Raw genomic sequence first — 113549 nt, 5'->3', positions numbered from 1 at the left:
ATCCGCGCCATTGCCGATGCCGGTTTCGAGTGCAATGTGATGGTGGCGCCGGTGATTCCGTATCTCACGGACGATTCGGCGTCGTTGCGCGCGTTGTTCGAGGCGCTCGCCGAGGCGGGGGCCTCCAGTGCCACCGTGATGGCGCTCAATCTCACCGGTCGCTACCGGGGGTGGTTCCTCACCTGGCTTGCTGAGAACCATCCCGCGCTGGTGCGCCGGTATCGGCAGCTGTACGGCACCACCGGGCGGGTCTCGGCCGAGTATCGGGCGCATCTGCGGGGGAGGACCGCGCCGCTCCTGGAGGAGTTCGGGCTCGCCGTCCGTGAGGAGTACGCGCCGCCCTCGCGTCCCCGGCAGCCGCGCGCGACCGGAGCGGCGGCTCCGGATCTGCAGGAGTCGCTGTTCTAGACAGTGCGTAACGTATCGGTTACGCTTTTGGGGTGAGCGTGTACTCGGCCATCGCCGACCCGGTGCGCCGGGAGGTCCTGCTCCTGCTGCGCTCGGGGCCGCGCACCGCCGGGCAGATCGCCGCGTCGTTCGATATCAGCCGCCCCGCCGTCAGTCGCCACCTCCGCGTTCTGCGCGAGGCGCACCTCATCGAGGCCGAGCGCGGACAGGACGGCAGGGAGCGCGCGTACGCGCTGCGGCCGAGCGCATTGCGCGAGGTGGAGGAGTGGATCGCCGCGGTGCGCGGTCCGGCGCGCTTCGCGGAGCTGCTGGGATCGCCGGCCCTCGATACCGAAGTGAGCCGCGCGCGCCGCGACTCCCGGCGCACCGCGCAGCAGCGCGAGGTGTCCATTGATCCAACAAGACTCGATGAAAGGGGTACGGGATGACTGAACGCCGACCGACCGGACGCGTGGAGGCGACGCCCACCGGGCGGGATCTGATTCTGGAGCGGTACTTCACCGCCGATGTCGCCGACGTCTGGGCGTCGATCACCGAATCCGACCGCACCGCACGGTGGTTCGGTAGTTGGACGGGAGAGCCCGCCGTCGGCGCGCAGGTGCGGGTCACCATGGGCTTCGAAGAGGGCACGCCGGAGATGCCCATGACGATCACGATCTGTGAGCCGCCGAGCCGTCTCGGCCTGCAGGCGAAGGACGAGTACGGCGAGTGGAACCTCGAGGCGACGATCGACCGCGACGGCGTCCGCGCTCGGCTGACCTTCGTGCAACACCTGGACGCGGCGACCGACCCGGGCGAGACCGGTCCGGGGTGGGAGTACTACCTCGACGCGCTGGTGGCGGCGGAGGCCGGCGCGCCGCTCCCGGAGTTCGACGAGGAGTACTTCCCGGGGATGGCGGAGTACTACCGGAGTCAGTAGGCAGGAATGCCACTAATGATAACTGTTATCATTAGCGGCATGGAAACCCCAGCTCCGCTCCCCGTCACCGTCCTGTCCGGATTTCTCGGCGCCGGCAAGACCACGCTCCTCAACCACCTGCTCGGCAATCGCGACGGCCGCCGCATCGCGGTGATCGTCAACGACATGAGCGAGGTGAACATCGACGCCTCGCTCGTCGACCTCGGCGGCTTCGACCGCACCGAGGAGAAGCTCGTCGAGCTGAGTAACGGCTGCATCTGCTGCACGCTGCGTGAGGATCTGGTGGACGCGGTCGGCGCGATCGCCCGCCAACGCACCCCCGACGGCCGTCCGCGATTCGATCACCTCGTGATCGAATCCACCGGCATCTCCGAGCCGATGCCGGTGGCGGCGACCTTCGACTGGACCTTCGACGACGGAACCCGCCTGGGCGATGTCGCCGCCCTCGACACCATGGTCACCGTGGTCGATGCGAGCACCTTCCTCGGCGAGATCGCCACGGGCCGCAGCCTCGCCCAGCGCGGCCTGGCCGCCGCACCGAACGACGAGCGCTCGATCGCCGATCTGCTGGTGGACCAGGTCGAATTCGCCGACGTCATCCTGCTCAGCAAACTCGATCTGGTCTCGGCGGCCGCCGGGGGTGCGGTGCAGGCCGCGGTCGCGCGACTGAATCCACGAGCGCGGATCGTGCCGATCAGCCACGGCGCGATCGACATCGCCGAGGTGATCGGCACGGGCCTGTTCGATCACGATGCCGCCGCTGCCGTGGCCGGGTGGGACGACGAGGTCCTCGGTGGGCACACCCCCGAGACCGAGGAGTACGGGATCACCTCGTTCCCGTACCGCTCCGACCGTCCGTTCCATCCACAGCGGCTGCTGGAATCGCTCGGCGAGGTGCGGGCCGTGCTGCGCAGCAAGGGATTCTGCTGGATTGCCAGCCGCCCCGATCTGGTGGCCGTGTGGTCGCAGGCGGGACCGAATCTGACGATCGAGCCCGCGGCGTTCTGGTCACAGGTCGACGGCGCCCCGCAGCAGGAGCTGGTGTTCATCGGCGTCCGCCTCGACCAGGAGCGCATGCGCGCGCTGCTGGACCGCGCGCTGCTCACCGATGACGAGGTCGCCGAAGGTCCCGCCGCCTGGCGCGCCTATCCCGATCGCCTACCGGCGTGGAACGTGCCCGACCACGCTCACTGAGCGCGGAGCGCGCTGTCGGCCGCCGCCGTCGCCGCAGCGCCGACCTCGGGGATCAGCGCCAGCCGGGTGCGCCGCTCCACCAGGTCGGCCGAGGACAGCGCGCCCTCCACGAGTGCACCGAAGACGAGTTCGGCCCCGGTGATCTCGGTCCCCTCGGCCACCGGCTCGGCCAACCGCGGATCGGCCTCGCCGAGCGCGACCACGGCGGGCGCCTCGGTGCCGTACGCGCGGACCAGACGCTCCGGCGCATCGACGGCGCGCAGCCGCTCGCGGCCCGCCGCGCCGACGAGGGGCAGGGTCCGGGTGACGCTCTCCCCGGTGAGCAGCCCGGAGGTCGCGACCGCGGCGTCGACGGCGTCCTCGGCCATGCGGCGATACGTGGTGAGCTTGCCGCCCACCACCGTCACCAGGCCGTCGCCCCGGGTGAGTACCGCGTGCTTGCGGGAGACATCGGCGGTCTGGCCGGCACCGGAGTCCAGCAGCGGCCGCAGGCCGGCGAAGGTACCGGCGATATCGCCCCGCTGCAGCGGGGTGTCGAGCGCCAGGCTCACCGTCTCGAGGAGGAAGTCGATCTCGCCGGCCGAGGCTGCGGGCACGTCGGGCAGCGGACCGTCGGCCTCCTCGTCGGTGAGTCCCACGTAGACCCGGCCGTCCGGCTGGGGGAGTGCGAAGACGTACCGTCCGAAGGAGTTCGGGACCGGCACCGTGAGCCCGGCGTTCAGCCCGCCGAAGGTCTCCTGCCGGAACACCAGATGAGTACCGCGGCTGGGCCGCAACGAGACGGCGGGGTCCACGGTGCCCGCCCAGACGCCGGTCGCATTGATCACGGCCCGGGCGCGGATCGCGCGACTGGTGCCCGTCAGTTCGTCGGTCACCGTCGCCGCGGTGCCGGTCACCTGTGAGGCGGAGCACTGGGTGAGGATCCTCGCCCCGTGCGCCGCCGCTGTCCGGGCGATGCCCACGGTGAGTCGCGCGTCGTCGGTGAGCTGCCCGTCCCAGTTCAGGAGGCCGCCTCGCAGGCCCGTGCGCTTGACGGTCGGTGCCATCCGGATCACCTCGGATGCACTGATCCGCCTCGAACGCGCGAGCTCGGACGACGGCGTGCCGGCGAAGCGGCGCAGCGCATCTCCCGCGAGGAAGCCGACCCGGGTGAGCGTCGCGTCGAACGCCGAGACATCGCGCAGGAGGGGCACCACCTGGGCCAGAGGGCGGGTGAGGTGCGGGGCGATGACCCGGATCAGCGCATCGCGTTCGACGGCGCTCTCGTGTGCGATGCCGACCGCGCCGGACGCGAGGTAGCGCAGCCCGCCGTGCACGAGCTTCGAGGACCAGCGACTGGTGCCGAAGGCGAGGTCGTGCTTCTCGACCAGCGCCACCGACAGTCCGCGGCTCGCGGCGTCGAGGGCCACGCCCGTTCCGGTGACGCCGCCACCGATCACGAGCAGATCGACCGCGGGATCCTCGGCGAGGGCGGCGAGATCCGCGCTGCGCCGCTCGGCGCTGAGTCGTGAACGCGGGTCGATCGAGTCCAGGGCGGCGGCGAAACGGTCGGTCACGGGCGGAGGTACCTCTCGACGAGATCGAAGAGCTGGGAATCGAGCAGATCGCCACCGTCGACCCCGGCGAAGACCGGACCCGACAGTGCCGACGACCAGGCCGCCTGCAGGACGACGGAGGCGAGCTCGCGGGGATCGCCCGTACGGATGCTGCCGTCCGCCTGGCCGGCCCGGATCGCGGCTTCCAGCGTGTCGAGCTGGGTGCTGGACGTGCGGCCCTGCCGGTGCAGCAGATAGGGGATCAGGAACTCGGGATCGAGTTCGATGATCCGGCGCAACAGCGGGTGCGACCGCGCCGAGGAGGTGAGGTGGACGACGGTGCGCGCGAGGCTCTCGCGGGTGTCGTCCCCGGCGACCGGGGTGAGGCTGGCCAGGGCGGCCGAGAACTCGCGGGTGGTGACGGTGGCGGCAAGAGCCTGAACGTTGGGGTAGCGCCGATACAGTGTGGCGCGCGACACTTGAGCGGCGCGCGCCACATCGGCCATCGTGGTGCGCCGGATGCCGATCGTGGCCATGAGATCGCGCGCGGCATCGAGAATGGTCTGGTCGTCGATGGCGTTCGCGGGAGTCCGCGACGGGGCCGCGACCTCCTCGTTGAGATCCTGCGACATCATGTGTACAAATGTATCATGACTTCCTCCGAGGTGGAGCTTCCCGTCGTCGAATTCGAACCCGGCCGCTGGGGTGATCCCGGCAACCCGATGCACCTGTCCGATTCGGTGCTCGGGGCGCTCACGATGCTGGGCATCGACGGTGCCGCTCCTGCACAGACCGCGCCCGCCCCGGCTCCGAGCCGGGCGACCGATGCCGCGCTCGCGGCGCTGCGGGCAACCGGTGCCGGCGTATCCACCGCGGACGACGCCCGCCTGCATCACCTGCGCGGCTACTCGACCCCCGATCTGCTGAAGTTCCGCGCGGGCGACGCCTCCGACGCCCCCGACGTCGTGGTGACGCCGTCCTCCGCCGAGCAGGTGGCCCCGGTCCTGCAGGCGTGTGCGGCGCAGGGGCTCACGCTCAGCCCGTTCGCCGGTGGCACCGCCGTCACCGGTGGCCTGGCGCCGGAGCGGAACCGCCCCGTGGTCGCGCTCGACCTGCGCGGAATCACCGGCCTGATCGATCTGGACCCGGTCTCGCAGATCGCCACCCTGGCCGCCGGAACACGGCTGCCCGAGGCGGAGAAGCTGCTGCGCGCCAAGGGCTTCGAACTCGGACACTTCCCGCAGTCCTACGAGGGAGCGACCATCGGCGGCTGCGCGGTGACCCGCTCCGCCGGACAGTCCTCCATCGGCTACGGCCGGTTCGACGAGATGGTCGTGGGCCTCACCGTGGCCACCCCGATCGGCAGCAGCGAGATCGGCACCGCCCCCAAGTCCGCCGCCGGACCCGATCTGCGGCAGCTGTTCCTCGGCTCCGAGGGTGCCTTCGGCGTGGTCACCGCGGTCCGCGTCCGGGTGCACCCGGTGCCGGCCGTCCGCCGGTTCTACGGCTGGCACTTCGCCGATTTCGCCGCCGGCTCCGCGGCCATGCGCCACCTCGCGCAAAGTTCCGTCCGGCCGACCGTCCTGCGTCTGTCCGACGAGGCCGAGACCGGCCTCAACCTCGCCAACCCCGGCTCGGCGGGCAAGGCCTCCGGCCCCGTGGGCGGATGCCTCATGGTGGTCGGCTTCGAGGGCGACGAGGCCGACGTCGACTGCCGCGACGGCTACGTCTCCGCACGCCTGGCCGAACTGGGCGGCACCTTCCTCGGCGAGGAACCCGGCGAGGCCTGGCGCGTCGGCCGGTTCCGCGGCCCTTATCTGCGGGACCCGCTCCTGGACGCGGGAGCACTCGTGGAGACGCTCGAGACCGTGACCTTCTGGTCGAACATCGACCGGCTCAAGGCCGATGTGACCGCCGCGCTCACCGGCGCACTCGGCGAGCAGGGCACCCCCGCCGTGGTCATGTGCCACATCTCCCACGTCTACCCGACCGGGGCCTCGCTGTACTTCACGGTGATCGCCAAGGCACTCCCGGATCCGCTGGCCCAGTGGATGATCGCGAAGAAGGCCGCGAACGCGGCGATCCGCGGTGCGGGCGCGTCGATCACCCACCACCACGCCGTCGGCGTCGATCACCGCGCGACCTACCTCGACGAGATCGGCGACGTCCAACTCGCCGCGCTGCGCGCCGTGAAGGCGGCGCTCGACCCCCAGGGCGTGCTCAACCCCGGAGTGCTCCTCCCGTGAGCGGGCGTCCCGATGTCGTCGCCGTCATCAACCCGATCTCCGGCGGCGGAGCGGCCCGCGAGCAGTGGACGGCGGTGACCGCCGAACTGCGCCGGTTCGGCATGGACGTGGACGCGGTCGAATCCACCTCCGGGGACGACGCGGCACGGCTGGCCGCCGAGGCCGCGGCGACCGGCGCCCTCACCGTGGCGGTGGGCGGCGACGGCCAGATCCGTGATGTGGCCTCCGGCGTTCTCCGCGTGCCCGGGGCGCCCCTCGGCATCGCCGCCGCCGGCCGCGGCAACGACTTCATCCGGCACCTCGGCATTCCCACCGACCCGGCGGGCATCGCCGCGATCCTCGCCGACGGCCGCCGCCGGGATCTCGACGTGCTCACCGTGGGGGAGCGCATCGCCGTCGGCAACGTCTACGTCGGACTCGACTCCGTGGCCACGGAGATGATCAACCGGGTGCGCTGGATGGGCCCGCTCGCGTACCGCGTGGCTCCCGTGCTCGCCGCGCTGCGCTGGAAGCCCGCGAACTTCACCGTGACCGTTGACGGCGTGACCCACGACCTACTCGCGCACATGGTGGTGATCGCCAACTCGGGGCGGTACGGCAGCGGCCTGAACATGGTGCCCGCCGCTTCCGCCGACAACGGCCGGATCGACGTGCTCGCCGTGCGCGGCGAGGGCTCCGTGGTCCGGCTGATCGGCGCGATGGGAGAGGCGAAGACGGGCACCCACGTGCACCGCCCCGAGGTGGTCACCTTCACCGGCCAAGAGATCACCGTGGCCGCCGATCGCCCGATCCCGGTGCACTCCGACGGCGACTACCTGCAGGAACTGCCCGTCACCGTCGGCATCCGCACGGCCGTGCTCCCGGTGCTCGTCCCGCGCTGACGGCTAGACGATCGCGGCGCGCAGGGTGTCCAGGCCCATGCCGCCGAGGGCCAGGGCCTCGCGGTGGAAGTCCTTGATCGACGATCCGGGGTGGGCGGCCAGGTAGGCGTCGCGGGTCTGCTCCCACACCCGCTGGCCCACCGAGTACGACGGTGCCTGGCCGGGCCAGCCCAGGTAGCGGTGGTACTCGAACCGCAGCAGCTCGTCGGCCATCGCGACGTGCGAGCGCAGGAACGCCCAGCCCTTGTCGTAGGTCCACGCGCCGCCGCCCACCTCGGCGGGCGCCTCGAAACCGCAGTGCACGCCGATGTCGAGCACCACGCGGGCGGCGCGCAGTCGCTGCGAATCGAGCATGCCCATGAGGTCGCCGTCGTCGTCCAGGAAGCCCAGATCGCGCATCAGCCGCTCCGCGTACAGCGCCCAGCCCTCGCCGTGGCCGGAGGTGAACGAGTACAGCTTGCGCCAGGTGTTCAGGGGTGCGATCACCGCCTGGCCGATCTGCAGGTGGTGGCCCGGCACGCCCTCGTGGTAGACGGTGGTCTTCTCCTGCCAGGTATGGAATTCGGTGACGCCCTTGGGAACCGACCACCACATCGCCCCCGGGCGGGTCAGGTCGGCGGACGGGCCGGTGTAGTAGATCCCGCCGTTGGTGCTCGGCGCGATCCGGCAGTCCAGGTGGTGCAGTTCGGCCGGGATGTCGAAGTGCGTGCCCGCCAGGGCCGCGACCGACTGATCGGAGGTGCGCTGCATCCACTCACGCAGCGCCTCGGTGCCGTGCAGCGCGTACCGGGGCTCCTCGTCGAGGCGGGCGAGGGCCTGCGCCACCGTCGCGCCCGGATACAGCCGGGCGGCCACCGCCTCCTGCTCGGCCACGATCGAGGCCAGCAGTTCCCGACCCCAGGCGTAGGTCTCCTCCAGGTCCACCGCGGCACCGAGGAAGACCCGCGAATACAGCGGATACACCTCGCGGCCCACGCCGCGACCGCCCGGCCGGTCGATGGGGACCGACGTGGGGGCGATCTCGTCGGCGAGCACGGTCGCGAAGCGAGCGAACGCGGCGCGGACCCCGTCGGTCAGGCCCTCCGGTGCGGCGCCGGCGAGGCGCTCGGCATTGGCGGCCACCTGGTCGCCGGCCTCCCGGGCCTGCGCCAGGCACTGCGTCACCTGCAACTCGGCGAACGGCCAGGAGCCCTCGGCGAGCCGCGCGCGGAGCCCGGAGATCGCCGAATCCACCGCCGCCGGTACGGCGGACAGACGCGCGACGAGGGTCGCGTCCGCCTCGGGTGTGCCGGCGTCCATGAGATCGAAGACGTCGCGGATCGCCTGCAGCGGCGAGGCGATCACGTTGAGATCGCCCACCATCCGGCCCGCGTCGGCCAGCTCGATCTCCACACCGAGCCGCTCCCGCAGCGCCGCGGCGGTCACGCGGTCGGCGTCGGACTCGGGCCGGAGGGCATCGAGCTCGGCGAGTGTGTTGCGCGCCAGATCGATGCGGGCCTGCACGCCGCCGGGGGAGTAGTCGGTGAGCCGGTCGTCGAAGTCCGTGACACCGACCGCGGTGGCCTCCACCGGGTCCGCGGCGGCGAGTGACTGTGCGTGGCGGTCGGCGAGGGCATCGATCGGCGAAGTCATGACTGCGATCCTACGGCCGCCGCACGGGCCGCACGAGCGCCCGCGACGCCCTGCCGGTCAGGTGATCAGATGGCGCCGCTGAAGGTGTCGCACTGCCGGAAATCGCCCGACCGGTAGCCGATGTTGAACCACTTCACGCGCTGCGCCGAGGTGCCGTGCGAGAACGACTCCGGGTTCGGGTTGCGGCCCGCGTTGCGCTGGATGGTGTCGTCGCCGATGGCCTGCGCGGTCTGGATGGCGCCGGAGATGTCCTCCTGCGAGAGCGGCTCCAGCATGGCGTCGGGGCCCTTATCGGCCCGCGAGCCCCACACACCGGCGTAGCAATCGGCCTGCAGCTCGGTGCGCACCGAGCCGCCGTCGGCGCCGGAGCCCTTCTGCGAGTTCTTGATATCGCCCAGCAGCGTCTGCACGTGGTGGCCGAACTCGTGGGCCACGATGTACTCCTGCGAGAACGCGGCGTTCGAGCCGCCCATCTTCTGGATCACGCGGTCCATGAAGTCGAGCTGGAAGACGGCCACCTGATCGCCCGGGCAGTAGAACGGGCCGGTATCGGCGCCCGCGACACCGCACGCGGTGTTGATCGAGTTCGCACCCACCGGCATGATCTTCGTCCCGCCCTTGGGGGGCTGGTAGCCGCGCAGCAACTGCGGCCACACCTTGTTGATCGAGTTCGTGGTCGCGACGATGCGGCACGTGGTGTCGGTGTTCGCCAGCTGCACGGTGCACGCCTGGATGCGCTGGTTCATCTCCTGCTCGGACTGGCTCAGGCCCGCGCCCGCGCCGGCGCCCGGACCGGCGGGTGCCGCCGAGTTCGGATCGCCGCCGGATCCGCCGGTGAGGAAGTAGATCAGCAGGCCGATGATGACGGTGCCGATACTGCCGCCGCCGATCATCACGCTGCGGCCGACGCCGCCGCCAGCACTGACTGCACTGGTGTCGAGAGGTCCGTTATCCCGAAAGGTCATGCGCACAGCTTTCCATGAGTGGGGTGCGATCGTGAACTGCTTCGCCCCGTAGCATGGCAGGCGCTCTACGAATCGTCATCGAAAGGACACCCGAACGTGCTGCGCACCCACCTTGCTGGATCGTTGCGAGCGGAGGATGCCGGCACCGTCGTCACCCTGACCGGCTGGGTCGCCCGCCGGCGCGATCACGGCGGTGTCATCTTCATCGACCTGCGCGACAGCTCGGGTGTGGCGCAGGTGGTCTTCCGCGAGTCCGCGGTCGCCGAGCACGCCCACCGGCTGCGCTCCGAGTACTGCGTGCTGGTGACCGGCACCGTCGAGAAGCGGCCCGAGGGCAGCGAGAACCCGAACCTGCCGTCCGGCGCGATCGAGGTGAACGCCTCCGACCTGGTGGTACTCAACGAGTCGGCGCCGCTGCCCTTCCAGCTCGACGAGGAGCCGGGCGAGGAGGCGCGCCTGAAGTACCGCTACCTGGACCTGCGCCGCGAGGGCCCCGCCGCCGCGATCAAGCTGCGCAGCCAGGCCAACGCCGTGGCGCGCAACATCCTCGCGCTCAACGACTTCACCGAGATCGAGACGCCGACGCTCACCCGCTCCACCCCGGAGGGCGCCCGCGACTTCCTGGTGCCCGCGCGCCTGCGCCCCGGCACCTTCTACGCGCTGCCGCAGAGCCCGCAGCTGTTCAAGCAGCTGCTCATGGTGGCCGGCATGGAGCGGTACTACCAGATCGCCCGCTGCTACCGCGACGAGGACTTCCGCGCCGACCGCCAGCCCGAGTTCACTCAGCTCGACATCGAGATGAGCTTCGTGGACCAGGAGGACGTGATCGCCCTCGGCGAGCAGATCGTCAAGGCGCTCTGGTCGCTGATCGGGCACGAGATCCCCACCCCGATCCCGCGCCTGACCTACGCCGAGGCCATGCGGCGTTTCGGCTCGGACAAGCCGGACCTGCGGTTCGGCCTCGAACTGGTCGAGTGCACCGAATACTTCAAGGACACGCCGTTCCGCGTCTTCCAGGCGCCGTACGTCGGCGCCGTCGTCATGCCGGGCGGCGCGAGCCAGCCCCGTCGCCAGCTCGACGCCTGGCAGGAGTGGGCCAAGCAGCGTGGCGCCCGCGGCCTCGCGTACGTGCTGATCGGTGAGGACGGCGAGCTGACCGGTCCCGTCGCCAAGAACCTGTCCGACGACGAGCGCGCCGGCCTGGCCGCGCACGTGCACGCCCAGCCGGGCGATTGCGTCTTCTTCGCCGCCGGCCCCACCAAGACGATGCGCGCCCTGCTCGGCGCGGCCCGCGGCGAGATCGCCGACAAGCTCGGGCTCATCAAGGAGGGCGACTGGGCCTTCACCTGGGTCATCGACGCCCCGCTGTTCGAGCCCGCCGACGACGCGACCGCCTCGGGCGACGTGGCTGTGGGCGACGGCGCCTGGACCGCTGTGCACCACGCCTTCACCAGCCCCAAGCCGGAGTCGATCGACACCTTCGACACCGACCCAGGCAGCGCGCTGGCCTACGCCTACGACATCGTCTGCAACGGCAACGAGATCGGCGGCGGCTCGATCCGTATCCACCGCAAGGACGTCCAGGAACGCGTCTTCGCGATCATGGGCATCGACGAGGAGCAGGCCCGCGAGAAGTTCGGCTTCCTGCTCGACGCCTTCTCCTACGGCGCCCCGCCGCACGGCGGCATCGCCTTCGGCTGGGACCGCGTGGTCTCGCTACTCGCCGGCGCACCGTCGATCCGCGAGGTCATCGCCTTCCCGAAGTCGGGCGGCGGCGTCGACCCGCTCACCGACGCACCGGCGGCGATCACCGTGCAGCAGCGCCGCGAGTCGGGCATGGACGCCAAGCCCAAGGCCCCCGAGGCGAAGACCGCGGAGCCGAAGGCCGAGAACCCCACCACCGACCCCACCGAGTAGGCCGACCCTGGACACGCCGTGCGCCACATCCGGGTGATCAGCCCGCCGGACCGCACCGATGCGGTGATCGACTTCCTCCGGGACCGCCCGGGCGTCACCCACGTGACCCTCGCGCGCGCCGGTGCGATCGAACCGGCCGGGGATCTCGTGGGCGCCGATGTGACGCGCGAGGCGGCGCACCGCGTGCTGCGCGGGCTGCAGGAACTCGAACTGCCCGAGCGCGGGGCGATCACCGTCTCGACCGTCGATACCGCGTTCTCCGATGCGGCGGTCGCCGCCGAGGAGGCCGTGCCCGGCGACCCGTCCGACGCGGTGGTGTGGGAGGAGCTCACCGCGCGCACCCGCGAGGAGTCCACGCTCAACGCCACCTTCCTCGCCTTCCTCGCGCTCGCGGTTCTGCTCGCGATGGTCGGCGTGATCACCAACTCCCCGGTCACCGTGGTCGGGGCGATGGTCGTCGGGCCGGAGTTCGGCCCTCTCGCCGCGATCGCGGTGGCGGGCGCGACCGGGCACTTCCGCCTGGCGCGGCGCCCGCTGATCGCCCTCGGCATCGGTTTCCCCGTGGCGATGGTGCTGGCCTGGGTGGTCGCCGAGGCACTGCTCGCCGCCGATCTGTACTCCCGCGATGTGCTCACCGCCGCCGACCAGGTGGACTTCATCTACCAGGTGGGTCCGTTCTCGCTGATCGTGGCGCTGCTCGCCGGTGCCGCGGGAATGATCTCGTTGGTCACAGCGAAATCGGCGGCCCTGGTGGGTGTCTTCATCTCGGTGACCACCGTGCCGGCGGCGGGGTACGCCGTGGTGGCGGCGACGGTCGGGGAGTGGCAACGGGCGCTCGAATCCGCGGGGCAGCTCGGCATCAACCTGCTCGGCATCGTCGTCGCCGGGATGCTCGTGCTGTGGCTGCGCCCCGCGGCCTGGCGCGACCTGCGCGAGGTGGTCGGCCTGTGACCCTCGATGGACTGCAGGATCTCGACGGCGAGGGCCTGACCCGGTTGCAGAGCCGGGTCCGCGGACTCGTCGACGACGAGGGCATCACCTACAACGCCTTCGACGCGCTTCCGCCCGACCCCGGATTCCCGGCCGTCCCGGGACGGTGGCGGCTCGACCCGCTTCCGGTCCTGCTCGGTGCCGACGAATGGGATCGTCTCGCCCGCGGCGCGGCCCAGCGGTCGACGCTGCTCGACGCGGTGCTCCGCGACTTCTACGGCGAGCAGCGGATCGTCCGTGACGGGCTGATTCCACCCGAGTTGCTGTTCGCGCACCCCGGCTTCATCCGGCGCGCCTTCGGCGTCCCCGCGCCCGGCCCCAAGGCACTGTTCCTGCACGCCGCCGACGTCGGCCGGACCGTCGCGGACGGCTCCTACGCCGTGGTCGCGGACCGCACCCAGGCACCGTCGGGCGTGGGCTACGCGCTCGCCGACCGGCGCGTGACCTCCCGCGCGCTGCCCCGCGAGTTCCGCGCCGAGACGCCCCGCCCGGTCTCCTCCTTCGCCTCCGCGCTGCGGGTGCAACTGCTCGAATCCGCGCCCCCCGGCGTCACCGACCCGACCGTGGTGGTCTTGAGCCCGGGGTCGCTGTCCGAGACCGCCTTCGACCAGGCCTACCTCGCCTCCGTCCTCGGCTTCCCCCTCGTCGAGGCCGCCGACCTCACCGTCCGCGACGGCGGCGTCTTCATGCGCGCACTCGGCCGGATGAAACGGGTCGACGTGGTGCTCCGGCGCGTCGACTCCGAGTTCTCCGACCCGCTCGACCTGCGCACCGATTCCCGGCTGGGCGTGGTCGGCCTCGTCGAGATGATGACCCGCGGCGCGGTGACCGTGGTCAACACCCTCGGCTCCGGCGTCCTGGAGAATCCGGCGCTGCACGCCTACCTGCCGCAACTGTGCCGCACTCTGCTCGACGAGGATCTGCTGCTGGCGTCCACGCCCACCGTGCACTGCAGTACTCCCGCCGGCCGCGGGGTGCTCGACGGTCCGCTGGACGGTCAACTGCTGCTGAACTTCTCGACCGGCGAACGGGTGGTGGGCGCGGACCTCACCGCCGCGGCCGCCGACGGGATCCGTGCCCGCATCGCCGAGCAGCCCGCGCTGTGGTGCGCCAAGGAACTCGTGGCCTTCGACACCGAACCGGCGCTTGAGGGCGGCGCCGTGGTGGACCGCGGCTTCGCACTGCGGGTCTTCTCGCTCGGCCAGGAATCCGGGTACACCGTTCTCGGCGGCGGCCTCGGGCAGGTCCTCCTCGAAGGACCGTCCGGCGCGCAGCTGAACTCGTCGGCCGCACGCGATGTCTGGGTGCCCGCCGGGGAGGACACCCGGGCCTCGATGCGGATCGCCACCTCGCCCCGCGCGGGACGCGCGAACGGCACCGCGGCCAGCGGCCCCGTCGCCACGCCCCGCGTCCTGTCCGACCTGTTCTGGATCGGCCGCTACGCCGACCGGGCCGAGGCGATGGTCCGGCTGCTCAGCGTGGCCCGGGAACGGGACCAGGAGTACCGGCACCGGCCGTGGCAGCCCGGTGCCGCCTCGCTGCAGCCGCTCCTCGACGCCGTGGTCGACGTGTCCGATACCGCTCAGCTCGGACCGATCGTGGCGGAGGGCGCCGACCAGTCCGATGTGCTCGCCCGCCTGCGCCGGCTCACCCTCGACACCGAACTGCCGGGCAGCGTCTCCTACGCCGGGGTGCGGCTGCGGGCCTGCCTGCGCGCCGTGCGCGACCAGATGTCCACCGACACCTGGCTCGTGCTCAGCGGCGCGGAACGTTCGCTGGGACGGCTCGCGGCTGCCCGCCACGACGCGGGCGAGCAGCTCGACCAGACTCTCGGCGAGGTCCTGGTGTCCCTGCTCGCCTTCGCCGGCCTCGCCCGCGAATCCCTGGTGCAGGACCCGGGCTGGCTGATGATGGACGCGGGCCGCCGGATCGAACGCGCGCTGCAGCTCGCTGACCTCACCACCTCCGTGGTCGTCCCCGCCCGCGAACCCGAGGTGGAGGCCGGACTCCTCGACGCCTACCTCGTGGCTTGTGAATCGTCGGTGACCTACCGCCGGCGCCACCGCTCGGTGTTGCGGGTCGGCGCGGTCACCGATCTGATGTTCCTCGACGCCGACAACCCGAGGTCGCTCGTCTTCCAGCTCGGCGCGCTGTCCCGCGATCTGCAGGCCCTGCCCGACGAACTGCGCAGCGTGGCGGCCGAACGCACCGCCACCGAGCTGCTCGGACGGCTGCGACGCTTCGATCCGGAGGAGGCCGATATGGTCGCCGACGGTGTCCGCACCGAGATCGCCGGTCTGCTCGACGCCGTCACCACCGGACTGCGGGAGGTCTCCGACGTGCTCGAACGCACCCGCTTCGCGCTGCCGGCCGAGGCGCGGCCGATCGGGGTGGGGGTGGCGCCGTGGGCCTGAGCTTCTCCCGCCGCACTCCGCAGTCGCACAGCCGCCGGTACCGCGTGGTGCACGAGACCACCTACAGCTACGACGCCGAGGTGACCTCCAGCTTCGGACGCTGCTACCTCACCCCGCGCGAGCTCGACGATCAGCGGATCGACGAGCACGCCATCGTGATCGGTCCTGAGCCGACCGACCGATCCGAGGGCGTCGACGCCTACGGCAACACCGACACCTACTTCCACGTCACCACGCCCCACACGCAGCTCAGCGTCCGCGGGGAGTCGATCGTCGAGGTCGATCCGCTGCACGAGTCGATCACCGACGAGGGACCCGCGCTGGCACCGTGGGAGCTGGCCCGGCCCGTGGGCGACGCCGGCGCGATCGCCGCGCAGTACCGACTCGACCAGCGGCCGCCCGAGATCGACGGCGATGTCCGCGCCTTCGCCGATGCGATCTTCACGCCCGGCAAACCCCTCGTCGAAGCCGTCGAGGAACTCACCACCGCGATCTACACCGACTTCACCTATCGGTCCGGCGCCACCAACGTCGCGACCCGCGTGGCCACCGTGATGGAACGCCGCGAGGGCGTCTGCCAGGACTTCGCCCGCGTGGCGATCGCCTGCCTACGGTCCAAGGGGCTTGCGGCGCGGTACGTCTCGGGATACCTCGCCACCGAGCCGCCGCCCGGCCAGGACCGGGTGGTCGGTGCCGGCGCCACGCACGCCTGGGCCGCGGTGTGGTTGCCCGGCGACGTGTGGCTGCCCTTCGACCCCACCAACAACAAGTTCGTCGACGAGCGGCACGTGACCGTGGCCTGGGGCAGGGACTACGAGGACGTGCCTCCGCTGCGCGGCGTGATCTACACCGACTCGCGGGGGTCGTCGATCGACGTCTCGGTCGACGTCGCGCCGCTCGACTGAAGCCGCACCACCGTCGACGCGCGATTGCGCACCAGCCTCTCGTGATGGCTCACCAGGGCGAGCCCGGTCCCCGCCGCCGTCAGCGCGTCGAGCACCCGCAGCACCGCCCGCGCGGTGACCGGGTCGAGCATCGCCACGGGCTCGTCGGCGAGCACGAACCGCGGCTGTTGCACCAGGAGCCTGGCCAGGCACGCGCGCTGCAGCTGACCGTCGCTCACCTGGGAGGGGAACCGTTGCAGTAGCACCGGATCGAGCCCCGCCCGGTTCGCCGCTTCCTGCACCAGACCTGCATCGCGCGGCGTGCCCGCGATGCGCCGCGGCTCGTCGATCACGTCCGCGAGCGACCACCGCGGATTGCACACCGTGCGCGGATGCTGCGCGAGCAGGGCCACCGTGCCCGGCTCGGGGTACCCGGCTCCGCCGCCGTGATCGACGGTGCCGCCGTCCACCGGCACCAGCCCGGCCAGCACCCGGAGCAGGGTGGTCTTCCCCGCGCCGGACGGCCCGAGCACGCCGGTGACGGCGCCCGGCGTGACGGTGACGTCGACACCGTCGAGCACGGCGCGGTCGCCGCGACGCACCACGATTCCCGATCCCACGATCGCGGTCATTCGATCTCCTCGAAGAAGGCGCCGATGTACTCGGTGTCGGGATGGTCGGCGGGCACGCCGTCGGGGGAGCCCGAGTAGAGGATGCGGCCGTTTCGCATCACCGCGAGCGCATCGCAGCCGACATCGAGGACCGCGCGCAGGTCGTGCGTGATCACCAGGACCGCCGCACCCGCATCGGCGTGCCCCCGCAGCAGCGCGAGGACCCCTGTGGCGGTCGCCGGGTCCAGTGCGGAGGTCGGCTCGTCCGCCAGCAGCAGGGTCGGATCGCCCGCCACCGCCGCGGCGACCGCGGCCCGCTGCGCCATCCCGCCCGACAGCTCGTGTGGATACAAGTCCAGCGCCTCCGCCGGCAGACCCGCTGCGGCGCAGAGCTGTTCGGCGGTCCGATCCGCGCCCAGGACATGAATCACCTCGTCGAGCTGGGAGCGCACCGTGCGCACCGGCGTGAACGAGGTGGCCGCGGACTGCGGAACCGTCCCCACCGCGCGGCCCCGCAGGGCCGACCAGGCGCCGTCGCGGGGCCCGAGCCGCCGGCCGTGCACCGTCGCATCACCCGACACGTCGACGCCGGGAGGCAGGAGACCGCAGAGCGCCGACGCGACCATCGACTTGCCGCAGCCGGATTCGCCGACCAGGGCCGTGACCGCGCCGCCGGGCACCGCGAGGTCGACGGAATCCAGCACCGTGTTCGCCCCGGCGCGCACGGTCAGCCCGCGCAGCCGCGCCGTCATCGCCACACCTGCGGGGCCGGTGCGGCGGTCGCCCGGCGGATGCTCGCACCGCACGCCGCGCACACCAGTGCCGTGGCCACCAGGGCGAGCCCCGGCACCGCGAGCGTCCACCAGGCACCCGTCAGCACATCGCCGCGGGCCTGGCCGAGCAGCGACCCCAGGCTCGCGCGATCGGGGGACAGGCCGACGCCCAGGAAGGACAGCGTGCTCTCGTGCCAGACCGCGTGCGGCAGCAGGACGATCGCCGCCACCAGCGCCTGTCCGGAGACGGCGGGCAGCAGGTGCCGGCGCGCCACGAAGAGGCGCGACGCTCCCGCCAGGCGGGAGGTCTCCACCCACCCGGACGTCGTGGCCGCCAGCAGTTCGGCCCGCACCACGCGGGCCACCGACGGCCAGTGCGTCAGCGCGATCGAGGCGACGATCGCCACCGGATCACCGCGCCACAGCGCCGCGATCACCACCCCCACCACCAGGTGTGGGAGGGCGTTCACCCCGTCCACCAGGCGCATCAGCACCGCATCGAACCAGCCTCCCAGCGTGGCGGCCGCCAGCCCCACTGCGAGACCTATCACCGTGGTCAACACCGCGCAGATCGCCGCGAGCAGCAGGGAGATCCGCAGCGCCGACGCCGTGCGCACCGCCAGGTCGTACCCGGAATGGTCGGTGCCCAGCACGGAACCCGACCCCGGCGGGCGCAGGGCAGCAGCGAAATCCGCGACCTGCGGCCCGGCGAGCACGGGTACCGCGACCGCGAAGACGACGATCGCGGTCAGCGCGACCCAGGGCCAGCGCTTCATCCGGCGAGCTCGATCCGGGGATCGAGCCACAGCGCCGCGGCATCGGACAGCGCCGATCCCACCAGCACCGCAGCGGCGGCGAGCACCGACAGTGCGGCGAACAGCGGGAAGTCCAGCGCGATCGCCGAATCCACCAGCGCCGCAGCGACGCCCGGCCAGCCGAAGACCGTTTCCACCACCGCGGCACCCGCGATCACCTCGGGCAGCCGGGTCCCGAGCAGCGCCAGTGTGGGCAGGATCGAGACCGGGCCGATGTGCCCGCGCAGCAGCCGCACGCCGCTCACCCCCCGGGCGCGGGCCCCGCGCACCGCATCGGACCCGGCCGCATCCGCTACGGCCGCCCGCATCGACAGCAGCAGCCAGGGCACCTGGGAGAGCGCCAGCGCGACCAGCGGCAGCACCGCGTGGGAGGCGAGACCCGCCGCGGTGTACGGCTCTCCGGGCACCCGTGCCCCGGAGGTGGGCAGCGCTCGCAGGCCCACCGCGAACACCGCGACCAACACCAGCGAGACCACGAACGGCGGCGTGGCCGCGAGCGCCGTCGCGGCGCCCGTGACCACCCGGTCGAGCACGCCGCCGGTGCGCATCCCGGCGATCCCGCCGAGCGCGATCGCCAGCACCGCGGCCGCGATCAGCGCCGCCGCCGATAGCCCGACCGTGAACGGCAGGCCCTCCGCGAGCACCTCGCTCGTGGGCCGGCTCTGGGTGGCAGAGAAGCCCAGATCGCCCGCCGCCAGCCCGGATATCCAGTGCCACCAGGCCGACCACCAGCTCGCGTCGACCCCGTAGGCCGCGCGCGCCGCCTCGCGCTGCGCCTGCGAGGCCGACTGGTAGTTCGCCCCCAGATAGCCGGCGAGCGGATCGAACGGGGACAGCGAGGCCAGCGCGAACAACGCCACCGAGATCACCGCGAGCAGGGGGACCGCGATCGCCGCGCGGATCAGCAGCAGCCGCCCGACCGCCCGGCCGCGCCGCCGCGGCGGCCTCAGCGTTTCCACGAGGGCAGGTTCCACCACGGGCCCCAGGTGACACCGTGCGCGTGCGGTTCGAGGATCGGCGGCGCGAAGGACCACCCGGCGGACCGCACCGCGTACACGTGATGCAGATGCGCCAGGTACACCGCCGAGGGCTGCGCGACGTACGTGCGCTGCACCTCCCGGTAGGTGGCGTCCTTCTCCGGCCCGGGCCCCAGATTGCGCGCGCGATCGAGCAGGACGTCCAGGCCGGGCGCGGTGAAATCACCCGGGTTGCTGTACGGCGACGAGTTGGGGACCCGCGTGTGCAGGGCGTCGTAACCCTGCGCGTCGATGCTGAAGGGCGTCTCGCCGCCGCCCAACAGGATCGCGGCGTCGCCGGTGCGCTTCTCGATGTCGTCCCAGCTGCTGCCCTGCGGGGTGACGGCGATGCCGAGCGGCTTCATCGCCGCCGCGAAGGCCACCGCCAGGTCGCGGCGGACGGTGTCCTGCGCGTTGTAGAGCAGCGGGAAACTCGCCGTCCGGCCGTCGCGGGTGCGCACACCGTCGGGTCCGGCGCGCCATCCGGCCTCGTCGAGCACGCGTGCGGCACCGGCGGTGTCGACGGCGATCTGCGCCGCGGGCTCGTAGGCGGCGCCGTACACCGAGGAATAGGGCGTGCTCGCCGGCTCACCGGCACCGGCGAGCACGCCGGAGACGATCGCGGCCCGGTCCACACCGAGATTCATCGCCCGCCGCGCGGCGGGGTCGGCGGTGAAGAGGTTGCCCGCGGGCATCGAGACCCCGCGCCAGTCCGCCGATTTCACCGTCATGGTGCGGACACCGTCGCGGCCGTCCAGTGATGCCGCGAGTTTCGGCGGCAGGAGCGCACCGTCGACCTCGCCGGCCCGGACCCGCTGGGCCCGCGCATTGTCGTCCGGGACCAGTGTGTACACCACGCGCCGCACCGCGGGTTGCTCACCGCGGTCCGTCCGGGCGGTGAGGACGGCCTGATCGTTGGCCAGCGAATCCAGCCGGTACGGGCCGGTTCCCACGGGCGCGCGGTTGAGTGTCCACTCCGCGGCGGGGCGTTCCTCCACGCGCTCGGACGGGGCGATGCCGAGCAACAGGTAGGGGGTGGGATCGCCGTCCGTGCTCAGCCGGACGGTGACGGCGCCGTCGCCCTCGGCGGTCACGTCCTCCACCGGGGCGACGTGGGTGGCGATGTCGGCCGCCACTTTCGGATCCCGGGCGGCGCGGTAGGTCGCCGCGACGTCGGCGGCGTCGAAGGCGCTGCCGTCGGAGAAGGTGACGCCGGAGCGCAGCGGGATCCGCCAGGTGCGCGGCCCGATCCGCTCGGGCGCGGCCGCGGCCAGCGCGGGCACCAGATTCGGGACCTGCGCGTCGGTGCCGGCATCGGGCCGGTACAGCCCGTCGTAGAGCGGCGAGACGCCCAGTTCGCCGTAGCCGGTGAGGGGATTGAAGGAGTTGAGCGGTTGACTCTCGGCGAGCACCAGCCGGTCGTCCGCGGTGTCGCCGCCCGACGAGCAGGCCCCCGCGGCCAGTGCTACTGCTGTAATGAGGCCGACGGTGCGGCGGGCGGTGCGCATGCGGGGACCTTATCTGTTCAGGGAGACAGATGTGATGTGAGAGGGCGGCGACGATGGCGGACGATCACCCCGGCGAACCCGAGGCCTGGGCGGCGCGGTTCGCGCTCCTCGGCGATCCGACACGGCTGCGCCTGCTCATCGCGATGCACGATCATCCCGGCCTCGGCGTCGGCGAACTCGCCCAGCGTGCGCAGGTGGGGGAGAACGCCGCCTCGCAGGCCCTGCGGGTCCTCCGGGAGGCCGACTGGGTGCGCACCACCCGCGACGGCCGGACGGTGCGCTACACCCTGCGGTCGGACGTGATCGTCCACCGGATCCTGCACGACATCCTCGGCGTGACCCACGAGCATCGCTGACCAGGAAACACACAGGGAGCCGGGGGCTGGCGGGAAGCCCCGCGACGGCCGCTGGGGTAGGTTGGAATCGATGGTTGCCGCGGTGGGTTTCGAGACGACGCAGGCCGCCCTCACCGCGGTGGAAACGCTCCTCGGGCGCCGCGTGGGGACGCCGGTGGACCTGGGCGACCCCGAAGACCTGGGCGGTTCCGGCCGCACGCTCGTGATGCGGGCGCGCGTGCTGCACAACAACCCGCTGCTCCCGCGGTCCGTGGTGATCAAGCAGCTGCGGCTGGTCGATCACGCGGACCGCGATCACGCCGAGGCCTTCGCCCGGGAGAGCGCGGCCTACAAGTTCGCGACCGCGCTGCCGGTCGACTCGCGGCCCGGCCCGCAACTGCTCGCCTCCGATCCCGAGGCCAAGATCCTGGTGCTCCAGGACCTCGGCGAGGGCGAGACCATGACCGATGTCCTCGGGCGCACTCCCGTCGTCGGCGCATCCATGGTGCTCTCCGCGTGGGCGCAGGCCCTCGGCCGGATGCACGCGGGCACCTACGGTCGCGAGATCGACCTGCACACCCTGGCCCGGCTGGAACACACCGACTCTCGCAACGACCCCATCGCCCGTGAGGCCGAGAAGGCCGTCACCGCGGTCGCCCAGGCGGTCGGCGGCGCCGGCGAGACCACCGGCGCGGTGCTCGACGCTGCGGTCGCGCTGTTCACCGACGGCCCCTTCCGCGCCTTCAGCCCGTCCGATGTCGGCCCCGACAACACCCACGTGGTCGGCGGCGCCGTCCGCTTCCTCGACTACGAATGGGCCGGCTTCCGCGACGGCGCCTTGGACATCGCCTACGCGCTGCTGACCTACCCGGACTGCACGCCCGAGGGTCACTCCACCGACCACGACAGCGCGATCCTCGAGGCCTGGCGCTCCGAGATCGTCCGGCTGTGGCCCCGTCTGGCGGACGACATCGCCCTGCACCGGCACCTGGCCACCGCGAAACTCGCGTGGCTCGTGCTGGCCACGTACTGGGCCCTGGGCCTCGACTCCGCGAGCCGGATCGATGCGGGCCACCTCGATAGCCTCGCCGCCTGGTCGTCGGAGGATCTGGCGACGCGCTGGGACCGACTGGCCGCCGCCGATCCGCGGATCGCGGGGTTCGCCGAGGCCGCTGCCGCGGAGGTCCGCGCCCAGTGACCGAATCCCTGTTCGGTGACGACGGGGACCTCGGCACGCCCCCGGCGACCCCGTCCGGCGGAGGCGAGGTCGATTTCGTCCCCGCGCACGCCGGAACCCCCCTCGCGGTGCGGATGCGGCCCCGCGGCCTCGACGAGGTCCTCGGCCAGGAACACCTGCTCGGCGCCGGAACGCCGCTGCGGCGCCTCATCGAGGGCGCGGGCGCGGCCAGTGTGATCCTGTACGGCCCGCCCGGCACCGGTAAGACCACCATCGCCTCCCTCATCTCGGGCGCCACCGGCCGCCGGTTCGAGGCCCTGTCCGCCCTGTCGGCCGGGGTCAAGGACGTGCGCGCCGTGATCGAGCTGGCCCGGCGCCGGCTCCTGGTCGACGAGCAGACCGTGCTGTTCATCGACGAGGTGCACCGGTTCTCCAAGGCCCAGCAGGACGCGCTGCTGGCGGCCGTGGAGAACCGCGTGGTGCTCCTGGTGGCCGCCACCACCGAGAACCCCAGCTTCTCCGTGGTCTCCCCACTACTGTCCCGGTCGCTGATCCTGCAGCTGCGTCCGCTGGAGCCCGAGCACATCACCGAACTCATCGACCGGGCGCTCACCGATCCGCGGGGCTACGACGGCGCGCTCACCATCTCCGACGAGGCCCGCGACCACCTCGTCCGGCTCGCCGGCGGCGACGCGCGCCGCTCCCTGACCGCCCTCGAAGCGGCCGCCGACGTCGCGCTGGGGGAGCAGGTCGCCGAGATCAGCCTGGAGATCGTCGAGTCCAGCATCGACACCGCCGCCGTCCGCTACGACCGCGACGGCGATCAGCACTACGACGTGATCAGCGCCTTCATCAAATCGATCCGCGGCTCGGACGTGGACGCCGCGCTGCACTACCTGGCCCGGATGATCACCGCCGGTGAGGATCCGCGGTTCATCGCCCGTCGCCTCGTGGTGCACGCCTCCGAGGACATCGGCATGGCCGATCCGCAGGCGCTGCTCGTGGCCACCGCCGCGGCGCAGGCGGTCCAACTGATCGGCATGCCCGAGGCGCGACTGGCCCTGGCGCAGGCCACCATCCACCTCGCCACCGCGCCGAAGTCCGACGGCGTCGTCTCCGCGATCGGCGCCGCGATGGGCGACATCTCCGCCGGGAAGGCCGGCGCGGTGCCGCCGCACCTGCGGGACGGTCACTACGCCGGCGCCGAGGCCCTGGGCAACGCGCAGGGCTACGTGTACCCGCACAACGTGACGGGGGGAGTGGCGCCGCAGCAGTACCCGCCGGACGAGCTGGTGGGTGTCGACTACTACGAGCCCACGGACCACGGCTTCGAGCGCGAGATCGGACCACGGGTAACGCGGCTGCGGGGCATCATCAGGCGCCGGTAAGGTTGACGGGTCGCAACCATCGAAAACCCTCAGTAGAGACGCGAAGGATCACTGTGCAGACCCATGAGATTCGGAAGCGGTTCACGGACCACTTCGTCAAGGCCGGACACACCCAGGTGCCCAGTGCATCGCTGGTGCTGAACGACCCGAATCAGCTGTTCGTGATCGCCGGCATGGTGCCCTTCGTGCCCTTCTTCCTGGGCCAGCAGACCCCGCCCTACGATCGCGCCACGTCGATCCAGAAGTGCGTGCGCACCCTCGACATCGAGGAGGTGGGCATCACCACCCGCCACAACACCTTCTTCCAGATGGCCGGCAACTTCAGCTTCGGCGACTACTTCAAGCGCGACGCCATCAAATTCGCCTGGAGCCTGCTGACGAACCCCGTCGAGGACGGCGGCTTCGGGATGGATCCCGAGCGCCTGTGGTCCACGGTGTACCTCGACGACGACGAGGCCCGCGACCTGTGGCTCGAGGTGGGCCAGGTGCCCGAGCGCATCCAGCGCCGCGGCATGAAGGACAACTACTGGTCGATGGGCATCCCCGGCCCGGCCGGCCCGTGCTCGGAGATCTTCTACGACCGCGGACCGGAGTACGGCGTCGAAGGTGGCCCCGAGGCCGATGAGGACCGCTACATCGAGATCTGGAACCTCGTTTTCATGCAGAACGAGCGTGGCCAGGGCGGCGGCAAGGAGAACTTCGAGATCCTCGGCGAGCTGCCGAAGAAGAACATCGACACCGGCATGGGGATCGAGCGCGTCGCCTTCCTGTTGCAGGGCGTCGACAACGTCTACGACACCGACCTGCTGCGCCCCGTGATCGACCGCGCGCAGGAGCTCACCGGCCAGCGCTACAACGCCGGAGATCCCGAGCACGATCGGCTGTTCCGCGTGATCGCCGACCACACCCGCACCGCCGTGATGCTCATCGAGGACGGCGTGAACCCCGGCAACGACGGCCGCGGCTACGTGCTGCGCCGCCTGCTGCGCCGCGTGGTCCGCTCGGCCCGGCTGCTCGGCGCCACCGGCGAGACCATGGGCGTCTTCATCGACACCGTGATCGCCACCATGTCGCCCTCGTACCCGTCGCTGGCCGACGATGCGCAGCGCATCCGCACCGTGGCCACCGGCGAGGAGCAGGCCTTCCTCAAGACCCTGGAACAGGGCACCACGCTGTTCGGCAACGCGGTGGACGCCACCAAGTCCTCCGGCCGCACGGTGCTCTCGGGCGACGACGCCTTCACGCTGCACGACACCTACGGCTTCCCGATCGACCTCACGCTGGAGATGGCCTCCGAGGCCGGCCTCGAGGTGGACCAGGACGGCTTCCGCGCGCTCATGGCCGAACAGCGCCAGCGCGCCAAGGACGACGCCAACTCCCGCAAGGCCGCGCTCACCGACCTGTCCGCCTACCGCGAGCTGATCGACCGCGGCCCCACCGAGTTCACCGGCTTCGACGAGCTCAGCTCCGACGCCCAGGTCCTCGGCCTGGTCCGCGACGGCGCCCGGGTGCCGACCGCGAACCAGGGCGAGGACGTCGAGATCGTGCTCGATCGCAGCCCGCTGTACGCCGAGGCCGGCGGCCAGCTCGCCGACGTGGGCACCATCACCACCGCGGCCGGGGCGCAGGTCCTGGTGACCGACGTGCAGCGGCTGGCCAAGACCGTGTGGCGCCACCAGGGCACCGTGACCGCGGGCGAGGTCTCCGAGGGCGATCGGGTCACCGTCGCCGTCGACCCGTCGCACCGCCACGGCAGCACCCAGGGGCACTCGGGTACGCACCTCGTGCACGCCGCCCTGCGGCAGGTGCTCGGCCCCAACGCGGTGCAGGCCGGCTCGCTCAACCGCCCCGGCTACCTGCGTTTCGACTTCCGCTGGTCGGGTGCCCTCACCGAGCAGCAGCGCGCCGACATCGAGCAGGTCACCAACGAGGCGGTGCAGGCCGACTACGGCGTGAACACCGAGGTCACCGATCTGGAGACCGCGAAGAAGCGGGGCGCCATGGCGCTGTTCGGCGAGAACTACGGCGATCAGGTGCGCGTCGTCGAGATCGGCGGACCGTTCTCGATGGAGCTGTGCGGCGGCACGCACGTCGCCAGTTCGGGGCTGGTGGGTCCGGTCACTCTGCTCGGTGAGAGCTCCGTCGGATCGGGCGTGCGCCGCGTTGAGGCCTACGTGGGCCTGGATTCGCAGAAGTACCTGGCCAAGGAGCGGGCCCTGGTGTCGGCGCTGTCGTCGTCGCTCAAGGTGCCCGCCGAGGAGGTGCCCGGCCGCGTCGAATCGCTGGTGACGCGCCTCAAGGACGCCGAGAAGGAGCTCGAGAAGCTGCGCGCCCAGGCGGCGCTGTCCGCGCTGTCGGACCTCGCCTCCTCGCCCGAGCGGGTCGGCGCCGTCCGGCTGGTCGCCGCGCAGGCGCCCGCCGGTGTGGCCGCGGGGGAGCTGCGCGGACTGGTGATGCAGCTCAAGGGCCGACTCGGTGCCGAGCCGGCGGTGATCGCGCTGTTCGCCGTGGACGGCGAGAAGGTGCCCTTCGTGGTGGCCGCCAACGACGCCGCCCAGGACCTCGGCATCAAGGCCGGCGACGTGGTCAAGGCCGCGGCCCCGGCCGTCGGCGGACGCGGCGGCGGCAAGGCCGATATGGCGCAGGGTGCCGGCTCCGACGCCTCGGGCGTGGAGGCCGCACTCGCCGCCGTCCGGGCCGAGGTCGTGCGGGTGGCGGGCGCCTGACGGTGAGCGGATCGGCTCCCGCCTGGGAGCGCGGCCGCCGCCTGGCCCTGGACGTGGGCAAGGCGCGCATCGGCGTGGCCGTGTCCGATCCGGACGGGATCCTCGCGACCCCGGTCGAGACGGTCAAGGCGGCCAAGGACGGTTCGGATCTGCGGCGCATCGCGCGCATCGTGGAGGACTACGAGCCGATCGAGATCGTCGTCGGGCTGCCGCGCACGCTGCGCGGCGACCGGGGATCGTCGGCGCACATGGCCGAACAGTTCGCTGAGCGGCTCGCCAAGGTTCTCGATGCCACAGCAAACCCGGCGCCCCGGGTATGTTTTTCAGACGAGCGCTTCACCACGGTGACGGCGCAGCGCGCGCTTCGGGACAACGGAGTGCGCGCGAAGGAGCAGCGAGCCGTGATCGATCAGGCGGCCGCGGTCGCCATCCTGCAGGGATGGCTCGATGAGCGGCGGCCCGTGGTCGACCGCGAGGAGGACGACCAGTGAACGACGGGTGGAACACCGACCGCGCCGAGCCGATCGCGGTCGGCGGTGGACCCACCCGCTCGGAGCGACGTCGCGCCGCGCGGCAGGCGCAGGTCAAGCGCCGCCGCCGGGTGGCGCTCACCGCCATCCTGGTGGTCTTCCTGGTGGTGGTGGGCACGGTGCTGTGGACCATGCGGCATTCCCTGCTCGGGAACGGCGGCAGCCCTGAGGACTACGCGTCCGGGACCGCGGGACCGCAGGTGGTCGTGCACATCACCGGCACCAACAACTCCGACTTCGCGCAGAGCCTCGTGGATGCGGGCGTGGTGAAATCGGTGGCCGCGTTCAACCAGGCCGCCGGCAACAAGCCGATCTCGGCCGGCTACTACGAGCTCCGCAAGACCCTCCCGGCGTCCGAGGTCGTGGACATGATGACCGACCCGGCGCGCTCGCACCGCGTGGGCATGGTGAACGTGCCCGCCGGCGCCCAGCTCGACGACAAGCGCGGCAAGGACAACAAGGTGGCCCGCGGCATCCTCAGCCAGATCTCGGCGGCCACCGCGCACACCAGCGACGGCGTGAAGACGCAGATCCCCGCCGCGGAGTTCGTCAAGGTCGCGGCCACCGCCTCGCCCACCGATCTGGGCGTGCCGCAGTGGGCGCTGGGCACCGTGAACCGGATGAAGGGCGATCACCGCCGCATCGAGGGGCTCATCGCGCCCGGCGTGTGGGAGGAGATCGACCCGTCCGGCTCGCCCGTCTCGATCCTCAAGGGCCTGATCAGCCAGTCCGCGAAGCAGTACGAGGCGCAGGGCCTGCTGAGCGCCAGCCGCACGTCGGCCGCGAAACTGGACCCGTACGAGGTGCTGGTCTCCTCGTCGATCGTCGAGCGGGAGGTCAACCAGGCGGACGATTACCCGAAGGTGGCCCGCGTCATCCTCAACCGGCTGGCCAAGAACCAGAAGCTGGAGATGGACTCCACGGTCAACTACACCGAGGCCGTCACCAGCATCGACGTGCGCGGTGAGCAGCTGCTGAAGAAGACCGAGTGGAACACCTACTCCAAGACCGGGTTGCCCGCCACGCCGATCGGCGCCGTCGGCATTCCCGCCCTGGTGGCCACCGAGAACCCCGCGCCCGGACCGTGGCTGTACTTCGTGACCGTCGACAGCAAGGGCACCACGCTGTTCACGGACGACTTCGCGCAGCACGAACGCAACCGGCAGACCGCCTGCGACAACAAGTTCCTCACCGTCGGGTGCGCGAAGTGACGGTCGGTCCCCGACGGTGCGCCGTGGTCGGTAAGCCGATCGATCACTCGCTGTCCCCGGTGCTGCATCGCGCGGCCTTCGCCGCGCTCGGCCTGGACTGGACCTACGACCGTATCGAATGCGATGCCGCGGGCCTGCCCGCGCTGGTCGCCGGTCTCGGGCCGGAGTGGGTCGGCCTGTCGGTGACCATGCCCGGCAAGTTCGCGGCGCTAGAACTCGCCACCGAACGCACCGAGCACGCGATCCGGGTGGGCTCGGCCAACACGCTCGTCCGGTCCGGTGACGGCTGGCTCGCCGACTGCACCGATGTCGACGGTGCCGTCGGCCTCCTCGACGAGTGCGGGGCCACCGGCGAGAGCGCCGTAGTGGTGGGCGCCGGCGGCACCGCGCGCCCCGTCCTCGCCGCCCTCGCGGATCGGGGTTTCGGGACGGTCACGGTGCTCTCGCGGTCCGAGGAGCGCGCCGCCGATGCGCTGGCGGCCGCGGAATCCTTCGGACTGACCGCCCGGTGGTCGCCGCTGCGCGCGGAGGCGGTCCCGTCGGCCGACGTCGTGGTCTCGACCCTGCCCGGCGCGGCGCAGCCCGAGGACTTCCCGCTCATGGACGCGCTGAGTTCCGCCGCGCCCGCGGTCGCCGATGTCGCCTACGACCCGTGGCCCACGCTCCTGGTGGCCGCCGCCGAGTCGAAGGGCGCACGCGTGGCGGGCGGCCTCACCATGTTGCTGGCGCAGGCCTACCGGCAGACCGAACTCTTCACCGGGTCGCCCGCCCCGCGGGACGCCATGGCCGCCGCACTCGCCACGCACCGGGGCGCATGATGGCCGAGTACCGTCACCGGTTCACGCCGCGCTACTACGAGATCGACCGCCAGGGCGTCATGTTCAACATGTGGTACCTCGGCTACGTGGACACGGCCGTCGGCGGCCTGTTCGAGCAGCTGGGGCTGCGGTTCCAGGACTGGGCGGGTCACGGTTTCGACACCCAGGTGGTGCACGCCGAGCTGGATTACGCCGCGGGCCTGACCGACGACGCCGAATCCGAGCTGATCCTGTCCGTCGGCCGGATCGGTACCAAGAGCTTCACCCTGGAGTTCCTCTTCCGCACCGACCTCGACGCCGCCCAGCCCATCGATGCGGTATCCGGCCGGCTCGTGTACGCCGTGATCGGATCGGGCCCCGGCGGCGCCATCGTGATTCCCGACCGGCTGCGCGCGGCCCTCGAGTCCTGACACAATCCCCGCGTGGAGTGGGGGCTCTTCGGGGGATTCGTGGCGTGGTGCGCGGCACTGTGCTGGTTCGATGTGCGCGAGCGTCGCCTGCCGAACGCGTTGACGGTTCCGGCGGCACTCGCGGCGATCGCCGTCGCGCTGGTGCTCGCCCTCGGGGGCGCGACCGCGACCGCGGCCCTGACCGGATCGCTGCTGTGGACCGGCATCTATCTCGTAGCCTTCGTCGGGCGCGGGGTCGGTGCGGGTGACGTGAAGCTCGCACCGACCCTGGGCGCAGTCCTCGGGGGCGTCGCGGGCGTACCCGCGGTGATCGTCGCCCTCCTCGGCGCCCAGGTGCTCACCCTGGTGTGGGCCGCGGCCACCCGCGACCGGACGGTGCCGCACGGCCCCGCGATGTGTGTCGCGGCGCTGGCCTCCTACCTCGCATTCCGTTGAATCCACGCTGAGCGCAAGGGGTCACAACGCGGAGGGCGAGGCCTACCGTCGATTCCGTGACCGCGTCAAGAACTCGCCCTGTCATCGGGATCGCCCTGGAACCCTTCGGGTGGCATCCCGCAGCGTTCGCCGAGCTGGGCGCGGATCCACTGGAGGCCACCTCCGCGGAGCACTGGGTTGGGCTGGCCCGCTCCGCGGAGGAGGCCGCCGCCGACTTCGTGACCTTCGAGGACTCGTTCACGCTCACCGCGCGCGATCGGCTCACCGGCCGCTTCGACGCCACCCTGCTCGCGGCGCGGGTCGCACCGGCCACCGACCGGATCGGCCTGGTGCCCACCGTGACCGCCACCCACACCGAGCCCTTCCACGCCTCCAAGGCGATCGCCACCCTCGACTACGTGAGCGGAGGCCGTGCCGGGATCCTGCCCACGACCACCGGTCGCGATGCCGATGCCGCGCTTTTCGGCCGCAAACAGGCGCAGGACGCCGCCTCGCAGGCGGTGGAGGCGAGCGAGTACATCACGGTGGTCCGGGATCTCTGGGACAGCTGGGACGACGATGCGGTGATCAAGGACGTGGACACCGGCCGGTACGTGGATCGGGACCGCCTGCACTACATCGATTTCCAGGGCGAGAACTTCTCCGTGAAGGGTCCGTCGATCACGCCGCGCCCGCCGCAGGGCCAGCCCGTCGTGGTGGTCCGCGTGAGTGACGGCGCCTCGGAATCGGTCGCCGCGTCCGCGGACGTGGCAGTCGTGGTCGCGCGGTCCGAAGAGGATCTCGCGAGCACCGCGGCGCGGCTGCACGCCGCCGGCGTGGCGCGGGTCCTGGCCGATGTCACGGTCTACCTCGCGGACTCCGCGCGCACGGCCGTGCGCCGGATCGAGAAGCTCGATCGCCGCGAGGAGCATGCCGACGACACCCTGGTCCACGCCGGGACCGGTGAAGACCTCGCGCTGCTCGTCGAACGCTGGCACGCGCTCGGAGTGGACGGTGTCCGCCTCCGGCCCGGGGTGAACGCCGTCGACCTACCGCGGTTACGCGACTCCTTCGCGCCCCTGATCGGCGGTGCCCCGGCCACCGGGTCGCTGCGGGAGATCCTCGGCCTCACCCGCCCCGCCGCCCGTTTCGCCCGGGTCGGGGGCGCGCTGTGAGCTCGCCGATCGCCCTCAACGTCCTCGATCTGGCACCGATCCCGGCGGGGGCCACCGCGGGCGATGCCCTGCGCAACACCCTCGACCTGGCGCGCCGCGCCGAGGACTGGGGCTACCGGCGGTACTGGGTCGCCGAGCATCACTTCGCGAACGTCGCCAGCGCCGCCCCGGCGGTACTGATCGGTGAGATCCTCGCCGCCACCCGTCGCATCCGGGTCGGCTCCGCCGCGGTGTTGATCGGCTTCACCACCGCGCCCGCGGTGGCCGACGCCTTCGGCGTGCTCGCCGCATTGCACCCGGGCCGGGTGGACATCGGGCTGGGCCGCACCGGGCAGCGCCTGCGCACGGCCCCGCCCGGGGCCCCCGGACCGAACCCGAGGATCGTGGCCGGGTACGAGCGGCTCTACCACCCGAAGGCCGAGCCTCCGGCCTACACCGAGCAGGTCGACGACGTGCTCGCGCTGATCGCCGGGACCTACACCGCGGACGGGCTGCCGCTGCGCTCGCCGGTCGCCGAATCCGCCCAGGGCAGCCCCGTCTGGGTGTTCGGCAGCAGTGCGGGGGAGAGCGCCCAGCTCGCCGGCGCGCGCGGCCTGCCCTTCGTGGCCAACTACCACGTGAGCCCCGCGACCACCGTTGAGGCGGCGAATGCGTACCGGGCAGCTTTCCGGCCGTCGGAGTTCCTCGCCGAACCGCATCTGGTGGTCAGCGCCGATGTCGTGGTCGCCGAGACCTCGCAGGCCGCACACGATCTCGCGGCGGGCTTCCCGGCGTGGGTGCACTCCATCCGGTTCGGTGCGGGCGCGATCGAATACCCGCGCGACAGCGAGAACCTCTCGGATGAGGAGCGGGCGGCCGTCGCCGATCGCACCGATACCCAGTTCGTCGGCGACCCGGGTGTGGTCGCCGCGGGCCTGCACGACCTCGCCGAGAAGACCGGGGCCGACGAACTGGTGGTCACCTCCGTGACCCACGACCACGATGCGCGGCTGCGCAGCCACGAACTCCTCGCCAAGGAATGGGGCCTGTTGTGACAGTAGTACCGGTGCGGGAAGGCGCGTACCGCAAGCAGATCCACCTCGCCGCTCATTTCCCGGGCGTGAACCACAACACCGTGTGGTCGGACCCGGCCGCGCGGAGCCAGGTGGAGTTCGATTCCTTCGTGCACCTGGCGCAGGTGGCCGAGCGGGCCAAGTTCGACTTCTTCTTCCTCGCCGAGGGACTGCGCCTGCGCGAACATCTGGGCAGGATCCACGATCTCGATGTGGTGGGGCGTCCCGATACCTTCACCGTGCTCGCCGGGCTCGCGGCCGTGACCGACCGTCTGGGCCTCGCCGGAACCATCAACACCACGTTCAACGAGCCCTTCGAGGTGGCGCGCCAGTTCGCCACGCTCGATCACCTCAGCGGCGGTCGCGCGGCCTGGAACATGGTGACCAGCTCCGACGCCTTCACCGGCGAGAACTTCCGGCGCGGCGGCTACCTCGCGCACGCCGACCGGTACCGCCGGGCGGATGAGTTCGTCACCGTGGCACGGAAGTTCTGGGACGGCTGGGGCGATGAGGTCGCACACCGCGGCGAGCAGTTCTCGGTGCGTGGCACCGCACCGCTGCCACCCAGCCCGCAGGGGCACCCCGTGCTGCTGCAGGCGGGTGATTCGGGGGAGGGCCGGGACTTCGCCGCCGCCCAGGCGGACGCGATCTTCACCCGGCACGGCAGCCTGGAGTCGGGCCGGGCGTTCTACGCGGACGTCAAACGCCGGGCCGCCGACCGGGGGCGCGATCCCGATCACCTGAAGGTCTTCCCCGGTGCCGCGGCGGTGCTCGGCGACACCGCGGAGGAGGCGGCCGAGAACGCCCGCGAGATCCGGCGCAGTCAGGTGAGCCCGCAGACCGCACTCAACTTCCTGGAGCAGGTGTGGGGACGCGAACTGCAGTCCTACGACCCCGACGGTCCGCTGCCCGATATCGAGCCGGTCTTCGACACGCAGGCGGTGAAGGGACGGGTGTTGCACGCCGACCCGCGCGAGATCGTGGCCACCTACCGGGCCCGGGCCGAGGCGGGCGGGCTGTCGATCCGCGAGCTGGTGATCGAGCTCAACACCCGCCCGCAGTTCGTGGGCACCCCGCAGCAGGTGGCCGACGAGATCGACACCTACATCCAGGCCGATGCCGCCGACGGGTTCATCCTGGTACCGCATCTGACCCCCACCGGGCTCGATGAGTTCGCCGACCGCGTGGTTCCGTTGTTGCAGGAGCGCGGCGCGTTCCGCTCGGAGTACACCGGGACCACTCTGCGGGAGCACCTCGGCCTGCCGGTTCCGCAGCAGCGCAGCGACGCCCGGCAGGTGGGTTAGCGAATATTCACCGGAATCGGACACGGCGCCGGTCGGCAGGAACTACCGTTCGGCCATGACCCAAGGCATGCGTCCCGATCTGTCCGGTGTCGACCCGTTGGTCGTCAATCTCGCCCAGCGGGTGTGCATCGGTGATCTGCCGACGCGTGCCGCCCGGTCCTTCGGGGACCGGGTCGCCCTGGTCGACGGTGCTCAGACCGTCACCTATCGCGAGCTCGAGGCGCGGTCGAACGCGCTGGCGCGTGGGCTCGCCGATCGCGGCTATGTGCGCGGCGACGCCATCGCCCTGCAACTGCAGAACCGCTGGGAGTTCGTCGTCTCCCTGTTCGCCTGCGCCAAACTGGGTGTGGTCGCGATGCCGCTGAACCTGCTGCTCGCCCCCGGCGACGTGGGGTACCAGCTCGGCGACAGCGGGGTGCGCGCCGTGATCACCGAGGACGTCTTCGTGCCGGGGCTCACCGCCGCGCTGGGCGCGACCCCGAACTCCGTGGACGCCGTGTACGTGGTCTCCAACGGAGCCGGTGAGATCCCCACATCGGTGGGCGGCGCGCCCTCGGCGCCGTTCGCCGAACTGCCCTCCGTGGACGATTCGCCGGTGGAGGTGTTGGTCGAGGACCGCGACATCGTGCACTGCCTGTACACCTCCGGCACCACCTCCCGGCCCAAGGGTGTGGTCACCAGCCATGTGGCCGTGCACATCTCGGCCCTGTCCTCGGCGCTGGGCCTCGGGGTGCGGCCCGATGTGGTGCCGGCGGTGCAGCCGATCGCGCTGCCGCTGTTCCACGTGACCGCCCTCGACGCGCTCCTCATGCCGATGCTGATCACCGGCGGCACCGCCGTGCTGCTGCGCGGCTTCGACCCCGCGGCGCTGGCCCGCACGTTCGTCGAGAACCGCGTCACCCACCTGACGCTGCTGCCCATGATGTGGGCGGCGCTGCTCGCCCAGCCCGAGCTCACCGACGAGAACACCGCCCACCTGCTCACCGGGTTGTACGCGATGGCTCCGATGCCGCCCGAACTGTTGGCTCGGGTGCGCGCCCGGTTCCCCGCGGCGGCGGTGATCCTCGGCTCCGGCCAGACCGAGACCACGCCCGCCTCGGAGCTGCAGTGGGCCGGCCACCAGGGCGTCAAGGACGACTCCTGGGGCCCGGCCACGGTGTCCACCGGCATCGCGATCATGGGCCCCGACGGTGCCCTACTCGGCCCCGGCGAGATCGGTGAGATCGTCTACCGTGCACCGCAGCTCATGGCCGGATACTGGAACAACCCGGCCGCGAACACCGAGGCCTTCGCCCACGGCTGGTTCCACGGCGGCGATATCGGCTACCTCGACGAGGACGGCGTCGTCTACTTCACCGACCGCGCGAAGGACATCATCAAGACCGGCGGCGAGAACGTCTCGTCCGTCGAGGTCGAGCGCGTGCTGCTCGGGCACGACGATGTCACCGAGGTGGCCGTGGTCGGGACCCCGCACGAACACTGGGGCGAGGCCGTGACCGCCTTCGTGGTCACCGGCCCCGGCGCGGCCGTCGATGACGCCGCGCTGCTGGACTATGCGCGGGCGAACCTCGCCGGGTTCAAGGCGCCCAAGGAGATCGTCTTCGTCGATCAGCTCCCGAAGACCGCCACCGGCAAGATTCAGAAGCACCTGGTGCGTACTCTGCGCGAGACCCGCACCTAGCCGACGCGGGCGATCTGCGGCGCGATCGCGAGCGCGTCGGTGAGGATCTGCTCGTAGTCGCGGACGTCGAATTCGTAGGGCAGCTCCAGGCGCAGTTCGGTGACACCGTCGAACGACGGGTCTTCCGCGAGGCGCTCGGCGATCTCGGAGACCGGCCCCACCAGATCGGCGGCGAACAGGGTGCGGCGGTCGCCGTGCGCCCCCAGGGTGCGCTCGTACCGCGAGTGCGCGTAATCACGGTAGCGCTGCGCCGTCGCCCGGTCGGCGCCGTCGGTGGGCACGATCACCCTGCCGACCGCGACCCGCTTGCCGCGGCCGCCCGCCGCATGGAACTCGTCGATGAGCCGGCGCTGCACCGTCCCGAAATCGTCGGAGTCGATCCCGGCCGCGGAAACGATGTTCCCGGTCAGCAGGTGCAATCCGGACTCCCCGGTCCACCGCACGGATCCCAGGCTGGTGGCGCCGTACCAGGATCGGTCGACGAGGCCGGGCGTGTGCGGCTGCAGCCGGGGGCGTTGCCGGTTCCCCGGCGATTCGATGGCGGTGTCCGGGCCGCCGAGGTAGTCGCCGCGCAGGTGCTCGACGGTGCGCGCCACGCGCGCGTGGCCGAGCTCGTAGGTGCGCCAGTCACCGTCGAAGACCACGTCCGCCAGGAGCTCGGCGTGCGGCATCCCCGTCGAGAACCCGGCCTGGATGCGGCCCCCGGACAGCGCATCGGCCAGCGAGAGATCCTCGGCGAGCCGGAACGGGTTCTCGTACCCGATGGGGATCACGGCCGTACCCAGCTCGATGGTCGACGTGCGTTGCGATGCCGCGCCGAGGAAGACCGCCGCCGAGGAGATCCCGTGTTCCAGGTGGCGTTGGCGCACCCACGCCCCGCGGTACCCCAGCCGCTCACCGAACTCGATGAGCCGCAGCGTGTCCTCGAGTCCCGCGGCGGGATCGTGATCGAGGTAGTTCCCCGGCGTCAGGAAGGCGAGCGACTCGATCGTGAGCGCCATCAGAAACCGGCCTGGGGGTTGACCTCGGACTTCGGCAGCGCCGCCGCGGGCACCTTCCACTTGTCGAACAGCCGCTGGTACTCGCCGCGGGCGATCAGGGTGTTCACCGCCTGCGCAATGGCCGGGGCGAAGGGCGAGCCCTTGGCGGAGACGAAACCGACCACGGTGGTGGAGTACTCGCCGAGGAACGTGGTGCCGGGCACCTTGTCGACGAGGTAGCGCAGCGACAGCGTGGGACCGAAGTAGGCGTCCACCCGGCCGTTCTGCAGGCTCAGGATGATGGCGCCCTGCTCATCGAGGTACTGCACGGTGTAGGCGGGCTTGCCCTTCGCGGTGCACTGCTCCACGCCCTTCTCCAGGATCTGCTGGAAGGTGGTGCCCGATCCGGTCACGATCTTCTTGCCGCACAGGTCCTCCAGCGTCTTCACCTCGGTCAGACCGGAGTTCGCGGAACCCACGAAGGCCTGGCCGTCGTTGAGGTAGGTGGCGAAGTCCACCACCTGCAGGCGCGGTTTGGTGACGCCGAAGTTGCCCTGCCCCACCTGGTACCGGCCGTTCTGCACGCCCGGGATGATCGTGGAGAAGGTGCCGATGTCCTGTTTCCAGGTGATGCCGAGCGCCTTCGCGACCGCGTTGCGCAGGTCCACGTCGAGGCCCACCGGGTTGCCGTCGGGGACCTCGCCGCCGTGCGGCAGATTGTTCACGCCGGGCTGCCGGGTGAGGCCCAGCGTCACCTCCGTGGTCCCGGCCGGCAGGAGGGCCTTCGCCGCCGGGTCGACGGCGATCGACGAGACCACGTCCTCGGTGGGCACCGGGTAGGCGGAACTGGACGCGGCGGTGTCGGTCGACCCGCCGCCGCAGGCGCTGAGTAGCGCAGCGGCCGCGGCGGTGGCGGCGAGAAGGGCGAACGGACGGGCGGACCGGGCGCGGCTGCGCATGACGGTGCTCCTTGCGGGGATGGGGTTGCGTTGTGTGGGAGAAAGGTTCAGCGGACGGCGGCGAGGAAATCGCGCGTCCGGTCGTGGGTGGCGTGCGCGAAGATCTCGTCGGGAGTCCCGGATTCCACGATGCGGCCGTCGTCCATGAAGACCACGGTGTCGGCCACATCGCGGGCGAAGCCGATCTCGTGGGTCACCACGACCATCGTCATCCCGGTCTCGGCGAGATCGCGGATCACCGCGAGGACCTCGCCCACGAGCTCGGGATCGAGTGCGGACGTGGGCTCGTCGAACAGCACGACATCGGGCCGCATCGCGACGGTGCGGGCGATCGCGACGCGCTGTTGCTGCCCGCCGGACAGCTGGGACGGCCACGACGCCTCGCGCCCCGCCAGACCGACACGGGCCAGCAGCTCGCGACCCCGTTCGGCGGCCTCCGCCGCGGGGACGCCCGCGGCGATCTGCCCCTCGGTGAGGTTCTGCAGCACCGTGAGGTGCGGAAAGAGGTTGAACTGTTGGAAGACCATGCCGATCCGGCTGCGCTGGCGGGCGATCGCGCGCGGCGCGAGCTCGCGCAGCACCGTCGATCCCCGGCGGTGCCCGGCCTCCCGGTAGCCGATGAGATCGCCGTTCACGCGGACGTAGCCGGAGTCCGGGCGCTCCAGGTGATTGATGCAGCGCAGCAGCGTGGACTTCCCCGAACCCGAAGGGCCGAGGACGATCGCCACCTCTCCGGCCGCCACGTCGAGGTCGATGGAGCGCAGGACTTCCTGTCCGCCGAAGGACTTGGTGAGTCCGCGGATCTCGATGGCGCTCATCGATGCGCTCCGATGGCGGGGAGCTGCGGTCGCAGGCGCGCGGCGTCGCGGAGGATTTCCCGGAAGGGCCGTGCGTCACGGCGCCCCCGGTTGAACCGGCGCTCCACGAAGTACTGGCCCACGGCGAGCACCGAGGTGATCACGATGTACCAGATGGTGGCAACCAGGAGCAGCGGCATCACCTTGAAGTTCTGGTTGTAGATCAACTGCACCGAGTACAGCAGATCCGTCACCGCGATCACGCTCACCAGCGAGGTCGATTTCAGCAGGCCGATCAGGAGGTTGCCGGACGACGGGATGATCGCCGGCATCGCCTGGGGGAGCACGATGCGGCGGAAGATGCGTCGCGGGCTCAGGCCGAGCGAGCGTGCCGCCTCGGTCTGTCCCGGGTCCACCGACACCAGTCCGCCGCGCACGATCTCCGCCGCGAAGGCGGCCACGTCGAGGGTCAGCGCGATGAACGCCGCCACCAGCGGCGCGATCAGGTGCGTGGTGTTGAACGTGACGAACTCGGGTCCGAAGGGAATGCCGAGTGACAGTTGCGGATACAACGAGGCGAGCTGGAACCAGAAGAGCAGGAGCACCAGCGGCGGGACCGACCGGACGATCCAGACGAAGCCGAACGAGACGGCCTGCAGCAGCGGCCCTCCCCACAGTCGCATCGCGGCCAGCCCGATACCCAGGACGAAACCCGCCGCGAAGGTGAGTGCCGTGAGCCACAGCGTGAGACCGAGGCCCTTGAGCACCGATTCCTCCGTGAAATAGCTCGCGACCGTTGGCCATTCGAAACGCTCATTGGTGAGCAGGGTGTGTACCAGCATCGCGCCGAGCAGCGCCACGACGGCGGTGGCCACCCACCGCCCGGGGCGGTGCCGCCCCACGAGCCGGACCTGGGACGGTGCCGCATCGAGTGCTGGACTCGGCGCGGGGAGGGTCGTTGTGGCCATGATGCTCGACGGTAGGCGGGCCCTCCGGCACGGGAAAGGTTTTCAATCGCCCTGACGGGATGCCGCGATACCGGTCTCGTAGGCGTATCGGACGGCGTGTGCACGGTCCCGCAGGTGTGCCTTCGCGAACAGGTTGTTGATGTGGGTCTTCACCGTCGACTCGCTGACGAACAGCCGGGTCGCGATGTCGCGGTTGGCGAGTCCGTCGGCGATGAGCCGCAGTACCTCGGTCTCGCGGGGAGTCAGATCGATCGGGGGAGCGCCGCCCTCGGCTCGCGCCGCCGGCGTGGCCCCCGGTGCCGTGATCGACGCCAGGAGGCGGCGTTGCACCCCCGGGTCGAGCACCGACTGTCCCGCTGCGGCGGCGGCGATGGCCGCGGCGATCTCGGCGCGGCCGGCGTTCTTGGTGAGATAGCCGCGTGCCCCCGCCTGCAGGCCGCGCAGGATCGACTCCTCGTCGTCGTAGGTGGTGAGCAGGACCACCGCCGTGTCGGGCGCCGCGGCCAGCACCCGCTCGGTGGCGTCGACCCCATCCAGGTGCGGCATCCGCAGGTCCGTGAGGAGTACCGCGGGCCGCAGCCGCAGTGTCACCTCCACCGCCTCGGCACCGTCGGACGCGGTCCCCACCACCGCGATCCCCGGCGAGAGGTCCAGCATGGCCGCGAGCGCATCGCGCACCGCCGCTTGATCGTCGGCCACCACCACCGTCACATCCGTCACCGGCCGGCACTCCTTCCCGGGACCGCGAGGGTCACCGTCCACCCGCCGTCGGGCGACGGCCCGGCGTGCAGGGTTCCGCCCACCTCGGCGGCGCGTTCGCGCATCCCCACCAGCCCCATTCCCGATCCGTGCGCGGCCGCGGTCGCGCGTCCCGGACCGTTGGTCACCGTCAGGACCGCGCCGGCGGGCACCGCGGCCAGGGTGGCCGTCACCGACGCGCCCGGAGCGTGCCGCCGGGCGTTGGTGAAGGCCTCCTGGGCCACCCGCAGGATCGCGCGTGCGGTGGCATCGTCGAGGTCGACGGCGTCGGAGGTGACCGACTCTCCATCGGATTCCGCCAGCGCGGCGAGCGCTGCGGGCAGATCGACGGTGTCCTCCCGCAGGGCGTGCACGGCGTCGCGGGCCTCGGTGACGCCGCCGGCGATGGCGCCGCGGGCACGCTGCACCGCGGCACGCGCATCGTCGGGGCGACCGGCCTCCAGCAGGGCGTCCGCGAGCTCGAGCTGCATCCCGGCACCGGAAAGCGTGTGGGCGAGCACATCGTGCAGGTCGCGGGCGATCCGGGCTCGTTCGGCGAGAGCGCTGCCCCGCGCCTCGGACGCGGCGGTGCGCCTGGTCTGCTCCACCAGTTGTTCCAGGGCCTGCGTGCGCTCGCGGCGGGTGCGCCGCACGATCCCCGCCCACACGGTGACCGTGATGCTGAGGCCGATCCAGAAGTCCGAGGAGTGCTGCATCGCCAGCCCGGTGGCCACGGTGCCGCCGAGCAGGACGGCGAGGGGGATCGCGATCCGCTGTGGGAAGCGGGCGCCGAAGTAGACCGCCGAGACGTACGCCAGGAGGCCGATCCCCGGATTGGGCTGCAGCGCGAACAGGGCACCGGTCGCCACTGCGCCGACGGCCTCGACACCCACGGTCACGGACAGCGGCACCCGATCGGAGCGCACCGCGCGCAGCGCGACCACTACGGAGGTCAGGGCGAACAGGATCGCGAGCCACGGCGCGGACCGATCCCAGTGCAGGGTCGGGATTGCCGCGACGAGACCGGCGACCGACACCAGGAAGCCGAATCGCATACGGTCGCCGTCGAGCACCCGCTCATCGTTGCACGGGTGCACCGGTTCGGCCGTGGACCGGGATGATCGCGCTACGGGCAGGAGTGGGAAACTGATCGGCATGTCTACCTCATCGATGTCCAGCGCCGCCGCCGACCTGACGGAGCGCGCGATCATCGAGGCGCGGGCGCGCCTGGCCGGGGTGGTCACCGAGAGCCCGCTGCAGCCCGCGGAACGTCTGTCCGCGCTGACCGGCGCGAAGGTCTATCTCAAGCGCGAGGACCTGCAGGTGGTGCGCTCCTACAAGATCCGCGGCGCCTACAACCTGATGGCCCAGCTCAGCGATGCCGAGAAGGCCGCCGGTGTGGTGGCCGCGTCCGCCGGGAACCATGCCCAGGGCGTCGCCTTCGCCTGCCGGGCGATGGAGGTGCACGGCCGGATCTACGTGCCCACCACCACGCCCAAGCAGAAGCGCGACCGGATCCGCGCCCACGGCGGCCGCTTCGTCGAGTTGATCGCCGTGGGCGAGACCTACGACGCGGCCGCCGCCGCGGCGCAGGCCGATGTCGCCGAGACCGGGGCCACCTGGGTGCACGCCTTCGACGACGTCCGCACCACGGCGGGACAGGGAACCATCGGCGTGGAGTTGGTCGAGCAACTCGGCGGCGTCCCCGATGTGGTCGTGGTCCCGGTGGGCGGCGGGGGTTGCTTCGCCGGGGTCACCCGGTACCTGCGGTCGCAGTCGGACCGGGTCGCGATCGTCGGGGCCGAGCCGGCCGGTGCCGCCTCGCTGGCCCGCTCGCTCGACGCGGGCGAGGTGGTGGAGCTCGCCACCATCGATCCGTTCGTCGACGGTGCCGCCGTCCGTCGGATCGGCGGGATCGGCTTCGACGTGGCACGCGAGCAGAACGCCCAGGTGTGGGAGGGGCACGAGGTGCGGGAGGTGAACCCCGGCAGCGTGTCCATCATCGAGGTCGACGAGGGCGCCATCTGCACCGCGATGCTCGACCTGTACCAGAACGAGGGCGTGATCGCGGAGCCCGCGGGCGCTCTCTCCGTGGCGGCGCTGGCGCAGCTGCGGATCGAGCCCGGCGCCACGGTGGTGTGCCTGCTGTCCGGCGGGAACAACGACGTCTCGCGGTACAACGAGGTGATCGAACGGTCGCTGGTGCATCAGGGTCTCAAGCACTACTTCCTGGTCGCCTTCCCGCAGGAGCCCGGTGCCCTGCGCCGGTTCCTCGACGAGGTGCTCGGCCCCGACGACGACGTGACGCTGTTCGAGTACGTCAAGCGCAACAACCGCGATACCGGCGAGGCGCTGGTGGGCGTCGAACTCGGCCACGCCGGAGATCTCGACGCCCTGCTGGCGCGCATGGATCAGTCTCGTCTGCACTGTGAGCGCCTCGAGCCCGGCTCGCCGGCGTACCGCTACCTGACCTGATCAGACGGCCTGCAGTGGCCGCTGCGTGCCGCGGTGCGCCTCCACCCGCCGCTGCAGGAACCAGTTCTGCGCGAACAGGGTGACGCCGATGAACAGCATGGTGGTGACGCCGGCGAAGGCACGTCCGGTGTGGTCGTGGAAGAGGGCCGGAACCAGCGTGTCGATCGCGAAGTGGGCACCGATGGCCACGATCCACAGTCCGAGTGTGGGCAGCGTGGCCTGTCGCAGATAGCGGCCGTCCGGGCCGGGGAAGACCTTGGTGGTCAGCGCCCGCGGGTAGGCCAGGCCCACGGCGAGTGCGAGCCCGAGCAGCGCGGCGACGGCGTGACCGATGCCCACCTCGCCTCCCTCGGAGACGTACTGCACGGTCTGGACCAGGCCGACCGCGGCGAGCACGAGGGCGATCCGAGCGGTCTTATCCTTGATGGGGCGGGCCTGGAACTGGCGGTAGAGGATCCAGCCGAGGGCCAGGACGACGATGAGGGCGGTGGTCGCTGTGTTCATGCCGCAGACTCTGCCGCGATCCCGGCCGGAGCGGATCGACCCGCGGGTGGAGATCCGGGTGGAGACGTAGTCTTCGAACATGGCTGCTGCAGATCATCTCGAACCCGCTGTCATCGCCTTCCTGTCCGAGGGCACGCGCACCGCGCACCTGACCTACCTCGCGAAGGACGGCAGGCCGCTCAGCACGCCCGTCTGGTTCGTGGTGGACGACGGTGCGCTCGTCTTCGCCACGGGTGCGGACACCTCCAAGGGCAAGCTGATCGCACGGGATCCGCGGGTCGCGGTCTCCGTCGACCTACCCGAACCTCCCTACGCCTTCGCGCAGGTGCAGGGGATCGCCGAGATCATCGACGACGATCCCGACTACCTGTTGAAGATCTGCACCGCCTGCGGCGGCCGCTACATGGGCGCCGACCGCGCTGAGGAATTCGGGCGCCGCAACGCGGTGCCGGGCGAGGTGATCGTCAAGATCCGGCCCACCCGGGTCCTGTTCAGCGGCAACGCGACCGCGTAGACCGGCGGCGGCGCGGCCCGAGATCAGCCGATCTCGGCGACCGCCTTGGCGATGATCTCCAGGCTGCGCCGGCGCTCGTCGAGACCGGGAACCATTCCGGAGATCATCAGTTCCTGCGGGCGGGTGCGCTCGAGCAACTCGGTCAGTTCGCGGCGGACGGTCTCCTGGGAGCCCACGATCCACGCCGAGGTCGACGGTGCGATCGCCGCCTCCTGATCGGCGGTGAGCGGCGCGGCGGCGGCCTGCTCGTAGGTGAGCAGGCGACCGGGATTGCCGGTGCGCACGCGGTACATCGCGGCCTTGCCGGGCCCCGCGATGCGCTGGGCCTCCTCGTCGGTATCGGCGGCGATCACGGTCACGGTCAGCATCGCGTTCGGGGAGTCGAGGTCGCCCGGCCGGAAGTTCTCGCGGTACTCGGCGAGCGCGGGGAGCGTCGCCTGCGGCGCGAAATGCCGGGCGAAGGCGAACGGAAGGCCCAGCAGGCCAGCTAGTTTCGCGCTGAAGGTGGACGAACCCAGCAGCCACACTTGCGGATCCGCGCCGACGCCCGGGGTCGCCGTGATCGCGGCGTAGGGATGATCGATCGGGAAGTCGTCACGCAGGAAGGCCCGCAGATGCGCGAGCGCCTGCGGGAAGTCGTCGACCGATTCGCTCACCTTGCCGCCGCGCAGCGCATGCGCGGTCAGCTGGTCGGTGCCCGGTGCCCGACCGATGCCCAGATCGATGCGATCCGGGAAGAGGGCGTCGAGCGTGCCGAACTGCTCGGCCACCACGAGCGGCTGGTGGTTGGGCAGCATCACACCGCCGGAACCCACGCGGATCGACTCGGTGGCCGCGGCGATCTGCCCGATCAGTACCGCGGGCGCGGAACTCGCGATCCCCGGCATCGAATGATGTTCTGCCACCCACACGCGGTGATAGCCCAGCCGCTCGGCCTCCTGCGCGGTCGCGATGGTGTCGCGCAGGGCGTCGCCGAAGGAGGCACCGTCCACGACGGGCGCGAGTTCGAGGACGGAGAGGCGGGGGCGGAGTACGGAATCGTCGGACACCCAAGGTTCAACCGGGCATCCCGGCCGAATCTTCCCGCCCGGCGATCCCGGCAGGTCAGATCAGGTCGCGCAGCAGCTCGACCTGTTTGATGCGGCCGTCCTTCGAATCGGCGATCGGGGTCACGTTGAGCACCGTGGCGCCGGCTTCCTCGAAGGCCTTCACACGCTCGGCGACGAAGCCCTTGGGGCCGATCAGCGAGACATTGCGCGCCAGCTCATCCGGCACCGCCTGCGCGGCCGCCGCTTTGTCGCCCGTCAGGTACAGCTCCTGGATGCGGTCGGCCTCGGCGCCGTAGCCGTAGTTGGTGGCCAGCGTGTGATAGAAGTTCTTGCCCTTGGCGCCCATGCCGCCGATGTACAGCGCCAGGTGCGGCTTCACGAAGCCGAGCAGATGGTCCACATCGTCGCCGATGGCCAGCGCGGGACCGGCGTACACGTCGAGCTCGCCGAGCGCGGGATCACGTTTGGCCTTGCCGGCGGCGACGGCGTCGCCCCACACGTCCTTGGCCTTCTCGGGCAGGAAGAAGATCGGCTGCCAGCCCTCGGCGACCTCGGCTGCCAGGGCCACGTTCTTCTGGCCGAGGGCCGCCAGCAGCACCGGGATCCGCTCGCGCACGGGGTGATTGATCAGCTTGAGCGGCTTGCCGAGCCCCGTGCCGCCGTCCTCCGCGGTGAGCGGCATCTGGTAGTACTTGCCGCGATGTTCGAGCCGCTCGCGGCGCCACACCTTGCGGCAGATCTCGATGATCTCGCGGGTGCGGCCGATGGGAGCGTCGTAGGGCACGCCGTGGAAGCCCTCGATCACCTGTGGGCCCGAGGCGCCGAGGCCCAGGATGAACCGTCCGTTCGAGACGTTGTCCAGGCCGGCGGCCGTCATCGCGGTGAGCGTGGGCGTGCGGGTGTAGATCTGCAGGATGCCGGAGGCGAGCTTGATCTTGTCCGTCTTGGCGGCGAGATAGCCGAGTGCGCTCACCGCGTCGAAGGAGTAGGCCTCGGGGACGAAGACGATGTCCAGACCGGCCTTCTCCAGGTCGAGAACCTCGTCGGCGACGTCGTTGAACTCGCCTGCGTAATTGATGCCGAGACCGATGCGCATGTGGTGTCGCCTTCCGTGCTCCGTGTGGACGTCAGTGAACAATAACTCACTCGATCTGCCCGGAGCCCGGCCCGCACACCGCGACGGATGCGCGCATCGGCGCAGGAACACCCCTATTCGGGGTGGGGCCGGCGACCGCTGCCGCACAGCGCTCCCCGCGGCGGCGGACTGATCAGTGCAGGCCCTCCCACTCCGCGCTGCGCGCACGATGCAACTCCAGCGCGGCGCAGGCGGATTCGGCGGAGGTGAAGCTGCCGCCCGCGATCCGCCCCATCGTGGCGAAATCCTGCTCGACGAGCGCATCGAACCGCCACGCATCATCGAGCGGACGGCGTGCGATGTGCGTGGTGAGCGTGACGCCGGCCGCCTGGCCGAGGCACGCGTCGGCGTCCTGCGCGAGCACCTCCGCGTAGGTGCGTGCACCGAACCGGACGAACACGGTGTCGCCCATCGGGACCTCGGCGAGCACGGTGGCATCGCCGTCGAGCACCAGGCGGTCGTGGATCTCCGCTGTGAGCTGCCAGGCCTGCGCCATCCCCGCACAGCGGATCAACAGGTGAGCGGCCTCCTCGGGGTCGGTGACCAGGCCCAGGATGGAGTGCCGCCCCTCGCGGAAGGCGCGGACCTCGATGGCCGTGCCCTCGCCGGGCAGGGAATGCGCCGTGAACCGTGAGGTGCCCACGGCCAACCGGAGGCTCCCCGTGGGGCGCAGAGTGGCGGGCAGGCCGTGCTCGTGCAGTGCCTGCGCCACCCGCGCGAGGGCGGAGTCGTGGATGCGACCGCCGCTCACCCCGAGGCGGGCGGTGGGCGACTGAGTGAAGGCCGACCGGAGGGGCCGCGAGGCGTCGCTGTTCATGAGAGCAGTGTGCGGAGCACCACTGACAAGTTTTCTAGTCGCGCACCAACAGAGCGACCGGGTGTTCGATGTCGAGAACGTGGAGATCCATTCGACCTGCATGAACGGCGCCGGTGAGGCGGTCGGTCCAGCGGCCGGGCGGCAGCGCGACCCGCGTCTCGCGCCAGCCGCCGGACCGTGCGAGGACCAGTGTCCGGCGGGAGGCGAGCACCAGCACGTCGAGGTCGCCCTCGCGCGGGCCGCGGCCGAAGCCGAGCAGATGGTCCGCGCCCGGACCCGTGCCGCGCAGCGGCGCGTAGCTCCCGCCGACGAAGGACCGGGGCCGCTCCCGGCGCAGTCGCAGGGCGGTGCGCACGAGGTGCTGTTTTTGATGCTCGCCGGTCCGCAGGGCCTCCCAGTCCACCGGGCGCCGATTATCGGGATCGACGAGCGAGTCGTCCCAGCGCTCGGTGCCCTGGTAGACATCGGGCACCCCGGGCCCGAGGAGTTGGATCGCCTTCTGCGCGAGCGCATCGGCTCGACCGTGCCGCCCGATCTCGTGCACCAGGCCGGTCAGCTCCGCCGCGACCGGACCGTCGAGCACCGCATCGAGGAAGGTGTGCGCGGCCGATTCGAAGGCCTCGTCGGGCGCAGTCCACGAGGTGCCCGAGCGCGCCTCACGCATCGCCTTCTCCGTGTAGCCGTGCAGCCGGGAGCGCAGGGCACCGGTCACCGCGCCGTCCTCGGGCCACACCCCGAACAGCGTCTGCCACAGCAGCAGCCCGAGCGCCGGCTCCGGCGGAGCGGGGACCATCGCCGACCAGCGTTCCAGGCGATCCGCCCACAACGCCGGACACTGGCTCAGCACACCGATCCGGGCGCGCACATCCTCACCGCGTTTGGTGTCGTGGGTCGACAGCGTGGTCATGGCGGCGGGCCAGTGCGCGGCGCGGTGGGCGAGGGCGGGGTGCGGATCGTCCGGTCCGAACTCCCACGGAGCGCCGCCCACCTCCTGGAGCGCGATCAGGCGCGCCGCACGGTAGTAGAGCGTGTCCTCAACCGACTTGGCCGTGAGCGCGTCCGCGAGCCGGGTGAGGCCGGTGGCCGTCTCAGCGCCGAGGCTCGCCGCCCGCCGGACGGTCCGGATCGCGGCATCGTCGGCGGGGGAGTCGTTGAGGACGGCGAGAACGGCCTCGTCCAGCGCGCGGCGGGGGAGCGTCGCACCGGTCTCGCGCCGCACCGTGCGGGCCAGGCGCTCGACATCGGGCCGGAAATCGTGCGCGGCGAGATCCGCGCGGATCGCCCGGTGCTCCGGCGAATCCGTGCGGGCCGCGCCGTCGTTCCCGGTGTGCCGTTCGTGCAGCCGGCTCAGGGGTCCCTCGCCCGCGGGGTCGACCAGGGCGTGTGCGAGCTCGCGGAGGGCCTCGTACCCGGTGGTCCCCGCCACCGGGAGCGCGCGGTCCAGCGACTGGCCGGGCGGCAGCACCTTCTCGATCACGATCCACGCATCGGGGCCGGTGAGCGCGCGTAGCCGTCGGAGGTACCCGGCCGGATCGGTCAGGCCGTCCGGGTGGTCCACCCGCACACCGTCCGCGATGCCGTCGGTGAACCAGGACCCGATCTCGCGGTGCGTGGCCGCGAACACCTCGTGGTCCTCCACCCGCAGCGCCGCCAGCTCGTCGATGGCCAGGAACCGGCGGTACGTGCGCGTCGCGTGATTCCACGGGATGAGCCGATAGTGCTGCGCGGCCGCGATTTCCGCGCCGGCGCCGCCGGGGTCCGGACCCACCGGAAAGATCCTGTCGTGGTAGCGGAGCACCGGGTGCGGGCCCGTACGGTCGACGGTGACCGCGGGCGCCTCATCGTCGCGGGCCAGGACGGGCAGCGCGAGCCGCCCGCCGGCGCCGTTGTCCGCCGACCAGTCGATGTCGAAGACGTCGGCGAACCGGGACCGCGGGCCGTACCGCAGGACGTCCCACCACCACGGATTCTGCTCGGGGCGGCCGACCCCCAGGTGGTTGGGCACGATGTCGATCACCAGCCCCAGCCCCGCCCGGTGCGCCGTGTCCGCGAGCGCGTCGAGACCGGCGCGGCCGCCGAGTTCCGCGCGGACTCGGGTGGGGTCGGTGACGTCGTAGCCGTGGGTCGATCCGGCGACGGCCTCGAGCACGGGGGACAGGTAGAGGTGGGTGACCCCGAGATCCGCGAGATAGGGGACCCGGGCGGCCGCATCGGCGAAGGTGAAGCCCGGTCCGAGCTGGAGCCGGTAGGTCGCGCCGACCGGTCGCCCGGCGGGGCCGAGACCGGTCGGGGCGCGCACCCCGTCAGCCTAGCCCCGCTACTGTGGCCGACCATGACGCCCGAAGAGATCCTCGCCCTCGACGCGCAGACCCTCTGGCATCCGTACAGCCCGGTGGGCGGTTCGGGGGTGCGGGTGGTGTCCTCGGCGCGGGGCGTGCGCCTGACCCTCGGCGACGGCTCCGAGGTGATCGACGGGATGAGCTCCTGGTGGGCGGCGATCCACGGCTACCGGCACCCCGTGCTCGACGCCGCGGCGAAGTCCCAGATCGACACCATGGCCCACGTGATGTTCGGCGGCCTCACCCATGCGAGTGCCGCGCGGCTGGGCGAGCTCCTCGTCGAGATCACGCCCGCGGGCCTGGACACGGTCTTCCTCGCCGACAGCGGCTCGGTGTCGATCGAGGTGGCGGTGAAGACCGCGCTGCAGTACTGGCGCGCGAAGGGCGTCGAGGGGCGCAACCGCCTGCTGACCTGGCGCGGCGGCTACCACGGTGACACCTTCACGCCGATGAGCGTGTGTGATCCCGAGGGCGGGATGCACGCGCTGTGGACCGAGGTCCTGGCCTCGCAGGTCTTCGCGCCCGCGCCGCCCGCGGAATTCGACGAGGCCTACGTCGCCGAGCTCGATCGCCTGGTGGCCGAGCACGCCCACGAACTGGCCGCCGTGATCGTGGAACCCGTGGTCCAGGGCGCCGGCGGCATGCGATTCCATCCGCCCGCCTACGTGGCCGCGCTGCGTGAGATCACCCGCCGCCACGACGTCTTGCTGATCCTCGATGAGATCGCCACCGGATTCGGCCGCACCGGAACACTGTTCGCGTCCGATGCCGCCGGGATCACCCCGGATCTCCTCTGCGTCGGGAAGGCGCTCACCGGTGGCTACGTGACCCTGGCCGCGATGCTGTGCACCGACGAGGTGGCCCGGACCATCTCCGAGTCGGATCAGGGCGCCCTCATGCACGGCCCCACCTTCATGGGCAACCCGCTGGCCTGCGCCATCGCCGTCGCCAGCACCGAACTGTTGCTCTCGCGCGACTGGCGGGCGGAGGTCGCGGGCATCGAATCGGGCCTGCGTGCGGGCCTGGAGCCGCTGCGCGAGCTCCCGGGCGTGATGGACGTGCGCGTCCTCGGCGCGATCGGCGTGGTCCAGCTCGATCGGCAGGTCGACGTCGCGCGCGCCACCGATGCGTGCGTCGGAGCGGGGGTGTGGCTGCGGCCCTTCCGAGACCTCGTCTACACGATGCCGCCGTTCATCAGCACGGCCGACGAGGTGGCGGCGATCGCCGGGGGTGTCTCCGCCGCGGTGCACGCGGCGTTACAGTGAACCCATGAACGGTGTTCAAGTCCCCGTGGTACACGCCCTCGACTGGCTCGACGGCTACGCCCGGGACCGCACCGCGGCGGGGCTGCGCCGCACCCTCACTCCGCGCCGGTCCCACGAACCGGGGATCGACCTCGCCTCGAACGATTACCTGGGCCTGAGCCGGCACCCGCGCGTGCTGGACGCCGCCGCCGAGGCGGTGCGCACCTGGGGCGCCGGTTCCACCGGCTCCCGGCTGGTCACCGGGACCACCACCGTCCACGAGGACTTCGAGCGGCGCCTCGCCGCGTTCCTGGGCGCCGATGCCGCCCTCTGCTTCTCCTCCGGCTACCTCGCCAACCTCGGCGCTGTGACCGCGCTGGCGGGCCGCGGCGCACTGATCGTCTCCGACGGCGGCTCGCACGCCTCACTCGTGGACGCCTGTCGACTGTCCCGGTCGCGGATCGTGGTGATCCCCCGGGGCGACGTGGCCGCCGCGCGACGTGCCCTGGCCGACCGCACCGAGGAACGCGCGCTCGTCGTGACCGACTCCGTGTACAGCGCCGACGGCGCGCTCGCGCCGGTCGCCGACCTCTACGCCGCCGCCCGCGAACACCGCGCGGCGCTCCTCGTCGACGAGGCGCACGGCCTCGGCGTGCGCGGCGACGGTGGCCGGGGCCTGGTGCACGAACTCGGCCTCGCCGGTGCCCCCGACCTCGTGACCACCGCGACGCTGTCCAAGGCGCTCGGCTCCCAGGGCGGCGTGGTGCTCGGCGACGAGCGGGTCCGCGCGCACCTCATCGATTCCGCCCGCTCGTTCATCTTCGACACCGCTCTCGCACCCGCCGCGGTGGCCGCCGCGGACGCGGCCCTCACGGAACTGCAGGACGATCCCGGTCTCGCGGCCCGTGTCCTCGACCGCGCCCGAACGATCGCCCACGGCGTCGGCGCCGAGGCGCCCGCATCGGCCGTGGTCTCGCTGGTACTGGGCGAACCCGACCGCGCCGTGGCCGCCCGCGACGCCTGCGCGGCCGACGGCGTACGGGTCGGCTGCTTCCGCCCGCCGTCGGTGCCCGAAGGCACCTCCCGCCTGCGGATCACGGTGCGCGCCGATCTCTCCGACGCCGAGGTCGAGCACGCGATCGGTGTGATCCGGCGGGCGGTCCGGTGATCCTCGGCGTCACCGGCACGGGCACCGGCGTAGGGAAGACCGTGGCCAGCGCGGCGCTCGCCGCGGCTCTGCTCCCGGCCGGACCGGTCACGGTGATCAAACCCGCCCAGACCGGATTCGCCGACGGCGCCGAGCGTGACGCCGACGGTCAGCTCAGCGATGCGGCCGAGGTGACGCGCCTGGTGCCGGGAGCGGTCACCGTCGAACACCGGCGGTACCCCGATCCACTCGCCCCTCTGACTGCCGCGCGACGTGCGGGGCTACCGCCGCTGACGCTCGACGAGGCCGCCGGGCTCGCACGCGGACGCGAGGGGGCCGTGCTGGTGGAGGGCGCGGGCGGCGTGCTGGTGCGGCTGGGCATCGACGGTGCTGGAACGCCGTTCACTCTCATCGATCTGGCAGCCCTGCTCGATGCGCCGGTCGTGGTGGTGGCGGACCCGGCCCTCGGCACGCTCAACCACACCGAGCTCACGGTGCGCGCCCTGCAGTCCGGGGGAGTGCACTGCGCCGGAATCGTGCTCTCCCGCTGGCCCGACGCACCGGGACTGGCCGAACGCTGCAACCTCGACGATCTGCCGGCACTGACCGGAGTGCCGATCGTCGGCCGGATACCGGAGGGCGCCGCGGCCCTCCCGCCGGAGCGGTTCGGTGCCGCGGCGCCCGCGTGGTTCGACGCCTCCTGGCTTACTTCGCCAGCCAGGCGCTGAGCAGGTCGATCCGCTGCCAGCCGCCGTTCACGTCGAGCGGGTAGCCGGCGGGGCCGGCGGTGCGCGCCAGCAGGTCTCGGAGCTGGGCGTCGCTGCTGCCGGGGTGCGCCGCGCGCAGGAGTTCGACGGCACCCGCCGGCACCTGGGCCGGTGCGTCGCCGCCGATCCGGGGCAGGCCCCAGGTGAGATCGCGGCGGTACGCGGGCGCGGCGGCATCGGTAGCGATGTAGTTCTTCTGGCAGGCCACCACGGCGGCGATCGAGCCGCCGGTCCGGGCCGTCAGCACCGTCCGCAGCTCGGTGCGGGCCTCCGCGACCAGCTGGGCGAAGCGCGGGTTCGACAGGGCGTCCGCGACGGCCGCCTGCGCCAGGATCCGTCCGCCGATCACGTCCAGCGGGTAATGCACGCCGAGCACCACGCGGTGGCGACCGTAATCGGCTCCGCGCGCGAGGATCTGGGGCCCGAGCTCGGGCACCAGTGTGGCGAGGACCAGCGCCTCGGAGTAGCCCCAGGCCGTGTGGCCCGAGGGGTAGGAACCCGATCCGCGCACGCTCTCGTAGAGGTCCGGCCGGCCGTCGCCGTACCGCTTGATCGACGCGGGGGCCACCTCGAACGGGCGGGTGTACTGGAAGTGCTTCTTCGCGGCGGAGGTGTCCACGTACGAGCTCAGGACGGCCTTCTTCCCCACCAGCAATGCCGTGGTCTTGGGGAGCTGGCCCGCCTTCTCCGCGGCGCGGAAGGCGGGGAACAGGGTGTCACCCAGCGCGTTGAACACCGAGTCGTCGGAGAGGCCGTAGTTGTCGTTGACGGCGTACTGCTGGTCGGCGGGCGAGGCGGCGTTGTTCACCGCCACGGCGGTGTCGAGGTTCGCCTTCTTCACCGACGCGGGCAATGCGGAGAACGCGGACAGTTCGCCGATGTACGTCTTGGCGGTGCCCTTCGAGGCCAGCTGCGCGGCGGAGAACGGGGCGGTCTGCGGCACGGTCTGCGGGGCGAAGCTGCAGGTGGCGGGCGGTGCGGCGAGGGCCGGGGCGGCGATCGATCAGGAGAGCGGAGCGGTGAAGGCGGCGGTGGCCACCACGCCCGCGGCGAACAGCTTCTTCGTGCGCAGATTCATGACGGAAACCCTCACGCGAATGCCTAGAAAAGGGAAGGAAACGGTTCCGGTCGATCCGATGAACGTTTGCCGCGCCGGTGGGCTACCTGAACAGTGTTCATGAATTGAACGCTGTACAGTGCTCGTAGGAGCGCGGCGTAGCCCGCCGCGAATACTCAGCTGACGAGGGAGAACGCATGACCGGGGTCCTTGCCGACATCATCGACGTCGCGCGCGAGCAGGTGCTCGATCGCGGCGAAGGCTTGAATCAGGAGCAGGTCCTCGCCGTGCTCCAGCTGCCCGACGACCGGCTCGACGAGGTGCTCCAGCTGGCGCACGAGGTGCGCATGAAGTGGTGCGGCCCCGAGGTCGAGGTCGAGGGCATCATCAGCCTCAAGACCGGCGGTTGTCCCGAGGACTGCCACTTCTGCAGCCAGTCCGGTCTGTTCCAGTCCCCGGTCCGCTCGGCGTGGATCGATATTCCGTCCCTCGTCGAAGCCGCCAAGCAGACCGCGAAGACCGGTGCCACCGAGTTCTGCATCGTTGCCGCCGTCCGCGGCCCGGACGCCCGCCTGCTGAGCCAGGTGGCCGCCGGCATCGAGGCCATCCGCAACGAGGTCGACATCCAGATCGCTTGCAGCCTCGGCATGCTCACCCAGGAGCAGGTCGATCAGCTCAAGGGCATGGGCGTGCACCGGTACAACCACAACCTGGAGACCTCGAAGTCGCACTTCCCCAACGTGGTCACCACGCACACCTGGGAGGAGCGCTGGGACACCCTGCGCATGGTCCGCGAGGCCGGGATGGAGGTGTGCTGCGGCGGCATCCTCGGTATGGGGGAGACGCTGGAGCAGCGCGCCGAGTTCGCCGCCAACCTGGCCGAACTCGAGCCCGACGAGGTGCCGCTCAACTTCCTCAACCCGCGCCCGGGCACCCCCTTCGGCGATCTCGACGTGCTGCCCGCCGCCGAAGCGCTCAAGTCCGTGGCCGCCTTCCGGCTGGCCCTGCCGCGCACCATCCTGCGGTTCGCCGGCGGCCGCGAGATCACCCTCGGCGATCTCGGCGCCGAGAAGGGCATCCTCGGCGGCATCAACGCCGTCATCGTGGGCAACTACCTGACCACCCTGGGCCGGCCCGCCGAGACCGACCTCGATCTGCTCAACGAGCTCAAGATGCCGATCAAGGCCCTGAACGAGTCCCTGTGACTCTGATGACCGATCAGGATCCGGTGTACAACGAATACACCGGCAAGCCGCTGGCCGAGGGCGGCCCGGTCTTCGAGGCGGCCCGCCTGGGATTGGAGCCGCCGCGCTTCTGCGGGCACTGCGCCCGCCGGATGATCGTGCAGATCGTTCCCGACGGCTGGGTGGCCCGATGCTCCCGGCACGGCGAGATCGACTCGAAGAGCCGCGAGCGCTGAACGCCGGTTCGGTGCGCACTCGCTAGGCTGGCGCCGATGATTCCCCTTGCCTCGGCGCCCGCGCGCCCCTCGTACGTGGTCCCGGCGGTCGTATCGGCCGTCCTCGGCGCGGCTGCGGGCCTGATCTGGGGCCTGACGGTGCCCGGGATCCGCGGGGTGGTCACGAACTCGGGCGATGTGCTGGTGCGGCAGGGGCAGCTGGACAACTTCTTCATCGGGACGGCCGCGTTCGTCGGGATCTCCGTGGTCGGCGGTCTGCTGACGGCGGCGGCCCTGTTCCGCAGCCCGCGGCGCACACCCGAGTGGGTCGCGGTCACACTGGCCGCGGCCGCCTTCTCGGTGGCCATCGCGGCGGTCCTCGGCCAGGCCGTGGCGGACGCCCGCTTCGCCGGGCCGGGCGGTGCCGGCCTCGATTACACGTCCGCGCCGACGATCCGCCTCGACGGGGCCAACTTCTTCGAGGTGGCCAATCATCCGGGCGGCCTCGTGGGCGTGCTCGCCTCCTGGGTGGTGGTGCTGGTGTGGCCGGCGATCACCGCGTTGTGGTGCGGTCTGGCCGCGGCCTTCGCCCGCCGCCTTCCCTGACGCCGGGCGACTAGTCGCCGGTGTGGCCGCGCAGCAGGTCCGCGAAGTCGGTCACCGGGCCGAGATCGTTGGCCCCGCCGGATCGGCGCGGCCGGCCGAGATCCGACGGTCCGCCGAATCCCGCCACGGCACCGTCGGATTCGACGAGTGCCCCGGCCAGCTCGGCACCGGCCCGCGAGATCCGCGCGGCCAGTTCCGCCGATCCGAAGTCCTCGGTGGCCGCGAACACTCCGGTCGGGAGGACCCGGGCCCGCAGGTACGCGAACAGCGGACGGAGCGCGTGATCGAGCACCAGGGAGTGTCGCGGCGTGCCGGCCGTGGCCGCCACCATCACGGGGACGTCACTGAGCGCGTCGGGGTCGAGGGCGTCGAAGAACATCTTGAACAGGCCGCTGTAGGAGGCGGTGAACACCGGCGATACGGCGATCACGCCGTCGGCGGCGGCCACCGCGTCCTTGGCCGCGGTGAGCGCGGGCGTGGGGACGCCCGTCGTCATCACGGTCGCCAGATCGCGTGCGAGCTCGCGCACCTCGATCACGGTGACCTCCAGCGCCTCGCCCCGCGCCGACACCGCGGCCCGGGCGGCGTCGGCCAGCTGATCGGCCAGCAGACGGGTCGACGAGGGCTCGGAGACGCCCGCGGCGATCACCAGCAGGTTGCGGGCCATCGTCAGGCCTCCTTCGCGGTCACGAGGTCCTGCGCCGGGAGAACCAGGCGATGCGGGGCGTCGGCGCCCGCGGCCACGAGCGAGGCGTGCGTCGGCGGGTCCGATGGGACGTGTGCCGGGCGACGCAGCTCGAACTCCTTGCGCAGCACGGGAACCACCTGGGTGCCCAGAATCTCGACCTGCTCGAGGACCTGCTCCAGCGGCAGCCCCGCGTGGTCGACCAGGAACAGCTGGCGCTGGTAGTCACCCGCGTAGTCGGCGAAACCGAGGGTCTTCTCGATCACCTGCTCGGGCGTACCGACGGTGAGCGGCGTCATCTGCTCGAAATCCTCCAACGACGGCCCGTGCCCGTAGACGGGAGCGTTGTCGAAGTACGGCCGGAACCGTCGCTTGGCCTCCGCCTCGGTCTCGGCCATGAAGACCTGCCCGCCGAGGCCCACGATCGCCTGATCGGCGGAACCGTGGCCGTAGTGCTCGTACCGCTGCCGGTACAGGCCCACCATCTGCTCGGTGTGTTCCTTGTTCCAGAAGATGTTGTTGTGGAAGAAGCCGTCGCCGTAGAACGCGGCCTGTTCGGCGATCTCCGGAGAGCGGATCGAGCCGTGCCACACGAAGGGCGGGGTGCCGTCCAGGGGCGCCGGGGTAGACGTGTACCCCTGCAGCGGAGTGCGGAACTGGCCCTCCCAGTCGACGACGGGCTCGCGCCAGAGCTTGCGCAGCAGGTGGTAGTTCTCGATCGCCAGCGGGATGCCCTGGCGGATGTCCTTGCCGAACCACGGGTACACGGGACCGGTGTTGCCGCGGCCCAGCGTGAGGTCGACGCGCCCGTCCGCGAGGTGCTGCAGCATCGCGTAGTCCTCGGCGATCTTCACCGGATCATTGGTGGTGATCAACGTGGTCGCGGTGCTCAGCAGGAGCGACTCGGTGCGGGCGGCGATCCAGCCGAGCAGCGTGGTGGGCGACGACGGGACGAAGGGCGGATTGTGGTGTTCGCCGGTCGCGAAGACGTCGAGGCCCACTTCCTCGGCCTTGAGCGCGATGGCGGTCATGGCCTTGATCCGGTCGTGCTCGCTGATCGTGGTGCCGGTGGTGGGGTCGGTGGTCACATCGCCGACCGTGAAGACGCCGAACTGCATGTCGTTCCTTCCCGATCGGGCCCCTGGTGGGCCCTACGAGAACTGTAACGGACTGCGGTCCGAATGTGTTCCCGACGGAGTCGTGGATCAGACCTCGTCGTGGTTCTGGTTGGTCAGGAAGGTGCGGGCGGCGGTGCGGCCGGCCTCGAGCAGCCGCGCGCGGCCCTCCGCGTCGAGGAAGAAGTCGAGCGAGGCGACGCCGCCGGTGTCGACGTAGACGGTGCGCCGCGAGACGCACTCGTCGGCGAGCCGGTAGCGGTTGGACTCCTGATCGATCGCGGTGCGCACGCAGCCGATCGCCAGGCTCAGGGCATTTGTCAGCGGCGCATCGGCACCGTCGTCCGAGGGGCGCGCGGAGAGTTTGATGCCCCAGGTCGGCCACCGGTCCGTCCGGCCGTCGGAGCGGTCGAACATCTGCACCGGGAAGTTCGACAGCAATCCGCCGTCGACCCAGGTGACCGCGCCACGATCGGTCTCCACCCGGATGGGCCGGAAGTAGAACGGGACGGACATCGACGCGCGGACCGCATGCGCGACGGACTGATCATCGGCCGCGAGCCCGTACTGGTCGTAGTCCCACGGCAGCCGTACCAGGACCCGCCGGCTGACATCGGAGACGTTCGCAACGAAGGCGTACCGCTGGTAGTCGGCGAGGCCGGTGCCCGGATCGTCGTCGATCCGGAGATCGCCGAACGTGCGCACTCCGGCGTCCGCGAGCAGCGGCGTGATCCATTCGAGCAGGTAGTCGCCGGTGTGCATGCCCTCATGCAGGAGGAGTGCGGCGCCGTCCCCGACCGGGCCGAGCGCCCGCTGCAGTGCCGGCTCCGCGGCGAACCGCGGGTAGTCGACGTCCTCCATGGCGTCGACCAGTTCGGTGAGCGGTCGTCCCGCCTTCTGGTACGCGGCCACGAGGGCGCCGATCACCGCGCCGCAGCTGGTGCCGCCGATGCGCGGGAAGCGGTAGCCCGCTGCGGCCAGCTCGGTGACCGCACCGAGGAGGGCGATCCCCTTGATGCCGCCACCTTCGAGGACGAGATCGACGTTGCGGGGCGCGGTCATGACTTCACCGTAGCGCTGGACCGACGGTCGGGCAGGGCGGGCGTCGCAGAGTCAGACGGGTTCGCGGCGCAGCACGTCGGCGGAGTTGATGATCAGCACCTCGCGGTCCGACTCGGTGAGCGCGGTGAGGAAGCCCGACTCCACTTTGAGCACGTGGGCCTCCACGATCCCGGTCTTGGTGTGGATCCGTTCGGCGGGGCTCCAGGGGGTGCGCTCGACCGCGGCGAGCAGGAGCACCGCGATGGCCGCGATGCTGCCCACCTCGCGGACCGCGAAATCGGCCGTGCGGGCGCTGCGGCCGTCGCCGAACCAGTGCCGCAGCGCGAGGATCACCACCGCGATCACGGCGGAGCCGATCGGCACCCAGTAGTACCCGTAGGTGATCGCGAGGGCGATGCAGGAGGACGCGAGTACCGCGACCAGCAGCGCCGACCACACGCTGGTGGGGGACTTCGCCTGCATGCGCCACACCAGGCGCAGCGCCGACAGGGGCAGCAGCACCATCACCAGCGCGCTGGTGAACTCCGGATCGCTCATCAGCGTGCCGAGCACGATCGTGAGCGCGCTGTTGACATCGGTCACGGCCATGATGCGGGAGGCCACGCGCCAGTCCCATTCGGAGACCACCAGCAGTCGCAGGACGACGAAGAGCACCGCGACGCTGGCGCCGGTGCCGAGCGTGCGCACGATCCGAGCGTCGGTGGCGTCCGAGATCTGCTTGGCCGCAGCGCTGGAATCGGCGTTGTCGGGCTGGTCCTGGGTCACGGTGGAATGGTATCGGCGTACCCAACCCGGGGTGGGCCGATGCCGAAGGATCACCCCGGCGGACGGAGGGTGGCGAATTCGTCGGTGATCCGCAGATAGGAGTCGGTGAACCGGTAGAGGGCCGGCGGCCTTCCGCGTCCCGAGCGGGCCGTACCGCCGGTCGCGGTGATCACCGAGCGGCGCGACAGGATGCGCAGCAGGTTGGTGGCGTCCACCGGGTATCCCAGTACCGCGACGTAGATATCGCGCAGTTCGGAGACGGGGAACTCCCGGGGCGCGAGCGCGAATCCGATGTTGGAGTACGACAGTCGGGCGGCGACCCGGGCGCGGGCGCGATGCACCATTCCGGCGTGGTCGAAGGCCATCTCCGGTAACGCATCGAGGCTGTGCCAGGCGGTGTCGTCGGGCAGTCGGGGGTCGGTGTCGCTGCGCACCAGGCCCAGGAAGACCGAGGCGATCGTGCGCGCGGCGCCGACAGTGGGCGGCACGCGGTGCGGATCGGAGAACTCGCCGAACTGCTCCAGGTGGGCCACGTCGGTGACGTCGACCTTCTCGGCCAGTTGCCGGCGCGCGGAGGTGGGCAGGTCCTCGGCGAGGCGCAGCGCGCCACCCGGCAGCGCCCAGGCTCCGCTGTGCGGCTCCATGGCGCGCTGCCACAACAACACCTGGACCCGCCCGTCGGCCACCCGGAAGACCACGCTGAGAACCTCGTGTGCGATCGCGGGGTTCTCGGATTCGGTGCTACCATCGGCCATAGTTTTCGATTGTAAGACGAAAATGCCTCGATCGCCTGACCGGGGCCCTTCGATCCAAGAACGGAGGCAGCGCGATGACCTCAGCCGCATCCGCCGCCCGCACCTTCGACTCGCCCCTGCTCGAAGGCCTCACCGACCACGGCGTGTACGCCGGCGTCGAGGCCGGCCCGGAGTGGGTGGCCGAGGTCAAACGGCTCGCGAAGGCGCGCAACGCCACGATCCTGGCGCACAACTACGAGCTCCCCGCGATCCAGGACGTCGCCGATTTCGTCGGCGACTCGCTCGCCCTCTCGCGCATCGCCGCCGACGTGCCCACCGACACCATCGTGTTCTGCGGCGTGCACTTCATGGCGGAGACCGCGAAGATCCTCAGCCCGGAGAAGACCGTCCTGATCCCGGACCAGCGCGCAGGCTGCTCGCTCGCCGATTCCATCACGGCGGTCGAACTCGCGGAGTGGAAGGCGGAACACCCGGGCGCCGTGGTGGTCTCGTACGTGAACACCACCGCCGAGGTGAAGGCGCTCACCGATATCTGCTGCACCAGCTCCAACGCGGTCGAGGTCGTGGAATCGATCCCCGCCGACACCGAGATCCTGTTCCTGCCCGACCAGTTCCTCGGCGCGCACGTCAAACGCGTCACCGGCCGGCAGAACATGCACATCTGGGCGGGCGAGTGCCACGTCCACGCCGGCATCAACGGCGATGAGCTCGCCGCGCAGGCGAAGGCGCACCCCGACGCCGATCTCTACGTGCACCCGGAGTGCGGCTGCGCCACCTCCGCGCTGTACCTCGCGGGCGAGGGCGCGGTCCCCGACGACCGGGTGAAGATCCTGTCCACCGGCGGCATGCTCGACGCCGCGCGCGCCACCGGAGCCAAGGAAGTGCTCGTGGCCACCGAGGTCGGCATGCTGCACCAGCTCCGCCGCGCCGCCCCCGGTGTCGAGTTCCGCGCGGTCAACGATCGCGCCTCCTGCAAGTACATGAAGATGATCACCCCCGCGGCGCTGCTCCGCTGCCTCGTGGAGGGCCGCGACGAGGTCTTCGTCGACCCGGAGATGGCCGCCGCCGGGCGCAGCGCCGTGACCCGGATGATCGCGATCGGGCAACCGGGCGGCGGGGAATGACCGACCTCCTGGTCGTCGGTGCCGGCGTCGCCGGACTCACCGCCGCCATCGCCGCCGCGGACGCGGGGATGACGGTGACGGTGCTGTACAAGCCTGCGCCCGGGGGCGCACCGTCGACCTCCACGGCGTACGCCCAGGGCGGCATCGCCGTGGTCGACCCCACCGATCCCGGAGACTCCGTCGAGAGCCACGTCGACGACACCGTCGCCGCGGGCGGCCCGCTGGTGGACCGCGAGGCGGCGCGGTCGATCCTCGGTGACGGTGCCGCCGCAGTCGACCGCCTCATCGCGTGGGGCGCGCGGTTCGACGCCGACGCGACGGGCCGCCTGCGCCGGACCCGCGAGGGCGGACACAGCGTGTCCCGCATCATCCACGCGGGTGGCGATGCGACGGGAGCGGAGGTGCAGCGAGCCCTCACGGCAGCTGCCCGCACCCGCCCCACCCTGACCGCGAAAGCCGCTCGCGCGCAAGCACTGCTCTCGGACGGCGAGCGCATCGTCGGTGTCCGCACAGACGACGGCGACGAATTCGGCGGGACGGTGCTGTTGGCCACCGGCGGCGCCGGGCACCTCTTCGCGAGCACCACCAACCCGGTGGGCGCCACCGGTGACGGGATCGCGCTCGCGATGGCCGCCGGGGCCGAGGTACGCGAGCTCGACTACGTCCAGTTCCACCCCACGATGCTGTACACCCCGGGTGCCCGGGGTCGCCGGCCGTTGATCTCCGAGGCCGTGCGCGGCGAGGGTGCCGTCCTGGTGGACGCGCACGGCGGGTCCGTGACCGCGGGCGTGCACCCGATGGGTGACCTCGCGCCCCGCGACGTGGTGGCCCGTGCGATCACCGATGCCATGGAACGCACCGGCGCGCCCTGCGTGTACCTGGACGCCCGGTCGATCCCCGAAGTCGCGGCGCGGTTCCCCACTGTCACGGAGTCCGTCCGCGCCGTCGGCCTGGACCCCGCCACCGACCTGATCCCCGTGACCCCGGGCGCGCACTACCTCTGCGGCGGCGTGGTCACCGACCTGACCGGCGCGACCGGTGTACCGGGTCTGTACGCCGCCGGCGAGGTCGCGCGCACCGGCCTGCACGGCGCGAACCGTCTCGCGTCCAACAGCCTGCTCGAGGCACTGGTGATGGGCCTGCGCGTGGCCCGTGCGGCCGCCCGGCCCGCGCCGGCCCTCGGGGCGCCGCGACCCGTCGAACTCGATGCGGCGTGCGCCGACCGGACCGCCCTGCAGGACGCGATGACCCGGTACTGCGGCGTCCGGCGGACCGTCGAGGGGCTGGCCGCACTCGACGCGCAACTGCATGCGCCGTCGTTCGTGTCCTCGTCCCGGAACCGCGACGAGGACCGCGCACTCCTGGCCGTCGCCCGCGCGATGGCCGCCCAGGCCCTGGCCCGACTGGAATCCACGCAGGAGGTGGCATGACCGAGCTGACCCTGGAGCCCGACCGCGCCGAGGTGGTGCGACTGATCCGCACCGCCCTCGACGAGGACCTGCGCTACGGCCCCGACGTGACCAGCGCCGCCACTGTGCCCGACGGCGCCACCACCACGGCCCGCGTGGTGAGCCGCGAACACGGCGTCCTCGCCGGTATCCCGGCCGCGGAATGGGTGCTCGACGAGGTGGTCGGACCGGGCAACTACCGGGTTCCGTCGAAGATCGCCGACGGCACGGTGATCGCGCCCGGCGACGTCGCCCTCACCATCGAAGCGCCCACCGCCGCCCTTCTCACGGCGGAGCGGACGATGCTCAATCTGCTCACCCACTTGTCCGGGATCGCCACGGCCACCGCAGCGTGGGTGGCCGAGGTGGAGGACACCGACACCAAGATCCGCGACAGCCGCAAGACCCTTCCCGGACTCCGCGTACTGCAGAAGTACGCCGTGCGTGCCGGCGGGGGAGTGAACCACCGCATGGGACTCGGCGACGCCGCGCTCATCAAGGACAACCACGTGGCCGCCGCCGGATCGGTGACCGCCGCGGTGGAGGCCGTCCGGCGCCGCGCGCCGGGCGTGCCCTTGGAGGTCGAGGTCGACACGCTCGAACAGCTCGACGAGGCGCTCGGGCTGGGCGTGGACCTGGTGCTCTTGGACAACATGCCGCTGTGGATGACGCAGGCCGCGGTCCAGCGCAGGAAGAAGAACGGCCCGCGCACCCGGCTCGAGTCCTCAGGTGGCCTCACGCTGGACGTGGCCCGCGACTACGCCAGGACGGGGGTCGACTTCCTCGCCGTCGGTGCCCTGACGCACTCGGTGCGGGCACTGGACCTCGGCCTCGACGTCTGAGCGGCCTCGACGTCTGAGCGGCCCCGACGCCTGAGCGATCGGGTCAGTTGCTGTTCGCCAGGCTGACCACCAGGTTGATGGTGGTGGCCAGGATGCCGTTGGCGAAGATGAACGACAGCAGGGTGTGCCGCAAAGTTTCGGCTCGCACGTCGCTCGACGTGATCGCCGTGTCGGACACGCAGTAGGCGGTGCCGAAGGAGAGCGAGATGTACGCGAAGTCGGTGTACCGCGGCGGCTCGGTCTGATTGAAGTCGATGCCACCCGGAGGCGGCGTGTCGTAGTAGGTCTCGGCGTACCGCAGCGTGAACAGCAGGTGCATCATCAGCCAGGACAGCACCGTGGTGCTCAGGGCCAGTCCGCCGAGCGCCAGCCGGCCGTTCGGGGTGGCGGTGTGCGCATCGGACATGACGATGGCCACGGCGATGAGGCTGGCCAGTGCACAGGTGGTGGTGAGGAAGTTCGCCAGTCCGCGCTGCGGATCCTCCTCGGTGGCGTGCGCGGCCGTGGTCTCGGCGTCCATCGGCGAGATGGTGATCCACACCCACACCACGTAGATTCCGGCCGCCGCGGCCCAGCCGGCGGCGGGGGCGTGGCGCCAGGAATCCAGGACGCCCACGGCGACCGCCACGGTGCCGCCCACGATCACCATCACGGTGGCTCGGATCCGGGCGACCGCGGCACGGCGTTGCGCGACGGCGGGCCGGCTGCTCTCTGAACCGGTTGCACTTGCATCGTTCGACATAGAGCGATTTAAGCACTGCAACAGGCCCCGCGCGGTGAGGCACGACGAATCGTCACGATGCGGGCCGGACGGGCGCTCGCTGCGGGCGGGGCGCACAATGGGAACCATGATCGTCAACGCATATGGAGCCGTGTCCGCCACCGAACCGCTGGTCCCGATGACCGTCGAGCGCCGTGACCCCGGACCCCACGACGTGCAGATCGCGATTCGTTACGCCGGCATCTGCCACAGCGACATCCACACCGTCCGCAGCGAATGGGGACCCGCCCGCTACCCCGTGGTCCCCGGCCACGAGATCGTCGGCGAGGTCACCGCGGTCGGTTCCGAGGTCACCAAGTTCGCCGTGGGCGACCGCGCCGGCGTGGGCTGCTTCGTGGACTCCTGTCGCGAATGCGCCGCGTGCAAGGCCGGTGAGGAGCAGTACTGCGAGCGCGGGATGACCGGCACCTATAACGCCAAGGGGCGCGACGGCCAGCCCACGCAGGGCGGCTACTCCCAGTCCATCGTGGTCGACGAGAACTACGTGCTCCGGGTTCCCGAGAGCATCGACTACGCCGCCGCCGCGCCGCTGCTGTGCGCCGGCATCACCCTGTTCAGCCCGCTGCGCCACTGGAACGTGGGCCCCGGCACCAAGGTCGCGATCATCGGCCTCGGCGGGCTCGGCCACATGGGCGTCAAGCTCGCCGCCGCCATGGGCGCCGAGGTCACCGTGCTCAGCCAGTCGCTCAAGAAGATGGAGGACGGGCTGCGGCTCGGTGCCAAGCACTACTACGCGACCTCCGATCCGGACACGTTCACGGTGCTGCGCAATCAGTTCGACGTGATCATCAACACCGTTTCGGCGAACCTGGACATGCACCAGTACTTCGGCCTGCTCGCGCTCGACGGCACGCTGGTCGAGGTCGGCCTGCCCGAGCATCCCGTGCCGGTCAACGTCTTCGACCTCACCCGGCAGCGCCGCAGTTTCACCGGCTCGCAGATCGGCGGCATCCGCCAGACCCAGGAGATGCTGGACTTCTGCGCCGAGCACGGCATCGCCTCCGAGATCGAACTGATCTCGGCCGATCAGATCAACGAGGCCTACGAGCGCGTGATCGCCTCGGACGTGCGGTACCGCTTCGTGATCGACACCGCGACTCTGTGAGTCAGCCCACCGCGATCCGCCAGGGCTGACCGTCGGGATCGGTGAATCCGTCACCGGTCCCGACGCTTCCGCCCGCGGCCGCCACCGCGGCGAGGAGACGGTCCGCGTCGGTCCGGCCGTCGGCGGCGTACACCGGCACCACACCGGACGGGCCGCTTCCCGCCGGATCGACGGCGGCGTCCTTCGCGAGCGCCGCGCGGGTCATCAGGCCCAACCGCGGCGCTCCCTCGGCGTGATGGAAGCCCACGAAGGTGTTGCCGTAATCGTGTTCGGCGCGCATGCCGAGCGCCTCGTAGAACTTCTTGGAGGCCTTCGGGCTCGCGACGCCCAGGTACACCGCCGTCTCCGTGGGACGCACCGGCAGCGTCGCGCCGCCGCGGTCCTTCCTGCTCCCGGCCGTGATCTTCCACAGCGCACCGTCCGGCGCCCGGAAGACGCCCGCGTACTCGCCGAAGAGTCGCTTCTTCGGCTCCTTCAGGACGGTCGCACCCGCCGCCCGGGCACCGTCGATCACCGCCCGCACGTCGCCCGCGTGCGGGACGACGGCGCTGAGCACGGCCCCGCCGAATCCGCTGCGGATCGTGCCGTCCGTGACCGGCGTGACGCCTCCGGTGTCGAACAGGGCCGCGTAGAAGCCGGCCGCGGCGGCCGGATCGCCTGCTCCGAGCTCGACCGCATTCACCTCGAGTGCCATCGGGACCTCCCGTTCAGAGCTGGTTGATCCGCAGCAGATTGCCCGCCGGATCACGGAAGGCGCAGTCGCGCACGCCGTAATCCTGGTCCATCGGCTCCTGCACCACATCCGCTCCGGCGCCCGCGACCCGCTCGAACAGCCCGTCCAGATCGTCGGTGGCCAGGGTGACGGCGCCGTACGAGCCCTTGGCGATGAGATCGAGGATGGTCTGCCGCTCGGCGTCGGTGATGCCGGGATCGACGGCCGGCGGGTGCAGCACGATCGAGACGGCCTGTCCGACCGGGCCGACGGTGATCCACCGCATGTCCTGGTAGCCGACGTCCTTACGGACCTCGAAACCGAGGGTGTCGCGGTAGAAGCCGAGTGCGGCTTCGGGATCGGTGTGCGGGAGGAAGGTGTAATGGATGCTGATGCTCATGCGGGCAACGCTAGGCGGACGGGGGCTGCGGCGCTTCTCGATTCCTGACCGGTCTGGTGATCTGACGCGCCAGACACGCGGGAATGCCCTCCGCCGCCCGGCTGTGATCGCGCTTGTAGACGCTCGGCGGCACCCCGACCAGCTCGGTGAACCGAGTGCTGAAGGTGCCCAGCGACGAGCTGCCCACGGCGAAACAGGCTTCGGTGACCGAGACGTCTCCGCGGCGCAGCAGCATCATCGCCCGCTCGATCCGCCGGGTCATCAGGTACGCGTACGGCGATTCGCCGTAGACGCGCCGGAATTCGCGGCTCAGGTGTCCCGCCGACATGTGGGCACCGCGGGCCAGCTCCTCGACGTTGAGCGGCTGCGCGAATTCGCGGTCGATCCGGTCCCGCACGCGGCGCAGCACCGCGAGATCGCGGGCCCGCTGCGCCTGGCTCACGTCAGTTCCCCGGGCGCCACTTCTTGGAGTACGCGTCGACGTACTCCTGACCGGTGAGCAGCTGGATCTCCTGCATCAACCGGTCGGTGACGGTGCGCTCGAGCCCATGCCGCTCGTCGGGATCGGACGGGATGTCGTACTCGATCGGGTCGATCGGCTTGGCGAACTTCACCTGTACGCGTTCGGCGTGCCAGCTGAACGGCCCGGGCGGGGACACCTTGTCGGTGCCGATCACGCCGACGGGGATGATCGGCACGCCGGTCTCGAAGGCGATCCGGACCAGGCCCGTGCGGCCCCGGTACAGCCGGCCGTCGGGCGAGCGCGTGCCCTCCGGGTACATCCCCACGAGCCGGCCCTCCGCGAGCAGCTTCTTGGCGGTCTCGAGCGCGGCGGTCGCGGCGTCGCCCCCCGTGCGATCGATCGGCACCTGTCCGGTCTGGGTGTAGAAGAACTTCTGCAGCTTGCCGGAGATCCCGGGGGCGGTGAAGTAGTCGCTCTTGGCCAGGTAGGAGATGCGCCGCGGCACCGCCAGCGGCACGAACAACCAGTCGGCGATCGAGAGGTGATTGCCCGCGAGGAGGGCGGGGCCCTCGGTGGGGACGTTCTCCAGTCCCTCCACGGTGGGCCGGTTGACCACCGTGATCAACGGCCCCACGGAGACGTGTTTGATGAGCCAGTACAGGAGTCCCTGATCGCCGTGGTTGGTCTCTGCCATGTCTGGAGAACTTACCGGACCGTCAGTTGTGCGGTGCGAGAAGATCGACCTGTGACCGTCCCCACCGACACCCCCGATTACACCTCGCCGCACTGGGATCGCGCGGCGCTGGTCCTGATCGACGTCCAGAACGATTTCGTCGACGGCGCCTCGCCGATCCCCGGCACCGCCGAGGTGATCCCCGCCCTGGGCCGGCTGCTCGCCGCCTTCCGCGCCGCGGGCCGTCCCGTGGTGCACGTGGTCCGCCTGTACGCCCCGGGCGGTAGCGATGTCGACCCCGTGCGCCGGGCCGCCGTGGAGGGCGGCGCGAGAATCGCGGCGCCCGGATCGGCGGGCGCCGACCCTCCCGGCGATCTGGTCGCGGACCGGTTGGACGCCGATCTGCTCCTGGCCGGGCGCCCGCAGCCGGTCGGTGTCGACGAGGTGGTCCTGTTCAAGCCGCGGTGGTCGGCCTTCCACCGGACCGCGCTCGACGAGCACCTGCGCGGTCGTGGCGTCGATACCGTGGTGGTGGCGGGCTGCAATCTGCCCAACTGTCCCCGGGCGACCCTGTTCGACGCGTCCGAACGCGACTACCGCGCCGTGGTCGTCGCCGATGCCACCTCGCAGGCCACGGAGCAGCGTCTGGCGGATCTCCGCCTGATCGGCGTCGAGGTGCTCACGACCTCCCAGGTGGAGGCCGCCCTGGGCGAAAACCCGGTGGCGCCCAACCCATAGAATGCAGACATGCCGAATCTGCAGCTGAACCGCCTCGACCTGCGTGGGCGCCGCCCTTCGCTGACCGAGTTGCGCGCGGCCCTGCCGCGCGGCGGCGTCGATGTGGACGCCGTGATCCCGCAGGTCCGCCCCATCGTGGACGCGGTCGCCGAGCGCGGAGCCGATGCGGCGCTGGAGTTCGGCGCGAAGTTCGACGGTGTCCGTCCCGCCACCGTGCGGGTGCCCGCCGCCGCCATCGCCGCGGCGCTGGCCGATCTCGATCCCGCGATCCGCGAGGCGCTGGAGACGGCGATCGCGCGGGTCCGCACCGTCCACTCCGATCAGCGTCGGGTGGACACCGTGACGGAGGTGGTCCCCGGTGGCACGGTGACCGAGCGGTGGATCCCGGTGGACCGGGTGGGCCTGTACGTGCCCGGAGGCAACGCGGTGTACCCGTCGTCGGTGGTGATGAACGTCGTCCCGGCGCAGATCGCGGGCGTGGGCTCGCTCGTGGTGCTCTCGCCGGCGCAGAAGGACTTCGGTGGCCTGCCGCACCCCACCATCCTCGCGGCGTGCGCCCTCCTCGGGGTCGACGAGGTGTGGGCGACCGGCGGCGCGCAGGGCGTGGCGCTGGCCGCGCACGGCGGAACCGACACCGACGGTGCCGAGCTCGCGCCGGTGGACCTCATCACCGGTCCGGGGAACATCTACGTCACGGCCGCCAAGCGGCTGTGCCGCGGCCTGGTCGGCATCGATGCCGAGGCCGGACCCACGGAGATCGCGATCCTCGCCGATAACTCGGCCGATCCCGTGCACGTCGCCGCGGATCTGATCAGCCAGGCCGAACACGATGTGATGGCCGCGTCGGTGCTGGTCACCGACTCCGCGGAGCTGGCCGACCGCGTCGACGAGGCGCTGTCCGCGCAGCTGGAGGTGACGCGCCACCGCGAGCGGGTCGACACCGCGCTGCGGGGACCGCAGTCGGGCACCGTGCTGGTCGACGACATCGACGAGGGCCTCGCCGTGGTGAACGCCTACGCCGCCGAGCACCTGGAGATCCAGACCGCGGACGCCCGCGAGGTGGCGGCCCGGGTGCGCGCTGCCGGCGCCATCTTCGTGGGTCCGCACTCGCCGGTGAGCCTCGGCGACTACGCGGCCGGCAGCAACCATGTGCTGCCCACGGCCGGGTGCGCCCGGCACAGCTCGGGACTGTCGGTGCAGACCTTCCTGCGCGGCGTGCACGTGGTGGAGTACGACGAGGCCGCGCTCAAGGACATCGCGGGAACCGTGATCACGCTGGCCAATTCGGAGGACCTGCCCGCCCACGGTGAGGCCGTGCGGCTGCGGTTCGAGTCCCTCAAGGGCGGCGCGTCGTGACCGGCGACGCGGGGGTGCCCGGCGGGCAGGTGACGCTCGACGAGCTCCCGATCCGGGACACGCTGCGCGGCAAGGAACCCTATGGGGCCCCGCAGCTGCCGGTGGCCGCGGCGATGAACACCAACGAGAACCCGCACGCGCCGAGCCCGGCGCTGGTGGCCGATATCGCGGAGGCGGTGGCCGCGGTGGCTGCCACCATGAACAGGTACCCGGATCGTGACCTGGCGACCCTGCGGAATCGGTTGGCGGAGTATGTGACCGAGCGGACCGGCACCGTCGTCGGGCCGCAGAACGTGTGGGCCGCCAACGGCTCCAACGAGATCCTGCAGCAGATCCTGCAGGTCTTCGGCGGGCCCGGGCGCACCGCGATGGGCTTCGTGCCCAGCTACTCGATGCACCCGATCATTTCGGACGGCACCGATACGCACTGGGTCCCGGGCAAGCGGACCGCCGATTTCGGTCTGGACGTGGACTACGCCGTGAGCGCCATCGACGAGTTGCGTCCTGACGTGCTGTTCCTGACCAACCCGAACAACCCCACTGGACACCTGATCGCCGAGGCCGATCTGATCCGGCTGATCGAGGCGGCGCCGGGCATCGTGATCGTGGACGAGGCCTACGGCGAGTTCAGCGCCGGCCCCTCCGCCGTGCGGCTGCTGGACCGGTTCGGGGCCAAGCTCATCGTGAGCCGCACCATGAGCAAGGCCTTCGCCTTCGCCGGCGGCCGGGTGGGTTACCTCATCGCGGCGCCCGCGGTCGTCGATGCGATCCAATTGGTGCGGTTGCCCTATCACCTGTCGGTGCTCACGCAGGCGGCGGCGATCGCCGCGATCGATCACCGTGCGGAGACGCTGGCCTCGGTGGCGCACCTGTCCGCCGAGCGTGACCGGATCGCGGCGCGGCTCACCGAACTGGGTTACGACGTGATCGAATCGCACGCCAACTTCATCTTGTTCGGTGGCTTCGCGGACGAGGCCGCCGCGTGGCACATCTACCTGGACGGGGGAGTGCTGGTGCGCGACATGCACATTCCGGGGCACCTGCGCGTGTCGGTGGGCCTGGACCACGAGAACGATGCTTTTCTGGAGATCAGCGCGAAGCTCGCGCCGGGGAAGAAGTGAGCGAACAGATGACCGACCGCATCGCACGTGTCGAGCGCACCACCAGGGAGTCCTCGATCGTCGTCGAGCTGAACCTCGACGGCTCCGGCAGCACCGACATCGACACCGGCGTGGCCTTCTACGACCACATGCTGACGGCCTTCGGGCAGCACGGCAGCTTCGATCTCACGGTGCACGCCAAGGGCGATGTGGAGATCGACGCGCACCACACCGTGGAGGACACCGCCATCGTGCTGGGGCAGGCCCTGGGTCAGGCGCTCGGCGACAAGCGCGGGATCCGACGTTTCGGCGACAGCTTCATCCCCATGGACGAGACCCTCGCGCACGCCTCGGTGGACGTCTCCGGACGGCCCTACGCCGTGCACACCGGGGAACCGGATTACCTCGTGCACTCCGTGATCGGTGGCTACCCGGGTGTCCCGTACTCCACGGTGATCAACCGGCACGTCTTCGAATCGCTCGCCATGAACGCCCGGATCGCACTGCACGTGCGCGTGCTCTACGGCCGGGACCCGCACCACATCACGGAGGCGGAGTTCAAGGCCGTGGCCCGGGCGCTGCGGGCGGCCGTGGAGCCGGACCCCCGGGTCAGCGGGGTCCCTTCGACCAAGGGCTCGCTCTAACCCTCGGCCGAAGGTCGCCCGTGGCTCAGGCCTCGCCGCGGCGCAGCAGGGTGCCGTGCGGGGTCTCGAAGTCGACCCGCTGCCCGCGCAGCCAGGTGCCGGTGACGACACCCGCGAGGGCCCGGCCGTCGTAGGGCGAGATGGCGTTCTTGTGGTGCAGTCGGTGCACGTCCACCACCTGCGCGGCCTCGGGTTCGAAGATCGCGAAATCGGCGTCGAAGCCCAGCGCGATGCGTCCCTTGCGGGTCATCCCTGCCAGCTTCGCCGGATTCGCCGACATCCACTCGAGGACCTGCTCGAGGGAGATCCCGCGCTTCTTGGCCTCGGTCCAGATGAGCTGCAGGCCCAGTTGCAACGAGGCGACGCCGCCCCAGGCCACGCCGAAGTCGCCGTTCTCCACGTCCTTGAGATCGATGGTCGAGGGGGAGTGGTCGGAGACGATGCAGTCGATGGTTCCGTCGAGCAGGCCCTGCCAGAGCAGTTCCCGGTTAGATGCCTCGCGGATAGGCGGGCAGCACTTGAACGCCGTGGCGCCGTTGGGGATCTCCTCGGCCAGCAGCGTGAGGTAGTGGGGGCAGGTCTCGACCGTGAGCTTCACGCCGTCGCGCCGCGCCGAGGCGATCATCGGCAGCGCGTCCGACGACGAGAGGTGCAGGATGTGTGCCCGCGCTCCGGTCCAGCGGGCACGCTCGATGACCTCGGCGATCGCCACGTTCTCCGCGCCGCGCGGGCGGGAGGCGAGGAAGCGGGAGTACTCGGCGCCCTCGGCCGAGGGCGCGTGATCGATGGCGCGCGAGTCCTCGGCGTGCACGATCATCAGGGAGTCGAACGTGGCCAGTTCGGCCATGTCCTCCTCCATCTCGTCTGCCGTGAGGTGCGGGAACTCGTCGACACCGGAGTGCAGCAGGAAGCATTTGAAGCCGAACACGCCGTCGTCGTGCAGGCCGCGCAGCTGGTCCTTGTTGCCGGGCACGGCACCGCCCCAGAAGCCCACGTCGATGTACGCCTTGGGGCCGGCCACCTCACGCTTGTGCCGCAGCGCCTCGCGGTCGACGGTGGGCGGGATGGAGTTGAGCGGCATGTCCACCAGGGTGGTGACGCCGCCGGCGGCGGCCGCCTTCGTCGCCGACTCGAACCCTTCCCAATCGGTGCGGCCGGGCTCGTTGACGTGCACATGCGTATCGACGAGCCCGGGGATCATCACCTGATCGTAGGTGAGCTCGATGGTCTCGCGGCCGACGAGGCCGTTGCCCAGCGGCTCCATGGCGACCACCCGGCCCTCGCGGATGCCGATCTCGCGGGCGACCACGCCCGCGGTCGTGATGATCCGGCGGCCGCGCACCACCAGGTCGAATTCGGGGGTGTCCGTGCTCATGCAGGCGCTCCTTCAACTGTTCTGTCCTGCGGAATCCTGCGCTCATCCAGCGAGAAGACTAGGTGTGACCTGCAACACTCGTCAAGCCTCGGGTTTCCGTCGTGTGACGATCATATTCCGTCATGCGACATGGGGCTTGACACGGGCCGACTGAATGGGCCTTACTTGTCCGCACAGGTGGAATAGCGATTCCGTAGGGCGGAAGTATCCAACCCGGGCGAGCGATCCTGAGTACCGAACGAAGGTCCAGCATGACTGACAACCCCGCACCCGCGCAGCGCGCCGCCGAGGCCGACCCGATCCGCCTGGGCGGAACGGACACCGTCGACCACGTCCCGGACGTGGACGCGCTCAACCGCCTCAGCTCCGGCCTGTACAACCGCGATCTCGCACCCACCAAGCGCGCCGGCCGCACCTGGGGCGCCTACAACATCTTCACGCTCTGGGCCAACGACGTGCACAGCCTGGGCAACTACGCCTTCGCGATCGGACTGTTCGCGCTCGGACTGGGCGGATGGCAGATCCTCCTCGCCCTGCTGTTGGGCGGTGTCTTCCTGTTCCTGCTGCTGAACCTCTCGGGATTCATGGGGGAGAAGACGGGTATCCCATTCCCGGTCATGAGCCGCATCTCCTTCGGCATCCGCGGCGCCCAGATCCCCGCGCTGATCCGTGGCATCGTCGCGATCGCCTGGTTCGGCATCCAGACCTACCTGGCCTCGGTGGTGCTGCGGATCATGATCGTCGCGGTGTGGCCGAGCGCCGATTCGCTCGACCAGAACAGCATCCTCGGCCTGTCGACGCTCGGATGGATCGCCTTCCTGGTGCTGTGGGCCGTGCAGCTGGTGATCGTCAGCTACGGCATGGAGATGATCCGCAAGTACGAGGCCTTCGCCGGGCCGGTCATCCTGATCACCATGGCGGCACTGGCGATCTGGATGTTCACCAAGGCCGGCTATTCCATCGCGTGGACCACGCCCGAGACCAAGACCGGCCTCGACATGTGGCTCCAGATCGTGGGCGGCGCCAGCCTGTGGGTCGCGATCTACGGCACCTTCGTCCTGAACTTCTGCGACTTCACCCGCAACGCCACCTCGAAGAAGGCCATCGTGCGCGGCAACTTCTGGGGCATCCCGCTCAACATGCTGCTGTTCGGCGCGATCGTGGTGACACTCGCCGGGGCGCAGTTCAAGATCAACGGACAGGTGATCGAATCGCCCGCCGACATCGTCAAGACGGTGCCCAACACCTTCCTGCTGGTGCTGGCCTGCCTGGCGCTCCTCGTCCTCACCGTGGCCGTGAACCTCATGGCGAACTTCGTCGCCCCCATCTACGCGCTGTCGAACCTGTTCCCCACGGTGCTCGACTTCCGCCGTGCGGGACTGGTCTCCGGCGTCCTCGGCCTGATCATCCTGCCGTGGAACCTGTACGACTCGCCCGCCGTGATCACCTACTTCCTCGGCGGCCTGGGAGCGCTCCTGGGCCCGCTGTTCGGCATCGTCATGGCGGACTACTGGCTCATCCGCAAGTCCAAGGTGAACGTGCCGGACCTGTACTGCGATCTTCCGGATGCGCCGTACTACTACCAGCGTGGCGTGAACTCTCGCGCGGTCCTCGCGCTGCTCCCGACCGCCGGCATCGCCCTCCTGATGGCCTTCGTCCCGGCCTTCCACGTGGTCTCGAACTACTCCTGGTTCATCGGCGCCGGCCTCGGTGCGATCGTGTACCTGCTGGTCGCCGATCGCACGGGCCCGTTCGTGGACGTCTCCGGCGAGCAGATCGCCGTCCCCAGCAAGCACTAGGAGAATCGGACCCATGCGCATCCTCGTCGCCAACGTCAACACCACCGCGTCGATGACCGCGGCGATCGCCGAATCGGCGCGATCCGCAGCCGCGCCGGGCACCGAGATCGTCGGTCTCACCCCGCGATTCGGTGCCGATTCCTGCGAGGGGAACTTCGAGTCGTACCTCGCGGCGATCGCCGTGATGGATGCCGTGACGCGGTACCCCGAGCCCTACGACGCAGTCATCCAGGCCGGGTACGGCGAGCACGGGCGGGAAGGGCTGCAGGAGCTCCTGGACGTCCCGGTGGTCGACATCACCGAGGCCGCCGCGTCCACGGCGATGTACCTGGGACACAAGTACTCCGTGGTCACCACGCTCGACCGGACGGTCCCGCTCATCGAGGACCGCCTCAAGCTGGCCGGGCTCGACTCCCGGTGCGCTTCGGTGCGGGCATCGGGACTCGGCGTGCTGGAACTGGAATCCGAACCCGAGCGCGCAGTCGAGGCGATCGTGGCCCAGGCTCGCGAGGCCGTGGAGCGCGATCACGCCGAGGTCATCTGCCTGGGCTGCGGCGGTATGGCCGAGCTGGAGGAGAAGGTCTCGGCCGCAACGGGAGTCCCGATCGTCGACGGAGTGCGGGCCGCCGTGACCATCGCGGAGGGTCTGGTCCGGATGGGGCTGACCACCTCCAAGGTGCGCACCTACGCACCACCCCGTCCGAAGACGGTGACCGGCTGGCCCATCACCGGGTAACACGACCCGTTCCGGTGGCGGGCTCCGTGGCTGTTTCGTAGGATCAACGAAATTGTCTGCGGGAGTCGGGAGTGCCGGTGTCCAAGATTCGTCCTGTCGGTGTCGTCGCGATGGTGGTCGTCCTCCTCGCGGGAGTGCTGTCCTGCGGTACGCCCGATCGGGGCGGAGACGGTGGGGGAGAACAGAAGCCCATCTCGGTGGCGGTCGACGTCACCAATCTGCCGCAGCGCATCATCGACGTGAAGCAGACGATCCCGGTCCGCTCGGGCGAGGTGACCCTGCTGTTCCCGCAGTGGCTTCCGGGCAACCATTCGCCGGCCGGCCCGATCGACAAGATCGCGGGTATCACCTTCTCCGGCGGCGGGAAGCGGCTGGACTGGAAGCGTGACCCGCTCAACGTGTACGCGTTCAAGGTCACGGTGCCCGAGGGCGTGGACTCCCTCGATGCGGCCTTCCAGTACCTCACCCCCACCGACTCCACCCAGGGTCGCGTGGTGATGACGCCGAACATGCTGAACCTGCAGTGGAACGCGGTGCTGCTGTACCCGGCGGGACGGCCCGCGAGTGAGATCCCGTTCACCGCGAGCGTGACCTATCCGCCGGGATTCACGCCGGGAACGGCGCTGGACGTCGCCGGCAAGCGTGGCGACACCGTCGATTACCAGACCGTGCCGCTCGACACCCTCGTCGATTCGCCGGTGTACGCGGGTCGCTTCCATCGCGAGATCGATCTGGCGCCGGGGGCGAAGACCCCCGTGCGGCTGCAGGTCTTCGCGGACGCCCCGGAACAGCTCGACGCCAAGCCCGAGCACATCGAGCAGCACAAGGCGCTGGTGCAGCAGGCCGTCAAGCTCTACGGTTCCGAGCACTACAACCACTACGACTTCCTGCTGTCGCTGTCGGATCAGCTCAGCTCCAACGGATTGGAGCACCAGCGGTCCAGCGAGAACGGTCAGCCGACCGACTACTTCACCGGCTGGAACCCCGCGCTCGGCAGTGACGATCTGCTGGGCCACGAGTACACCCACTCGTGGAACGGGAAGTTCCGGCGCCCCGCCGATCTGTGGACGCCGGACTTCAACACCCCGATGCAGGACAGTCTCATGTGGGTGTACGAGGGGCAGACCCAGTACTGGGGCAACGTGCTCACCGGTCGGTCGGGACTGCGGCCGGCCGAGGTCTCCCGCGACGCTCTGGCATCGGTGGTCGCCACGTACACCGACGGCCGCCCGGGCCTGAGCTGGCGGAACCTGCAGGACACCACGAACGATCCGATCATCGCGCAGCGCCGCGCGAAGCCCTACCGCTCGTGGCAGCTGAGCGAGGACTACTACCAGGGTGGGCAACTCGTGTGGCTGGGCGTGGACGCACGGATCCGCGAGCTGTCGGGCAACACCAAGTCGCTCGACGACTTCGCGCGCGCGTTCTTCGGTGTCGACAACGGCACGTGGGAGAAGCAGAACACCTACGACTTCGACAAGGTGGTCGCGGCGCTGAACGGTGTGGTCGCCGACGACTGGGCGAAGTACCTGCGCGATCGTCTCGACGGCAAGGAGCCCTTCGCGGCGAGCGTCGAGAAGACCGGGTGGAAGCTGGTGTACGACAACAACCCGGGCGATTACCTCGCCGCGCAGATGAAGGAGGCGCAGGGCGCGGTCAACTACACCTACTCGATCGGCCTCAACGTCTCGGCGACCGGCAAGGTGACCGATGTCCGGTGGAACGGTCCCGCCTTCAAGGCCAAGGTCGGTACCGGGATGACGGTGCTGTCGGTCAACGACGCCGCCTACTCCCAGGCCACGATGCAGACGGCGATCGAGGCGGCCAAGACCAACCCTGCCCCGATCCGCCTGCAGGTGAAGGATTTCGACCAGACGCGGACCGTCGAGATCGATTACCACGACGGACTGCGGTACCCGCACCTGCAGCGGATCGAGGGCACCCCCGACTACCTCACCCAGATCCTGGCCCCACGCCCGTAACCGGGCGCGGCGGCCGGGCCTCGCCTACAGCGCGATCTGCCGGTTGACGTCCTTGTACAGCAGGTACCGGAAGTTCGACGGGCCGCCCGCGTAGCAGGCCTGCGGACAGAAGGCGCGCAGCGAGAGGTAGTCGCCCGCCTGCACCTCCACCCAGTCTCCGTTGAGGTGGTACACGGCCTTGCCCTCCAGCATGTACAGGCCGTGCTCCATCACGTGCGTCTCCGCGAACGGGATCGACGCGCCGGGCTCGAAGGTGACCACGTTGCAGTGCATGTCGTACGCGAGGTCGGTCGGATCGAGCATGCGGGTGGTGCGCCACCGGCCGTCGGTGCCCGGCATCGCGCTGGGCTCGATGTCCTTCTCGTTGCCCGCGACGGGCTTCGGCGTGTGCCCGGCGATCGGCTCGTAGCGCTTGCGGATCCAGACGAAGACGGCGTTGGCACCGCCGTCGTTGGTCGCGCTCCAGTCCGTTCCGGCGGGGGCGTACGCGAAACCGCCCTCGGTGAGCACGTGCCGCTCGCCGCCGACGGTCACCGTCAGCGTGCCCTGGGTGACGAAGACGAAACCCTGGACCTCGGGCTGCGGCTCCGGGCGGTCGGCACCGCCGCCGGGACCGACCTCCACGATGAGCTGCGCGAAAGTGGTTGCTCCGCCCGCCACGGGACGGTTGATGATCCAGGAGCGGGTGTTCGTCCATTCGGGCAGCACCGAGGTCACGATGTCGCTCATCACGCCGCGCGGGATCACCGTGTACGCCTCGGTGACGATGGCGCGGTCGGTGAGCAGATCGGTCTGCGGGGGCAGTCCGCCCTGCGGGGCGTAGTACGTGGCGTCACTCATGGTTCTCCTCCTGGGACTGGGGCGAGCGGTTCAGCGCGATCGCGCGCAGGGTCTCGACGGGGATCTGTGTCGCCGCCTCGACCTCGGCGGTGGTGAGGGCGCCGCACACGCGGCCGCGGTCGATGAACGAGGCGAGGGCGCGCGCGGTCGCGGGCTCGTCGAGGAAACCGGAGTCGGTGCGGTGCACATAGTTCCGCAGCCGGGTCGCGGCGAGCGCGAAACCCTCGCGGTAGAACGAATAGGTGGCGGCGAAGCGCGTCACGAGCTGCGCCGGGTGCAGGTCCCATCCCTGGTAGATGCCGCGCTCGAGGTGCCGGCGAACCAGTCGTGCGTGCAGCCGCCAGGCCTGCGCCACGTGGTCCGGTGCGCCCACGGGCAGGATGTTGGTCGATCCGTCGGACAGATGGACGCCGGTGCCGGCCACCGCCACCTGCATCACGTTCTTGGCGTGGTCGGCGGCAGGATGGTCCATCGCCTGGTACGCCGCGGCGATGCCGAGCGACGCCGAGTAGTCGTAGGTCCCGTAGTGCAGGGAACTGACCCGGCCGTCGCCGGCGTGGATGAACCGGGCGACGGGCGCGGTGCCGTCGGCACCGAGGATCGCCTGCGGCGTCTCCACCTGGACCTCGAACCGGAGCCGGCCGGGCGGCAGGCCGAGCGCTGCCTCCAACTGCTCCGCGACCACGACCATCGCCTCCACCTGCCCCACGCTGGTGACCTTCGGGAGGGTGAGGGTCAGTCCCGCGGGAAGGTCGCCGCCGTCGAGGAGGCCGGTGAGGAACAGGTCCAGGGTGCGGATGCCGCGAGCGCGGGTGGCCGCCTCCATGCACTTGAACCGGATTCCGATGAACGGTGGCGCGGTGCCCTCGGCGAGGGCGTGGACGACAGCCTGCGCCGCCCGCGTGACATCGACGTCCTCCACATCGTCGCCGCGGTCGCCGTACCCGTCCTCGAAGTCCAGCCGCAGGTCTTCGATGGGCTCGGCCGTCAGCTTGGCGCGCACGAGCCCGGCCAGCGTCTCCGCGGAGGTGGTCGCGATGTCCGCGTCGGTGATCAGCTGCTCGAGTCCGCCCGCCGCGTCTGCAGCGCTGAGCGCCGTGGCGCCCCAATGGTGGGGCGTGTGAACGGCGAAGCGATCCGCCGGCAGGTAGACGGTGTGCACCGGCTGACGCCGGCCGTCGTCGCCCGGGTAGTCGCGGGCCAGCGCCGCGTCCGTCTCAGCGAGGCGCTCGTCGACGGCCGCGAGGACGGCGTCGGACAGGGAGTGTGCGGGCATGCGGCCTCCGGATCGAGAAAGCAATGGAAGAACAATTCCGTAGTGCGGACTTTACGTGCTGCGTGTGCCACCGCACAACCACTGAGAAGCGCGCGAGTTCGGCATTGATTCCGTATTACGGAACGATTTGGTGTGCGATTGCGCGTAGTGTCTTCTCGGAACGAATGATCGGCGTCGGCTGCGGAGGAGGGGCGATGGTGGCGAAGTCCACGTCGGGCGTGCAATCGGTGGAGCGCGCCTTCGAACTACTGGAATTGATGGGGCGCGCGGGCGGTGAGTGCTCGCTCAGCGAACTGTCCGCCGGGACGCCGCTGCCACCGCCCACGATCCACCGACTGCTGCGCACCCTCGTCGGCATCGGCTACGTCCGCCAGCTCCCCAATCGCCGCTACGCGCTGGGACCGCGTCTCATCCGCCTCGGCGAGGTCGCCAATCGGCAGCTGGGTGCGGTGGCCGTGCCGGTGCTGGAATCGCTGGTCGACGAGTTGGAGGAGACCGCGAGCCTCGCCGTGCTCGACGGCGACATGGTGATCTACACCGGCCAGGTGCTCTCGCCCCACAACATGCGCACCAACAACGAGGCGGGCCGGCGGGTGAACCTGCACAACAGCGGCGTGGGCAAAGCGGTACTCGCCGAGCTCGACGACGCACGCGTGGTCAAGCTGGTCTCGCAGGCCGGGATCCCCGCCCCCACCCCGAACAGCGTGAGCACGCTCTCCGGCGTCTTCGCCGAAGTCGAAAAGGTGCGCAGCCAGGGCTTCGCGATCGACGACGAGGAGCAGGAACTCGGTGTGCGGTGCTACGCGATGGCGGTTCCCGGCGCGCCCACGCCGATGGCCGTCGGCATCTCCGGTCCGGTGCCCCGGCTCGGCGACGACTTCGTCGACCGCGCCGTGCCCGCCCTCAAGCGCGCCACGGGGATCATCTCGGACGCACTAATCGGCGCCCGCGAATCCTGATCGCGTCGGTTCTGCCGGCTAGCGAGCATGGCCGAGAACGGCGTAGGCAGCTGCGGTGACTTGCCTCGCCTGCTCCAGGTGGTTGACGTAGACCACGGAGACGTACCTCCCGCGCGAAACCACGCAGGCTGCCCCGGTTATTTCCGCCGATGTCGTCTGAAAAGTTCGACAAGCGGATTCCGGCACGTTCGGAACAGTGGTCCGGAACTGGAGTATGGGGCCTTTTAGTGTGATCTCCTCGAAGAAGTGGTCTCGGAGTTCTTTGGCAGCTGCCTCACTGCGCGTGCGGTAGACCGTGTTCATCCCGGTGGCGGCAAGGTCTGTCCCGGTCCGGAGGAAGGCCGCCTGGGTTGCCGCGGTGTCCTCCTCGAGGAGCGCCTGAAGCCTGCCGGATCGGTAGCCGTCGTCTCGGTAGCCCTCATTGGATTGGGCGGCCTCTCTGCGAACCGTGTAGGAGACGATGCTGTCTCTGTCGGGCGCCAGTGCCAGCGCGGTTCGCTCGTCGGGTGCGGTGAACGATTGCAGCGCTTCCACCTGTCGATCGATCGCTTGCTCCACCACGCGACGGCCTCCTGAAGTGTGATCGACGATTGCGCTGACGTACACGACGATCGACCCGACTGATGTCACGGCCTCAATGGCGGACTGTGCAGCTTCGGGCCGGGTCGTATCCCGCACGGGTATCATGTATTTCGCCGTCGGAGCCAGGTTCCGTCCGCCCACATAAGTACGCAGCTTGTCGGTCATCGTTTGCGCGGCCTCAGCGCCGGTGGTCTGCCAGAGTTCGACCGTCACGATCTCGGATGTTCCGGACGTACTGGTAGAGCGGAATCCGTAGAGGAATCCATTGCGCACGACCATGTCTGTTGCTTGTGCGTCGAGTGTGGCGGTTGGGGCAAGCATCGCGCCGTTGTACCCGGTTCGAAACCTCAGTCTCGGATCGATGTCCACTGCGGAGACAATTCGTTCACCAATGAAGTTGCCCGCGAGAATGAACTGAGATGCCTTGCTGCCGTTGATGACCGGTCGCGGCACGGTGTTGTACCCGCCAGTGTCGATGGGGGCGACCGACGTCTTCGGTGCGGGCGACCCCGCAATCTCGGTCGAGCATGCGGCGGAGGCCGAGCAAGCCAGGGCAAGTGCGAGGAGGCGGATTGCCATTGGTCGTCGTGTCACGTCGCCATCCTCGTACGGTTCGCTAGGAGCGTGCTTGTCCGGTGCTTGTGTACATGGATAAAGGCCCGACTGACCAGCAGCGCTGGTGCCCCATGTCTAGTAGCAGCGGGCTGGCTCTTCTCGAGCGCAATACTCCGGTGTGGTCCGATCTGGCTGCCGATTAGGCTGGTGGCCATGAAGAAGGTGGCGATCCTCGACTACGGCTCCGGCAACATCCGGTCCGCGCACCGCGCGATGGAGCGGGCCGGGGCCGAGGTCACGGTGACCGCCGACCCGAAGATCGCGGTGGAGGCGGACGGTCTCCTGGTGCCGGGCGTCGGTGCCTACGAGGCGTGCATGGCCGGGCTCAAGGCGGTCCACGGCGACCGGATCATCGGCGAACGGCTCGCCGGTGGCCGTCCGGTGATGGGCATCTGCGTGGGAATGCAGATCCTGTTCGACAAGGGCATCGAGTTCGGCGTGGAGACCGAGGGCTGCGGGGAGTGGCCGGGCACCGTCGAGCGGCTCCAGGCCGACGTCGTGCCGCACATGGGCTGGAACACCGTCGAGGCCCCGGAGGGCTCTCGGCTGTTCGCCGGAACCGACGCCGACACCCGCTTCTACTTCGTCCACTCCTACGCGGTGCAGAAGTGGGAGCTGGACATCAGCCACCACATCGCCGCCCCCAAGGTCACCTGGGCCGATCACGGCGGACGCTTCGTGGCCGCCGTCGAGAACGGCCCGCTGTGGGCCACGCAGTTCCACCCCGAGAAGAGCGGGGACGCCGGAGCGACCCTGCTGCGCAACTGGGTCGGCGTGCTGTGACGGGCAAGCGGGATTTGTCGATCGGCCGCCTCGCCCTGTTCTCGATGGGCTCCGCCGTCGTCGTCCTCGGCCTCGCGACCCTCCTGCTCAACGTGCTCCGCCCGAGCCCGGCGGTGAGCCTGCTCATCGTCGGCGCCGGACTGGTGGGCGCCGTCGCCGCGATGGGCCTCGTGTCCACCCGCATGGTCCGGCGGGCCGCGGAGGGGTCGCCGGTCACCGACCGGCACGACGAGGACGACGAATAACCGCGTGACCGCACCGACTAGGCTGTCCCCGTGAGCTTGGTACTTCTTCCCGCAGTCGATGTCGCCGACGGTCAGGCCGTGCGCCTGGTCCAGGGGGAGGCCGGCAGCGAGACCTCCTACGGATCGCCGCGCGACGCCGCCCTCGCCTGGCAGAACGACGGTGCGCAGTGGGTGCACCTCGTGGACCTCGACGCCGCCTTCGGTAAGGGCTCGAACCGCGAGCTGCTGGCCGGTGTGATCGACGAGCTCGATGTCAAGGTCGAGCTGTCCGGCGGCATCCGGGACGACGACTCGCTGGCGGCCGCGCTCGCCACCGGTTGCGCCCGGGTGAACCTGGGCACCGCCGCGATCGAGAACCCCGAGTGGTGCGCCCGCGCGATCGCCGAGCACGGCGACAAGATCGCCGTCGGCCTGGACGTCAAGCAGATCGACGGCCAGTGGCGGCTGCGCGGCCGCGGCTGGGTCACCGACGGCGGCGATCTGTGGGAGGTGCTCGCCCGCCTCGACCGGGACGGCTGCTCGCGGTACGTGGTCACGGACGTCTCCAAGGACGGCACCCTCACCGGGCCGAACCTCGACCTGTTGGCCGCCGTGGCCGAGGCGACCCCGGCACCGATCGTCGCCTCCGGCGGCATCTCCGCCCTCGCGGACCTCGAGGCGATCGCCACCCTCGTCGACCGCGGTGTGGACAGCGCGATCGTCGGCAAGGCCTTGTACGCGGGGCGATTCACCCTGCCCGAGGCGCTGGCGGCGGTGTCCCGCTAGTGGCGGCCCTCCCCACCGGATTCACCGGTGACCCCGACCGCCTGCTCGCTGCCGCGGGGGCCGTCCTCGACGGGATCTCCCCGCGGTTCATCGAAGGTGTCGGTGCTCCCGCATCGGTCACCAAGGGTCCGGCGGACTTCGCCACCGATCTCGATCTCGAACTCGAACGCCGCATCACCGGCGAGATCGCCGACGCCACCGGAATCCCCGTGCACGGCGAGGAGTTCGGCGGACCGCCGGTGGACGAGGGCACGGTGTGGATCCTCGATCCGATCGACGGCACGTTCAACTACTCGGCGGGATTCCCCGCGACCGGCACGCTGCTGGGACTGGTCCACGACGGCCGTCCCGTCGCCGGACTCGCCTGGTTCCCACTCGTCGGCGACTCGATCTCCGGGCACGTCGCCGGGCAGGTGCACAACCGGGGTGTCGCGGTCCCTCCGCTCGCCCACAAGTCGCTCGTCGATTCGATGATCGCCGTCGGCAGCTTCAGCCGCGGGAGCAACGGGCACTTCCCGGGCGACTACCGCTTCGCGATCCTCGGTGAGGTCTCGCGGCGGGTGGCGCGCGTGCGCCAGTTCGGTTCCACCGGAGTGGACCTCGCATACACCGCCACGGGTGTCTTCGGCGGAGCCGTCGTCTTCGGACATCACCCGTGGGACAACGCCGCCGGCGCCGCACTGGTGATCGCCGGTGGTGGCCGCGTCACCGATCTCGCTGGTGCCGAGTGGCACACGGCCTCCGATTCGGTGCTCGCCGGCGGACCCGGCGTGTACGACGAACTGCTCGACATCGTCCGGTCGGTGGGCGCACCGTCGGACTTCCGGGGCGAACCGGGCCACCCCGGCGTGCTGAGCTACTGACCCCGGTACGAACCACATTCGAAGGAGGCGGAGCCGATGACGGTGGCCGTACGCGTGATCCCGTGCCTGGACGTCGACGACGGGCGCGTGGTCAAGGGCGTCAACTTCCAGAACCTGCGCGATGCGGGCGATCCCGTTGAACTCGCCGCGGCGTACGACGCGCAGGGCGCCGACGAGTTGACCTTCCTCGACGTCACCGCCTCCAGCTCCGGCCGCGGCACCATGCTGGAGGTGGTGCGCCGCACCGCCGAACAGGTCTTCATCCCGCTCACCGTGGGCGGGGGAGTGCGCTCCGTCGACGACGTCGACACGCTGCTGCGCGCCGGCGCCGACAAGGTCTCGGTGAACACCGCCGCGATCAACCGGCCCGAGCTGCTGCGGGAACTGAGCAACCGGTTCGGCAGCCAGTGCATCGTGCTCTCGGTCGACGCCCGCACCGTGCCGGACGGCGACGAGCCGACCCCGTCGGGCTGGGAGGTCACGACGCACGGCGGTCGCAAGGGCACCGGCCTCGATGCCATCGAATGGGCCCGCCGCGGCGAGGAACTCGGTGTGGGGGAGATCCTGCTGAACTCGATGGACGCCGACGGAACGAAGGCCGGATTCGACCTGCGCATGATCGCCGCCGCCCGCGCCGCGGTCCGCGTGCCGGTGATCGCCTCCGGCGGCGCAGGGGCGGTCGAGCACTTCGCGCCCGCCGTCGAATCGGGAGCCGACGCCGTGCTCGCGGCCAGCGTCTTCCACTTCGGCGATATGACCATCGGCCAGGTCAAGGACGAGATGGCCACGCACGGACTGGTGGTGCGCCGATGACCGGACCCGACACCCCAGCGGATTCGGGGCTCGCCCCGGCGATCGCCGCCCGCCTCAAACGCAACGCCGACGGCCTGGTCGCGGCCATCGCTCAGGAGGAGGGCACGGGCGATGTGCTCATGATGGCGTGGATGAACGACGAGGCCCTCGCGCTCACGCTCGCCACCCGCCGCGGCACCTACTACTCGCGCTCGCGCCAGCAGCTGTGGGCCAAGGGGGAGACCTCCGGGCACATCCAGGAGGTCCTCGACGTACGGCTCGACTGCGACGGCGACACCGTGCTGCTCACCGTCCGGCAGACCGGCCCTGCCTGCCACACCGGCACGCACACCTGTTTCGACGGCGATCTGCTCCTGGAGCGCGCGCAGTCCTGAGATCGAGGCGCCCGATCGCAAGGCGCAGGCGGGCGCCGCGGAGGCCAGGCTCATCCGCTACCCGCTGACTCCGGGGCCGCTGAGCGTGCGCAGGAACGCCAGGGTCTCCTCGACGTGCGCCACCGCCCGCAGCTCACCGACCACGATCTGCAGGATCGTGCCGTCGGTGTCGATGAGGAAGCTCTGCCGCCGCACGGGCGCCACGGCGTACCGACCGCGACGCACCCCGTATCGCTCGGCGACCGCACCGTCGGCGTCGGTGAGGAGCGGGAACCCCGGCGCCATCACCTCCGCGAAGGCCCGGGTGCGGAGCAATGGATCCATGCTGATCCCGATGCGGACGGTGTCGAGGCGCTCGAATTCCGCTGCGGCGTCACGGAACCGGCCGACCTCCGCCACGCACACCGGCAGTCCCGCGGTGAGGTAGAAGAAGACCGCTGCCCGGCGTCCGGCACGCAGTTCGTCAAGGGTGCGGACGGTGCCCGACTGATCGGGAAGTGCGAAATCGGGGGCCGGTCCACCGGTGCGCATACCGGCGAACTTACCGGCCCCGCAATAATGGGACCCGATGAGTACGCAATCGGCTTCGAACCTCCAGCCCGACGGCGCCACCACCAGCCTCGACGAGTTCCTGCAGCTCGCCGAGCGGCATCGTGTGGTGCCCGTGACCCGCACCGTGCTCGCCGACGCCGAGACCCCGCTCTCGGCGTATCGGAAGCTCGCGGGCGGACGTCCCGGCACCTTCCTCCTGGAATCCGCGGCGGCCGGCCAGTCCTGGAGTCGGTGGTCCTTCGTCGGGGCCCCCGCCCCGGCCGCGCTCACCGTGATCGACGGCGAGGCCGCCTGGATCGGTACCAAGCCCGCCGGCGCACCGTCCGGCGGCGACCCGATCACCGCGCTCGGCGAGGTGCTCCGGCTGCTCAGCTCCGAGCCGATCGAGGGGTTGCCCCCGCTCAACGGAGGGATGGTGGGCTACCTCGCCTACGACGCCGTTCGGCGGTTGGAGAAGCTGCCCGAGACCACCGTCGACGATCTGCGCCTGCCCGAGATGGTGTGGCTGCTGGCCACCGACCTCGCCGCGATCGATCACCACGAGGGCACCATCACGCTGATCGCCAACGCCGTGAACTGGGACGGCGCCAGCGAACGCGCCGCCGAGGCCTATGCGGACGCCGTGGCCCGTCTTGACGCGATGGAGGCCGCGCTCGCGGCTCCGCTCGCGTCGTCGGTGGCCTCGTTCACCCGCCCGGAGCCGGAGTACACCGCGCAGCGGACCGTCGAGGAGTACAGCGCGATCGTCGACAAGCTGGTGGGCGACATCGAGGCCGGTGAGGCCTTCCAGGTGGTGCCCAGCCAGCGCTTCTCCGTGTCGAGCGATGCCGATCCCATCGACGTCTACCGCGTGCTGCGCGCCTCGAACCCGAGCCCGTACATGTACCTCGTGCAGGTCCCGGCCCCCGACGGCTCGCTCGCCTTCTCCATCGTGGGATCGAGCCCCGAGGCCCTGGTCACCGTGAGCGACGGCGTGGCCACCACGCACCCGATCGCCGGTACCCGCTGGCGCGGCGCGAACTCCGAGGAGGATCTGCTCCTGGAGAAGGATCTGCGCGCCGATGAGAAGGAGAACAGCGAGCACCTGATGCTGGTGGACCTGGGGCGCAACGATCTGGGCCGGGTGTGCACGCCGGGCACCGTGCGGGTCACCGACTATCGCCGCATCGAGCGGTACAGCCACGTGATGCACCTGGTCTCCACCGTCTCGGGCGACCTCGCGGACGGCAAGCAGGCCCTCGACGCCGTGACCGCCTGCTTCCCCGCGGGCACCCTGACGGGGGCGCCGAAGGTGCGCGCCATGGAGCTGATCGACGAGGCCGAGCTCACGCGGCGCGGCCTCTACGGCGGCATCGTGGGCTATCTCGACTTCGCGGGCGATGCCGACACCGCGATCGCGATCCGGACCGCCGTGCTCAAGGACGGCACCGCGTACGTGCAGGCGGGAGGCGGTGTGGTGGCCGATTCGGTGGGGGAGTACGAGTACAACGAGTCGCGCAACAAGGCCTTGGCCGCGCTCAAGGCGGTGGCCGCCGCGAACACGCTGCGCGCGGTCACGGAGGAGGCACGATGAAGGACAAGCGCGGACTGCTTCTGGCCTCGGTGCTGCTGCTACTGGCGGCGATCGCGGTGTGGGGCGCCAGCCGGATGACCTGGATGCGCGCCGATATCAACGACTTCCTCTCGCCCGGGCGGACGGTGGACATCGCCGGCCACACCTGGGCCTCGGCGCTCACCGTGCTGCCCCTGGTCTTCCTCGCGGCGATCGCGGCCGCCCTCGCCGTGAAGGGCTGGGCGCGCGTGGCGGTGGCGGTGGTCGTGGCGGCCGCGGCGATCGGCTCGGCCTTCCCGGCGATCCAGGTGATCACGCAGGAGCCCGATGTCAAGTACATCGAGACGATCCTCGAGCTGGCCCCGAAGGACATCGTGGTGCAGGCCGACAAGGTGATCGCCGGGCCGCTCGTCGCCGTGCTCGGTGGTGTTCTCGCGGTGGCCGCAGCGACCCTGCTTCTGCGTGGTCAGCGCGGTGGCGGGATGGATTCGAAGTACAGTGCGCCCGCCGCCCGGCGCGCGGAGCTCGAGAAGCGGGTGTTCGAGACCGCCGAACCGGAGAATTCCTCCGAACGCGACCTGTGGGACGCACTGGACAGCGGCGACGATCCGACGGAGGGGGTCAGCAAGGATCGCCCGGAGGCCTCGGGATAACCTTGAAGCACGCTGTACGTCCCACCGAAAGGCCCGCCGCCGTGACTTCACCCACTGCGCTCGATGCGATCATCGAGGGTGTGCGCGCGGACCTCGCCGCCCGCGAGTCGGTGCTGGATCTGGCGGCCGTCAAGGCCGCCGCGAAGGCCGCGCCGCCGGCGCTCGACGCCACCGCCGCGCTCCGCGAACCCGGTATCGCCGTGATCGCCGAGGTGAAGCGCGCGAGTCCGTCGAAGGGTGATCTCGCGGGCATCGCCGACCCGGCGGAGCTGGCGGGGCAGTACGAATCCGGCGGGGCGCGCGCGATCAGCGTGCTCACCGAGGAGCGCCGCTTCAAGGGCTCGCTCGCCGATCTCGATTCGGTGCGCGCCCGGGTGCGGATCCCGGTGCTGCGCAAGGACTTCATCGTCTCGCCGTACCAGATCCACGAGGCCCGCGCCCACGGCGCCGACATCGTCCTGCTGATCGTGGCCGCGCTCGAGCAGTCGGTGCTGGTCTCGCTGCTCGATCGCATCGAGTCGCTGGGCATGACCGCGCTCGTCGAGGTGCACACCGAGGACGAGGCCGATCGCGCCCTCGAGGCCGGTGCCACCGTGATCGGCGTCAACGCCCGCAACCTCAAGACCCTCGAGGTCGACCGGGACTCCTTCGCCCGGATCGCCCCCGGGCTCCCGTCCTCGGTGATCAAGATCGCCGAATCGGGTGTCCGTGACAGCCGCGATCTGCTGACCTACGCCGGTGCCGGCGCCGACGGCGTGCTCGTCGGCGAGGGCCTGGTGACCGCGGGCGACCCGCGTTCCGCCGTGGCCGATCTGGTCACCGCGGGCTCGCACCCCAGCTGCCCGCGTCCCGCGCGCTGATCAGCCCCGCGCGCCCCGTCGTTCCAGTTCGCGCAGCGCGATCTGGATCGCGCCCCGCACCGGGTCCACGGTGAGCACCCGCAGGTCGGAGACGCCGCGCAGCCCCAGGTGATGACGCACTCGGCGCTGCAGCGCGGGCTGGTGCACGGCTAGACCGCCCGCGAGCACGACGGGGCCGGCGGAGCCGATCCGATCGGCCACCGACATCGCGATCTCGGTGAGTGCGATCGCCGCCTCGTCGATGATCTCGGTGCTCGCCGGATCACCCGACTGCGCGAGTTCGAAGACCACGCGCGCGCGGCCTGCCCAGTACCGGCGCTCGGGCTGGGCGTAGAAGTGGTCGAGCAGCTCGTCGGTGTCCTGCAGGCCGCAGTCGGCCGCCAACTGCTGCCCCAGGTGATCGGCGGGCTCGTCGCGGTCGAGACGGATCAGGGTGCGGCGCACGGCCTCCTTGGCCACCCAGTAGCCGCTGCCCTCGTCGCCGAGCAGGTAGCCCCAGCCGCCGGCGCGGGCATGCCGGTCGCCGGCGCGGCCCCAGGCCACGGCGCCGGTCCCGGAGATGACGGCGATACCGTCGCGGACCCCGGCAGCGGCCAGGATGAGCTGACTGTCGTGCACCACGCGCACCCGGGCCCCGGGGATCCGATCGGCCAGCAACCGGGTGAGGGTGGCCGCGCCGGCGGGGGTCTCCACACCCGCGGCGCCGGCGCACACGGCGCCCACGTCCTCGACGCCGAGGCGGGCGAGCGCGATGTCGAGCTGGCGTCCGGCCTCGGCCTGCCCCACCGAGGAGATGTTCGCGCTGCCTGCGAGGGCCTCCGCGACCACGACACCGTTCTCGGCGCGGACGGCCTGCGTCTTGGAGCCTCCGATGTCGAGGCCGATCACCGCCCCGCTCACCGGGCGTCCGTCTCCGCGCCCGCCGCCGCGGCCGTCTGTGCGGGCCACCGGCCGTCGTTCTGCCAGTAGTACTGGATGTCTTCGAGTTTGCGGCCCTTGGTCTCCGGGGCGAACTTGAGCACGAACAGGAAGGCGAGCACGGTGAGGCCGCCGAAGACCGCGAATGTGCCGGTGCCACCGAGCAGTTGGCTGTTGAGCATCGTGAGGGTCAACTGGGCCACGATCGCATTGGCCACCAGATCGGAGGTGAGCATGGCCGAGGAGCCGTAGGCGCGCAGCCGGGCGGGGAAGGCCTCACCGGCGTACACCCACACGAGGGAGCCGAAGCCGAAGGAGAATCCGATCACCACCAATACGAGTCCCGCGAAGCCGACCACGCCGGCGGTCTCGTGGCCCTTGAAATCGCCGTCGGCCATCTGGTACGCGAGGATCATCACGGCGAAGGCCAGGATCATGGTGCCGATGCCGCCCAGGAGGATGGGGCGGCGGCCGAACTTGTCGACGGTGAAGATCGAGACCACCACGGCGAGCAGGCCGAAGAGCTGGACGAACGCCGGCAGCATGTACTTGCCGAAGTTCCCTTCGTAGCCCATCGAGGCGAAGATGTCGGGGCTGTAGTAGATGATCGCGTTGATGCCGGTGATCTGGATGAAGAAGCCGAGCACCACCACGAAGAAGGTGGCGCGCAGATAGGGCTGGCGGAAGAGCTGGCTGAGCTTGCCGCCGGACTCGTCGGAGAGCTGGGCGCGCATCTCGTCGAGTTCGGCCTCGATACCGGCCGCGGTGGAGGTGGGTTCCACGGCGATCAGTGCGGCGCGGGCCTCGTCCTCACGGCCGCGGGTCATGTACCAGCGCGCCGTATCGGGCAGGCGCAGGAGCACGAGGGTGACCACGATCGCCGGAACCGCGGCGGCGCCCAGCATCCACTTCCAGGACGCGGCGCCGAGACCGGCGAGCAGGTAGCCGAGCACGTAGCCGAGGATGATGCCCACGATGGTGGCGAACTGGTACGCCACGAGCATCGCGCCACGGCGGTGCGCCGGGGCGGATTCGGCCACGAAGACGGGCACGACCACCACGGACACACCCACGGTGAGGCCGAGCAGGAAGCGGGCGGCGAGCAGCAGGGGGACGGTGGGCGCAAGGGCTCCGAACAGGGCGAACACCGTGTAGCCCAGCGCCACGGAGATCATCGCCTTGCGGCGACCGACCTTGTTGGCGAACCAGCCGCCCACGATCGCGCCGAGGATCTCGCCCACCACGACCACGGTGGCCAGCGCTTGCGTCATGGTGTCGTCGAGCCCGAAATCGGCCCGGATGAAGTCCTTCGCGGCGGCGATGTTCGAGGTGTCGTAGCCGTAGATGACACCCAGACTCGCGGCGGCGACGCCGACCATGACGCCCAGACCGGCGGCCGGCTTGGCAGCCTGCGTACTGCTCATGTTCACTCCTTGAGGTCTACCACAAGTGGTCTATACCAATTGCGGTGAAGCAAGAGTGGCATAGACCACTTTTCTCGTCAAGGGGTACTCTGTGACACATGGTGGACATGTCCTCGCCCGCTGCACCCGGCACCGAGCTACCGCGATACTTCCGCGCGAAGGTCGAGGTGCAGAGGCGGATCGCGCAGCTCGGCCACGGCGATACACTGCCGGCCGAGCGGCGATTGGCCGATGAACTCGGGGTCTCCCGGACCACCCTGCGCAAAGCGCTCTCGGAACTGTCCGCCGAGGGGATCCTGCGCCGCGAGCACGGCAGCGGCACCTACGTGGCACCCCCGAAAGTGGTGCGGGTGCGCCAACTCACCTCGCTCAGCGAGGACATCGGCGTCACCGGCAAATCCGTGGAATCGCAGGTCCTGGGCTGCGATCACGTCCCGGCGGATGCGGAGACGCAGGCCGCGTTGGACCTGTCCCGCGGCACCCGCGTGTACCGCGTCACCCGGCTCCGGATCGTCGACGCCGAGCCGCTCGCCATCGAGGTGGCGCACTTGCGGGGGCCCCTGCGCGGGCTGTCCGACCGGCTCGGCACGACGGCCTCGCTCTATCGCACACTGCGGGAGAACTACGGTCGCGACATCGTGGCGGTGGAGGACACGGTCGAAACCGCGCTCGCGTCCCCGCACGAGGCCGAACTGCTCGACGTGCCCAACGGCCACCCGCTGCTGTTGGTCCATCGCCTGGGCCGCGACGCTGCGGGTGCACCCGTGGAGTGGACCCGCAGCGTCTATCGCGGCGACCGGTTCAAGTTCGTCGCGCACGCCACCGCGGCGCGCTGAACCGGCCTACTTGTCGTTCTTTGGCAGCCCCGGGGGATTGATCTCCGAGGTGGCCACGGCCTCCGCGTCCAGGCCCCACCGGTGCAGGACCTTGCCGTAGTCGCCGCTGCGGATGGTCGACTCGATCGCCGCCTGCACCGCGCGGATGATCCCGCTGTCCTTCTTCGTGGTCGCGCCGATCAGCCCCTGCAGCGAAGCTCCGGCGCCCGACACCGTGCCCACGATCTTCGTCGCCTGCGGCGTGCCCTTCGTCTGGGCGACGTGGAAGGCGGCGATCGGGTTCGGGCCGAAGTAGGCGTCGATCTGACCGGATGCGAGCGCGGCGTACGTCCCCGTGTTGTCCTGGTAGTTCTTGATGACGATGGCCGGTTTGCCCGCCGCCCGCAGGTCCGCGTCGTAGCGCTGCAGAATCCGCTCCTGATTGGTTCCCGAGCCGACGGCGACCGTCTTGCCCGAGAACGAATCCGGACCTGTGAAGGTGAGCGGCGAATCAGCCTGAACCTCCACCGCCAGGTCGTCCTTGCGATAGGTCGCGAAGTCGTACTTCTCCTTGCGCGCCTCGGTCACGGTGATGTTCGAGACGCCGAGATCGAACTGCCCACTGTCGATCCCGAGGAACAGGCCCTCCCACGAGGTGTTCGACTCCTCCAACCGAAGTCCGAGACTGCCCGCGATGAGGTAGGCGATATCGCTCTCGTCGCCGATGAACACCCGCTCGTCGTCGGTCGCCGGGAAGTAGAAGGGCGCGTTTCCGGCACCCGATCCGTGTCCCACTCGCAGCGTGCCCCGATCCCGGATCGCCTGGGGGAGTAGTGCCGCAGCCGCCTCGTCCTTCTTCGGGACGATGCGGTCCTGCTTGCTGGTGAGGTTGAGCTGCTGACCGGCGGTGCCGGTCACGGAGGCGGTGGTCGATTCCGTGGTCTGTCCGCCGCATCCCACGAGGGCCGCGCTCGCGAGGACGAGGGCGAGGGCGAAGGTGGGGATGCGATGTCGGGTCTTCATGCGGTCTCCTTGGAGGTCCAGTGCGCGAGGAAGGCGCGGGTGCGGTCGGTGGCGGGGCGGTCGAGAACGGCGGACGGGGTGCCCACCGCGACCACCCGGCCGTGGTCGAGGAAGACGATCCGGTCGGCGATCCGGCGGGCGAAGGCGAGTTCGTGCGTCACGACCACGAGCGTGCGGCCTTCCGCCGCCAGCTCGGCGATCACGGCGTTCACCTCGCCGACGAGCTCGGGGTCGAGCGCCGAGGTGGGCTCGTCGAACAGGATCAGATCAGGATCGAGCGCCAGGGTGCGGGCGATCGCCACGCGCTGCTGTTGTCCGCCCGAGAGCCGGCCGGGGTAGTGCTCGGCGTGCGGGGCCAGGCCCACCCGCTCCAGGAGTTCCCGGGCCCGGGCGTCGGCCTCGGCGCGACTGCGGCCCAGTGACAACCGCTGCGGTCGGGCCACGTTCTCGACGGCGGTCAGGTGCGGGAACAGGTTGAACTGCTGGAAGACGAAACCGATCCGCGCCCGCTGCCGGCGCAGCTCGCGTTCGCGCAGCGCGACGAGGTGGTCACCGCGGCGTCGGACGCCGATCAGCTCACCGTCGAGCCGGACCACCCCGGCGGTCGGCTCCTCCAGGTGATTGAGCAGGCGCAGGAGGGTGGACTTGCCCGAACCCGAGGGTCCGATGATGGAGACCACCTCGCCGGGGGCGATCGTCAGGTCGACACCGCGGAGCACCTGGTCGTGACCGAAGGCCTTGGTCAGGCCCACCGCTTCCAGGCGCGGCGGAACGGGGGTGGCGGTCATGCGGCGGACTCCTTCTTCGTGGGGGCCTTCGACCCGTACCCGCGGGAGAGGCGCTTCTCGAGGTAGTGCTGCCCGATGGACAGGACGGTGGTTGCGATCGCGTACCAGGCCACCGCGACCAGCAGCAGCGGGATGATTCGGCCGTTGCGGCCGTAGATCACCTGGACCTGGTAGAACAGGTCCGGCAGCGCCAGAATGAAGACGGCGGTGGTGCCCTTGAGTAGGCCGATCACCTCGTTCGCCGCGGGCGGCACGATGGTGCGTAGGGCCTGGGGCAGGGTGATCCGCAGCAACTGCGCGGCAGGCGGGATGCCCAGTGCCCGCGCGGCGTCGTGCTGACCGGGTGCCACACTGAGGATTCCGGCACGCACGATCTCCGAGCCGTACGCGGCCTGATGCAGCACGATCCCGATCACGGCGGCGGTGTACGGCGAGAGCAGGTCCTTGGTCGGCGCGTCGACGAAGGTCGGACCGAACGGGATACCCAGCCCCAGTGTGGGATAGAGCGCACCCAGGTAGCCGAAGAACAGGATCTGCACGATCAGGGGCACCGATCGGAACACCCAGATGAAGCCGAAGCTGAAGGTGGCCAGGACGCGGTTGCCCGAGAGCCGGGCGAGCGCCAGCACGCCACCGAACAGGAATCCGAGGACGGCGCCGATGATGGTGAGCTGCACCGTGAACCACAGCGCCTCGAGGACGATCGGGCTGAACAGGTAGGCCCCGAAGGTGGGCCAGTCGAAACGCGGATTGGTGATCGCCGAGGAGACCAACTGCGCGAACAGGATCAGGGTGACCGCGACGGCCACCCAGCGTCCCCATTGCGCGCGGCGCCGGACCGGCAGGACGGCCAGCTCCGCGAGCTCGGGATCGACGTCCTTCGACGGTGAGCGGGTGAGGGCGAGGGTCATGACTCTCCGGGGGTGGGTGCGGGTGGATGGACGAGGAGCAGGGGCACGGCGGCGCGCAGGCGGAAGCCGATCGACTCGTAGAGCGCGCGGGCCGTGGTGTTGTCGGCGGAGGTGTGCAGGAACGGGATCTCCCCGCGGTCGCGGATCTGCCTGCCGACGGCGCGGATGAGCCGGGTCGCGAGGCCCTGTCCGCGGTGGTCGGGATCGGTGCACACCGCGCTGATCTCGGTCCATCCGGGCGGATGCAGGCGTTCCCCGGCGAGCGCGATGAGCCGACCCCGGTCGTCGCGGATGCCCAGATAGGTGCCCAGTTCGATGGTCCGCCGTTCGAAGGGGCCGGGGCGGGTGCGCGCCACCAGATCGAGGATCTCGTCGACATCGTCGGGGCCGAGGCCGACGGCCTCGGGATCGGCCTCCGTGACCAGCCCACTCCCGTCGTACTGGACGAGGGTGATCTCGTCCTCGACGCGCCACCCCGGGGGTAGCGGGGTGGCCGCCCCGCGCAACGAGAGTGCCGTGCCCGGCACCGCGAGTTCGGCGAGGGCGGCGTAGTCGTCGGGCGACAGGGCGCGCGGGTGCCCGATGAAGCGGGCCACGTCGGGGTGGTACCGGACGACGGCACCGTCGCCGAGGCGGAACCGGGCGTGTGCGCCGTACAGGGACGCCCGGACCGGATCGTCGAGCACGGCGTCGAGGGCCCCGTCGAGTGCAGTGGTCATGCCGGAGAACACTGGTCGGTTCGCCCGATTCGAGGAATGGTTGGCGTCGGCGTGATTCTGCTTTGACCCGGTGGGGGATACTGGGCGGGTGAGTCTTCCAGAAGCCAGCACAGGACTGTCCCAACGATCGGCTTATGAGCCCGATGGGACCGGTCATTGGGGCGTCTGGGGCGGCAGGCACGTGCCCGAGGCGCTCATGGCCGTGATCGAGGAGGTCACAGCGGAGTTCGAGAAGGTGCGCAGCGACCGGGAGTTCCTCGAGGAGCTCGACCGGCTGCAGCGCCAGTACACCGGCCGACCGTCGCCGCTGTACCCCTGCGTGCGACTGGGTGAACACGCGGGTGGCGCGAAGATCTACCTCAAGCGCGAGGACCTGAACCACACCGGCAGCCACAAGATCAACAACGTGCTCGGGCAGGTGCTGCTCGCCAAGCGGATGGGCAAGACCCGTGTGATCGCGGAGACCGGCGCGGGCCAGCACGGCGTGGCCACCGCCACGGCCTGCGCGCTGCTCGGCATCGAGTGCGTGATCTTCATGGGCAAGGTCGACACCGACCGGCAGGCGCTGAACGTGGCGCGGATGCGGCTGCTGGGCGCCGAGGTGATCGCCGTGGCCTCCGGTTCGGCCACCCTCAAGGACGCCATCAACGAGGCGCTGCGGGACTGGGTCAGTCACGCCGACGACACCTACTACTGCTTTGGCACCGCGGCCGGCCCGCATCCCTTCCCCCTGCTGGTCCGGGACCTGCAGCGGGTGGTGGGCATGGAGGCCCGGCAGCAGGTCCTCGACCTGGAGGGCCGGCTCCCCGACGCGGTGGTGGCCTGCGTCGGCGGCGGGTCCAATGCGATCGGCATCTTTCATCCGTTCATCGCGGACGAGGCGGTACGGCTGGTCGGCTGTGAGGCCGCGGGCGACGGCGTCGAAACGGGCAGGCACGCGGCCACGTTCACCGGCGGCACGCCCGGCGCCTTCCAGGGCGCGTACTCGTACCTGCTGCAGGACGAGGACGGCCAGACCATCGAATCGCACTCCATCTCGGCGGGTCTCGACTACCCCGGCGTCGGCCCGGAGCACGCCGAGCTCAAGGAATCCGGTCGCGCGCAGTACATCCCGATCACCGACGCCGAGGCCATGGACGCCTTCGCGCTGCTCTGCCGCACCGAGGGCATCATCCCCGCCATCGAATCGGCGCACGCCGTGGCGGGCGCGCTGAAACTGGGCCGCGAACTCGGGCCCGATGCCGTGATCGTCACCAACCTCTCGGGCCGCGGCGATAAGGACGTCGACACCGCCGGGAAGTGGTTCGGGCTGCTGGACGACCACGGGGACGTGGTGGGCCAGAAGGTGATCGGCGAAGACATGAACACCGAATTCCGCGACTCCGAGGAGGCCGCCAAGTGAGCGCACTCGCATCGGTCTTCGAGACCTGCCGCGCGGAGGACCGCGCCGCGCTCGTGACCTACCTGCCGTGTGGATACCCGTCCAAGGACGGTGGCCGCGACATCGTGGTCGCGATGGTCGAGGCCGGCGCCGATATCGTCGAGATCGGTGTCGCCTACAGCGATCCCGTGATGGACGGACCGGTGATCCAGCGCGCCGCCGACGATGCGCTGCGCGGCGGGATCCGGGTGCACGACGTCTTCGGCTACGCGGAGGCCGTGGCCTCCGCCGGCGGGGCCCCGGTGGTGATGACCTATTGGAACCCCGTGCTCCAGTACGGCGTCGACGCCTTCGCCCGGGACCTGGCCGCGGCCGGCGGGAAGGGGATCATCACCCCCAACCTGATCCCCGAGGAGGCCGGTGACTGGATCGCGGCCGCCGACCGGCACGGCCTCGACAAGATCTTCCTCGTGGCACCGTCGTCGACCCCCGAGCGCCTGGCGCTCACGGCGAACGCCTCGTCCGGATTCCTCTACGCCGCATCGACGATGGGCGTCACCGGCGCCCGGGACACCGTCGACAACGTCGCCCCGGAACTGGTGGCGCGGGTGCGCGAGATCTCCGACATCCCGATCGGTGTGGGCCTGGGTGTCCGCTCCCGCGAGCAGGCCGCCGAGATCGCCGGCTATGCGGACGCGGTCATCGCAGGCTCCGCCCTGGTCAGCGCAGCGGGCGATTCCGTCGACGCGGTCCGCGCGCTCACCGCCGACCTGGCCGCGGGAGTGCGCGATCGGAACTGACGTGAGCGGTCGCCCGGAGGAGTGGGCGCGACGTCGCCGGTCCGTCCGTCGGACGGCTCGGGTGATGTGGCGTGAGCTCATCGATCCCGTCGGCTGGCGGTACGCCGGCCAGGCGGAGTTCTCGTTCGTGACCCGCGCCATCGCCACGGTCGGCGGCATCGGGCTGCTCCGAGTGACGGTGGCCTCCCTCGGTGTGACGATGCTGCCGGTGGCGGTGTTGGCCGAGTTCATGCCCTCGGCACCGACCACCCCCGCCCTTCGTGTACTCCACCTGGTTGCGGCCGTGCTCGGTGCGGTGATCGGGGCGTTGTGGATCGTGCGGCCCTGGCCGACGGCTGCGCAGGCGATTCATTTCCTCGCCGCGGCCGATGTGCTCCTCGGCATCGGAATCGCGGTACTCGGCGAACCGGAGCACCGGCTGGCGGGAGCCAGTCTGTTCGCCATGCTCGGCCTGTACGCGGCGTTCCTGTTGGGATGGCGCGTGCTGCTGGTGCACTGCGTGTACTCGCTGGCTCTGGTGCTCGGGATCGTCTACTACGGGGTCGTCGTGGACGGGCGTTCGGTGGCCCTGCTCGCGCCGTTCGCGGTGCCGACCATGATCATCGCGGTCGGGGTCCCGGTATTGGTGCAGGCTGTTGTCGAACTGTGCCGGGTCGGCGTGAACCGCGTCGCGAGCGAGTGGTACATCGACAGCCTGACCGGACTGCTCAACCGGCGCGGGATGGACGCGTGGACCAAGCGCGTCGCCAGCAAGCGGTCTCGCAGCGATTCGATCTACATCAGCGCGGTGGCCGATCTGGACGGCTTCAAGGCGTACAACGACACGTACGGGCACTTCGAGGGTGACGAACTGCTGGCTTCAGTGGGTGCCCGACTCGATCGCGCCCTGCCGCAGACCCTGGTCTCGCGCAACGGCGGGGATGAATTCGGTGTCTTCGCGGTGTGTCTTACACCGGACGACGCCGCGCGCAGACTCGCCAGGCTCACGGCTTTGATCGCCCCCCGCGGTCATCGCGACGGCGACGGTATCACCGCCAGCCTCGGCATCGTCGTGGCCCCGGCGTCGTACCGGGACCGGATCCGCGAGCTCGCCGCCGAGGCCGATGCCGCTCAGTACGAGGCCAAGCGCAGCGCCACCCGATCAGTGGTGGTGCGCGATCTCACCGGTCTGTTCGAGCACACGGCGGGTACCTCCGAACTCGAGACCGACGAAGGGTTCCCTGAGTAGCATTCGCAGGGTGACACGCCGAGGTCACGCCCGGTGAGGGCGAACCGATCATCGGCCCTGCGGCGGACGCCACCGCTGTGGCCGATGGTCTCGGCGGCCCGGTCGGCGATGGACCGGTCGGCGTGGCGGAACGCGGGTCGGGACGAGTACGAGTTCATGTGGACCGGTATCTCCCGGCTCCCCGGCGGCCGCGCCGCCATGCGCCTGGTGATCGGCGGGATCGCAGTCCTGATGTTCCCGCTGGCCATCGTCATGGTCTGGCACCCGATGGGTCCGCCACCCGGACTGCGGACGGGCCTGTACGTGGGCGCGCTGGTGGCGAGCGTCGCGTTGGGTCTGTGGTGGATGTTCGATCCCCGGCCGAGCTGGCGGCACGCCATCTACTTCGTCGTGTGTTCGGACCTGTTGATCCTGCTGGGCACCGCGGTGCTCGGAGCGCCCGCGTCGCGAATCTGCGGCACCACCTACCTCGGGATGATCGCCCTGCTCACCGCCGCCCTGCTGGGCTCGAGGATCCTGGCCCTGCAGTGTCTGTTCTCGCTCGCAGTGATCGGGGCGTACGTCCTGTACGCCTGCCTGTACGAAGGGGAGACCCTGCTCAGCCTGTACGTCTACGTGGCGCCCGCGATGACCATGGAGGTGGGGTTGCCTCTGGTGATGCAGGTGATCGTGGAGTTGTCGCGCCGCAGCATGACCCAGATCTTCATCGAACGCAATCGTGATGCGCTCACCGGCCTCTACAGCCGCCAGGGCATGCGATTCGCTCTCCGGATCCTGTTGCGGCGGCAGCGGTCGGAGGTGTGCGTGGTGGCGATGCTGGACCTCGATCATTTCAAGCGATTCAACGATTCCCACGGCCACGCGGCCGGTGATGCGCTGCTCTCGCGGACGGCGGAGGTCCTGCGCGGGGAACTCGACGGCGCGCTCGTCGCACGGATGGGAGGCGATGAGTTCCTCCTGTACGCGATGCGCAACTCCCGATACGGCGCCGATTCCGTGATCCGGACATTGCGGCGCCTGGTCACACCGGACGGCGGCACGGCTCCGATTCAGGGCAGCGTGGGGGTCGTGGTGGTCGAGTATCCCGATGCCGCCTCGCTCGAGTGGGCCACCACCGAGGCCGATGTCGCGTTGTACGAGGCGAAGGCGGATCGGTCCCGCCGGATCGTGGTCCACGACCCCGGTTCCGTCCGCGTCTGACCTCCCGGACTGGTGCGATCGCAACAATCTGTGACGATCGCGACAGAGCCGGGATATCCGTGGTTCAATTCGGACGATTCGGGGGTAGAGTCCGGGCCGTGAATGCTGCCGGAGAACTCGTCGAACACCGAGGTGAATGCGGGTGAGCAGTGGTAAGCGGACTCCGGTCACCGCGCGGCGCGTGATCCGCGCGGCGTGGCGACGGCTCACGGACCGCAAGGCCTGGCGCGATGCGGGTAAGGCCGAGTTCAAATTCGCGCAGGAGGGCATCGCCGTCCACGGCGGCGACAACCCGCTCCGCCTGGTGGTGAGCGGCCTCGCGCTCCTGATGGCGCCGCTCTGCGTGGGTGTGCTCTTCCAGCCGATGCGACCACAGACTCCGACCGCGATGGTCTTCTTCATCCTCGCCTCGAGCGGCAGTGTGGTCGTGGGAATCTGGTGGCTGCGCCTGAGGGAGCCCCGGCGCCGCGACGCCGTGATCTTCGTGGCGATCGCGGATATCTGCCTGCTGGTCGGTTGCTTGGCCCAGGACGGTCCGTCCCGGATCACCGGCACCATCTACCTCGGCATGCTGGCCATGCTGACCGCCTTCCTCCTCGGTTGGCGGCTACTGCTGATCCACTGCCTGTTCTCGGTGGCCGCGATCGTCGCCGTCACCGTGACCACGATGGTGGTCAACGGGTACGGCGTCATGGAACTGTACGTGTACCTCGCGCCTGCGATCACGATCGAGTTCGCACTTCCGATCGTGGTACAGGTGCTCGTCGAATTCGGCCGCCGCGGAATCGGTGAGGCGGCCTCGGAGCGCAATCACGACGCCCTGACCGGGCTCTACAGCCGGCGCGGTCTTCAGTTCGCGATCCGCCGGGTCCTGTACAAGCGGGGCCGCGGCATCGCGGTGGTCGGACTGCTGGATCTCGACGGGTTCAAGAAGTTCAACGACACCTACGGACATCTGGCCGGCGATCAGTACCTGGCCGAGACCGCCCAGTTGCTGCGGACCGGTGTGCGCGACACCCTCAACGCCCGGCTCGGCGGCGACGAGTTCCTGGTGGTGGCGATCCGTGACCTGCGCGAAGAAGCCGACCAGGTGATCGACGAGCTCCGGAGGTTGGTCACTCCCGGGGAAGCGGGCGAGCCGCCGGGGATCCGCGGCAGTGTCGGTATCGCGGTCTCCGAGGGGCTCAACCGCGCGGAGTTCGCGACGGCGGTGGCCCAGGCGGACACCGCGCTCTACGAGGCGAAGGCCGATCGCTCGCTCCGGATCGTGATCCGGGACGTGGTTCCCGCACCGCCCGCGGTGGTGCCGCGCAGGGAGGCCTCCGCCGCCCTCGAGTGACCGCCGTCACCAGCGGAAAATGGTGGTGAACGGGCCGGCACGGGGCGGGTAGACTGGACCGTTGTGATTACCGCGACCGACCTCGAAGTCCGCGCCGGGGTCCGTACCCTGCTGACCGCCCCGGGCGATCAGCTGCGGGTGCAGGCGGGCGACCGGATCGGCCTCGTCGGCCGCAACGGCGCCGGCAAGACCACCACGATGCGCATCCTGGCAGGCGAGGGCGAACCGTACGCGGGCCGCATCATCTCCACCGGCGATGTGGGCTACCTGCCGCAGGACCCCCGCGAGGGCGATCTCGACGTGCTGGCGAAGGATCGCGTGCTCTCGGCCCGCGGACTGGACCAGATCGTGGCGCAGATGCAGAAGCAGCAGGTGCGCATGGCCGAGCTGGTCGGCGACGAGCTCGACACCGCGGTGCGCAAGTACGGCAACCTCGAGGAGCGGTTCTCCTCATTCGGTGGATACGCCGCGGAATCCGAGGCCGCGCGGATCTGCAACAGCCTGGCCCTGCCCGACCGGGTGCTCGAACAGCCGCTGCGCACGCTGTCCGGCGGTCAGCGCCGCCGCGTGGAGCTGGCCCGCATCCTGTTCGCGGCCTCCGACGGCTCCGGCGGCAAGTCCGACACCACGTTGCTGCTCGACGAGCCCACCAACCACCTCGACGCCGACTCCATCGGCTGGCTGCGCACCTTCCTGCAGAATCACGACGGCGGCCTGATCGTGATCAGCCACGATGTGGATCTGCTGTCCGACGTGGTCAACCGCGTCTGGTTCCTCGACGCGGTGCGCGGTGAGGCCGATGTCTACAACATGGGCTGGAAGAAGTACATCGACGCCCGCGCGACCGACGAGCAGCGCCGCCGCCGCGAGCGCGCCAACGCCGAGAAGAAGGCCGGCGCGCTCCGCGTGCAGGCGGCCAAGATGGGGGCCAAGGCCACCAAGGCCGTTGCCGCGCAGAACATGCTGCGCCGCGCCGAGCGGATGATGAACGAGCTCGACGATGTGCGCGTCGAGGACAAGACGGCGCGGATCAAGTTCCCCGCACCCGCGCCGTGCAGCAAGACACCGCTCATGGTCAAGAACCTCACCAAGACCTACGGCTCGCTGGAGATCTTCACCGGTGTCGATTTCGCGATCGACAAGGGCTCGCGCGTGGTGGTCCTCGGGCTCAACGGCGCCGGCAAGACCACGCTGCTCAAGCTGCTCGCCGGTGTCGAGACGCCGGACACCGGCGGCCTGGAACCGGGCCGCGGCCTGAAGATCGGCTACTTCGCGCAGGAGCACGACACCCTCGACGACGAGGCCTCCGTGTGGGACAACATCCGGCACGCCTCGCCCGATGCGGGGGAGCAGGATCTGCGAAGCCTGTTGGGCGCCTTCATGTTCACCGGACCGCAATTGGAACAGCCCGCGGGCACGCTGTCCGGCGGTGAGAAGACCCGTCTGGCGCTGGCCGGGCTGGTCTCCTCGGCCGCGAACGTGCTGTTGCTCGACGAGCCCACCAACAACCTGGACCCCGTGAGCCGCGAGCAGGTACTCGAAGCGCTCCGCTCCTACGAGGGCGCCGTGGTGCTGGTGACCCACGATCCGGGCGCCGCCGAGGCGCTCAATCCGGAGCGCGTGATCCTATTGCCCGACGGTACCGAGGATCACTGGAACGAGGAGTACCAGGAGCTCATCGAGCTGGCCTGATCCCCGGTCAGGGCAGGATCGAATCGACGTAGCCGCCGTCCACCCGGACGGCGCCGCCCGTGGTGGCGGAGGCGAGCGGCGAGCTCAGGTACACCACCATGTTGGCGATCTCCTCCGGCTCGATGAGCCGCTGGATCAGGGACTGCGGCCGGTGCAGCCGCATGAACTCGCGCTGCGCCTGCTCCCAGGGCAGGTCCTCATCGACCAACTGGTAGACGAAGTCCTCCACGCCACCGGTGTGCGTGGGACCCGCGATCACCGAGTTCACGGTGACGCCGGTACCGGCGGCGGCTTTCGCGAAACCACGCGAGACCCCGAGCAGGGCCGTCTTGGAGACGCCGTAGTGGATCATCTCGGCGGGGATCACGATCGCGGAATCGCTGGCGATGTTGAGGATCCGGCCCCATCCTCCGTCGATCATCCCCGGCAGTACGAGCCGGGACAGCCGCGTCGCGGCCAGGACGTTCACCTCGAAGTAGCGGCGCCACTCGTCGTCGTCGATGGACAGGGGATCGGCCGCACCGAAGATGCCGAGGTTGTTGACCAGGATGTCCACGCCGCCCAGTTCCGTGACGGCCCGCTCGGCATCGGCGGCGTCCGTGACATCGGCGACCACGCCCACCGCATCGGCACCGTCGACCTCGGCACGGACGGTGGCGATCGCCTCCTCGACCCGGGCCGCCGTGCGGCCGTTGATCCCGACCCGTGCCCCCGACCGGGCCAGCCCGACCGCGATGGCGAGGCCGATGCCCTGGGTGGAGCCGGTGACGAGGGCGGTGCGTCCGCGGAGGTCGATGTGCATGCTCTCGACACTAGCCGCGGATCGGCTGCCCGTCAGGCGCGCTCGGCGTACACCAGGTCGTTGTTCTCGTATCCCAGTGGCGGCCCGATGAATCGGCCGCCGCAGGTGACCAGGATCAGCGTCTCCGGTCCGTCTTGGCGGTTGAGGTCGCCGACGGGGAGGGCGCCCTTGGCGATCGAAACCGTCCGGGTCACGCGGTAGCTCACGGCCGCACCGTCTTTCCCGGTCAGCGTGACCCCGTCGCCGGGCCGCAGCGCGGCGAACCGCTTGGCGTAGCCGTCGCCCTGCCGCGCATCGTCGACGTGCCCGGTGAGCACCACGGAGCCGGTGCCGGAACCGGGCAGAGCGGAGTCGACCCACCAGCCGACGCGCTGTACGTCCTGCGGCGGGAGGAGTGCTCCCTGGGCGTCGGTCGCGATGCCGTCGATCGGCGCCTGCACCCCGGCGGCCGATACCCGGACCGGGGCGGTCGGCTCGGGCGCGGTGGCGGGCACCGGGGCGCGCAGATCGCTCTGGGCGGACGGATTCGACGGTGCGGGAAGGGCGGAACCCTCGACGGTGCCGCACCCCGCGAACAGCAGGGCGGACGCCACCAGCAGTGTGATCGCGCGGCGCATCTCAGGACACCCGGCCCGATGGGATCGACGAGATCGGCACGCGGACTCCGGGATTGCGGACGGCGACCGGCGCGGAGGCCTTCGCATTGGTGACCTGCACCTGGAACGGCGCGGCGGGATCGACCCGGAAGGCGACGGCAGCCGCGTCACGGACGTACCCGGCGGGCGCCACCGTCTCCGTGGCGCGGTAGCACCCCGGCGGCAGCGAGAACGCCGCGAGACCGTCGGGTCCGGTGCTCACCGCCCGCACCGTCTCACCGGACTCGCAGCCGGAGATCGCGAACGACGCGCCCGCCAGCGGCGCACCGGTGCTGCGGTCCGTCTTGAGCAGGCGGCCGGGCACGTCGCCGGGGCCGGGCGGGTTCTGGCCGCCGCATTTGAAGGTGAAACTGAGCCGGTTCACGCCGTTGCCCACCACCCGGGAGTACGCGTGCGGGCCGACCAGCACGCACGACGCCGGCCACGCGGTGGGGACCACGGTGAGGCAGTCGCCGGGGAAGGCGCCGCCGCCGTTGCCCGCGCTGTCGGTGGCGAGGCCGCCGAGCGGGCGCCCGTTCTCGCACGCGTACACGGCGTACCGGGAGGCCACCCCGCGTCCGCTGCGGTCGCGGGCGTCGAGGGTGAACCGGATCCCACCGGGAGGGGGAGGCGTGGTGGTGGGCGGCACGATCCCGCCGCGGGCCAGGACGAAACGGAACTCGGCGCGTCCACTGTTGGTGGTCACGGTCTGCTCCGAGGGGGAGATCACGCGCCAGTTGGTGGGCACGCGGTCGATCCGGGCCCGCACGCAGGGACCGGTCACCGTGGTGGCGCCGCCGTCGGCGAGGGATGCGCCCGGTCCACCGGAACAGCCCTGCACGTAGGCGGAGGCACCGGGCACCGCCGCACCGCCTTCGTCCACGATCCGCACGGCCCCGACGGTGAGCCCCACCGGGGGCGCGGCGGTCGTGGTGCCGGTGGTGGGCGAGGCGGTGCCGGTGGTCGGAACAGGTGCCGTGGACGTGACCGGGGGACGGGGCGTAGCCGTGGTGGGCACCGGGGCCGTCGTGGTCGCCGGCGGGGTTGCGGCCGGGGGCGTCGTGGCCGGTTCCGGTGTGGCGGCGGGAGCCGGCGTGGTGGTGGTGGTGACCGGGGCGGGCGGTGCCGGCTCGGCAGCGACACCACCCGGCGCCACCGCGAGGAGCGGAAGCAGTGCCGCCGGCACGACCAGAGCGCTGCGGATTCGATTGTGTCGGGTCGCGTTTCGCATCGCGTCTCCTCGGTGCTGCCTCGGCGATCAATGACATGGGGGAGATCGGATACGAGGGGCGGATCCGTTAGCCGCGTTATTCGATCGTTACTGCCCGCGGGCGGCCCCGCGGTGGTCGGGGTCGCTGCTCGGCGGTTCGAATCCGCAGGTCGCCGTGGGCAGGCGCGGGTTCGCACGGGTGCGCGCGACGACCGTTGCGATACTCGTTCGCCGCCGCGGTATCCGAACCGGCGTCCGCGTCAGAGGAGGCGGTCGGAGCGGCCCGAGACGCCGGGCTCGACGAAGTACTCGGTGCCGAAGAGCGGAGCCAGCAGGCGTGCGGGCACGCGGACGATGAGGCGCTGCAGCCGAGCAGCGGCACCCGGCTTGGCGAGCTCGGTGCGATGCGCGGCGAGCGCGCGCTGCTTCTCGGCGAGGTGGGCCCGCACGTCGACCCGGTGCGTGATGCCGGACGAGGGCGTGAACCAGGTGTGCGCGCGCCGCAGATCGGCCTCATCCACCAGGCGCAGGCGCGCGGCCAGACCGAACAGGCGCACGGCCACCTCCCGCGGTGCGGTCGCCTCCACCAGGCGCACCCCCGTCAGCTCGGCGGCCCGATGCCCGATCGCGTGGACGGCGAGATGGTCGCGGTGTCCGTAGCCGCCCGCGGCGTCGTACCCGATCAGGAGATCGGCGTTCACCTCCCGCAGGATCCCGGCCAACGCCTCTGCGGGCTCCTCGACGCCCGCGCGCACCAGCCGTACCCGGCCGGCGGGATCCGGATACAGTTCCGCCCCGTGGCCGCTGTCGGCGTAGCCCAGCCAGCGCACCTCGCGCACTCCGAGCTGAGCGGCGGCGGCCTCCAACTCCTCGAGCCGCAGTCGTGGCCGGGGCTCGGTGCGCACCATGCCGTCGGTGGCCACCACCAAGATCACCCGGTGCCCGGCGGCAGCGAGTTTCGCCAGGGTGCCGCCTTCGAGGATCGTCTCATCGTCCGGATGAGCGTTGAGCGCGACGACCGAGGCCATGGGCTCTGTATATCAGGTGCCGACGGGGCTAGCGCGCCGTCGCGAGCTCACCGAAGGTGGCGTACCGGGCATCGGAGCGGGCACCGTCGGACCTGGTCTGCTTGTCCACCAGGATGACCTGCCCGATGAAGGGCTCCACGATGCCCACCATCCGGATCGGCGCCGCGATGATCAACTGGAATCCGAACTGTTCGAAGGCGCGCAGTGATTGCGCCGAGAACCGCTCGTCGGACTTGCTGAAGGCTTCGTCGAGCATCAGCGGCGCGAAGGCGGGCTCGTTGGAACCGTCGATGCCGTGGCTGCCGAGCGCGAAACTGAGCGCCGCGGCGAGGCAGAAGGCCACCAACTTCTCCTGCTCGCCACCGGAGTTGGTGGCGGTGTTGCGGTAGGTGACCACCGCCGGGGCGTCCGGTTCGGCGCCCACCGCGTTCTCACGGCCGTAGAAGGAGTACCCCGTGCGCACGTCCAGCACGTTCTCGGTCCACCGACGGGATTCGGGATCGTCGCCGGTCAGCCGCAGCACCAGACCGCGGATCCGTTTGAACTGGGCGGCCATGGCGTCCGGTTCGGCGCGCTTGGCGGCCGGCGCATCGCGCACCATCTCGTCGACCAGTTTCGCGAACTCGGTCGCCTCGGGCGTGGGCCGCGCGGCGTACGCGATCTGCAGGTAGGTGCCCTCGTTGAACTCCACCCGGCGCAACCCGGCGTTGACATCGGCGATGCCCCGGGTGATCGCGCGGTGCGTGTCGTCGACCTCCTTGAACAGGTTCGACACCGAGTGGCTGACATCGGTGGTGATCAGCCGCCGGAACTTCTCGGTGGCCGCCGCCAGGCCGTGCGCCACCAGGTTCTCGTGCACGTTCACGAAATCGGGCGCCGAGGCGACATCGGCCTGCAGCTCCGTGGAGGCGTCCGGCCACTCCCGGAGGAACTGTTCGGCGGTGCGCACGATGCGGGTCTCGGCGGCATCGCGCTCGGCGGTCGCGGCGGCCTGCTGGCGCTCCAACTCGGCCCGCAGGTCGGCGCGGATCTCCCCGTAGCTCTCCAGCGTGAGGCGCCGCCGCCGTGTCTCGTCGGCGGTCAGCAGGTGCCACAGGGCGGTATCGAGGAAGTCGCGATCCTCATCGGTGAGCTTGGGGGCGCTCTCACCGTCGATCTTCTCGAATTCGGCCAGCAGATCGTCGAATTCGGTGCCGGCACGGTTCATGGTCTCGGTGAGCGCGCCGATCCGGGTCTGAGCCTCGGCCAGTTCTCCGTAGGCGTTGTCGGCCTGCAGCTCCAGCTCGCTGAGATCGGCGTTGCCGGAGCGGGCGTCGGAGATGCGGTCCGCCAGGTCCTCCGCCTCGGCGCGCGCCGCCCAGTGGTCCAACTCCGCCCAGGAGGTGTAGCCCAGCACGCCGGTGGCGCCGTCGGCCACCGCCTTGAACTCGGCGAGATCGTCGCGCAGCGTGGCCGACGCCTCCGCCGCCTTGACGTGCACCGCCGCCAGCTCGTCACGGCGACGCTGCAGTGCCTCGCGCTTGGAACCGGTGTTGGTACCGAGCACCCACTGCGAGCGATCGGCCACCGCGCGGCGGTCGTCCTTGCGGAACCGGCCGCCCGAGCCCTTCACCAGGCCCTCCTGGGTGACGGCCTGCTCGTGGTCCTCCAGCTCGGCGGGGGAGTCCACACAGATGTGCCGCGCCGTGCGGGCCACCGCTCCGGCCAGCCAGCGGCCGGCCTCGGTCCGCTCGTCGACGGTGAGCTTCGTGGCCAGCGATCCCGCATCGGCGCGTGTGCCGTCGGCACCGTCGATCACCTGGTACGTGAGCACGCCCTGGACCCGGTTGGCGTTGACGTAGTCGGCCACCGCGCGCTGGTGCTCCGCCGGCACCAGCAGCGTGGTCGCCAGTGGGCGGAGCACGCGTTCGGCGGCGCCGGCCCAGCGGGCCTGTTCGGCGGGCTTCACATCGATCAGCTCGGCGGCGTAGGGCAGATCCTCCGCGGGAACGCCGGTGGCGCGGGCGATCACATCGCGCTGGTCCAGCAGCGCGGGCGGCAGCAGCGATGCGCGACGATCCAGCACCGCCAGCTCATCGTCCACCGATTCCACGGCGCGGCGGGCATCGGACTCGTCGGTGTAGGCGCTGTGCACCCGGCCGGCCAGGGCTTCGGCGGCCTCCGTGGCGCGGTCCCGGATCCCCGGGATCTGTTCGCGCAGCGCGGCGAACTCCTCGGCCGACTCCGGGGCGCGCTCGCCCAGCTTCTCGACCGCGGCGGCGAAGCGTTCGTAGGCGCGCTGGCGGGCCTGGGTCTGCAACTCACGGGACTGCAGCTCGGCCTCCAGGACGCCCACCTCGCCCTGCTCCTGCCGGAGCCGGTGCAGCAGGTCGTTGTAGCGCTGCTTGCGCTCTTCGGCCTTGTCCTCCCAGCGGGCGATCTGCGCGTCCATGCCCGCGCGCTCCGCCTCGATCCGATCCATCTGCTCCTGCAGCAGGCGCAGCCGATGTCCCCGCAGGTAGGAGCGCACGGGAACGCCGAGGAGGTCCGCAGCGCGGGTGGTCCCGACGGTGGCCGTGCGGTACTTCTCGTAGGCCTCCGGCATCGGCCGCAGCACCTTCTCCTGCGCCTCCGCCCGGGCCGCCGCCCGGTACGCCTCGTCGAGCTGGGTGAAGTTCTCCACCAGGCGCTCGGCGCGGGCGTAGGTCTGCGGGCGGTCCAGCATGTAGGTGCGGATGAAGGCGTCGAGATCGCCCACGTTCTTCATCGCCTTGGCCTTACCCAGCAGTGCGAGCGCGGCGCTGGAGGTGCCGATGCCCACCCGGCGGCGCAGCGCCTCCTGATAGGCGGCCTGGGTGTCGAAGAACTCGACGTCCGCGTGCCGGGAGCGCCAGCCGCGGCTGTCGAATCCGGCGGTGGCCCAGTCCTGCAGGTCCAACAGGTCGAACGGGCCGGAGTGCAGCTGGTACCAGGACTTCAGCGAGGCGCCGTCGGTCCCCGAGCCGGCGAACCACTTCACCGCGACCGCGGTGGTCACATTGCCCGCGCCGTTGTCGTAGGTGGCGGCCACGGCCGACCAGGTGGCCGAATCACCGCGCAGGTACTGCACTTTGGACTGCTGATGCTCGTCGTCGTTGACCGACCAGGCGCCGCGCACGTAATCGGCCATCGAGCGGGCGGCCCGCTTCGCGCCCTTCGCCGTCATATCGGCCGAGGCGTTGAAGGACTGATCGTAGGTGGGCAGCAGCACCACCGAGTGCGCGTCCATCAGCGAGCTCTTTCCCGAACCCGAAGGGCCGGTGAGGATCACGCCCCGCTCGTCGATGGGGAAGTCCTTGTAGCCGTCGAAGGTGCCCCAGTTCACCACCTGCAGGCGGGTGAGGCGGTACTGGCCGAGGTGTTTGCGGGTGCTTCGCACGGTCACGCCTGTGCCTCCTCGGTCTCGGCTTCGACGGTGCCCGCGTCCGCCGTGTCGTCATCGGGCACGGCCGGCTCGGCCAGGTCGTGATCGGCGCTCGCGAGATCGCGATACGCAGCGGTGTACAGGTCCACCTGCTCGGGCGTGAGCAGTGAGGCGATCACCGCGTGCACGGCATACCGGTCACTGGTGCCCACCCGGCGGATCAGGCGGCGGGTCTCGAGCTGGTTGATCGCGGCGTCGGCCTTCTTCACGAACCCGGCCTCGTCGGTGTCACGGGCGGGCCGGAAGGACAGCAGGTGATCGATCATCTCCTGCCGCTCGACGACGGCGGTCTCGTCCGGGCTGGACAGGTGCTTGAGGCGCAGGAACAGCGCGAGCACCGAGGCGGCGAGCGAGAGGCTCTGCGCGCGGAGCAGATTGCGCTGGCGCGGATCGTTCTCGCTGACCTGGCGAGTGAAGGCGTGCTTGGTCTCCCGATTGATCTCCAGCAGCAGGTTCAGCTCGGACAGCCGCGATCGCAGCAGGGTCTCCTCGGCCTCGATCACCGCCCAGTTCTTCGACCGGGCCGAGACGTGCGGCGCGGCGATCAGCTCCTGCAGGGCGTAGCAGACCGAATTGGGCAGCTGTGAGGTGTCGCCGTCGAAGCGCGGAGCGGTATCCGCGCCGCGCAGCGACCGCACCGCCTCGTCGTCGCCGATCGAGAAATCGGCCAGATCGATCTCAGGCAGGTCAGCGGTCTCGATGTCCAGCGAATCGTCCGACATCAGGCCTCCTCGAAGAGCGTGGTGGGCTCGGGCGCGGCGGCGGCCGGCGTGAGCGGGGGCAGGGATGCGGCGAACTCCACGTGCGGGACGGTGAGCTCGCGGGGGCCGCGCGCGGTGTGCGCCAGCACCGTGACGGGTCGATCCGCGTCGACGGTGCCGTACCGGGCGCCGAGGCTCCAGACGCCCACCACATCGCCCGCCCGGGGCGCGTCGATCGTCGCGAGGACGTCGGTGAGGGAGGCGCCGTCGGCCGCGGAGACCGCGTCGTTGACCGCCCGCGCGAGGGAGTCCCAGTCGATCGCCTCGCGTCCCACGAGCCGTGCGGGGTCGATGGTGAACTCCCCGGAGGTCTCGCGGACCTCGGGCGGCAGGGTGACGATGCCGTCGTGGAACTTCAGCGCACCGACCGAGGCGGTGTCCACGACGCTCATCGGGACCGCGAGGCCGGTGTCGCGGCCCGCGGAGACGGTGTCGAAGGCCTCGACCGCGGCGCGCTGCGCCTCGGTGATCCGGGCCCGGAGCGACTGGTACTGCAGGAAGTCGCCGTCCTTGACGAAGGTGTTGATCCGCCGGTACACCTGGCCGCGGATCTCGTCGACCCGCTGCACCTGCATCCACATCCGGTCCAGGAATCCGGTCAGTGAGTCCCGCAGATCGTCGGGCAGCTCCACGCCGATCACGACGGCGGCCACGGAATCCTCCAGGCGGCGCCGCAGCCGGTGGTCCGAGAGCAGGGTGTAGAAGGCGTCGAAGGCCTTGCCCTCGGGCGTGTTGGCCAGCTCGTCATGGCCGTCGAACAGGCGCTGCAGGGTCTTCGCGTAGGCCTCGGCCTCGGAACTGTCGGAGGCGTCCAGGCCGTGGGTGAGGAGGGCCCTGGTGTGCTCGCGCAGCTTCTCGCCGTAACCCAGGATGTCGGCCGGCATGCGCTCGGCGAGTGAGCTGACGATCTTGAGGTCGTCGACCACCTTGCCCTGGTCGTACTCGGGGATCAGGCCGGCCCGCAACGCCTCGCGACGCCGGGTGAGTTCGGCGATCTGTTCATCGAGGGCGCGCAGGTGATCATCGGGATCGGGGCTGACGGTGACGGCGACCGCGGCCAGCCGCGCGGTGACCAGTTCCAGCGCCGTCTCGGTGGCCACATTCCGGTCCAGTGAGACGGCCTGCACCTGGCCCAGCGCGGTGGTGGCGCCGCGGGTGAGCTGGCAGATCTCGCGGTCCTCGTCGTCGAGGGTCCGTGAGACGAAACCGTTCTTGACCCAGGTGTCGAGCACATCGGCCCCGTCGGGCACGGGGCGCGCGCGGTCGGTGAAGTGCTGCGAGAGGGATTGCAGGTCGACGGTGAGCGCGTCGGCCAGCTCCTCGGCGTCCACCGGTCCGGTCCCCAGCCTGGCGGCCATGAGTGCCAGGTAGGCGACGGCGTTGGGGGAGCGCAGCAGGCGCAGCGCGACGTCGTTATCGGCGTTGTCCGTGAACGCGGCGTACAGCTCGGCGGCGGACTGCGCCATGTGTACCTCCCGATCGATGAGCGACGGCCCAGTCTAGCGACGGCCGGTCATCCCCGCGTGAGGTGTCGTGCACGTGGCATTCACGTCGGTCTCCTACCGTCGGCGCATGCGCTCGCTCCGCCCACTGCTCGTCTGCCTCCTCGCCGCCGCCGTCTGGGCCGGCACGGCGGCCCCCGTCACCGCGGAACCGCCGCGCACCGTCGACCTGCAGGCGCACCGGGGTGGGCTCGGCCTGGTCACCGAATCGACGCTCGCAGGCTTCGACGCCGCGATGCGGCTCGGTGTGACCACGCTGGAGCTGGACACCCAGGTGACGAAGGACCGGCGCGTGGTGATCACTCACGACCGGAAGGTGGATGCGAAGAAGTGCGCCGATACGGCGCCGGCGACGCCGGGTGATCCGCAGTTCCCCTACGTCGGGAAGTACGTGCGCGAGCTCACCTACGCCCAGGTCCGGACCATGAACTGCGGGTACGAGAAGCTCGCCGGGTACAGCGCGCAGCGGGTCGTGACCGGTGCGCGAATCCCCGAACTGCGCGAGCTCTTCGATCTGGTGCGGTCGCGGCACTCGCCGGTACGGATGAACATCGAGACCAAGGTGGAGGCGGCGGCACCGGAGCAGACCGCGCCCCGCGGCGAGTTCGTGGCGGCGGTGGCGGGGGAGATCTCCCGGTCGGGGCTGGCGCGGCAGGTCACGATCCAGAGTTTCGACTGGACGGCATTGCGGGAGATCGGGCCGCTGCTCCCCGGCGTCGGACTGGTGGCACTGACCAACGGAGAGCAGTTCCTGCAGACCGGGAAGCCGGGCGCCTCGCCGTGGCTGGGACTCGACGTGGACGGCTACGGCGGCGACTGGGTGCGCGCCGCGAAGGCGACGATCCCCGGACTCATCGCGATCTCGCCGGTGCAGGGCGATCCGCAGGACGGCGGGGTCGGCGATCCGGGGTTCGTGCGTTTCACCACGCCTGAACTGATCTCCCGGGCGCACGCCCTGGGACTGTCGGTGATCCCGTGGACGGTCAACGATCCCGCGACGATGCGGGCCCTGCTCACCGACGGTGCCGATGGCCTGATCACCGACTATCCCGACCGGGCGCGCGCCGTGCTCCGCGAGCTCGGCTTCGCACTGCCTTCGCCCAGCTGATGGGAAGCGGGTGGCGCAGAGGGGCTTTCGACCGCAAATGATGCGATCGCGCGGTCCTTGCGTCGGCTACTGTCCGGCCATGAGCCCGAAGAAGTCGTGGTTGCTGCCCTTCGTCGTCACTCCGGTACTCGCGAGTTGTTCCCTGTTCGGGCCGTCGATCGATTTCGAGGCCTTGACCAGGGACATCGCGGACAAGCTCAACGCGGAGTACGCGAAGCTGGGGGCGAAAGTGGACGTCGTCAACTGCGACGATTCCGAGCGCAGACCGAAGCCCGGGTATCGGTTCACCTGCGAGGCCATGGTGCGCGAGGCCACGGTGCCGGTGGAGGTGACGGTCAAGGACGACGACATGGCCGTGGAGTTCGTGACGCTCCAGAAGCTCTTCGACCTCGGCTCGGCCGGCCCCACGCTGGCGCCGAGCGTCTCGAAGCAGGTGAACGCGGCGGTCTCGGTGGACTGCGGCACGGGACTCAAGGCGCTGCCGCCGGGTGGATCGTTCCGATGCGCTGCACGGGACACCACGGGAGGCAGCGCGACCCTCGTCTACACAGTGGGTCCGATGCGTGGCGAGGATCAGTGGGCGATCAAACCGAGCTGATCACACGAAACATTCGTCGCGTATGCAACACGCACCACAGTAGTGTACTTTCCCATCCGTAGACTCATTTGTCACGGAGGGCAACATGCGTGTCTCTGGATTTCTTCGTTCACTCGCGGCACTGACGGTGGCCGTGGCTGCGTCGGCGGCTCTGGCGGTCGGTCCGGCCGCGGCCGCACCGGCAGTCAGCGCGTCGACCTCGTCGCTCACGGACGATGCCATCGCCAAGCAGGCCGCGGGCGACACCGCGGGAGCGCAGGCCGCGATCAATCAGATGCCGGTCGATCACGCGCAGAAGGTGGTGGCCCTGATGACCAACGTCAACAAGGCCCTCACGTTCCCGCTCACCGACCAGGTGCCGGGCAGTGTCGCCGCAGGGAGCGCGATCGTGATCCTCGGCTTCGGCCTC

The 113549-nt window shown here is 70.7% G+C and carries 111 protein-coding genes (1 of these 111 cut by a window edge); 62 read left to right on the top strand and 49 right to left on the bottom strand.

The features are described 5' to 3' along the window. The 4 genes from ABD108_RS11190 to ABD108_RS11175 form a co-directional block, all read left to right on the top strand. Nucleotides 1-408, top strand: part of the annotated coding region (locus ABD108_RS11190) for a radical SAM family protein (protein WP_343930319.1) (this coding region is incomplete at its 5' end). The annotated region extends 404 nt beyond the left edge of the window; 408 of its 812 annotated nt are in view. A 32-nt stretch (nt 409-440) separates the two neighbouring features. Next, the gene (locus tag ABD108_RS11185; RefSeq protein WP_343930318.1) at nt 441-836 is read left to right on the top strand and encodes a metalloregulator ArsR/SmtB family transcription factor; all 396 of its coding nucleotides are present in this window, start codon (nt 441-443) and stop codon (nt 834-836) included. Then, nucleotides 833-1327, top strand: a complete 495-nt coding sequence (locus ABD108_RS11180; RefSeq protein ID WP_343930317.1) for an SRPBCC family protein — start codon at nt 833-835, stop codon at nt 1325-1327. The genes ABD108_RS11185 and ABD108_RS11180 overlap by 4 nt, the downstream gene beginning before the upstream one ends. 39 nt (nt 1328-1366) lie before the next feature. Next, nucleotides 1367-2521, top strand: a complete 1155-nt coding sequence (locus ABD108_RS11175) for a GTP-binding protein (protein WP_343930316.1) — start codon at nt 1367-1369, stop codon at nt 2519-2521. On the opposite strand, the gene ABD108_RS11170 is transcribed toward ABD108_RS11175, so the two are convergent. Beyond that, a complete protein-coding gene (locus ABD108_RS11170; RefSeq protein ID WP_343930315.1) occupies nt 2515-4077 on the bottom strand; it encodes a glycerol-3-phosphate dehydrogenase/oxidase in 1563 nt (520 codons plus the stop codon). The two genes, ABD108_RS11175 and ABD108_RS11170, sit on opposite strands and share 7 nt — an antisense overlap. Beyond that, the gene (locus ABD108_RS11165) at nt 4074-4691 is read right to left on the bottom strand and encodes a TetR/AcrR family transcriptional regulator (protein ID WP_220659011.1); all 618 of its coding nucleotides are present in this window, start codon (nt 4689-4691) and stop codon (nt 4074-4076) included. Before ABD108_RS11165 ends, ABD108_RS11170 begins: the two co-directional genes overlap by 4 nt. A gap of 15 nt (nt 4692-4706) precedes the next feature. Here ABD108_RS11165 and ABD108_RS11160 point away from each other — a divergent pair, with 15 nt between their 5' ends. Next, the gene (locus ABD108_RS11160; RefSeq protein ID WP_305110728.1) at nt 4707-6302 is read left to right on the top strand and encodes an FAD-binding oxidoreductase; all 1596 of its coding nucleotides are present in this window, start codon (nt 4707-4709) and stop codon (nt 6300-6302) included. After that, nucleotides 6299-7183, top strand: coding sequence for a diacylglycerol/lipid kinase family protein (locus ABD108_RS11155; RefSeq protein WP_343930314.1), 885 nt, complete (start codon nt 6299-6301; stop codon nt 7181-7183). Before ABD108_RS11160 ends, ABD108_RS11155 begins: the two co-directional genes overlap by 4 nt. A gap of 3 nt (nt 7184-7186) precedes the next feature. On the opposite strand, the gene ABD108_RS11150 is transcribed toward ABD108_RS11155, so the two are convergent. Next, nucleotides 7187-8815 carry a DUF885 domain-containing protein gene (locus ABD108_RS11150; protein WP_343930313.1) on the bottom strand — a complete coding sequence of 543 codons (1629 nt, stop codon included), beginning with the start codon at nt 8813-8815 and terminating at the stop codon, nt 7187-7189. A gap of 65 nt (nt 8816-8880) precedes the next feature. After that, a complete protein-coding gene (ypfJ, locus tag ABD108_RS11145; protein WP_220659007.1) occupies nt 8881-9780 on the bottom strand; it encodes a KPN_02809 family neutral zinc metallopeptidase in 900 nt (299 codons plus the stop codon). A gap of 96 nt (nt 9781-9876) precedes the next feature. On the opposite strand from ypfJ, the gene aspS reads away from it, so the two are divergent. The 4 genes from aspS to ABD108_RS11125 are packed head-to-tail and all read left to right on the top strand — an operon-like array spanning nt 9877 to nt 16006. Further along, complete coding sequence (aspS, locus tag ABD108_RS11140; RefSeq protein WP_343930312.1) at nt 9877-11697, top strand: aspartate--tRNA ligase; 1821 nt, start codon at nt 9877-9879, stop codon at nt 11695-11697. Between the two features lie 18 nt (nt 11698-11715). Next, nucleotides 11716-12648, top strand: a complete 933-nt coding sequence (locus ABD108_RS11135) for a DUF389 domain-containing protein (protein WP_220659005.1) — start codon at nt 11716-11718, stop codon at nt 12646-12648. Beyond that, nucleotides 12645-15101: a circularly permuted type 2 ATP-grasp protein gene (locus tag ABD108_RS11130; RefSeq protein WP_343930311.1), complete on the top strand. Its 2457-nt coding sequence runs from the start codon at nt 12645-12647 to the stop codon at nt 15099-15101. Before ABD108_RS11135 ends, ABD108_RS11130 begins: the two co-directional genes overlap by 4 nt. Further along, nucleotides 15092-16006: a transglutaminase family protein gene (locus ABD108_RS11125; protein WP_343930310.1), complete on the top strand. Its 915-nt coding sequence runs from the start codon at nt 15092-15094 to the stop codon at nt 16004-16006. Before ABD108_RS11130 ends, ABD108_RS11125 begins: the two co-directional genes overlap by 10 nt. On the opposite strand, the gene ABD108_RS11120 is transcribed toward ABD108_RS11125, so the two are convergent. From ABD108_RS11120 to ABD108_RS11100, 5 genes are read right to left on the bottom strand one after another with little or no spacing between them, the layout of a single operon-like run. Further along, nucleotides 15946-16617, bottom strand: a complete 672-nt coding sequence (locus ABD108_RS11120; protein WP_343930309.1) for an ABC transporter ATP-binding protein — start codon at nt 16615-16617, stop codon at nt 15946-15948. The genes ABD108_RS11125 and ABD108_RS11120 overlap by 61 nt on opposite strands. Continuing rightward, a complete protein-coding gene (locus ABD108_RS11115) occupies nt 16614-17348 on the bottom strand; it encodes an ATP-binding cassette domain-containing protein (protein WP_343930308.1) in 735 nt (244 codons plus the stop codon). The genes ABD108_RS11120 and ABD108_RS11115 overlap by 4 nt, the downstream gene beginning before the upstream one ends. Further along, on the bottom strand, nt 17345-18145 hold the full coding sequence (locus tag ABD108_RS11110) for an ABC transporter permease (RefSeq protein ID WP_343930307.1): 801 nt from the start codon (nt 18143-18145) through the stop codon (nt 17345-17347). Before ABD108_RS11110 ends, ABD108_RS11115 begins: the two co-directional genes overlap by 4 nt. Next, complete coding sequence (locus ABD108_RS11105; RefSeq protein ID WP_255585807.1) at nt 18142-19143, bottom strand: ABC transporter permease; 1002 nt, start codon at nt 19141-19143, stop codon at nt 18142-18144. The genes ABD108_RS11110 and ABD108_RS11105 overlap by 4 nt, the downstream gene beginning before the upstream one ends. After that, on the bottom strand, nt 19131-20708 hold the full coding sequence (locus ABD108_RS11100) for an ABC transporter substrate-binding protein (protein WP_343930306.1): 1578 nt from the start codon (nt 20706-20708) through the stop codon (nt 19131-19133). The genes ABD108_RS11105 and ABD108_RS11100 overlap by 13 nt, the downstream gene beginning before the upstream one ends. Nucleotides 20709-20761: 53 nt before the next feature. Between ABD108_RS11100 and ABD108_RS11095 the strand changes: the two genes are divergently transcribed. From ABD108_RS11095 to ABD108_RS11035, 13 genes are all read left to right on the top strand, one after another. Next, nucleotides 20762-21064, top strand: a complete 303-nt coding sequence (locus ABD108_RS11095) for an ArsR/SmtB family transcription factor (RefSeq protein ID WP_305110719.1) — start codon at nt 20762-20764, stop codon at nt 21062-21064. A 70-nt stretch (nt 21065-21134) separates the two neighbouring features. After that, entirely contained in the window at nt 21135-22241 is a 1107-nt protein-coding gene (locus ABD108_RS11090; protein WP_220658997.1) for a hypothetical protein, read from the top strand. Further along, nucleotides 22238-23608, top strand: coding sequence for a replication-associated recombination protein A (locus ABD108_RS11085; protein ID WP_343930305.1), 1371 nt, complete (start codon nt 22238-22240; stop codon nt 23606-23608). The genes ABD108_RS11090 and ABD108_RS11085 overlap by 4 nt, the downstream gene beginning before the upstream one ends. 53 nt (nt 23609-23661) lie before the next feature. Further along, nucleotides 23662-26334 carry an alanine--tRNA ligase gene (gene alaS / locus ABD108_RS11080; RefSeq protein WP_343930304.1) on the top strand — a complete coding sequence of 891 codons (2673 nt, stop codon included), beginning with the start codon at nt 23662-23664 and terminating at the stop codon, nt 26332-26334. 2 nt (nt 26335-26336) lie between these two features. Continuing rightward, nucleotides 26337-26825 carry a Holliday junction resolvase RuvX gene (ruvX, locus tag ABD108_RS11075; protein ID WP_305110717.1) on the top strand — a complete coding sequence of 163 codons (489 nt, stop codon included), beginning with the start codon at nt 26337-26339 and terminating at the stop codon, nt 26823-26825. After that, a complete protein-coding gene (locus ABD108_RS11070; RefSeq protein WP_305110716.1) occupies nt 26822-28075 on the top strand; it encodes an endolytic transglycosylase MltG in 1254 nt (417 codons plus the stop codon). The genes ruvX and ABD108_RS11070 overlap by 4 nt, the downstream gene beginning before the upstream one ends. Further along, entirely contained in the window at nt 28063-28893 is an 831-nt protein-coding gene (locus tag ABD108_RS11065; protein ID WP_425579776.1) for a shikimate dehydrogenase, read from the top strand. The genes ABD108_RS11070 and ABD108_RS11065 overlap by 13 nt, the downstream gene beginning before the upstream one ends. After that, on the top strand, nt 28893-29303 hold the full coding sequence (locus ABD108_RS11060) for an acyl-CoA thioesterase (protein ID WP_220658991.1): 411 nt from the start codon (nt 28893-28895) through the stop codon (nt 29301-29303). The genes ABD108_RS11065 and ABD108_RS11060 overlap by 1 nt, the downstream gene beginning before the upstream one ends. Nucleotides 29304-29315: 12 nt before the next feature. Beyond that, nucleotides 29316-29738, top strand: a complete 423-nt coding sequence (locus ABD108_RS11055; RefSeq protein WP_343930302.1) for a prepilin peptidase — start codon at nt 29316-29318, stop codon at nt 29736-29738. A gap of 56 nt (nt 29739-29794) precedes the next feature. After that, nucleotides 29795-30892 (top strand): LLM class flavin-dependent oxidoreductase, encoded by a 1098-nt coding sequence (locus ABD108_RS11050; protein ID WP_343930301.1) that lies wholly within the window; start codon nt 29795-29797, stop codon nt 30890-30892. Further along, nucleotides 30889-31926 (top strand): MsnO8 family LLM class oxidoreductase, encoded by a 1038-nt coding sequence (locus tag ABD108_RS11045; RefSeq protein WP_343930300.1) that lies wholly within the window; start codon nt 30889-30891, stop codon nt 31924-31926. The genes ABD108_RS11050 and ABD108_RS11045 overlap by 4 nt, the downstream gene beginning before the upstream one ends. Continuing rightward, entirely contained in the window at nt 31911-33248 is a 1338-nt protein-coding gene (locus ABD108_RS11040) for an NtaA/DmoA family FMN-dependent monooxygenase (RefSeq protein ID WP_343930299.1), read from the top strand. Before ABD108_RS11045 ends, ABD108_RS11040 begins: the two co-directional genes overlap by 16 nt. A gap of 55 nt (nt 33249-33303) precedes the next feature. Next, nucleotides 33304-34929, top strand: coding sequence for a class I adenylate-forming enzyme family protein (locus ABD108_RS11035; RefSeq protein ID WP_343930298.1), 1626 nt, complete (start codon nt 33304-33306; stop codon nt 34927-34929). Here ABD108_RS11035 and ABD108_RS11030 read toward each other — a convergent pair. From ABD108_RS11030 to ABD108_RS11005, 6 genes are read right to left on the bottom strand one after another with little or no spacing between them, the layout of a single operon-like run. Next, complete coding sequence (locus tag ABD108_RS11030; protein ID WP_343930297.1) at nt 34926-35930, bottom strand: LLM class flavin-dependent oxidoreductase; 1005 nt, start codon at nt 35928-35930, stop codon at nt 34926-34928. The genes ABD108_RS11035 and ABD108_RS11030 overlap by 4 nt on opposite strands. Beyond that, entirely contained in the window at nt 35930-36868 is a 939-nt protein-coding gene (locus tag ABD108_RS11025) for an ABC transporter substrate-binding protein (protein ID WP_305110706.1), read from the bottom strand. Before ABD108_RS11025 ends, ABD108_RS11030 begins: the two co-directional genes overlap by 1 nt. A 47-nt stretch (nt 36869-36915) precedes the next feature. Further along, on the bottom strand, nt 36916-37686 hold the full coding sequence (locus ABD108_RS11020; protein ID WP_305110705.1) for an amino acid ABC transporter ATP-binding protein: 771 nt from the start codon (nt 37684-37686) through the stop codon (nt 36916-36918). Next, nucleotides 37683-38633, bottom strand: a complete 951-nt coding sequence (locus tag ABD108_RS11015) for an amino acid ABC transporter permease (protein WP_343930296.1) — start codon at nt 38631-38633, stop codon at nt 37683-37685. Before ABD108_RS11015 ends, ABD108_RS11020 begins: the two co-directional genes overlap by 4 nt. Nucleotides 38634-38675: 42 nt before the next feature. After that, nucleotides 38676-39353, bottom strand: a complete 678-nt coding sequence (locus tag ABD108_RS11010; protein ID WP_305110704.1) for a response regulator transcription factor — start codon at nt 39351-39353, stop codon at nt 38676-38678. After that, the gene (locus ABD108_RS11005) at nt 39350-40528 is read right to left on the bottom strand and encodes a sensor histidine kinase (RefSeq protein WP_220658983.1); all 1179 of its coding nucleotides are present in this window, start codon (nt 40526-40528) and stop codon (nt 39350-39352) included. Before ABD108_RS11005 ends, ABD108_RS11010 begins: the two co-directional genes overlap by 4 nt. Here ABD108_RS11005 and ilvA point away from each other — a divergent pair. Continuing rightward, the gene (ilvA, locus tag ABD108_RS11000) at nt 40527-41846 is read left to right on the top strand and encodes a threonine ammonia-lyase IlvA (RefSeq protein ID WP_343930295.1); all 1320 of its coding nucleotides are present in this window, start codon (nt 40527-40529) and stop codon (nt 41844-41846) included. The genes ABD108_RS11005 and ilvA overlap by 2 nt on opposite strands. On the opposite strand, the gene ABD108_RS10995 is transcribed toward ilvA, so the two are convergent. After that, the gene (locus ABD108_RS10995) at nt 41847-42350 is read right to left on the bottom strand and encodes a hypothetical protein (RefSeq protein WP_343930294.1); all 504 of its coding nucleotides are present in this window, start codon (nt 42348-42350) and stop codon (nt 41847-41849) included. Between the two features lie 79 nt (nt 42351-42429). On the opposite strand from ABD108_RS10995, the gene ABD108_RS10990 reads away from it, so the two are divergent. Then, complete coding sequence (locus tag ABD108_RS10990; protein ID WP_220658980.1) at nt 42430-42864, top strand: PPOX class F420-dependent oxidoreductase; 435 nt, start codon at nt 42430-42432, stop codon at nt 42862-42864. A gap of 23 nt (nt 42865-42887) precedes the next feature. Here ABD108_RS10990 and ABD108_RS10985 read toward each other — a convergent pair whose 3' ends face one another. The 4 genes from ABD108_RS10985 to ABD108_RS10970 all read right to left on the bottom strand — a co-directional run bounded on the left by ABD108_RS10985 (nt 42888) and on the right by ABD108_RS10970 (nt 48164). After that, on the bottom strand, nt 42888-43913 hold the full coding sequence (locus ABD108_RS10985; protein WP_220658979.1) for an LLM class flavin-dependent oxidoreductase: 1026 nt from the start codon (nt 43911-43913) through the stop codon (nt 42888-42890). A 55-nt stretch (nt 43914-43968) separates the two neighbouring features. Next, nucleotides 43969-45009, bottom strand: a complete 1041-nt coding sequence (locus ABD108_RS10980) for an LLM class F420-dependent oxidoreductase (RefSeq protein WP_343930293.1) — start codon at nt 45007-45009, stop codon at nt 43969-43971. Nucleotides 45010-45181: 172 nt separating this feature from the next. Then, nucleotides 45182-45865, bottom strand: coding sequence for a hypothetical protein (locus ABD108_RS10975; RefSeq protein ID WP_220658977.1), 684 nt, complete (start codon nt 45863-45865; stop codon nt 45182-45184). 34 nt (nt 45866-45899) lie between these two features. Then, complete coding sequence (locus tag ABD108_RS10970) at nt 45900-48164, bottom strand: malto-oligosyltrehalose synthase (RefSeq protein ID WP_343930291.1); 2265 nt, start codon at nt 48162-48164, stop codon at nt 45900-45902. A 33-nt stretch (nt 48165-48197) separates the two neighbouring features. On the opposite strand from ABD108_RS10970, the gene ABD108_RS10965 reads away from it, so the two are divergent. The 3 genes from ABD108_RS10965 to bioD are packed head-to-tail and all read left to right on the top strand — an operon-like array spanning nt 48198 to nt 51323. After that, nucleotides 48198-49469 (top strand): adenosylmethionine--8-amino-7-oxononanoate transaminase, encoded by a 1272-nt coding sequence (locus ABD108_RS10965; protein ID WP_343930290.1) that lies wholly within the window; start codon nt 48198-48200, stop codon nt 49467-49469. Nucleotides 49470-49473: 4 nt separating this feature from the next. Next, nucleotides 49474-50616, top strand: coding sequence for an 8-amino-7-oxononanoate synthase (locus ABD108_RS10960; RefSeq protein ID WP_343930289.1), 1143 nt, complete (start codon nt 49474-49476; stop codon nt 50614-50616). Next, nucleotides 50613-51323, top strand: a complete 711-nt coding sequence (bioD, locus tag ABD108_RS10955; RefSeq protein ID WP_343930288.1) for a dethiobiotin synthase — start codon at nt 50613-50615, stop codon at nt 51321-51323. The genes ABD108_RS10960 and bioD overlap by 4 nt, the downstream gene beginning before the upstream one ends. Here the strand turns inward: bioD and ABD108_RS10950 are convergent. Then, nucleotides 51301-52305, bottom strand: a complete 1005-nt coding sequence (locus tag ABD108_RS10950; protein WP_343930287.1) for an acid phosphatase — start codon at nt 52303-52305, stop codon at nt 51301-51303. The genes bioD and ABD108_RS10950 overlap by 23 nt on opposite strands. A 311-nt stretch (nt 52306-52616) precedes the next feature. On the opposite strand from ABD108_RS10950, the gene bioB reads away from it, so the two are divergent. The 3 genes from bioB to ABD108_RS10935 are packed head-to-tail and all read left to right on the top strand — an operon-like array spanning nt 52617 to nt 54424. Next, nucleotides 52617-53624 (top strand): biotin synthase BioB, encoded by a 1008-nt coding sequence (gene bioB / locus ABD108_RS10945; RefSeq protein WP_220658971.1) that lies wholly within the window; start codon nt 52617-52619, stop codon nt 53622-53624. 5 nt (nt 53625-53629) lie between these two features. Continuing rightward, nucleotides 53630-53839, top strand: coding sequence for a biotin synthase auxiliary protein BsaP (gene bsaP / locus ABD108_RS10940; RefSeq protein WP_220659608.1), 210 nt, complete (start codon nt 53630-53632; stop codon nt 53837-53839). Between the two features lie 36 nt (nt 53840-53875). After that, nucleotides 53876-54424, top strand: coding sequence for a hypothetical protein (locus tag ABD108_RS10935; RefSeq protein ID WP_305110696.1), 549 nt, complete (start codon nt 53876-53878; stop codon nt 54422-54424). Between the two features lie 10 nt (nt 54425-54434). Here the strand turns inward: ABD108_RS10935 and ABD108_RS10930 are convergent, their stop codons facing one another. The 5 genes from ABD108_RS10930 to ABD108_RS10910 all read right to left on the bottom strand — a co-directional run bounded on the left by ABD108_RS10930 (nt 54435) and on the right by ABD108_RS10910 (nt 58806). Next, nucleotides 54435-55091, bottom strand: a complete 657-nt coding sequence (locus ABD108_RS10930) for a CE1759 family FMN reductase (RefSeq protein ID WP_343930286.1) — start codon at nt 55089-55091, stop codon at nt 54435-54437. A 2-nt stretch (nt 55092-55093) separates the two neighbouring features. After that, nucleotides 55094-56227 carry an LLM class flavin-dependent oxidoreductase gene (locus ABD108_RS10925; protein ID WP_343930285.1) on the bottom strand — a complete coding sequence of 378 codons (1134 nt, stop codon included), beginning with the start codon at nt 56225-56227 and terminating at the stop codon, nt 55094-55096. A gap of 87 nt (nt 56228-56314) precedes the next feature. Then, entirely contained in the window at nt 56315-57286 is a 972-nt protein-coding gene (locus tag ABD108_RS10920; protein WP_343930284.1) for a patatin-like phospholipase family protein, read from the bottom strand. 51 nt (nt 57287-57337) lie between these two features. Next, nucleotides 57338-58051 carry a hypothetical protein gene (locus tag ABD108_RS10915; protein ID WP_343930283.1) on the bottom strand — a complete coding sequence of 238 codons (714 nt, stop codon included), beginning with the start codon at nt 58049-58051 and terminating at the stop codon, nt 57338-57340. Between the two features lie 50 nt (nt 58052-58101). Continuing rightward, complete coding sequence (locus ABD108_RS10910; protein WP_220658965.1) at nt 58102-58806, bottom strand: NUDIX hydrolase; 705 nt, start codon at nt 58804-58806, stop codon at nt 58102-58104. 74 nt (nt 58807-58880) lie between these two features. On the opposite strand from ABD108_RS10910, the gene nadA reads away from it, so the two are divergent. The 3 genes from nadA to nadC are packed head-to-tail and all read left to right on the top strand — an operon-like array spanning nt 58881 to nt 62220. Then, nucleotides 58881-59930, top strand: a complete 1050-nt coding sequence (gene nadA / locus ABD108_RS10905; protein WP_220658964.1) for a quinolinate synthase NadA — start codon at nt 58881-58883, stop codon at nt 59928-59930. Continuing rightward, on the top strand, nt 59927-61360 hold the full coding sequence (gene nadB / locus ABD108_RS10900) for an L-aspartate oxidase (RefSeq protein WP_343930282.1): 1434 nt from the start codon (nt 59927-59929) through the stop codon (nt 61358-61360). Before nadA ends, nadB begins: the two co-directional genes overlap by 4 nt. Then, nucleotides 61357-62220 (top strand): carboxylating nicotinate-nucleotide diphosphorylase, encoded by an 864-nt coding sequence (nadC, locus tag ABD108_RS10895; RefSeq protein ID WP_220658962.1) that lies wholly within the window; start codon nt 61357-61359, stop codon nt 62218-62220. The genes nadB and nadC overlap by 4 nt, the downstream gene beginning before the upstream one ends. A 43-nt stretch (nt 62221-62263) precedes the next feature. Here the strand turns inward: nadC and ABD108_RS10890 are convergent, their stop codons facing one another. Beyond that, complete coding sequence (locus ABD108_RS10890; RefSeq protein WP_220658961.1) at nt 62264-62962, bottom strand: DUF1345 domain-containing protein; 699 nt, start codon at nt 62960-62962, stop codon at nt 62264-62266. 97 nt (nt 62963-63059) lie between these two features. Here ABD108_RS10890 and ABD108_RS10885 point away from each other — a divergent pair, with 97 nt between their 5' ends. Further along, complete coding sequence (locus tag ABD108_RS10885) at nt 63060-64106, top strand: NAD(P)-dependent alcohol dehydrogenase (RefSeq protein WP_220658960.1); 1047 nt, start codon at nt 63060-63062, stop codon at nt 64104-64106. A gap of 1 nt (nt 64107) precedes the next feature. Here the strand turns inward: ABD108_RS10885 and ABD108_RS10880 are convergent, their stop codons facing one another. The 4 genes from ABD108_RS10880 to ABD108_RS10865 are packed head-to-tail and all read right to left on the bottom strand — an operon-like array spanning nt 64108 to nt 66375. Further along, a complete protein-coding gene (locus ABD108_RS10880; RefSeq protein WP_343930281.1) occupies nt 64108-64800 on the bottom strand; it encodes a VOC family protein in 693 nt (230 codons plus the stop codon). A gap of 13 nt (nt 64801-64813) precedes the next feature. Continuing rightward, nucleotides 64814-65218: a VOC family protein gene (locus ABD108_RS10875; protein ID WP_220658958.1), complete on the bottom strand. Its 405-nt coding sequence runs from the start codon at nt 65216-65218 to the stop codon at nt 64814-64816. Between the two features lie 10 nt (nt 65219-65228). Then, nucleotides 65229-65660, bottom strand: coding sequence for a helix-turn-helix transcriptional regulator (locus ABD108_RS10870; RefSeq protein ID WP_220658957.1), 432 nt, complete (start codon nt 65658-65660; stop codon nt 65229-65231). A 1-nt stretch (nt 65661) separates the two neighbouring features. Beyond that, complete coding sequence (locus ABD108_RS10865; protein WP_343930280.1) at nt 65662-66375, bottom strand: lysophospholipid acyltransferase family protein; 714 nt, start codon at nt 66373-66375, stop codon at nt 65662-65664. Nucleotides 66376-66426: 51 nt separating this feature from the next. On the opposite strand from ABD108_RS10865, the gene ABD108_RS10860 reads away from it, so the two are divergent. From ABD108_RS10860 to hisB, 4 genes are read left to right on the top strand one after another with little or no spacing between them, the layout of a single operon-like run. Beyond that, entirely contained in the window at nt 66427-67092 is a 666-nt protein-coding gene (locus ABD108_RS10860; protein ID WP_305110691.1) for a cysteine hydrolase family protein, read from the top strand. Nucleotides 67093-67101: 9 nt separating this feature from the next. Continuing rightward, nucleotides 67102-68448, top strand: a complete 1347-nt coding sequence (hisD, locus tag ABD108_RS10855; protein ID WP_220658954.1) for a histidinol dehydrogenase — start codon at nt 67102-67104, stop codon at nt 68446-68448. Continuing rightward, nucleotides 68445-69569 carry a histidinol-phosphate transaminase gene (locus ABD108_RS10850; RefSeq protein ID WP_343930279.1) on the top strand — a complete coding sequence of 375 codons (1125 nt, stop codon included), beginning with the start codon at nt 68445-68447 and terminating at the stop codon, nt 69567-69569. The genes hisD and ABD108_RS10850 overlap by 4 nt, the downstream gene beginning before the upstream one ends. A gap of 8 nt (nt 69570-69577) precedes the next feature. Further along, a complete protein-coding gene (gene hisB, locus ABD108_RS10845) occupies nt 69578-70192 on the top strand; it encodes an imidazoleglycerol-phosphate dehydratase HisB (protein ID WP_220658952.1) in 615 nt (204 codons plus the stop codon). A 25-nt stretch (nt 70193-70217) separates the two neighbouring features. Here hisB and allB read toward each other — a convergent pair whose 3' ends face one another. Continuing rightward, a complete protein-coding gene (gene allB / locus ABD108_RS10840) occupies nt 70218-71567 on the bottom strand; it encodes an allantoinase AllB (protein WP_343930278.1) in 1350 nt (449 codons plus the stop codon). A 251-nt stretch (nt 71568-71818) separates the two neighbouring features. On the opposite strand from allB, the gene ABD108_RS10835 reads away from it, so the two are divergent. The 3 genes from ABD108_RS10835 to ABD108_RS10825 all read left to right on the top strand — a co-directional run bounded on the left by ABD108_RS10835 (nt 71819) and on the right by ABD108_RS10825 (nt 76084). Further along, nucleotides 71819-73366, top strand: coding sequence for an NCS1 family nucleobase:cation symporter-1 (locus tag ABD108_RS10835; RefSeq protein ID WP_343930277.1), 1548 nt, complete (start codon nt 71819-71821; stop codon nt 73364-73366). A 13-nt stretch (nt 73367-73379) separates the two neighbouring features. Further along, nucleotides 73380-74102 carry an aspartate/glutamate racemase family protein gene (locus tag ABD108_RS10830; protein ID WP_220658949.1) on the top strand — a complete coding sequence of 241 codons (723 nt, stop codon included), beginning with the start codon at nt 73380-73382 and terminating at the stop codon, nt 74100-74102. A 77-nt stretch (nt 74103-74179) separates the two neighbouring features. Continuing rightward, nucleotides 74180-76084, top strand: coding sequence for a M61 family metallopeptidase (locus ABD108_RS10825; protein ID WP_343930276.1), 1905 nt, complete (start codon nt 74180-74182; stop codon nt 76082-76084). A 24-nt stretch (nt 76085-76108) separates the two neighbouring features. Here the strand turns inward: ABD108_RS10825 and ABD108_RS10820 are convergent, their stop codons facing one another. Both ABD108_RS10820 and ABD108_RS10815 read right to left on the bottom strand, forming a co-directional pair. Continuing rightward, entirely contained in the window at nt 76109-76924 is an 816-nt protein-coding gene (locus ABD108_RS10820) for a bifunctional allantoicase/(S)-ureidoglycine aminohydrolase (protein WP_343930275.1), read from the bottom strand. Continuing rightward, a complete protein-coding gene (locus ABD108_RS10815; RefSeq protein WP_343930274.1) occupies nt 76917-78200 on the bottom strand; it encodes a DUF6986 family protein in 1284 nt (427 codons plus the stop codon). The genes ABD108_RS10820 and ABD108_RS10815 overlap by 8 nt, the downstream gene beginning before the upstream one ends. A 194-nt stretch (nt 78201-78394) precedes the next feature. On the opposite strand from ABD108_RS10815, the gene ABD108_RS10810 reads away from it, so the two are divergent. Next, on the top strand, nt 78395-79159 hold the full coding sequence (locus ABD108_RS10810; RefSeq protein ID WP_220658945.1) for an IclR family transcriptional regulator: 765 nt from the start codon (nt 78395-78397) through the stop codon (nt 79157-79159). An 18-nt stretch (nt 79160-79177) separates the two neighbouring features. On the opposite strand, the gene ABD108_RS10805 is transcribed toward ABD108_RS10810, so the two are convergent. Continuing rightward, nucleotides 79178-80320 carry a DUF7373 family lipoprotein gene (locus ABD108_RS10805; protein ID WP_343930273.1) on the bottom strand — a complete coding sequence of 381 codons (1143 nt, stop codon included), beginning with the start codon at nt 80318-80320 and terminating at the stop codon, nt 79178-79180. A 189-nt stretch (nt 80321-80509) separates the two neighbouring features. Between ABD108_RS10805 and hisH the strand changes: the two genes are divergently transcribed. Genes hisH through hisI form a run of 6 tightly spaced genes read left to right on the top strand, consistent with a single transcriptional unit; the run spans nt 80510 to nt 84199 of the window. Beyond that, entirely contained in the window at nt 80510-81139 is a 630-nt protein-coding gene (gene hisH / locus ABD108_RS10800; RefSeq protein WP_374758720.1) for an imidazole glycerol phosphate synthase subunit HisH, read from the top strand. Beyond that, nucleotides 81136-81384: a hypothetical protein gene (locus ABD108_RS10795; RefSeq protein WP_220658942.1), complete on the top strand. Its 249-nt coding sequence runs from the start codon at nt 81136-81138 to the stop codon at nt 81382-81384. Before hisH ends, ABD108_RS10795 begins: the two co-directional genes overlap by 4 nt. 30 nt (nt 81385-81414) lie before the next feature. Beyond that, complete coding sequence (gene priA, locus ABD108_RS10790) at nt 81415-82149, top strand: bifunctional 1-(5-phosphoribosyl)-5-((5-phosphoribosylamino)methylideneamino)imidazole-4-carboxamide isomerase/phosphoribosylanthranilate isomerase PriA (protein ID WP_343930272.1); 735 nt, start codon at nt 81415-81417, stop codon at nt 82147-82149. Then, the gene (locus ABD108_RS10785) at nt 82149-83012 is read left to right on the top strand and encodes an inositol monophosphatase family protein (protein WP_220658940.1); all 864 of its coding nucleotides are present in this window, start codon (nt 82149-82151) and stop codon (nt 83010-83012) included. Before priA ends, ABD108_RS10785 begins: the two co-directional genes overlap by 1 nt. Nucleotides 83013-83048: 36 nt before the next feature. After that, nucleotides 83049-83825, top strand: coding sequence for an imidazole glycerol phosphate synthase subunit HisF (hisF, locus tag ABD108_RS10780; RefSeq protein ID WP_343930271.1), 777 nt, complete (start codon nt 83049-83051; stop codon nt 83823-83825). Then, nucleotides 83822-84199 carry a phosphoribosyl-AMP cyclohydrolase gene (gene hisI / locus ABD108_RS10775; RefSeq protein ID WP_343930270.1) on the top strand — a complete coding sequence of 126 codons (378 nt, stop codon included), beginning with the start codon at nt 83822-83824 and terminating at the stop codon, nt 84197-84199. The genes hisF and hisI overlap by 4 nt, the downstream gene beginning before the upstream one ends. A 57-nt stretch (nt 84200-84256) precedes the next feature. On the opposite strand, the gene ABD108_RS10770 is transcribed toward hisI, so the two are convergent. Further along, a complete protein-coding gene (locus ABD108_RS10770) occupies nt 84257-84730 on the bottom strand; it encodes a peroxiredoxin (protein WP_343930269.1) in 474 nt (157 codons plus the stop codon). A 37-nt stretch (nt 84731-84767) separates the two neighbouring features. Between ABD108_RS10770 and ABD108_RS10765 the strand changes: the two genes are divergently transcribed. From ABD108_RS10765 to trpC, 3 genes are read left to right on the top strand one after another with little or no spacing between them, the layout of a single operon-like run. Next, nucleotides 84768-86324, top strand: a complete 1557-nt coding sequence (locus ABD108_RS10765) for an anthranilate synthase component I (RefSeq protein WP_343930268.1) — start codon at nt 84768-84770, stop codon at nt 86322-86324. Continuing rightward, nucleotides 86321-86956 (top strand): TIGR02234 family membrane protein, encoded by a 636-nt coding sequence (locus tag ABD108_RS10760; protein ID WP_343930267.1) that lies wholly within the window; start codon nt 86321-86323, stop codon nt 86954-86956. Before ABD108_RS10765 ends, ABD108_RS10760 begins: the two co-directional genes overlap by 4 nt. Before the next feature lie 41 nt (nt 86957-86997). Beyond that, a complete protein-coding gene (gene trpC, locus ABD108_RS10755) occupies nt 86998-87816 on the top strand; it encodes an indole-3-glycerol phosphate synthase TrpC (RefSeq protein WP_220658934.1) in 819 nt (272 codons plus the stop codon). On the opposite strand, the gene ABD108_RS10750 is transcribed toward trpC, so the two are convergent. Beyond that, nucleotides 87817-88716, bottom strand: coding sequence for an N-acetylglucosamine kinase (locus tag ABD108_RS10750; protein ID WP_220658933.1), 900 nt, complete (start codon nt 88714-88716; stop codon nt 87817-87819). Further along, the gene (locus ABD108_RS10745; protein ID WP_343930266.1) at nt 88713-90158 is read right to left on the bottom strand and encodes a sugar porter family MFS transporter; all 1446 of its coding nucleotides are present in this window, start codon (nt 90156-90158) and stop codon (nt 88713-88715) included. Before ABD108_RS10745 ends, ABD108_RS10750 begins: the two co-directional genes overlap by 4 nt. Before the next feature lie 107 nt (nt 90159-90265). Between ABD108_RS10745 and ABD108_RS10740 the strand changes: the two genes are divergently transcribed. Further along, nucleotides 90266-90994, top strand: a complete 729-nt coding sequence (locus tag ABD108_RS10740; RefSeq protein WP_425579780.1) for a GntR family transcriptional regulator — start codon at nt 90266-90268, stop codon at nt 90992-90994. Between the two features lie 6 nt (nt 90995-91000). Here the strand turns inward: ABD108_RS10740 and ABD108_RS10735 are convergent, their stop codons facing one another. From ABD108_RS10735 to ABD108_RS10720, 4 genes are read right to left on the bottom strand one after another with little or no spacing between them, the layout of a single operon-like run. Beyond that, nucleotides 91001-91996 carry an ABC transporter substrate-binding protein gene (locus ABD108_RS10735; RefSeq protein ID WP_220658930.1) on the bottom strand — a complete coding sequence of 332 codons (996 nt, stop codon included), beginning with the start codon at nt 91994-91996 and terminating at the stop codon, nt 91001-91003. Further along, complete coding sequence (locus ABD108_RS10730; RefSeq protein ID WP_305110675.1) at nt 91993-92784, bottom strand: amino acid ABC transporter ATP-binding protein; 792 nt, start codon at nt 92782-92784, stop codon at nt 91993-91995. The genes ABD108_RS10735 and ABD108_RS10730 overlap by 4 nt, the downstream gene beginning before the upstream one ends. Next, on the bottom strand, nt 92781-93695 hold the full coding sequence (locus ABD108_RS10725; RefSeq protein ID WP_220658928.1) for an amino acid ABC transporter permease: 915 nt from the start codon (nt 93693-93695) through the stop codon (nt 92781-92783). Before ABD108_RS10725 ends, ABD108_RS10730 begins: the two co-directional genes overlap by 4 nt. Continuing rightward, a complete protein-coding gene (locus ABD108_RS10720) occupies nt 93692-94414 on the bottom strand; it encodes a GNAT family N-acetyltransferase (RefSeq protein ID WP_343930264.1) in 723 nt (240 codons plus the stop codon). Before ABD108_RS10720 ends, ABD108_RS10725 begins: the two co-directional genes overlap by 4 nt. 88 nt (nt 94415-94502) lie before the next feature. On the opposite strand from ABD108_RS10720, the gene trpB reads away from it, so the two are divergent. From trpB to ABD108_RS10690, 6 genes are all read left to right on the top strand, one after another. Beyond that, nucleotides 94503-95816, top strand: a complete 1314-nt coding sequence (gene trpB, locus ABD108_RS10715; RefSeq protein ID WP_305110672.1) for a tryptophan synthase subunit beta — start codon at nt 94503-94505, stop codon at nt 95814-95816. Then, a complete protein-coding gene (trpA, locus tag ABD108_RS10710; protein WP_220658925.1) occupies nt 95813-96595 on the top strand; it encodes a tryptophan synthase subunit alpha in 783 nt (260 codons plus the stop codon). The genes trpB and trpA overlap by 4 nt, the downstream gene beginning before the upstream one ends. Nucleotides 96596-96659: 64 nt before the next feature. Next, nucleotides 96660-97823 (top strand): GGDEF domain-containing protein, encoded by a 1164-nt coding sequence (locus ABD108_RS10705; protein WP_343930263.1) that lies wholly within the window; start codon nt 96660-96662, stop codon nt 97821-97823. A 33-nt stretch (nt 97824-97856) separates the two neighbouring features. Then, on the top strand, nt 97857-99023 hold the full coding sequence (locus ABD108_RS10700) for a GGDEF domain-containing protein (RefSeq protein ID WP_343930262.1): 1167 nt from the start codon (nt 97857-97859) through the stop codon (nt 99021-99023). Nucleotides 99024-99165: 142 nt separating this feature from the next. Continuing rightward, nucleotides 99166-100362: a GGDEF domain-containing protein gene (locus tag ABD108_RS10695; protein ID WP_220658922.1), complete on the top strand. Its 1197-nt coding sequence runs from the start codon at nt 99166-99168 to the stop codon at nt 100360-100362. A gap of 63 nt (nt 100363-100425) precedes the next feature. Further along, nucleotides 100426-102054, top strand: a complete 1629-nt coding sequence (locus ABD108_RS10690; RefSeq protein ID WP_343930261.1) for an ABC-F family ATP-binding cassette domain-containing protein — start codon at nt 100426-100428, stop codon at nt 102052-102054. A 7-nt stretch (nt 102055-102061) separates the two neighbouring features. On the opposite strand, the gene ABD108_RS10685 is transcribed toward ABD108_RS10690, so the two are convergent. From ABD108_RS10685 to ABD108_RS10655, 7 genes are all read right to left on the bottom strand, one after another. Beyond that, entirely contained in the window at nt 102062-102856 is a 795-nt protein-coding gene (locus ABD108_RS10685) for an SDR family NAD(P)-dependent oxidoreductase (RefSeq protein ID WP_343930260.1), read from the bottom strand. A 32-nt stretch (nt 102857-102888) separates the two neighbouring features. Then, nucleotides 102889-103473, bottom strand: coding sequence for a class F sortase (locus ABD108_RS10680; RefSeq protein ID WP_343930259.1), 585 nt, complete (start codon nt 103471-103473; stop codon nt 102889-102891). Between the two features lies 1 nt (nt 103474). Next, nucleotides 103475-104722 carry a SpaA isopeptide-forming pilin-related protein gene (locus ABD108_RS10675; protein WP_343930258.1) on the bottom strand — a complete coding sequence of 416 codons (1248 nt, stop codon included), beginning with the start codon at nt 104720-104722 and terminating at the stop codon, nt 103475-103477. Between the two features lie 239 nt (nt 104723-104961). Then, nucleotides 104962-105729 (bottom strand): PIG-L deacetylase family protein, encoded by a 768-nt coding sequence (locus ABD108_RS10670; protein ID WP_343930257.1) that lies wholly within the window; start codon nt 105727-105729, stop codon nt 104962-104964. A 28-nt stretch (nt 105730-105757) separates the two neighbouring features. Continuing rightward, nucleotides 105758-109132: an ATP-binding protein gene (locus tag ABD108_RS10665; RefSeq protein WP_343930256.1), complete on the bottom strand. Its 3375-nt coding sequence runs from the start codon at nt 109130-109132 to the stop codon at nt 105758-105760. Then, nucleotides 109129-109893, bottom strand: a complete 765-nt coding sequence (locus ABD108_RS10660) for a DUF4194 domain-containing protein (protein ID WP_343930255.1) — start codon at nt 109891-109893, stop codon at nt 109129-109131. The genes ABD108_RS10665 and ABD108_RS10660 overlap by 4 nt, the downstream gene beginning before the upstream one ends. Further along, nucleotides 109893-111398: a DUF3375 domain-containing protein gene (locus ABD108_RS10655; protein WP_343930254.1), complete on the bottom strand. Its 1506-nt coding sequence runs from the start codon at nt 111396-111398 to the stop codon at nt 109893-109895. Before ABD108_RS10655 ends, ABD108_RS10660 begins: the two co-directional genes overlap by 1 nt. Before the next feature lie 106 nt (nt 111399-111504). Between ABD108_RS10655 and ABD108_RS10650 the strand changes: the two genes are divergently transcribed. The 3 genes from ABD108_RS10650 to ABD108_RS10640 all read left to right on the top strand — a co-directional run. Next, nucleotides 111505-112542, top strand: a complete 1038-nt coding sequence (locus ABD108_RS10650) for a glycerophosphodiester phosphodiesterase family protein (protein ID WP_343930253.1) — start codon at nt 111505-111507, stop codon at nt 112540-112542. Nucleotides 112543-112621: 79 nt separating this feature from the next. Continuing rightward, nucleotides 112622-113140 carry a DUF4333 domain-containing protein gene (locus ABD108_RS10645; RefSeq protein WP_220658912.1) on the top strand — a complete coding sequence of 173 codons (519 nt, stop codon included), beginning with the start codon at nt 112622-112624 and terminating at the stop codon, nt 113138-113140. Nucleotides 113141-113225: 85 nt separating this feature from the next. Beyond that, nucleotides 113226-113549, top strand: a 324-nt coding sequence (locus tag ABD108_RS10640; RefSeq protein WP_343930252.1) for a hypothetical protein, incomplete at its 3' end; no start/stop codon positions are given.

It is taken from the genome of Tsukamurella strandjordii, from assembly GCF_039525985.1.
Lineage (GTDB): Bacteria > Actinomycetota > Actinomycetes > Mycobacteriales > Mycobacteriaceae > Tsukamurella > Tsukamurella strandjordii.
Note: the sequence above shows the minus strand (reverse complement) of the source record. Positions and strands in the feature narration are given on the sequence as shown.

Bases quoted from the DNA above. Each gene is read 5' to 3' on its own strand.
- ABD108_RS11180 (WP_343930317.1), top strand. From the start codon at position 833: ATGACTGAACGCCGACCGACCGGACGCGTGGAGGCGACGCCCACCGGG.
- ABD108_RS11175 (WP_343930316.1), top strand. From the start codon at position 1,367: ATGGAAACCCCAGCTCCGCTCCCCGTCACCGTCCTGTCCGGATTTCTC.
- ABD108_RS11165 (WP_220659011.1), bottom strand. From the start codon at position 4,691: ATGATGTCGCAGGATCTCAACGAGGAGGTCGCGGCCCCGTCGCGGACT.
- ABD108_RS11160 (WP_305110728.1), top strand. From the start codon at position 4,707: ATGACTTCCTCCGAGGTGGAGCTTCCCGTCGTCGAATTCGAACCCGGC.
- ABD108_RS11150 (WP_343930313.1), bottom strand. From the start codon at position 8,815: ATGACTTCGCCGATCGATGCCCTCGCCGACCGCCACGCACAGTCACTC.
- ypfJ (WP_220659007.1), bottom strand. From the start codon at position 9,780: ATGACCTTTCGGGATAACGGACCTCTCGACACCAGTGCAGTCAGTGCT.
- ABD108_RS11120 (WP_343930309.1), bottom strand. From the start codon at position 16,617: ATGACCGCGATCGTGGGATCGGGAATCGTGGTGCGTCGCGGCGACCGC.
- ABD108_RS11115 (WP_343930308.1), bottom strand. From the start codon at position 17,348: ATGACGGCGCGGCTGCGCGGGCTGACCGTGCGCGCCGGGGCGAACACG.
- ABD108_RS11110 (WP_343930307.1), bottom strand. From the start codon at position 18,145: ATGAAGCGCTGGCCCTGGGTCGCGCTGACCGCGATCGTCGTCTTCGCG.
- ABD108_RS11100 (WP_343930306.1), bottom strand. From the start codon at position 20,708: ATGCGCACCGCCCGCCGCACCGTCGGCCTCATTACAGCAGTAGCACTG.
- ABD108_RS11095 (WP_305110719.1), top strand. From the start codon at position 20,762: ATGGCGGACGATCACCCCGGCGAACCCGAGGCCTGGGCGGCGCGGTTC.
- ABD108_RS11090 (WP_220658997.1), top strand. From the start codon at position 21,135: ATGGTTGCCGCGGTGGGTTTCGAGACGACGCAGGCCGCCCTCACCGCG.
- ABD108_RS11060 (WP_220658991.1), top strand. From the start codon at position 28,893: ATGGCCGAGTACCGTCACCGGTTCACGCCGCGCTACTACGAGATCGAC.
- ABD108_RS11040 (WP_343930299.1), top strand. From the start codon at position 31,911: ATGGGGCCTGTTGTGACAGTAGTACCGGTGCGGGAAGGCGCGTACCGC.
- ABD108_RS11035 (WP_343930298.1), top strand. From the start codon at position 33,304: ATGACCCAAGGCATGCGTCCCGATCTGTCCGGTGTCGACCCGTTGGTC.
- ABD108_RS11030 (WP_343930297.1), bottom strand. From the start codon at position 35,930: ATGGCGCTCACGATCGAGTCGCTCGCCTTCCTGACGCCGGGGAACTAC.
- ABD108_RS11025 (WP_305110706.1), bottom strand. From the start codon at position 36,868: ATGCGCAGCCGCGCCCGGTCCGCCCGTCCGTTCGCCCTTCTCGCCGCC.
- ABD108_RS11020 (WP_305110705.1), bottom strand. From the start codon at position 37,686: ATGAGCGCCATCGAGATCCGCGGACTCACCAAGTCCTTCGGCGGACAG.
- ABD108_RS11015 (WP_343930296.1), bottom strand. From the start codon at position 38,633: ATGGCCACAACGACCCTCCCCGCGCCGAGTCCAGCACTCGATGCGGCA.
- ilvA (WP_343930295.1), top strand. From the start codon at position 40,527: ATGTCTACCTCATCGATGTCCAGCGCCGCCGCCGACCTGACGGAGCGC.
- ABD108_RS11005 (WP_220658983.1), bottom strand. From the start codon at position 40,528: ATGCCGATCAGTTTCCCACTCCTGCCCGTAGCGCGATCATCCCGGTCC.
- ABD108_RS10995 (WP_343930294.1), bottom strand. From the start codon at position 42,350: ATGAACACAGCGACCACCGCCCTCATCGTCGTCCTGGCCCTCGGCTGG.
- ABD108_RS10990 (WP_220658980.1), top strand. From the start codon at position 42,430: ATGGCTGCTGCAGATCATCTCGAACCCGCTGTCATCGCCTTCCTGTCC.
- ABD108_RS10980 (WP_343930293.1), bottom strand. From the start codon at position 45,009: ATGCGCATCGGTCTCGGCATCAATTACGCAGGCGAGTTCAACGACGTC.
- ABD108_RS10975 (WP_220658977.1), bottom strand. From the start codon at position 45,865: ATGAACAGCGACGCCTCGCGGCCCCTCCGGTCGGCCTTCACTCAGTCG.
- ABD108_RS10965 (WP_343930290.1), top strand. From the start codon at position 48,198: ATGACGCCCGAAGAGATCCTCGCCCTCGACGCGCAGACCCTCTGGCAT.
- ABD108_RS10960 (WP_343930289.1), top strand. From the start codon at position 49,474: ATGAACGGTGTTCAAGTCCCCGTGGTACACGCCCTCGACTGGCTCGAC.
- bioB (WP_220658971.1), top strand. From the start codon at position 52,617: ATGACCGGGGTCCTTGCCGACATCATCGACGTCGCGCGCGAGCAGGTG.
- bsaP (WP_220659608.1), top strand. From the start codon at position 53,630: ATGACCGATCAGGATCCGGTGTACAACGAATACACCGGCAAGCCGCTG.
- ABD108_RS10935 (WP_305110696.1), top strand. From the start codon at position 53,876: ATGATTCCCCTTGCCTCGGCGCCCGCGCGCCCCTCGTACGTGGTCCCG.
- ABD108_RS10930 (WP_343930286.1), bottom strand. From the start codon at position 55,091: ATGGCCCGCAACCTGCTGGTGATCGCCGCGGGCGTCTCCGAGCCCTCG.
- ABD108_RS10925 (WP_343930285.1), bottom strand. From the start codon at position 56,227: ATGCAGTTCGGCGTCTTCACGGTCGGCGATGTGACCACCGACCCCACC.
- ABD108_RS10920 (WP_343930284.1), bottom strand. From the start codon at position 57,286: ATGACCGCGCCCCGCAACGTCGATCTCGTCCTCGAAGGTGGCGGCATC.
- ABD108_RS10910 (WP_220658965.1), bottom strand. From the start codon at position 58,806: ATGGCCGATGGTAGCACCGAATCCGAGAACCCCGCGATCGCACACGAG.
- nadA (WP_220658964.1), top strand. From the start codon at position 58,881: ATGACCTCAGCCGCATCCGCCGCCCGCACCTTCGACTCGCCCCTGCTC.
- nadB (WP_343930282.1), top strand. From the start codon at position 59,927: ATGACCGACCTCCTGGTCGTCGGTGCCGGCGTCGCCGGACTCACCGCC.
- nadC (WP_220658962.1), top strand. From the start codon at position 61,357: ATGACCGAGCTGACCCTGGAGCCCGACCGCGCCGAGGTGGTGCGACTG.
- ABD108_RS10890 (WP_220658961.1), bottom strand. From the start codon at position 62,962: ATGTCGAACGATGCAAGTGCAACCGGTTCAGAGAGCAGCCGGCCCGCC.
- ABD108_RS10885 (WP_220658960.1), top strand. From the start codon at position 63,060: ATGGGAACCATGATCGTCAACGCATATGGAGCCGTGTCCGCCACCGAA.
- ABD108_RS10880 (WP_343930281.1), bottom strand. From the start codon at position 64,800: ATGGCACTCGAGGTGAATGCGGTCGAGCTCGGAGCAGGCGATCCGGCC.
- ABD108_RS10875 (WP_220658958.1), bottom strand. From the start codon at position 65,218: ATGAGCATCAGCATCCATTACACCTTCCTCCCGCACACCGATCCCGAA.
- ABD108_RS10865 (WP_343930280.1), bottom strand. From the start codon at position 66,375: ATGGCAGAGACCAACCACGGCGATCAGGGACTCCTGTACTGGCTCATC.
- hisD (WP_220658954.1), top strand. From the start codon at position 67,102: ATGCCGAATCTGCAGCTGAACCGCCTCGACCTGCGTGGGCGCCGCCCT.
- hisB (WP_220658952.1), top strand. From the start codon at position 69,578: ATGACCGACCGCATCGCACGTGTCGAGCGCACCACCAGGGAGTCCTCG.
- allB (WP_343930278.1), bottom strand. From the start codon at position 71,567: ATGAGCACGGACACCCCCGAATTCGACCTGGTGGTGCGCGGCCGCCGG.
- ABD108_RS10835 (WP_343930277.1), top strand. From the start codon at position 71,819: ATGACTGACAACCCCGCACCCGCGCAGCGCGCCGCCGAGGCCGACCCG.
- ABD108_RS10830 (WP_220658949.1), top strand. From the start codon at position 73,380: ATGCGCATCCTCGTCGCCAACGTCAACACCACCGCGTCGATGACCGCG.
- ABD108_RS10820 (WP_343930275.1), bottom strand. From the start codon at position 76,924: ATGAGTGACGCCACGTACTACGCCCCGCAGGGCGGACTGCCCCCGCAG.
- ABD108_RS10815 (WP_343930274.1), bottom strand. From the start codon at position 78,200: ATGCCCGCACACTCCCTGTCCGACGCCGTCCTCGCGGCCGTCGACGAG.
- ABD108_RS10810 (WP_220658945.1), top strand. From the start codon at position 78,395: ATGGTGGCGAAGTCCACGTCGGGCGTGCAATCGGTGGAGCGCGCCTTC.
- ABD108_RS10805 (WP_343930273.1), bottom strand. From the start codon at position 80,320: ATGGCAATCCGCCTCCTCGCACTTGCCCTGGCTTGCTCGGCCTCCGCC.
- hisH (WP_374758720.1), top strand. From the start codon at position 80,510: ATGAAGAAGGTGGCGATCCTCGACTACGGCTCCGGCAACATCCGGTCC.
- hisF (WP_343930271.1), top strand. From the start codon at position 83,049: ATGACGGTGGCCGTACGCGTGATCCCGTGCCTGGACGTCGACGACGGG.
- hisI (WP_343930270.1), top strand. From the start codon at position 83,822: ATGACCGGACCCGACACCCCAGCGGATTCGGGGCTCGCCCCGGCGATC.
- ABD108_RS10770 (WP_343930269.1), bottom strand. From the start codon at position 84,730: ATGCGCACCGGTGGACCGGCCCCCGATTTCGCACTTCCCGATCAGTCG.
- ABD108_RS10765 (WP_343930268.1), top strand. From the start codon at position 84,768: ATGAGTACGCAATCGGCTTCGAACCTCCAGCCCGACGGCGCCACCACC.
- ABD108_RS10760 (WP_343930267.1), top strand. From the start codon at position 86,321: ATGAAGGACAAGCGCGGACTGCTTCTGGCCTCGGTGCTGCTGCTACTG.
- ABD108_RS10745 (WP_343930266.1), bottom strand. From the start codon at position 90,158: ATGAGCAGTACGCAGGCTGCCAAGCCGGCCGCCGGTCTGGGCGTCATG.
- ABD108_RS10740 (WP_425579780.1), top strand. From the start codon at position 90,266: ATGTCCTCGCCCGCTGCACCCGGCACCGAGCTACCGCGATACTTCCGC.
- ABD108_RS10735 (WP_220658930.1), bottom strand. From the start codon at position 91,996: ATGAAGACCCGACATCGCATCCCCACCTTCGCCCTCGCCCTCGTCCTC.
- ABD108_RS10730 (WP_305110675.1), bottom strand. From the start codon at position 92,784: ATGACCGCCACCCCCGTTCCGCCGCGCCTGGAAGCGGTGGGCCTGACC.
- ABD108_RS10725 (WP_220658928.1), bottom strand. From the start codon at position 93,695: ATGACCCTCGCCCTCACCCGCTCACCGTCGAAGGACGTCGATCCCGAG.
- ABD108_RS10720 (WP_343930264.1), bottom strand. From the start codon at position 94,414: ATGACCACTGCACTCGACGGGGCCCTCGACGCCGTGCTCGACGATCCG.
- ABD108_RS10705 (WP_343930263.1), top strand. From the start codon at position 96,660: ATGTGGCGTGAGCTCATCGATCCCGTCGGCTGGCGGTACGCCGGCCAG.
- ABD108_RS10685 (WP_343930260.1), bottom strand. From the start codon at position 102,856: ATGCACATCGACCTCCGCGGACGCACCGCCCTCGTCACCGGCTCCACC.
- ABD108_RS10680 (WP_343930259.1), bottom strand. From the start codon at position 103,473: ATGCGCCGCGCGATCACACTGCTGGTGGCGTCCGCCCTGCTGTTCGCG.
- ABD108_RS10675 (WP_343930258.1), bottom strand. From the start codon at position 104,722: ATGCGAAACGCGACCCGACACAATCGAATCCGCAGCGCTCTGGTCGTG.
- ABD108_RS10670 (WP_343930257.1), bottom strand. From the start codon at position 105,729: ATGGCCTCGGTCGTCGCGCTCAACGCTCATCCGGACGATGAGACGATC.
- ABD108_RS10660 (WP_343930255.1), bottom strand. From the start codon at position 109,893: ATGTCGGACGATTCGCTGGACATCGAGACCGCTGACCTGCCTGAGATC.
- ABD108_RS10655 (WP_343930254.1), bottom strand. From the start codon at position 111,398: ATGGCGCAGTCCGCCGCCGAGCTGTACGCCGCGTTCACGGACAACGCC.
- ABD108_RS10650 (WP_343930253.1), top strand. From the start codon at position 111,505: ATGCGCTCGCTCCGCCCACTGCTCGTCTGCCTCCTCGCCGCCGCCGTC.
- ABD108_RS10645 (WP_220658912.1), top strand. From the start codon at position 112,622: ATGAGCCCGAAGAAGTCGTGGTTGCTGCCCTTCGTCGTCACTCCGGTA.